Source organism: Halovivax asiaticus JCM 14624 (assembly GCF_000337515.1).
GTDB classification, from domain to species: domain Archaea; phylum Halobacteriota; class Halobacteria; order Halobacteriales; family Natrialbaceae; genus Halovivax; species Halovivax asiaticus.
Genome location: NZ_AOIQ01000013.1, coordinates 1 through 93,758, shown reverse-complemented (window position 1 = coordinate 93,758; position 93,758 = coordinate 1). Strand labels below are relative to the sequence as shown.

General features: G+C 64.0%; 89 protein-coding genes and 1 pseudogene. 47 read left to right on the top strand and 43 right to left on the bottom strand.

The annotated features are described in order from the left end of the window. Together C479_RS07560 and C479_RS07555 are read left to right on the top strand one after the other, a co-directional pair. On the top strand, nt 1–1,106 hold a 1,106-nt coding region (locus C479_RS07560; protein WP_007700343.1), incomplete at its 5' end, for a DUF4350 domain-containing protein. Further along, nucleotides 1,099–2,103 (top strand): AAA family ATPase, encoded by a 1,005-nt coding sequence (locus C479_RS07555; protein ID WP_007700340.1) that lies wholly within the window; start codon nt 1,099–1,101, stop codon nt 2,101–2,103. The genes C479_RS07560 and C479_RS07555, both read left to right, overlap by 8 nt. A 63-nt stretch (nt 2,104–2,166) precedes the next feature. Here the strand turns inward: C479_RS07555 and C479_RS07550 are convergent, their stop codons facing one another. Genes C479_RS07550 through C479_RS07540 form a run of 3 tightly spaced genes read right to left on the bottom strand, consistent with a single transcriptional unit; the run spans nt 2,167 to nt 5,215 of the window. Further along, nucleotides 2,167–3,117 (bottom strand): hypothetical protein, encoded by a 951-nt coding sequence (locus tag C479_RS07550; protein WP_007700337.1) that lies wholly within the window; start codon nt 3,115–3,117, stop codon nt 2,167–2,169. Beyond that, nucleotides 3,114–3,653: a hypothetical protein gene (locus C479_RS07545; RefSeq protein WP_007700334.1), complete on the bottom strand. Its 540-nt coding sequence runs from the start codon at nt 3,651–3,653 to the stop codon at nt 3,114–3,116. Before C479_RS07545 ends, C479_RS07550 begins: the two co-directional genes overlap by 4 nt. Further along, the gene (locus C479_RS07540; protein ID WP_007700331.1) at nt 3,650–5,215 is read right to left on the bottom strand and encodes a DUF58 domain-containing protein; all 1,566 of its coding nucleotides are present in this window, start codon (nt 5,213–5,215) and stop codon (nt 3,650–3,652) included. Before C479_RS07540 ends, C479_RS07545 begins: the two co-directional genes overlap by 4 nt. Nucleotides 5,216–5,339: 124 nt before the next feature. On the opposite strand from C479_RS07540, the gene C479_RS07535 reads away from it, so the two are divergent. The 12 genes from C479_RS07535 (at nt 5,340) to C479_RS15845 (ending at nt 20,069) form a co-directional block, all read left to right on the top strand. Continuing rightward, nucleotides 5,340–7,535, top strand: a complete 2,196-nt coding sequence (locus tag C479_RS07535; RefSeq protein WP_007700328.1) for a hypothetical protein — start codon at nt 5,340–5,342, stop codon at nt 7,533–7,535. A gap of 184 nt (nt 7,536–7,719) precedes the next feature. Further along, nucleotides 7,720–8,931: a sugar phosphate nucleotidyltransferase gene (locus C479_RS07530; protein WP_049907151.1), complete on the top strand. Its 1,212-nt coding sequence runs from the start codon at nt 7,720–7,722 to the stop codon at nt 8,929–8,931. Then, nucleotides 8,931–10,865: a glutamine--fructose-6-phosphate transaminase (isomerizing) gene (gene glmS / locus C479_RS07525; protein ID WP_007700322.1), complete on the top strand. Its 1,935-nt coding sequence runs from the start codon at nt 8,931–8,933 to the stop codon at nt 10,863–10,865. The genes C479_RS07530 and glmS overlap by 1 nt, the downstream gene beginning before the upstream one ends. A 461-nt stretch (nt 10,866–11,326) precedes the next feature. Further along, nucleotides 11,327–11,482, top strand: coding sequence for a hypothetical protein (locus tag C479_RS16045; protein ID WP_007700320.1), 156 nt, complete (start codon nt 11,327–11,329; stop codon nt 11,480–11,482). Between the two features lie 210 nt (nt 11,483–11,692). Further along, entirely contained in the window at nt 11,693–12,274 is a 582-nt protein-coding gene (locus C479_RS07520) for an acyltransferase (protein ID WP_007700318.1), read from the top strand. Next, nucleotides 12,274–13,359: a DegT/DnrJ/EryC1/StrS family aminotransferase gene (locus C479_RS07515; RefSeq protein ID WP_007700314.1), complete on the top strand. Its 1,086-nt coding sequence runs from the start codon at nt 12,274–12,276 to the stop codon at nt 13,357–13,359. Before C479_RS07520 ends, C479_RS07515 begins: the two co-directional genes overlap by 1 nt. After that, nucleotides 13,349–14,359: a Gfo/Idh/MocA family protein gene (locus C479_RS07510; protein ID WP_007700313.1), complete on the top strand. Its 1,011-nt coding sequence runs from the start codon at nt 13,349–13,351 to the stop codon at nt 14,357–14,359. Before C479_RS07515 ends, C479_RS07510 begins: the two co-directional genes overlap by 11 nt. Then, nucleotides 14,352–15,794 carry a nucleotide sugar dehydrogenase gene (locus C479_RS07505; protein ID WP_007700311.1) on the top strand — a complete coding sequence of 481 codons (1,443 nt, stop codon included), beginning with the start codon at nt 14,352–14,354 and terminating at the stop codon, nt 15,792–15,794. Before C479_RS07510 ends, C479_RS07505 begins: the two co-directional genes overlap by 8 nt. 20 nt (nt 15,795–15,814) lie before the next feature. After that, nucleotides 15,815–16,918 carry a glycosyltransferase gene (locus C479_RS07500; RefSeq protein ID WP_007700308.1) on the top strand — a complete coding sequence of 368 codons (1,104 nt, stop codon included), beginning with the start codon at nt 15,815–15,817 and terminating at the stop codon, nt 16,916–16,918. A 39-nt stretch (nt 16,919–16,957) separates the two neighbouring features. Further along, nucleotides 16,958–18,004 carry a DUF354 domain-containing protein gene (locus C479_RS07495; RefSeq protein ID WP_049907150.1) on the top strand — a complete coding sequence of 349 codons (1,047 nt, stop codon included), beginning with the start codon at nt 16,958–16,960 and terminating at the stop codon, nt 18,002–18,004. Further along, nucleotides 18,001–19,065, top strand: coding sequence for a non-hydrolyzing UDP-N-acetylglucosamine 2-epimerase (gene wecB, locus C479_RS07490; protein WP_007700302.1), 1,065 nt, complete (start codon nt 18,001–18,003; stop codon nt 19,063–19,065). Before C479_RS07495 ends, wecB begins: the two co-directional genes overlap by 4 nt. A 71-nt stretch (nt 19,066–19,136) precedes the next feature. Further along, on the top strand, nt 19,137–20,069 hold the full coding sequence (locus C479_RS15845; protein WP_007700299.1) for a glycosyltransferase family 4 protein: 933 nt from the start codon (nt 19,137–19,139) through the stop codon (nt 20,067–20,069). A gap of 115 nt (nt 20,070–20,184) precedes the next feature. On the opposite strand, the gene C479_RS07485 is transcribed toward C479_RS15845, so the two are convergent. Further along, complete coding sequence (locus C479_RS07485; protein WP_049907157.1) at nt 20,185–21,993, bottom strand: hypothetical protein; 1,809 nt, start codon at nt 21,991–21,993, stop codon at nt 20,185–20,187. Between the two features lie 366 nt (nt 21,994–22,359). Continuing rightward, nucleotides 22,360–23,823 (bottom strand): flippase, encoded by a 1,464-nt coding sequence (locus C479_RS15840; protein WP_083893849.1) that lies wholly within the window; start codon nt 23,821–23,823, stop codon nt 22,360–22,362. Nucleotides 23,824–23,896: 73 nt separating this feature from the next. On the opposite strand from C479_RS15840, the gene C479_RS15835 reads away from it, so the two are divergent. Then, entirely contained in the window at nt 23,897–25,390 is a 1,494-nt protein-coding gene (locus C479_RS15835; protein WP_007700289.1) for an alkaline phosphatase family protein, read from the top strand. 600 nt (nt 25,391–25,990) lie between these two features. Here C479_RS15835 and C479_RS07470 read toward each other — a convergent pair. Beyond that, nucleotides 25,991–26,560, bottom strand: coding sequence for a hypothetical protein (locus C479_RS07470; RefSeq protein ID WP_152415836.1), 570 nt, complete (start codon nt 26,558–26,560; stop codon nt 25,991–25,993). Nucleotides 26,561–27,044: 484 nt separating this feature from the next. Here C479_RS07470 and C479_RS07465 point away from each other — a divergent pair, with 484 nt between their 5' ends. The 3 genes from C479_RS07465 to C479_RS07455 all read left to right on the top strand — a co-directional run bounded on the left by C479_RS07465 (nt 27,045) and on the right by C479_RS07455 (nt 27,977). Beyond that, the gene (locus tag C479_RS07465) at nt 27,045–27,284 is read left to right on the top strand and encodes a hypothetical protein (RefSeq protein ID WP_007700285.1); all 240 of its coding nucleotides are present in this window, start codon (nt 27,045–27,047) and stop codon (nt 27,282–27,284) included. After that, nucleotides 27,281–27,634, top strand: a complete 354-nt coding sequence (locus C479_RS07460) for a hypothetical protein (protein WP_007700282.1) — start codon at nt 27,281–27,283, stop codon at nt 27,632–27,634. Before C479_RS07465 ends, C479_RS07460 begins: the two co-directional genes overlap by 4 nt. A gap of 148 nt (nt 27,635–27,782) precedes the next feature. Beyond that, complete coding sequence (locus C479_RS07455; protein ID WP_007700280.1) at nt 27,783–27,977, top strand: hypothetical protein; 195 nt, start codon at nt 27,783–27,785, stop codon at nt 27,975–27,977. A 103-nt stretch (nt 27,978–28,080) separates the two neighbouring features. Here the strand turns inward: C479_RS07455 and C479_RS07450 are convergent, their stop codons facing one another. Further along, nucleotides 28,081–29,034 carry an alpha/beta fold hydrolase gene (locus C479_RS07450; RefSeq protein WP_007700271.1) on the bottom strand — a complete coding sequence of 318 codons (954 nt, stop codon included), beginning with the start codon at nt 29,032–29,034 and terminating at the stop codon, nt 28,081–28,083. A gap of 171 nt (nt 29,035–29,205) precedes the next feature. Here C479_RS07450 and priL point away from each other — a divergent pair, with 171 nt between their 5' ends. Further along, nucleotides 29,206–30,372 carry a DNA primase regulatory subunit PriL gene (priL, locus tag C479_RS07445; RefSeq protein WP_049907156.1) on the top strand — a complete coding sequence of 389 codons (1,167 nt, stop codon included), beginning with the start codon at nt 29,206–29,208 and terminating at the stop codon, nt 30,370–30,372. 189 nt (nt 30,373–30,561) lie between these two features. Beyond that, nucleotides 30,562–30,741 (top strand): hypothetical protein, encoded by a 180-nt coding sequence (locus C479_RS07440; protein ID WP_049907148.1) that lies wholly within the window; start codon nt 30,562–30,564, stop codon nt 30,739–30,741. Between the two features lie 16 nt (nt 30,742–30,757). Here the strand turns inward: C479_RS07440 and C479_RS07435 are convergent, their stop codons facing one another. Next, entirely contained in the window at nt 30,758–31,414 is a 657-nt protein-coding gene (locus C479_RS07435; RefSeq protein ID WP_007700265.1) for a helix-turn-helix domain-containing protein, read from the bottom strand. An 83-nt stretch (nt 31,415–31,497) separates the two neighbouring features. Here C479_RS07435 and C479_RS07430 point away from each other — a divergent pair, with 83 nt between their 5' ends. Next, a complete protein-coding gene (locus C479_RS07430; RefSeq protein WP_049907147.1) occupies nt 31,498–32,682 on the top strand; it encodes an FAD-dependent monooxygenase in 1,185 nt (394 codons plus the stop codon). A gap of 96 nt (nt 32,683–32,778) precedes the next feature. Here C479_RS07430 and C479_RS07425 read toward each other — a convergent pair whose 3' ends face one another. Next, on the bottom strand, nt 32,779–33,537 hold the full coding sequence (locus C479_RS07425) for a DUF4382 domain-containing protein (RefSeq protein WP_007700258.1): 759 nt from the start codon (nt 33,535–33,537) through the stop codon (nt 32,779–32,781). Nucleotides 33,538–33,798: 261 nt separating this feature from the next. On the opposite strand from C479_RS07425, the gene C479_RS07420 reads away from it, so the two are divergent. Both C479_RS07420 and C479_RS07415 read left to right on the top strand, forming a co-directional pair. After that, nucleotides 33,799–35,097 (top strand): amidohydrolase, encoded by a 1,299-nt coding sequence (locus tag C479_RS07420; protein ID WP_007700255.1) that lies wholly within the window; start codon nt 33,799–33,801, stop codon nt 35,095–35,097. 185 nt (nt 35,098–35,282) lie between these two features. Continuing rightward, the gene (locus C479_RS07415; protein WP_007700252.1) at nt 35,283–35,957 is read left to right on the top strand and encodes a hypothetical protein; all 675 of its coding nucleotides are present in this window, start codon (nt 35,283–35,285) and stop codon (nt 35,955–35,957) included. 290 nt (nt 35,958–36,247) lie between these two features. Here the strand turns inward: C479_RS07415 and C479_RS07410 are convergent, their stop codons facing one another. Next, nucleotides 36,248–40,108, bottom strand: a complete 3,861-nt coding sequence (locus C479_RS07410) for a S8 family serine peptidase (protein ID WP_007700249.1) — start codon at nt 40,106–40,108, stop codon at nt 36,248–36,250. Nucleotides 40,109–40,393: 285 nt separating this feature from the next. Next, the gene (locus tag C479_RS07405) at nt 40,394–41,353 is read right to left on the bottom strand and encodes a hypothetical protein (protein WP_007700247.1); all 960 of its coding nucleotides are present in this window, start codon (nt 41,351–41,353) and stop codon (nt 40,394–40,396) included. A gap of 225 nt (nt 41,354–41,578) precedes the next feature. On the opposite strand from C479_RS07405, the gene C479_RS07400 reads away from it, so the two are divergent. Then, nucleotides 41,579–43,207, top strand: coding sequence for a hypothetical protein (locus tag C479_RS07400; protein ID WP_007700244.1), 1,629 nt, complete (start codon nt 41,579–41,581; stop codon nt 43,205–43,207). A gap of 289 nt (nt 43,208–43,496) precedes the next feature. Here C479_RS07400 and C479_RS07395 read toward each other — a convergent pair whose 3' ends face one another. Further along, nucleotides 43,497–44,447 (bottom strand): hypothetical protein, encoded by a 951-nt coding sequence (locus C479_RS07395; RefSeq protein WP_007700241.1) that lies wholly within the window; start codon nt 44,445–44,447, stop codon nt 43,497–43,499. A 219-nt stretch (nt 44,448–44,666) separates the two neighbouring features. On the opposite strand from C479_RS07395, the gene C479_RS07390 reads away from it, so the two are divergent. The 3 genes from C479_RS07390 to C479_RS07380 all read left to right on the top strand — a co-directional run bounded on the left by C479_RS07390 (nt 44,667) and on the right by C479_RS07380 (nt 47,396). Continuing rightward, nucleotides 44,667–45,062 (top strand): hypothetical protein, encoded by a 396-nt coding sequence (locus tag C479_RS07390; protein WP_007700238.1) that lies wholly within the window; start codon nt 44,667–44,669, stop codon nt 45,060–45,062. Between the two features lie 60 nt (nt 45,063–45,122). Then, the gene (locus tag C479_RS07385; RefSeq protein ID WP_007700236.1) at nt 45,123–46,412 is read left to right on the top strand and encodes an adenosylhomocysteinase; all 1,290 of its coding nucleotides are present in this window, start codon (nt 45,123–45,125) and stop codon (nt 46,410–46,412) included. A gap of 153 nt (nt 46,413–46,565) precedes the next feature. After that, nucleotides 46,566–47,396 (top strand): hypothetical protein, encoded by an 831-nt coding sequence (locus C479_RS07380; RefSeq protein WP_049907146.1) that lies wholly within the window; start codon nt 46,566–46,568, stop codon nt 47,394–47,396. A 6-nt stretch (nt 47,397–47,402) separates the two neighbouring features. Here C479_RS07380 and C479_RS07375 read toward each other — a convergent pair whose 3' ends face one another. The 3 genes from C479_RS07375 to C479_RS07365 form a co-directional block, all read right to left on the bottom strand. Continuing rightward, nucleotides 47,403–47,648, bottom strand: a complete 246-nt coding sequence (locus C479_RS07375; protein ID WP_007700232.1) for a hypothetical protein — start codon at nt 47,646–47,648, stop codon at nt 47,403–47,405. Between the two features lie 326 nt (nt 47,649–47,974). Next, nucleotides 47,975–49,432 carry an MFS transporter gene (locus tag C479_RS07370; RefSeq protein WP_007700230.1) on the bottom strand — a complete coding sequence of 486 codons (1,458 nt, stop codon included), beginning with the start codon at nt 49,430–49,432 and terminating at the stop codon, nt 47,975–47,977. Between the two features lie 129 nt (nt 49,433–49,561). Then, nucleotides 49,562–50,437, bottom strand: a complete 876-nt coding sequence (locus C479_RS07365; protein ID WP_007700228.1) for a winged helix-turn-helix domain-containing protein — start codon at nt 50,435–50,437, stop codon at nt 49,562–49,564. A 110-nt stretch (nt 50,438–50,547) separates the two neighbouring features. On the opposite strand from C479_RS07365, the gene C479_RS07360 reads away from it, so the two are divergent. From C479_RS07360 to C479_RS07350, 3 genes are all read left to right on the top strand, one after another. Further along, nucleotides 50,548–51,384 carry a CPBP family intramembrane glutamic endopeptidase gene (locus C479_RS07360; RefSeq protein ID WP_007700227.1) on the top strand — a complete coding sequence of 279 codons (837 nt, stop codon included), beginning with the start codon at nt 50,548–50,550 and terminating at the stop codon, nt 51,382–51,384. Between the two features lie 97 nt (nt 51,385–51,481). Then, nucleotides 51,482–52,006 (top strand): Holliday junction resolvase Hjc, encoded by a 525-nt coding sequence (hjc, locus tag C479_RS07355; RefSeq protein WP_007700226.1) that lies wholly within the window; start codon nt 51,482–51,484, stop codon nt 52,004–52,006. An 87-nt stretch (nt 52,007–52,093) separates the two neighbouring features. Further along, a complete protein-coding gene (locus C479_RS07350; RefSeq protein WP_007700225.1) occupies nt 52,094–52,510 on the top strand; it encodes a universal stress protein in 417 nt (138 codons plus the stop codon). A 31-nt stretch (nt 52,511–52,541) separates the two neighbouring features. Here the strand turns inward: C479_RS07350 and C479_RS07345 are convergent, their stop codons facing one another. Then, nucleotides 52,542–54,539 (bottom strand): acyl-CoA dehydrogenase family protein, encoded by a 1,998-nt coding sequence (locus C479_RS07345; RefSeq protein ID WP_007700224.1) that lies wholly within the window; start codon nt 54,537–54,539, stop codon nt 52,542–52,544. Nucleotides 54,540–54,595: 56 nt separating this feature from the next. After that, nucleotides 54,596–55,369 carry a helix-turn-helix transcriptional regulator gene (locus C479_RS07340; RefSeq protein ID WP_007700223.1) on the bottom strand — a complete coding sequence of 258 codons (774 nt, stop codon included), beginning with the start codon at nt 55,367–55,369 and terminating at the stop codon, nt 54,596–54,598. A gap of 130 nt (nt 55,370–55,499) precedes the next feature. On the opposite strand from C479_RS07340, the pseudogene C479_RS17125 reads away from it, so the two are divergent. Together C479_RS17125 and C479_RS16980 are read left to right on the top strand one after the other, a co-directional pair. Next, nucleotides 55,500–56,234 (top strand): annotated as a pseudogene (locus C479_RS17125) (GLUG motif-containing protein); the annotation flags it as partial. Nucleotides 56,235–57,198: 964 nt separating this feature from the next. After that, nucleotides 57,199–60,585, top strand: a complete 3,387-nt coding sequence (locus tag C479_RS16980) for a beta strand repeat-containing protein (protein ID WP_007700222.1) — start codon at nt 57,199–57,201, stop codon at nt 60,583–60,585. Between the two features lie 93 nt (nt 60,586–60,678). Here C479_RS16980 and C479_RS07330 read toward each other — a convergent pair whose 3' ends face one another. Next, on the bottom strand, nt 60,679–61,299 hold the full coding sequence (locus C479_RS07330) for an SWIM zinc finger family protein (RefSeq protein ID WP_007700221.1): 621 nt from the start codon (nt 61,297–61,299) through the stop codon (nt 60,679–60,681). A 290-nt stretch (nt 61,300–61,589) separates the two neighbouring features. Here C479_RS07330 and C479_RS07325 point away from each other — a divergent pair, with 290 nt between their 5' ends. The 3 genes from C479_RS07325 (at nt 61,590) to C479_RS07315 (ending at nt 63,823) form a co-directional block, all read left to right on the top strand. Next, complete coding sequence (locus C479_RS07325) at nt 61,590–61,832, top strand: DUF7472 family protein (protein WP_049907154.1); 243 nt, start codon at nt 61,590–61,592, stop codon at nt 61,830–61,832. A gap of 145 nt (nt 61,833–61,977) precedes the next feature. After that, nucleotides 61,978–62,832, top strand: a complete 855-nt coding sequence (gene hisG / locus C479_RS07320) for an ATP phosphoribosyltransferase (RefSeq protein WP_007700219.1) — start codon at nt 61,978–61,980, stop codon at nt 62,830–62,832. A 259-nt stretch (nt 62,833–63,091) separates the two neighbouring features. Further along, nucleotides 63,092–63,823: a hypothetical protein gene (locus C479_RS07315; RefSeq protein ID WP_007700217.1), complete on the top strand. Its 732-nt coding sequence runs from the start codon at nt 63,092–63,094 to the stop codon at nt 63,821–63,823. Nucleotides 63,824–63,958: 135 nt separating this feature from the next. On the opposite strand, the gene C479_RS07310 is transcribed toward C479_RS07315, so the two are convergent. The 5 genes from C479_RS07310 to C479_RS07290 form a co-directional block, all read right to left on the bottom strand. Next, nucleotides 63,959–64,282 (bottom strand): DUF7577 domain-containing protein, encoded by a 324-nt coding sequence (locus tag C479_RS07310; protein WP_049907153.1) that lies wholly within the window; start codon nt 64,280–64,282, stop codon nt 63,959–63,961. Between the two features lie 113 nt (nt 64,283–64,395). Beyond that, entirely contained in the window at nt 64,396–65,286 is an 891-nt protein-coding gene (locus tag C479_RS07305) for an acyltransferase (RefSeq protein WP_007700212.1), read from the bottom strand. Nucleotides 65,287–65,386: 100 nt separating this feature from the next. Continuing rightward, on the bottom strand, nt 65,387–66,739 hold the full coding sequence (locus C479_RS07300; protein ID WP_007700209.1) for an ABC transporter permease: 1,353 nt from the start codon (nt 66,737–66,739) through the stop codon (nt 65,387–65,389). Next, a complete protein-coding gene (locus C479_RS07295) occupies nt 66,736–67,566 on the bottom strand; it encodes an ABC transporter ATP-binding protein (protein ID WP_007700205.1) in 831 nt (276 codons plus the stop codon). The genes C479_RS07300 and C479_RS07295 overlap by 4 nt, the downstream gene beginning before the upstream one ends. 91 nt (nt 67,567–67,657) lie before the next feature. Continuing rightward, nucleotides 67,658–69,169 (bottom strand): DUF402 domain-containing protein, encoded by a 1,512-nt coding sequence (locus tag C479_RS07290; protein ID WP_007700202.1) that lies wholly within the window; start codon nt 69,167–69,169, stop codon nt 67,658–67,660. A 245-nt stretch (nt 69,170–69,414) separates the two neighbouring features. Here C479_RS07290 and C479_RS07285 point away from each other — a divergent pair, with 245 nt between their 5' ends. After that, nucleotides 69,415–70,089 carry a DUF6517 family protein gene (locus C479_RS07285; RefSeq protein WP_007700197.1) on the top strand — a complete coding sequence of 225 codons (675 nt, stop codon included), beginning with the start codon at nt 69,415–69,417 and terminating at the stop codon, nt 70,087–70,089. 58 nt (nt 70,090–70,147) lie between these two features. On the opposite strand, the gene C479_RS07280 is transcribed toward C479_RS07285, so the two are convergent. Then, entirely contained in the window at nt 70,148–70,765 is a 618-nt protein-coding gene (locus C479_RS07280; RefSeq protein WP_007700191.1) for a riboflavin synthase, read from the bottom strand. Nucleotides 70,766–70,971: 206 nt separating this feature from the next. Between C479_RS07280 and C479_RS07275 the strand changes: the two genes are divergently transcribed. Then, the gene (locus tag C479_RS07275) at nt 70,972–71,214 is read left to right on the top strand and encodes a DUF7533 family protein (RefSeq protein ID WP_007700188.1); all 243 of its coding nucleotides are present in this window, start codon (nt 70,972–70,974) and stop codon (nt 71,212–71,214) included. A 13-nt stretch (nt 71,215–71,227) separates the two neighbouring features. Here the strand turns inward: C479_RS07275 and C479_RS07270 are convergent, their stop codons facing one another. From C479_RS07270 to C479_RS16770, 4 genes are all read right to left on the bottom strand, one after another. Further along, a complete protein-coding gene (locus tag C479_RS07270) occupies nt 71,228–72,370 on the bottom strand; it encodes a M24 family metallopeptidase (RefSeq protein WP_007700186.1) in 1,143 nt (380 codons plus the stop codon). After that, a complete protein-coding gene (locus C479_RS07265; RefSeq protein ID WP_007700183.1) occupies nt 72,367–74,244 on the bottom strand; it encodes a UvrD-helicase domain-containing protein in 1,878 nt (625 codons plus the stop codon). Before C479_RS07265 ends, C479_RS07270 begins: the two co-directional genes overlap by 4 nt. Before the next feature lie 135 nt (nt 74,245–74,379). Beyond that, nucleotides 74,380–74,538, bottom strand: coding sequence for a DUF7563 family protein (locus C479_RS16495; protein WP_007700181.1), 159 nt, complete (start codon nt 74,536–74,538; stop codon nt 74,380–74,382). A 121-nt stretch (nt 74,539–74,659) separates the two neighbouring features. Beyond that, complete coding sequence (locus C479_RS16770; protein ID WP_083893845.1) at nt 74,660–74,842, bottom strand: HVO_0416 family zinc finger protein; 183 nt, start codon at nt 74,840–74,842, stop codon at nt 74,660–74,662. Nucleotides 74,843–75,016: 174 nt separating this feature from the next. Here C479_RS16770 and ubaA point away from each other — a divergent pair, with 174 nt between their 5' ends. Then, nucleotides 75,017–75,841, top strand: a complete 825-nt coding sequence (gene ubaA, locus C479_RS07260; protein ID WP_007700178.1) for an SAMP-activating enzyme E1 — start codon at nt 75,017–75,019, stop codon at nt 75,839–75,841. A 43-nt stretch (nt 75,842–75,884) separates the two neighbouring features. On the opposite strand, the gene C479_RS07255 is transcribed toward ubaA, so the two are convergent. From C479_RS07255 to C479_RS07240, 4 genes are all read right to left on the bottom strand, one after another. Then, a complete protein-coding gene (locus C479_RS07255; RefSeq protein ID WP_007700177.1) occupies nt 75,885–76,187 on the bottom strand; it encodes a HalOD1 output domain-containing protein in 303 nt (100 codons plus the stop codon). Nucleotides 76,188–76,319: 132 nt separating this feature from the next. Next, nucleotides 76,320–77,255, bottom strand: a complete 936-nt coding sequence (locus tag C479_RS07250) for a cobalamin-binding protein (protein WP_007700175.1) — start codon at nt 77,253–77,255, stop codon at nt 76,320–76,322. Nucleotides 77,256–77,286: 31 nt separating this feature from the next. Further along, nucleotides 77,287–77,670, bottom strand: coding sequence for a type II toxin-antitoxin system VapC family toxin (locus C479_RS07245; RefSeq protein WP_007700173.1), 384 nt, complete (start codon nt 77,668–77,670; stop codon nt 77,287–77,289). Next, complete coding sequence (locus C479_RS07240) at nt 77,667–77,927, bottom strand: hypothetical protein (RefSeq protein WP_007700170.1); 261 nt, start codon at nt 77,925–77,927, stop codon at nt 77,667–77,669. The genes C479_RS07245 and C479_RS07240 overlap by 4 nt, the downstream gene beginning before the upstream one ends. 199 nt (nt 77,928–78,126) lie before the next feature. Here C479_RS07240 and C479_RS07235 point away from each other — a divergent pair, with 199 nt between their 5' ends. Further along, nucleotides 78,127–79,122 carry an arsenic resistance protein gene (locus C479_RS07235; RefSeq protein ID WP_007700168.1) on the top strand — a complete coding sequence of 332 codons (996 nt, stop codon included), beginning with the start codon at nt 78,127–78,129 and terminating at the stop codon, nt 79,120–79,122. A gap of 11 nt (nt 79,123–79,133) precedes the next feature. Here C479_RS07235 and C479_RS07230 read toward each other — a convergent pair whose 3' ends face one another. The 4 genes from C479_RS07230 to C479_RS07215 all read right to left on the bottom strand — a co-directional run bounded on the left by C479_RS07230 (nt 79,134) and on the right by C479_RS07215 (nt 82,139). Continuing rightward, a complete protein-coding gene (locus C479_RS07230) occupies nt 79,134–79,892 on the bottom strand; it encodes a GIDE domain-containing protein (RefSeq protein ID WP_007700166.1) in 759 nt (252 codons plus the stop codon). A 216-nt stretch (nt 79,893–80,108) separates the two neighbouring features. Further along, on the bottom strand, nt 80,109–81,380 hold the full coding sequence (locus tag C479_RS07225; RefSeq protein WP_007700163.1) for a hypothetical protein: 1,272 nt from the start codon (nt 81,378–81,380) through the stop codon (nt 80,109–80,111). A 35-nt stretch (nt 81,381–81,415) separates the two neighbouring features. Next, nucleotides 81,416–81,661: a hypothetical protein gene (locus C479_RS07220; RefSeq protein ID WP_152415835.1), complete on the bottom strand. Its 246-nt coding sequence runs from the start codon at nt 81,659–81,661 to the stop codon at nt 81,416–81,418. 172 nt (nt 81,662–81,833) lie between these two features. After that, on the bottom strand, nt 81,834–82,139 hold the full coding sequence (locus tag C479_RS07215) for a hypothetical protein (RefSeq protein ID WP_007700152.1): 306 nt from the start codon (nt 82,137–82,139) through the stop codon (nt 81,834–81,836). A gap of 150 nt (nt 82,140–82,289) precedes the next feature. On the opposite strand from C479_RS07215, the gene C479_RS07210 reads away from it, so the two are divergent. The 6 genes from C479_RS07210 to C479_RS07185 all read left to right on the top strand — a co-directional run bounded on the left by C479_RS07210 (nt 82,290) and on the right by C479_RS07185 (nt 85,726). Continuing rightward, nucleotides 82,290–82,658: a winged helix-turn-helix transcriptional regulator gene (locus tag C479_RS07210; RefSeq protein ID WP_007700149.1), complete on the top strand. Its 369-nt coding sequence runs from the start codon at nt 82,290–82,292 to the stop codon at nt 82,656–82,658. A gap of 537 nt (nt 82,659–83,195) precedes the next feature. Continuing rightward, nucleotides 83,196–83,789 (top strand): GNAT family N-acetyltransferase, encoded by a 594-nt coding sequence (locus C479_RS07205; protein ID WP_007700146.1) that lies wholly within the window; start codon nt 83,196–83,198, stop codon nt 83,787–83,789. Nucleotides 83,790–84,202: 413 nt separating this feature from the next. Further along, nucleotides 84,203–84,376, top strand: coding sequence for a hypothetical protein (locus C479_RS16235; RefSeq protein WP_161607164.1), 174 nt, complete (start codon nt 84,203–84,205; stop codon nt 84,374–84,376). Nucleotides 84,377–84,461: 85 nt separating this feature from the next. After that, nucleotides 84,462–84,731, top strand: a complete 270-nt coding sequence (locus C479_RS07195; RefSeq protein WP_007700141.1) for a hypothetical protein — start codon at nt 84,462–84,464, stop codon at nt 84,729–84,731. Nucleotides 84,732–84,902: 171 nt separating this feature from the next. Next, nucleotides 84,903–85,073 carry a hypothetical protein gene (locus tag C479_RS16490; RefSeq protein ID WP_169317774.1) on the top strand — a complete coding sequence of 57 codons (171 nt, stop codon included), beginning with the start codon at nt 84,903–84,905 and terminating at the stop codon, nt 85,071–85,073. Between the two features lie 425 nt (nt 85,074–85,498). Beyond that, nucleotides 85,499–85,726, top strand: coding sequence for a hypothetical protein (locus C479_RS07185; protein ID WP_007700136.1), 228 nt, complete (start codon nt 85,499–85,501; stop codon nt 85,724–85,726). A 592-nt stretch (nt 85,727–86,318) separates the two neighbouring features. Here C479_RS07185 and C479_RS07180 read toward each other — a convergent pair. The 4 genes from C479_RS07180 to C479_RS07170 form a co-directional block, all read right to left on the bottom strand. After that, nucleotides 86,319–86,591, bottom strand: a complete 273-nt coding sequence (locus tag C479_RS07180) for a hypothetical protein (RefSeq protein ID WP_007700134.1) — start codon at nt 86,589–86,591, stop codon at nt 86,319–86,321. 216 nt (nt 86,592–86,807) lie between these two features. Continuing rightward, on the bottom strand, nt 86,808–87,026 hold the full coding sequence (locus C479_RS15815) for a hypothetical protein (protein ID WP_083893841.1): 219 nt from the start codon (nt 87,024–87,026) through the stop codon (nt 86,808–86,810). Nucleotides 87,027–87,278: 252 nt separating this feature from the next. After that, on the bottom strand, nt 87,279–87,476 hold the full coding sequence (locus C479_RS07175; protein ID WP_007700131.1) for a helix-turn-helix transcriptional regulator: 198 nt from the start codon (nt 87,474–87,476) through the stop codon (nt 87,279–87,281). A 3-nt stretch (nt 87,477–87,479) separates the two neighbouring features. Beyond that, complete coding sequence (locus tag C479_RS07170) at nt 87,480–87,875, bottom strand: hypothetical protein (RefSeq protein WP_007700128.1); 396 nt, start codon at nt 87,873–87,875, stop codon at nt 87,480–87,482. Nucleotides 87,876–88,116: 241 nt separating this feature from the next. Between C479_RS07170 and C479_RS07165 the strand changes: the two genes are divergently transcribed. After that, the gene (locus C479_RS07165; RefSeq protein ID WP_007700125.1) at nt 88,117–89,811 is read left to right on the top strand and encodes an oligosaccharide flippase family protein; all 1,695 of its coding nucleotides are present in this window, start codon (nt 88,117–88,119) and stop codon (nt 89,809–89,811) included. Between the two features lie 71 nt (nt 89,812–89,882). Here C479_RS07165 and C479_RS07160 read toward each other — a convergent pair whose 3' ends face one another. After that, a complete protein-coding gene (locus tag C479_RS07160) occupies nt 89,883–90,962 on the bottom strand; it encodes a DUF7350 domain-containing protein (RefSeq protein ID WP_152415834.1) in 1,080 nt (359 codons plus the stop codon). A 267-nt stretch (nt 90,963–91,229) separates the two neighbouring features. On the opposite strand from C479_RS07160, the gene C479_RS07155 reads away from it, so the two are divergent. After that, the gene (locus C479_RS07155; RefSeq protein WP_007700120.1) at nt 91,230–92,516 is read left to right on the top strand and encodes a DUF7405 family protein; all 1,287 of its coding nucleotides are present in this window, start codon (nt 91,230–91,232) and stop codon (nt 92,514–92,516) included. 70 nt (nt 92,517–92,586) lie between these two features. Here C479_RS07155 and C479_RS07150 read toward each other — a convergent pair whose 3' ends face one another. Beyond that, on the bottom strand, nt 92,587–93,024 hold the full coding sequence (locus C479_RS07150) for an ester cyclase (RefSeq protein ID WP_007700117.1): 438 nt from the start codon (nt 93,022–93,024) through the stop codon (nt 92,587–92,589). Between the two features lie 228 nt (nt 93,025–93,252). Next, nucleotides 93,253–93,758, bottom strand: a 506-nt coding sequence (locus C479_RS07145) for an SDR family oxidoreductase (protein ID WP_007700113.1), incomplete at its 5' end; no start/stop codon positions are given.

Here is a 93,758-nt window from a genome sequence, read left to right as displayed (position 1 = left end):
GATCGTCCGACCGGATCGCTGCCCTCGACCTCGACGATATTCCCTGGCCACAGGTACTCCTCGCCGCACTGCTGGGGGCGACGGTCCTGACGATCGTCGTCGCGGCTGCGACCTCCGCGTCGGCGTTCGGCCTCTTCAACCCGACCTGGGACGGGTCGAGCGAGTTTCGCGGCGCGATCGAGGCCGACGCCGACACGGAACTCGTCGTCGCTCGAGAGACGGGCGTCTACGAGTCCGGCGATCCGACCCAGTCGGTCGCGTTCGTCACGGCGCCGGCAGACACCTACGGCTCGACGGATGCGTCACGAGTGAGCCAGTTCGTTCGTTCGGGCGGGACCCTCGTCGTCCTCGAGAACTTCGGCTCGGCGGGGAACGATCTGCTCGCGTCCGTCGGCGCCGAGACGCGCGTCGACGGGCGTCTCCTGCGTGACGAGCACCGGTACGATCGCGGCCCGGCGATGCCGATCGCGACCGACGTCAACACGTCGACGCTTGACCGCCCCGTCGACCGGTTGGTGTTCAACCACGCGACCGCGGTCAACGCGAGCGACGACGCGACGGTCCTCGTTCGGACGAGTCCGTACGCGACGCTCGGGCCTGCGGACGCGAACCGTTCGGCGGCCGATTTCGGGCGGTATCCCGTCGCCGCCTCCGAACCGGTCGGCAACGGCACCGTCGTGACGATCGGCGATCCGAGCCTGACGATCAACGCCATGCTCGATCGGGCCGACAACGAGGCGTTTCTCGCCGCGCTGTTCGAATCGGCCGACCGCGTGATCGTCGACGTCTCACACGACGAGGAGCTTCCGCCGGCCTACGTGGCGCTCCTGGCCGTCCGCGGCTCGTCAATCCTCACGGTCGCCGTCGGTGGTGTCGGGATCGCCCTGATCGCGTTCGTGGCCGGCCGGTGGCCCTACCGCCTCGTCGTTCGTCTTCGGGGTCGCGCAGGTCGATATGGGGAGCAACCACTGGCCCGCAGTCAGGCGGACAACGAGGCCCTCCGTGCCCACCTCCGCGAACAGCATCCGGAGTGGGATAGCGAACGAATACAGCGAATAATAACAGCGCTTAACACAGGCGAAACCGAAGAGCAGTCGAATGAGTGACGTTGCGAACGTCCCCCCTGGGTCCGATCCGTCGTCGATTTTCGAGACGATTCAAACCGAGACGAGCCAGGTACTCGTCGGCTCGGATCGCCAGATCGAACACCTGACGATCGCCCTCCTGACGCGCGGCCACGTCCTCCTCGAGGGGGTCCCCGGCGTCGCCAAGACGACGATGGCGGCCCTCTTCGCCCGCGTGACGGGGCTCGAGTCCCGGCGGATCCAGCTCACGCCGGACATCTTGCCGGCCGACATCACGGGCACGCACGTGTACCGGGAGTCGACCGGCGAGTTCGAACTGCAGCGCGGGCCCGTGTTTACGAACGTCGTCATCGCCGACGAGATCAACCGGGCGACGCCGAAGGCGCAGTCGGCGCTGCTCGAAGCGATGCAGGAGCGCCAGGTCTCCCTCGAGGGGGACACGCTCGCGCTGCCGACTCCCTTCATGGTGGTCGCGACACAGAACCCCATCGAGATGGAGGGCGTCTTCGAACTCCCGGAGGCCCAGCGAGACCGCTTTACGTTCAAACTGACCGTCGACCTCCCCGATCGGAGCGACGAACGGGCGATCGTGGACAGGTTCGCATCCAACCCGACGCTCGGGCCGGCCGCGGTCGAACCGGTCGTCTCGCCTGCGGCGATCGAATTTGCCAGGGAAGCCGTCGAGTCGATTCACGTCGCCGAGCCGATCACGGAGTACATTCTGGACCTCGTCGCCGCGAGCCGTGACCACCCCGACGTCGCCCACGGCGCGTCTCCGCGGGCGACGCTCGCGTTCGTCGACGGTGCAAAGGCCAGGGCGGCCATCTACGACCGGTCGTACGTCATCCCCGACGACGTCAAATCGATCGCGGAGCCGATACTCGTTCACCGGCTCGTCCTCGAAACGGATGCGACCCTCTCGTCCACCAGTGCATCGGCTATCGTCGACGAGATTCTGGCGGACGTGTCGCCGCCAGGCGCCGCGCCGGAGGCGTTGACTGGGCCCGACCGGACGTGACGCCCGCCCCGCACCGTAGCGGGATGGTCGGCTCGAACGGTCGAGCGCGTCGGTCCACGTCCGTTACCTCGAGTCGCCCGTCGCAGCGTCGGTCCACCAGCAGGTGACCAGCCAGTCCGCCCGATCGTCGCCGGGATAGACGGTGAGCCGGACCGGCCGGCCCCGGCTCGCAGCGAGGCCAACCGCGAGAAACGACGGAATCGGGTGGTCGAATCGATCGAGTGGACCGAACGCGGCGTCGGTGACGGCGAAGGTTACGCGGTCGCCGTCGACGTCGGGTTCGATCGTCCGGGCGAGTTCGAACTGGTCGACAACGGCCTCGGCCAGCTGACCGGCCAGTGGCGCCGGCGTCGTCGCGGGATCGGCGGGACTCGCCTCGGCGAACGCCGTGTAGAGTTCTGCCCCGGTCGGTTCGAGGAGCAGACCCCGATGATCCTCGTCGGTGACGATGGGGCCGGTTTCGCCAGTGGGCGACGTGGTACTCGCCCGCTGGGGGACGAACACCTTCGGCGCGACGCTCGACGTCCCGGGGAGGTAGCGAGGCTCCGAGCGCAGGCCGAGTTCGTCGATGAGTGCCGCGTGATTGGTCGCCAGGGCACCGTAGATGCGCTCGCCAACCGACGCCGCGACGAATCGCTCGGGTGTGAGGACGTACGTGAGGAGTGCGCCGAAGAGGCCCGTGGCGCCGAGTACGAAGAGTACGTCCCGACCGGCCGGGACGGTGAGGCCACCGACGACGGCGAGCATACCGACTCCGGCCAGGCCGAGCGCCGTCCGGCGGTATCGTGCTCGTTTGGCGTTCGCGTACGTCTCCCGCAGCCGGGCGTTTTCGTCGGCGAGCAGTTCCACCTGTGCAGCGAGCTCGTCCGGGGTGAGCGTGGTCTCGGCCGCCGCGTGACTCCCGGCTGCGGCTTCGCCGCTCGTCGCTTCACCGGTCGTCGACTGCGTTCTTCCGTGCTCGGTTGGCGTGCGGTCCGTCGCCGAATCGTCTCGATCGGTGTCGTGATGACTCATGCAGTGGGATCGTCGGGCGCTTCGGTCGGAGTCGGTTCGTCGGCACGTCGGCCGGTGCGGTCCCGGACGAGTTGATACCGGTAGATTCCGTAGTAGATCGGTGCGAACATGAACGCTGCCACGGCCAGCGTGGCCCACTCCGCGAGGAGGCCGTGCGTGAGCCACGCGACGCTGCCGCCCGCGACGAGAACGACCCCGGCGGCCGCGATCACACGGCTGGCAGCCGGCCCTCGCACGAAAGACGCGGCGAGCACAACGAAGAAGGCACATTCGACGGCTGCGAGCGAGTCGACCGCGAGTGTCGATGGGTCGAGGCCGACGAGGGCGACGTGGCCCGCTGCGAGGCCGTACGGCGTGCCCGCGAGCACCAACCCGACCGCCGTCACTGCGGCGAGGACGATGCCAGCCGGGCCCAGAATAGCGACGGCCACCACAGCCTGTATTCCGATGGCCACGGCGACCGGCACCTCGTGTCGGACCTGCTCGAACAGCGTGTGTGCACTCGATCGAGCGGACCGTGTCGACGGACGATTCACGGTCGATCACCAGCTTCGAGCACGGCATCGAGCCGATCGGCCGGTCCGACTTCGAGCGCCGTGATGCCGGTCTGGCGTCCGAGCTGCCGTCTGAACGATTCGAATTCGACGTACCGGTCGTACGCCTGATCCAGTTCGCTCAGGCCGGCCGGCTCGTACAACACCGTCGGCGCGATCGCGACGAGTGCCCCGTCGCCGCGCGCCCTCGCGTTCGAGACCGCCTCGGCCAGTTCGGCGCGTGCGGTGTCGTCCGTGAGGATGACCGGCCAGATCCGGCCCGACTCGCGTCCGAGTTCCTGGTCGACGGCGGCAAACAGCGGTGCGTCGGCGACGCGTTCGACGTAGGCCGTGCGATCGGCGTAGAACGGCCGGAGGTGCCGATCGAACGCGCTCGTCCCATCGAGTGCCACCCGGGCTGCCTGCGCGTCTGCTGTGGTGGTGATCGGCGCGTGCGTGTCTCCGCGTCCGGAAATCGTCTCCCGCAGTGCACGCCCGTCACGCGTTGGTGTTGCGGTGGTCGTCGGGTCGACGGGGCCGCTCCCGGAGCGACCGGGCTCCGGTTCGAGATCGAGGAGCGCGTTCCGGATCCGTCCGCTGACGTCGGCGCTCCTGCTCGTCGGGATCCGTGTGTTGATTCCGTTTTCGCCGACGACGACGAGCCCGAGTGGGTCCCCGTGCTTGTGTGCGTCGTCGGCGATCGAGAGAGCGACCGACGTGAGGTGATCGAGCGGCGAGCTCCCGGGACCGTCGACCGCCGGTGATCGCCTGGCGTCGACGACGAGCACCGTTCGGCGATCCGTCTCGGCCTCGTATTCGCGAACGTACGGTGTCGAAAGTCGGGCGGTGGCTTTCCAGTCGATCTTGGACGCGGCGTCGCCGGCCGTGTACTTTCGCAACGCTGCCGGTTCGAGCCCCTGCCCTCGTCGTCCGTCGTCGCGCGTGCCGACGCCGACGGCGATCCGTTCGCCGCCCTCGCCGACGTGGAGTGAACTTGCCTGTCGCGCCTCGACGACGACTGTCGGCCGTTCTCCCATCGAGAGCGTTTCCGTGAACAGCCTGTCGCGGACGCGGACGCTCGCCGGTTCGAACTCGTGGCGCCCCGCGACCGGCCACTCGACGACGCTGGTTGCCGCGGCTTCCGACGCGGTGGCGTCGAGCTGTACCGACAGCGGCCGATCGACGATGGCGGCCGTCGGGACGCCGGCCGTCACGGACACGTCGACGGCACGTGCGCGCGCTCTTTCTTCGGGAAACGCACCGATCTCGCTGTCCTGCGGTCCGTCGGCGCCGTCGACGGGTCCCGTCCGCTCGCCCATCGTCGCGAGGAGCGTGACCTGGTCACGCGCTCCGGTATTGGCTCGCGTCCGAGCCGGTCGCTGTGAGACGGTGAGCCCCGTTCGGATCCAATCGACCTGTTCGACGAACGCGACCTGTCGCCCGACGAGCCAGGCACCCACGAGAAGCGCGCCGACGCCGGGAACCGGACTGCCGACGACTGCGCCGTAGCCGACCAGAAAGCCGGCCAGGGCGGCGATCTCCCACGGTCGGCGCGTAGCCTGCATAGCCGTTCGATCTACGACGACGGTGTTGAAACTACTGGTATTGTTGAGGAATATAAACTGTGCTGTACTGTACTATCTAGCTGACTGTGAATACATTTATCCCTGCTCGCGAGTACGATATTTTGTGACCTCCCTCCCCGCCATCGGGCGGTTATCGATCCCCTTCCGGTCCTTCGCGACCGTTGCCGTCGTCGTACTCGTGGTTGCTGGCGCGCTCGTTCCGACGGCGGCCGGTAGTCTCGGTGGCGACGATGCCGCCCTCGACGGCCGGAGTGACCCGGGAGTCACCGCCCCTCACGACCGGGAAATCGGCCTACCCGTCAATCCGGGCGTCGTCACGGGAGTCGATCCAGCCGTCTCCGCCGCCGCTAATTCGACGAATCGAACCGAACGCCACCGGAACCCCGAGTCGTACGAAGCGGACGGTGACACGGCAGCACTCGCGGACTGGTTCGAGGCGGATCTCACTGCTCGGCTCGAGACCGGTGCAAACTGGTTGCGCGAGGGCGAGTACGACCTCGCGAACGAGTCGATCGGCGAGGACTTCCTCTCACAGTACGCCGCGTACGTCGACGTCGCCGACGAACTCGACCGAAACGGGACGGCCGAGCTGTTCGAACGGACGCGAAACGAACAGGCCGCTCTTACCGCGCTCCTCGAAGACTACGAGGAGACGGAGACCGCCTACGACGAGGCGATGGCCGACGGAGAGACCGACCTGGCCAGAGAGCGAGCCCGCGAGCTCGAGGAGATCGCGACCCAGATAAACGAGTCGAGGGAGACGCTCTCGACGCAGTACGACGATCTCGAAGAGTCGGGTGCCGGCAACTTCTCGGAGACCAGGGAGGCGGTCGAATCGACCGCCGAGGATATCCGCTCGACACACACCGAGATCACCCGCGAGGCGTTCGAGGCGACCGCGCTGTCCGTCAGGGCCCGAAACTCGGACATCTCGTTCACCGAGCCGCTTCGGGCGGGCGGACGGCTCGTGAGCGAGACCGGCGCACCCGTCGCCGACGAGGCGATCGGCCTCGAGGTCGGGAACCGGTCGCTACGGACGACGACCGATTCGCGGGGCCGATTCTCGTTCACGTACCGGCCGGTCTCGATCCCCGCGTCGGCCGAGAACGTGACGGTAACGTACGTCCCCGATCCCTCGTCGCGCTACCTCGACTCGCGGACGACGGTCCCCGTCTCGATCACGCAGGAGACGGCGACGATCGACGAATTGACGAGTAACACCTCGTCGGTCGCGTTCGCCGACCCGACCTCCGTGTCGGCCGACGTCTCCATCGACGGCGACCCGGTCGACGGCCTCCCTCTCAACGTGACGATCGAGGGCACTGACGTGGGGGCCGGCGAGACGGAGAACGGGTCCCTCGATACGGCGATCTCCGTCCCGGCGACGATCCCTCCCGGGGAACGCGAACTCGGTGTAGCCGTTCCCACCGAAGACCCGGCGGTGGTGGCGTCGGCGACGACGACCGTCACCGTCGAATCGACCGCGCCGACGCTCGCCATCGACACGGAGCGACGTGACGACGACCTCCTGGTCAACGGATCGCTCGCCGTCGACACGGTCGGTGTGGGCGGGCAAGAAGTGACGGTGGCCGTCGACGGTGAGCGGGTCGCGACGGCGACGACGGCAGCGGACGGCTCGTTCGGGACGGCGGTCGCGATCCCGTCGACGGCCGGTGACCATCAGGTTACGGTCTCGATGGACGGCGCTGGGACGAACCTCGAGACCGTCGAAGCGACCGAGACGGTGGTGGTCTCGGCCGAACAGTCGTCGCAGGGACCTTCAGTCGGTGTGTTCGTCGCAATCGGGGGTGCGGTCGTCCTCCTCGTCCTGGCCGGAACGGGCTGGTGGCGTTGGCGCCGGTCCCGTGGCGACTCGACAGCCAGTCACAGTGAGTCGACCCCCGACCCGTCGATCACCGTTCGTGCCGTTTCCGGTCAGCTTCTCTCACAGGCTGCCGACGCGCTCGAGGCGCACCGTCCGGACGATGCCGTCCGGACGGCCTACACCGCCGTCCGAAGCCAACTCGACGCGGGCGTCGATACGCGTGCCGGACTCACGCACTGGGAGTTTTTCCGCGCGTACGAGACTCCCGACGAGACGGAAACGGAACGATTGGCGACACTGACGGCGGCCTACGAGCGAGCGACGTTCGACCCGTCGCCGGTCGAGCCAGCGGTCGCCAGGGAGACACTCACCTATGCGGACGAACTCTGTGACAGTGACGCTGCCGCTGAGTCGACAGCGCCGACGGACGAATCGACTGGAAGCAGCGATGACGGACGAATCGACGAGGAGTGAATCGTCGATTGACGTCGCCCGTACGCTGATCGTCGACCGCCGACCTCTCCGCGTCGAGTAGGCGTCCGGCGCTCACTGCTGATATTTTTCACTCCGAATAAACATATGTTACTCAGTAGCTAGATATCTCATTAGCTGTTTACAAGCAAAAGATATACTACCTCCTTGGGGATATTTTCGTCCGATGAGCCCTCCATCCGCGGTCGTTCTCGCCGCCGGCGAAGGTACTCGCCTCAGACCCCTGACGACGCACCGACCCAAACCGATGCTCCCCGGTGCGATGAAACCGATCCTCGAACACGTCCTCGATGCGCTCGTCGACGCCGGACTCACGGACATCACGCTGGTCGTCGGCTACGGTCGAAACCGCGTCCAGACGCACTTCGGCCCCCGGTATCGAGACGTTCCGCTCAGGTACGTCACCCAGGAGACGCAGCTCGGGACGGGCCACGCACTCTTGCAAGTCCAGTCGGCGGTCGACGGGCCGTGTCTGGTCGTGTACGGCGACCAACTCGTCGATGCGGAGAGCATCGACGCCGTCGTGACGGCCCACGGCGAGTCGGCCGAGCCGGCGACGCTCGCAGCGCTCGACAGGGAGAACGTCGCCGAGTACGGCGGATTGATCGTCGAGGACGGCCGTGTCCGCGAAATCGTCGAACGGCCCCGTGACGATCGCCACTATCTGTTGAACGCCGGCATCTATGTCCTCGAACCGCGGGTCTTCGACGCCGTCCGTGTCGTCGATTCCGGGCACGGCGAACAGTCGCTCGTCGACGCGATCGATCGGCTCATCGACGAGGGCGCGGTCCGTGCCGTCAGAACCGACGGGCTCTGGGCCGATGCGACGTATCCGTGGGATCTCCTGGCTATCACGACCGCGTTGTTGAACGACGGCCGAGTCGCTGACGGCGTCGCCCCGTCCGAGACGGGCGGCATCGACTCGAGCGACGGTCCGGGATCGCCGACGATTCACGAGACTGCGGTCCTCCGTCAACCGGTCGCCGTCGACCCCGACTGCGAGATCGGTCCCGGCGCGGTCGTCGGCCCGTTCGTCGCACTCGGCGAAAACGTCACGGTGGGGGCAAACGCCGTCGTGGAGCGGTCCGTCCTCGATCGCGATACGCGCGTCGGCGCGAACACGGTCGTCCGCGACACCGTCACCGGCGTCGGGGTGGAAATCGGGTCCGGCTCGACGATTCCGGGCGGTCCCGGTGACGTTCGTGTCGGTGAGCAGGTCCACGTTGATGCGCCGCTGGGTGCGTTGCTCGCCGATCGCGTCACGGACGGTGGCGGCGTGACGTACGCCCCCGGGACGGTCGTCGGCGCGGGCGCCCACCTCGCAACCGGGACGACGGTCGACGGGACAATCGAGGCGGCGACGGAGGTACGATCCTGATGTGTGGCATTATCGGATACACCGGTGCTGACGACGGCGAACAGGTCTGTGACGTCCTCCTCTCCGGCCTCTCCGGACTCGAGTACCGAGGGTACGACTCGGCGGGGCTGGCCGTCGCCGATCGATCGATCGCGATCCACAAGTGCGAGGGGGAGGTCACCGCGCTGGAAGCTGCGTTGCCGGACGGCAGCGTCGACGGTGCCGCCGGGATCGGTCACACGCGTTGGAGTACGCACGGGCCGCCGTCGGACGTCAACGCCCACCCGCACACCGATTGTACCGGTCGAATCGCCGTGGTCCACAACGGGATCATCGAGAACTATCGCGACCTCCGAGATGCCCTCTCGGCGGCCGGGCACACCTTCGAGAGCGAGACCGACACCGAGGTCGTTCCACACCTTCTCGAGGCGGCCCTCGAGGGCGACCTCGACGATGTCGTTCGACGCACGACGACGGTATCCAGCGACGACGTGGCGACGGCCGACGTAGACGTGGCTGGATCGACTGCCGTAGCTGATGGAGAGACTACCGAAGCCGATGGAGATTCCGCGGACGCAACGACAGTACGTGAGGCCGCGTTCCGGCGGACGGTCGCTTGTCTCGAGGGCAGTTACGCCGTGGCGGCCGTGTTCGCGGGCGACGAGACGGTCTACGCTGCGCGACACGAGTCGCCGCTCGTGCTCGGTATCGGTGAAGACGGTCATTACCTGGCGAGCGACGTCCCCGCTTTCATCGAGTACACGGACAGCGTGATCTACCTCGAAGACGGCGAGTACGCCCGCGTCACGCCCGATCGAGTGGCTGTGACGGACGAACGAGGTCGGGTCGTCGACGCGGATATCGAGACGATCGAGTGGGACGCCGAGGACGCCGGCAAGAGTGGCTACGACCACTACATGCTAAAGGAGATCCACGAACAACCGGCCGCGATCCGAGGCTGTCTCCGCGAGCGCGTCGAGGAGCTGACCGGTTCGATCGACCTGTCGGAGCTCGCCGCGTTAGACCGGCCGGCACGCGTCCAGTTCGTCGCCTGCGGTACGTCCTACCACGCGGCGCTGTATGGGGCGCAGTTGCTTCGCGATCACGGTATCGCCGCCCAGGCGTTTCTGGCGAGCGAATACGCGGCCGATCGCGTCCCGGTTCCGGATGGGACGCTCGTCGTGGGGATCACCCAGAGCGGTGAAACGGCAGACACCATGCGTGCACTCAGGGAGGCGGCGGGCACGGGGGCGACGACGCTCGCCGTGACGAACGTCGTCGGGAGTTCGGCCGCGCGAGAAGCCGATCACGTGGTCTACATCCGTGCGGGCCCGGAGATCGGCGTGGCCGCGACGAAGACGTTCGCGAGTCAGCAGGTCGCCCTCGCGATGGTGGCCCGCGTCCTCGCCGGCAGCGAGACGCAGGCGGCAGTCGAGTCGTTGCGGGCGCTCCCGGACGGCATCCAGCAGGTGCTCGACGAATCGCTGGCTCGCGAGGTGGCAGAGACCTACCTGGATGCGGAGGCGTACTTCTTCATCGGCCGCGGACTCGACGCGCCAGTCTCGCGCGAGGGTGCCCTGAAGATGAAGGAAATCACCTACAAACACGCCGAGGGATTCGCCGCTGGCGAACTGAAACACGGTCCACTGGCGCTCGTGACCGAGGAGACACCCGTGTTCGCGACGATCACCGGTGACGACGACGCCGTCGCGAAGACGCTCGGAAACGTCAGGGAGGTTCGGGCCCGTAACGCCCCGGTTATCGCTGTGACTGACCGTCCCGAGACCGTAGACTCGGACGCGGCGCACGTCCTCCCGGTCCCGTCGCTGGGGCGAGAGTTGACGCCGGTTCTGGCTAACGTACAACTTCAACTGGTGTCGTACTGGAGTGCAAACTTGCTCGGCCGTTCCATCGACAAACCTCGTAACCTCGCCAAGAGTGTCACTGTCGAGTGACTCGTCCATGGGCGTTCGTCGTTCTCCAATTTATTCGGGGCTCCTATCCTTCGAGTTCTCTTTTCTCACTATCTGTATTTATTCGATAGATACATTACTTCGAAATCTTAATATATTGAACGAGAATGGCTCGTCGCCGCCGAACCCCGTCGCAGTCCGCCGACTATGCCCGGACTTGCTCTGTTTGCACAGCGTAGTGGAATGAGTTCAGTAGTATTGTTGCCAGTAACTGTTTCCGCTAGATATATTACAACGCGATTCGTAGCCACAATTACGATGGCCGTCCGACGAGGTGTTCCCCAGAATGGTTAGACGGACCCCTCCAACTGTTCAAGACTTGCTCGCAAACCGACCGAGACGAACCACGCCGCTTTCGAAAACCGCCACACCGACGACGGCGTGCTCACGTCGACCCGCTCGCCGTTGTCGGGGACGTGACGCGCCCTCTCGGGTGATCGCCCATGACTGAACGCCTCGAGTCGGTCAAGCCGATCGAAGCCGAGACGGCGAGTGTCTGTGTCGTCGGGCTCGGGTACGTCGGCTTGCCGCTGGCGGTGGCGCTGTCCGAAGCCGGCCACGATCGACGGTCGCGTCCACGTGATTGTGTAAAGGGATAATGACAGCCTACAATACACATTCTCGACGTGGTGGCGGTGATGTGTTATGAGCAACGTGTGGCGTGAGGTGATGGCACGTCAACATTCGAAACTTGCGAATTCCAGTGTGGGCTTTTCCAAGTACTTCGATGACAGTTCGACTGCGGTGGATACTTCCACGGATGACACCACCGTGACTAACTTACCCGCGACGGGTGCGAGGATCCTTTGATGACGACCGACTCTCACTACCAATTGGCTGCGATCGACGACGGCGCCACCGTTGGCTACAGTTACGACGACGAGACAACACGGCCAGCGATCGGCGCGGAGACGACCATCCGCGCCGGAACCATCGTCTACGACGATGTCGTGATGGGCGAGGGCTGTGCGACCGGCCACAACGCGCTGATTCGGGAGCTGACCGAACTCGGTGACGACGTGCTGGTCGGGACGAACGCCGTCATCGACGGGCGTACGACCGTCGGTTCGCACGTCAGCATTCAGTCCGGCGTCTACATCCCTTCGGATACGACGATCGGTTCCAACGTGTTTCTGGGCCCCTACGCAGTGCTCACGAACGATCCGTATCCAATCCGCCAGGACGTCGAGCTCGAAGGACCGACCCTGGAAGACGGCGTGTCGGTCGGTTCGAACGCGACGATCCTCCCCGGCGTCACTGTCGGCGAGGACTCGTTCGTCGCCGCGGGTGCCATCGTTACTGAAGATGTCCCATCGGAGACGCTTGCGGTGGGCACCCCGGCGCAGCATCGTCCGCTTCCAGACACACTGCAATCCGCTAACGACATCTGATGATACCAATCGCTTCCCCCGACATCGCGACGCACGCTCAGGACGACGTCGAGTCAGTCTTGGAAAGCGGTATGCTCGCCGACGGCGCCGAAGTCCGTGCGTTCGAAGACGAATTTGCCGACTTCTGCGAGACGACCCACGGAATCGCCACTTCGAACGGGACGACCGCGATCGAGGCGACGCTCCGTGCCTTCGGTATCGGCGAGGGCGACCGCGTCCTGACGACGCCGTTTTCGTTCGTCGCGACTGCGAACACGATCAGACTCACCGGCGCGGAACCTGTCTTCGCCGATATCGACCCGGAGACCTATACGCTGGATCCCGAGGCGGCTGCAGACGTGGCCGCGGAGATGGACGTCGACGCGATCTTGACCGTTCACCTCTACGGGCTACCGAGCGAGATGGATGCACTGGTCGACCTCGCAGCGGAACTCGACGTCCCACTCATCGAGGATGCTGCGCAGGCTCACGGCGCGGCCGCTGATGGTCGCCGCGTCGGGTCGATCGGTGACGCCGCGTGTTTCTCGTTTTACCCGACGAAGAACATGACCACGGGCGAGGGCGGTATGGTGACGACCGCCCGCGACGACGTCGCGTCGGCGATCCGGTCGTTCATCAATCACGGTCGTCGGGCCGATGGCGGCGGCTACGAGCACGTCCGACTCGGGACCAACTACCGTCTGACCAACATCGCCGCCGCCATCGGCCGGTCGCAACTCGACCGTCTCCCTGATTTCAACGAACAGCGGCGAGCGAACGCCCGCCGACTGACCGCGGCCCTTCGAGACGTCCCTGACGTGACGCCACCCGTCGAACCGGACGGCACTCGCCACGTCTATCACCAGTACACGATTCGCACAGAGCAACGCGACGAACTGGCCGCCCACCTAGACGAACACGGCGTCGGAACGGGGATTTACTATCCGACACCGATCCACAAGCAGCCCGCCTACGAGGACGTCTCCTGTTCGGCGCCGGTCGCCGAGTGGGTCGCAGCGGAGGTCCTCTCCCTGCCCGTCCACCCCGGCGTCGACGCGGACGATGTCGACCACATAATAGAGACGATTCAAATCTATGAAAACTAATCCAAACGACCAACTCGACGTTGGTGTCATCGGCGTCGGCTCGATGGGACAACACCACGTCAGAGTGTACAACGAACTTCGAGATGTACACCTCGTCGGTGTCGCGGATGCCGACCGGGAGCGCGCCGCGGAAATCGCCGACGAGTACGGCACGACAGCGCTGTCACAGACGGATCTGCTCGAACGCGTCGACGCGGTCTCGATCGTGGTTCCGACACAGTACCATTTCGACCTCGTCGAGGAAGCGTTAGCAGCCGAGGTCGCCCCTTTCGTCGAGAAGCCGGTGCTGGGGACGTTAGAACGAGCTGAGGACCTCACCCGACTGGTCGATCGGACCGACCTGCCGGTTCAGGTGGGCCATATCGAGCGATTCAACCCGGCCGTGATGGCACTGTCGAAACTCATTGACGACTTCGATGTCCACAGTATCCAGGCCCAGCGACTCGGACCGGCACCGGAACGGACCATCGACGACAGCGCCGTCATGGATCTGATGATCCACGACATCGACATCGTCTGCTCGCTGCTGGGGCAGTCGCCCCGCGACGCCTACGGCACGGGTGTCGACGGGAATCGTCACGCCTCGGCGGTGCTGTCGTTCGACGACGAGACGATGGCCACGCTGATCGCCAGCCGCAAGACCCAGCGGAAGGTTCGGTCGCTCGAGATCACCGCCGAGGATTGCTTCATCGAACTCGACTACCTCGATCAGTCGATCGAGATCTATCGCAACTCGGCTCCCGAATACGTCAAAGACAACGGCGGCGTTCGGTTCACCCACGAGAGCATCGTCGAACGACCGTCGGTGAACACGTCGGAACCCCTCCGGGAGGAGCTCGCGTCGTTCTGCCAGGTCGTGCGCGACGGCGGTGTTCCGGAGGTGACCGTTCAGGACGGCATCGAGGCACTGGCGGTGGCCCAGTCGATCGAAGAGTCAGCTCGTGGGGCAGATAAGGAGCCGTCCCGACCCGGACAGGAGGTGTTCGTCTCTAATGACTGACTGGCGTGAGGACATGAGCGCGGCAGGGGGTGAGACACGAACCGACGGTGGGCATGCGGTCGCGGAACCGGTGACGTCGCTGTACGAGTCGGCGGCCGACGAGGCCGTCCAGCGGGCATCGTTCCTCGACGGCGAGATACCGGTCGCGGTCTACGGACTCGGGAAGATGGGCCTCCCGCTCGCGTCGGTGTTCGCCGAAACCTGTGGCAACGTTACCGGCGCGGACGTCGACCCGGCCGTCGTCGAGACGATCACCGACGGCGGCTGTCACGTCAAACGCGAACCCGGATTGGCGGATCTGGTCGGGGAACTCGCGGCCGACGACGCGTTGACGGCGACGTCGGAGCCGCGGGCAGCAGCCGAAGACGCGTCGATTCACGTCGTCATCGTGCCGACGCCGATCACGGACGCTCACGAACCCGACCTGGCGATCCTCGACGCGGTCGTCGAGGACATCGCTCGCGGACTGTCGGCGGGCGACCAGGTCATCATCGAGTGTACGGTTCCGCCGCGAACGACCGCGGACCGCGTGTTGCCCACGCTGGAGTCGGTCTCCGGACTGGATCGCGACGAGTTCGGCCTCGCGTTCTGTCCCGAGCGGACGTCGTCCGGGCGGGCACTGGAGGACATCCGCGGGGCGTACCCGAAGGTCGTCGGCGGCGTCGACGACGAGAGTGCGCGCGTGGCGCAACTGATCTACGAGGAGATCAACTCGAAGGGTGTGCTGACGACTTCGGACGCGACGACCGCGGAGTGTGTGAAAGTCTTCGAGGGGCTCTACCGCGACGTCAACATCGCCCTGGCGAACGAGCTGGGGACGTACACGGACGAGCTCGGGATCGACATCCGCGAGGCGATCGACGTCGCGAACACCCAGCCGTTCTGTGACATCCACGATCCCGGGCCGGGTGTCGGCGGCCACTGCATACCGTACTACCCATACTTCCTCATCGAGCCGTTCGAGACGGACTCGACGCTTTTGGAGACGGCCCGTGCGGTCAACGACTCGATGCCGGCGTACACGGTCGAGAAGGTTCGAGACGGGCTGGCCGAGGATGGCACAGAGCTATCCGAGGCATCGGTGGTCGTCCTCGGGCTGACCTATCGGCCGGGCGTCGAGGAGATTCGCGCATCGCCGTCGATCCCGATTGCGGAGCAACTGTCTGAGGCGGGGGCCGACGTCTACGGCGTCGACCCGATGCTGAAGTCGTTCGAGGAGTTTTCGCTGGAGCCGGTCGAGCTCGAGGAAGTGTCCGACATGGACGTGGACACGGTCGTCCTGGTGACGCCACACGACGAGTTCGAGTCGATTCGGTGGGGAGACGTGAGTCGAAAGGACGGTACCCCTCCGCTGGTGATCGATGGACGAGACGCACTCGAAGAGGGCACAGTGGAGGGAGACGTGTACACGATTGGGGTGGGTTATGATGAGTAACGAACGGGGGCGAGTGAGACGTGTATAGAGACCACACCATCGGCGTCGTCGTACCTGCCTACAACGAGGAGGGGTTCGTCGGCGACGTGATCGAGACGATGCCGGCGTACGCCGACCGGCTGTACGTCGTCGACGACTGCTCGACCGACGGCACCTGGGCGGAGATCCGGGAACACGCCGAGCGGGAGAACAGCGAACCCGCGGCCGTCAACTACGACGAAGACGATGTTCTGGCGGATGTCGAGTCGGACCGCGTGACTGCCGACGGCGGTGTCGTCGCGACTGAAGGAGCGGCTGACTCGGCCAGCAACTCTGTGGCAGCGGTCTTCGACCGTCGCGTGGTGCCGATCCAGCACGAGGTGAACCGCGGCGTCGGTGGTGCGATCAAGACCGGCTACCAGCGGGCGCTCGAGGACGAGATCGACATCACGGCCGTGATGGGTGGCGACGGGCAGATGGATCCAGACATCCTGTACAAGTTCCTCGACCCGATCGTCGAGGACGAGGCCGACTACACGAAGGGCAACCGCTTACTGTACCGGGAGTACCGACAGGGGATGTCGAAGTGGCGCTTCGTGGGGAATTCGGTCCTGACCTTCCTGACGAAGATTTCGTCGGGCTACTGGAAGACGATGGATCCCCAGAACGGCTACACGGCTATCTCGTACTACGCCCTGGACAACGTCGGCATCGGGAACATGTACGAGTACTACGGCTACTGCAACGACCTCCTGGTGAAGTTAAACGCCAAGGGGATGCGCGTGGCCGACGTCGCGATGCCGGCCGTCTACGGCGACGAGGAAAGCAGCATCAAGTACTCGGTGTACATGCGGAAAGTGTCGGGCATGCTGCTGAAGAACTTCCTCTGGCGGCTGAAAGTGAAGTACCTCGTGCTCGACTTCCACCCGCTGGCCCTGTTTTACTACTTCGGGGCCGGGACGGCGCTGCTGGGGCTGCTCGGCGGGATGTGGTCCGTGTACGAAAAGGTCGTTCTAGGTAACCCGCTGTTCATGCGGGCATCATCGAGCCTGATGCTGTTCACGATGGGCAGCATGTTCATCATGTTCGCCATGCTGTTCGACATGCAGGTCAACGAGTCCAAAGAGGTTCAGATTCGTGACTAGAGATTCAATTGCAATCTTTGAACCCCATTCAAACAATCCATGAAGATACTTTTCGATATAGGTCATCCTGCTCATGTACACCTGTTCAAACACACTATTGCGGAACTCGAATCAAGTGGACATGCGACACGGGTATTATCCAGAGACAAAGAAATCACGATAACACTCCTTGATCAGTATGGAATTGACCACACCCCGCTATCAGCGATGGGTTCGAGAAAGTTTGATCTTATTACAGAATGGGCAAAACGCGAGTTTCGTACCATCAAGATCGCACGCTCGTACAACCCCGACATCATTCTGAGTGTTGCGAGCCCACCAGCCGCTCACGCTTCCCGGCTGGTTGGGTGCCCCAAAGTCGTTTTCAACGACAGTGAACCTGCACATCTCGCGTCGAAGCTCACACATCCATTCGCGGACAAAATTTGCACACCAGCGAACTTCAACGCAGATCTTGGCGAGAAACAGGAGAGATATGATGGATATCATGAACTTGCGTATCTCCATCCAGACCGATTCAGACCCGACCCCGATTCTCTCAAAGACCACGATATCGACCCGAACGATCCTTACTCCGTGTTGCGCTTTGTTTCGTGGGGTGCACATCACGATGTTGGTCACAAGGGCTTTTCAACAGAGGCAAAACGGGAATTAGTCTCAGCCCTTTCAGACTATGGGGATGTGTATATTACTAGTGAAGACCCGCTCCCTGATGAGTTCGAAGATTACCGTCTCCCCATTCCGCCGACCCAAATTCATGACTTGCTCTACTATGCAAACCTGTACGCTGGCGATTCACAAACGATGGCGACTGAAGCAGCAATTCTTGGGACTCCTGCTGTGAGATCGAATTCATTTGCTGGCGAGGGGGATATGAGCAATTTCGCCGAACTAGAACAAGAGTACGATCTTCTCTACTCACGTACAGAGGAGGGTGAGACGCTCGAAATTGTTGGTGAACTAATCGCAGACTCAGACGCACAAGATAGATGGCGACAGAAACGTGAACAACTAATTGAAGACAAAATTGACGTCACTGACTTCATGCTTGAGATGATATACAAATTAGGGGAGTCAGATTCATGAAGATATTAACGATTGTCGGCGCTCGCCCCCAGTTCATCAAGGCGTTTGCCGTCTCCCGGGAGCTTCGGACGGATCACGAGGAGGTTCTCGTCCACACGGGTCAACACTACGACGAAGAGCTCTCCGACGTCTTCTTCGACGAACTCGGCATCCCCGAACCGGATTATAATCTGGGTGTCGGTTCCGATACCCACGGGCGACAGACGGCTACGATGCTCGAGGGAATCGAAGAGCTGATCGAATCCGAGGCGCCCGACGTCGTGTTGCTCTACGGCGATACGAATTCGACACTGGCCGGCGCGATCGCGGGGGCAAAGATCGACCCGCTGGTCGCACACGTCGAAGCCGGATTGCGGAGTTACAACCGCGAGATGCCCGAGGAGATCAACCGCGTGCTTACGGATCACGCGTCGGACCTGCTATTCGCACCGAGCGAGTCGGCTGCTGAAACGCTCGCCGAGGAGGGCATTACGGAGGGCGTCCACGTCGTCGGCGACGTGATGTACGACTCCATTCTCTGGGCCAGGGAAGTGGCCGCGGAGCGATCGACCATCCTCGACGAGCTGGGCCTCGCGGACGGCGAATACATCCTGTCGACGGTCCACCGCGCGAGTAACACCGACGATCCCGATCGACTCGAGGCGATCCTGGACGGGCTTTCCGCGGTGCCCCTGCCCGTGGTCTTTCCGGTCCACCCGCGGACGGAAGAGCGGCTCAAATACTACGGGTTCTGGGAGCGTGCGACCGACGAACTCGAGGTCGTCGATCCAGTTGGGTATCTGGATTTCGTTCGGCTGCTCGACGGGGCCGAGCGAGTCGCGACGGACTCCGGCGGCGTCCAGAAGGAAGCCTTCTATCTCGACACGCCCTGCGTGACGATGCGCGACGAGACGGAGTGGGTCGAGACCGTCGAGAGTGGGTGGAACGTCCTCGTCGGTGCCAATCAGAGAAAGATTGAGAACCAACTTACGAGAGATCAGAACGTCGATGACAAACCATCCCCTTATGGTAATGGTACTGCTGCAGAAGCCATAGTTTCGATACTCACTGAAAGTCTATAAGAAGACAAAACTACGACCTACTATCGCCCTAGTCGAATCAATAACCATCAACTACAAAATATAAAATAATCATGAAGGTACTTTCGATAGTAACGAATCAATACTCTCCATTTTATCAAAATCAAATAAAAGCGTTAGAAGAAGAAGGATGCGACATTACACACCTGTCTCCCGGCGATCAAAGCGAAAGCTATCAAGAACAGCAAAGCATATCCAGGACGCACTTTGACTATTTTAAACTATATCCTGATATACTAAAAGAACCATTGGGGGAGTATGATATAATACATGCGAATAATGGTAAAGTAGCTCCTTTTGCCCTTGGGCAATTATCTTGCCCGGTTGTGCTGACTTTCTGGGGAACAGATCTCATGGAGAGATATCAAAAAATGTGCCGCATCTGTAGTCGTTTTGCAGATGAAGTCATTGTTCCTTCCCCGGCTATGTCGCCATATTTGCCTGTTGACCATTCGGTGATTCCGTTTGGTGTGGACCCTTCTGTTTTCCGTCCGATTGAGAAAGAGGAAGCCCGGAGTCAATTGGGATGGGATCAAGAGAAAACCATTGTGCTATTCCCATATCCAAAATCTAGATCAATAAAACGCTTTGATCTGGCTAAAAGAATAGTCAGGAATTTAGATGCAGATATATGTCTTCAATCAGTTTCCGGAATCCCTCATGAATCGATGCCTGTATATATGAATGCAAGTGACTCTTTATTAGTAACATCTCGAAGGGAGAGCGGACCAATGGTTATCAAAGAGGCAGCCCTCTGTAACGTCCCTGTCGTTTCAACCGATGTTGGTTTCGCGGAACAAGTTTTATCTCGCATTGAAAATTCATACGTTAGCAAGACCGAGGAAGAATTGGAGCACCATTTGCAGTGTGTGCTTGATGACAGTAGACGGTCGGATGGACGTGAAAAATTGATAGATACAATAGGACTTTCGCGGATGGCAAACAGAATTCTGGATGTCTATAATCGATCCATCGATAATCAGTAGTCTCCTTTATTGATATATGCTAGCGGTCCATCAGAGATGTAGTGACTATATCCTACTCCCTCTTGGTGTCGTCGCTCTCCAAGCGTCTGTGCAGTGGAGCAAAATTCTCAACCGATCATTCTGAAGTGGTCTCTTCCTCCACCATCGATGTATCGTTACTATGGATAAAGTAGGATCTCACGTCACCATTGTCGTACGTTTTATCGATCCCCGGTTGACGGTCCAAATATGCGTAATCGTCCGATGAGTACCGAATATTATCATATAGGGTCGTATCAAGCCATCGCCCCTTGGCTGTCGTCATCAAGACTCGGTCCGTTTCGTATCTTTGATGCAACGATTGATTTGCAAAGTGATCTGGGGGTGGGTTCTCTCTGAAGACTCCGGTATACTTGAGCATAGGGCTTTCTTCTCCAGGTTCTAGTGCAACTGCATAACGCCAGACTGGAGTTCGGGTCCCCATCATTTCAACGCCGTTGTGATAATCAAATTGTGTTTCGAACCCCTCGACTGAGGCTTCGGTGACATGTCCAGTGTCCTGAAAGATCATCGGAGAACTGTGATATGTGAGACTTGCACCGACAAGTGACGTAGTGAGTATAATTGTTAAAACGATCGCCGCACCTGTCGATCTAGGCTCCCGAGGAGCCAGTTCCAGCGTCTGATGGAGTCCGACGGCGATTATAATCGACGCGAGAAACATCCCAAAACCAAAGAACCGCATAAATTGCTGTGTCACTCCGGACGCGAGGAATATCCCGAAGAAGGCAATTACGGGAATGAAGGTAGTGATGATGCAGAATACCGTCTTGTGGTCGGTTGCCACCTTCTTAATCGGAATGGCTCTTAGAAGCGAACTTTCTAAGCCGGCCCGGCGAGCGGCCCACGCTAATGCGAATATTCCGCTAACCGCCCCGAATATGAGAGCTAGTAGATCGATGAAAAATAGCCGAAGGGTGAGTTCCACGATGCCAGATCCTAACTGAGCTAAGGTGTCTCCACGCCCGGCAGTCACGTCCGTTTGACCGGCTGAGAGTATACCTTTCACAACACTAACAAAGGATTGCTCGAATCGCGATTGAGCAAGGACCCACGTTGTCCAAATTACGGCCATAACTGAGGATACAGAAACTAATGGGTTCCGGAGAATACGAGGCGAACTCCTGTCTGTAAACTCCCATGATATCCCGAAGACGGCCAAAACTGCGATCATGTTTAATGCATGTTGTGGGTGGTAGGCGATCATCGCAATAATAAAAACAAAGAGAGAGGTGAACTTATCCCGGTCCGGGGACCGAAGCATCGTGATTGAAAGAAAAATCCCAATTGATGCAAATAGGATCGTGAATGAGTTCGGGTGAGGATACAGGTGCGTCGCAACGAGATTAATCGGGAGCAGCATCAACCCGATGATTACACCGACAATTAGGCCACGAGATTTTAGCGTCAATTGCCTAGTAATCAGCCCGATGAAAACGACAAAGACGAGAAAGAAAATTGGTCCTAAGGACATCAGAATTACCCGCGCGGATTGATTTGTTACTTCCCGGTTTATCTCGACAAGTGAGGGCATCCCCGGGTAAAATGTTGAAAGGAGGTTCATGCCGTTTGCGACTTGATATGCCTGGCTGAGGTGGCTCATTGGGTCCCCGCTACCAACCAGCCAATAGCCTCGTAGAAGAGGTAGACTCACGACAGTGAGTAACGCAGTCGAAAATAGTACTATTCCCGTGTAAGGCCTTGTCCCTGTCACCACCAGAGACGTTGCGACTAATATTGATGCAGTCAAAAATACCCAATAAAGTATTGGTGTTCCGGAATATATCGAAACTTCATAAGCCGAAGGGCTCTTGCAGGCAATGATTGTGGCGATAGAAAGAAAGGCGAGAGATATTGAGATTCCGGCTTTGGATTTTTTCCTCATCATTCCTCCCTTGACTTCACATTAATCCATCTATTAGAAGGCGCGTGAAATAGTTTGGGCACAAAGTGATAGATCCACTGCCGCTTGGTCTTCCCCTTTCTTAGGTTGTTTCCACTCAACCGTTTTTGTAATGGGGTTACAGGTGTTGGAAATTGGGCGGCAGTGCCGGGGAACCACGTCATGGTATTTCGATATCTATTGATGGTTAAACGTGTTCTGATTACTGATTGCTATCTGCCTATTTGAGATTCTGTTGGGCCTTGACCGGCATTGTTTGGGAGCAAAGAACCTCAAATGGTGGACAACCACATTTTTGAATCCAATCTTTCCCTATAGCTTCTTTCAATAATTCGCTATGGGTTCGTATCATGATACCTTTTCTGCGAGTTTCTTCAAGTCTATGAGCCTCAGTAGGACGGCCCCTCCGAACCAGATAGCAGTTCCTACAATTATCGACAGTAATAGTGATAGAGCCCCTTCCCCAATTAACAACATGGCGTAAACAAATGGGCTCATGATTAGTGTTATAACTATGATTTTGCCGACCCTCCAAAATAGCCAGTTCAGGCGGATCTCCAGTTCCTGCGCCATTATGTAAATGGAAACAAATGTGTAGATTGAAAAGGTAGTGACTGTAGATATTGCTGCTCCAACCACACCAATAGTTGGGATAAGTAGTATATTGAGCAAGAGGTTCAGCAAGGCAGTAATGGTCTTTGCTATTGCTCGCTCTCTAGCACGACCAAGGTAATCTAAACTATTACTTGTTAGAATCGCAACAGCAAGAAGAACGATTTGTAGTGCTAGTATCTGTAGTACAGGAATGGCTCCCGAATAATCTGGGCCAAAAATGATGGAGATAAAGGGTTCTGCAACAAGGACGATTCCAGCAGCAGCTGGGATATAGATGAGTAAAATGTGAAAGAGTGATTTTTCGTAAATCCGCGCTGCTAGAGCGGCATTTCCACTAGCTTTTTGTGACTCAAAAGTTGGGGAGAGAGAAAACCCAAGCGCGGACACGGGAGTTTGGATGAAACTGATGATTTGTCTCGGAAGTGTATAGAACGCAACTGCAATCGGATCAAGGAAAAATCCAACAAGAATAGTGTCAATTTTTTTGTCGATCGTGTTAGCGGCACTGGTGGCTGTAATTGGTACTGAGTATCTGACTACACGTGTCCGGAGGCCTTTTTCCAGGGATAGAACAGTCTCCCCCTGAAAATACCTTCTATAAAGTATCCCCACTCCTATAATACCGCCGATTACCGATGCAAGAATGTATCCAATGAGCGCTCCCACGGCTCCGTAACCAATGATGGCCAATCCAATTGCAGTTGATGCCCTGATTCCCCGTTCCAGCGCATATATGACCGCTGCAGAATTGATATCCTCAAAGGCCTGAAGCTGAATACGTGAGAACTTAAATACAGCAGATGAAGTTACGAATACGGTCCCGAGCAATAGTAATATTGCCAGTTCGGGCTCGTTGACGGCTTGAGAAATCGGTCCTGATCCCACAAATAGCAAACTTGATGCTATGAATGCTACGGCAATATTTAGCAGGAATATATAACGTAATAGCCCCGGAATTTGGTCGGGATCTTTCTCACGATACTGGGTGATATAGCGTGCTCCAGCTTTTGGGATCCCCAGCCTACTGATCAACTCTATAACTCCAAAAACTGAAATTGCGAGAAATAAGAGGCCGTATTCGTCGGTAGATAATATCCGTGCTAAACCAACCGTTAGTAGAGCGCCCGAAATCGATCCAACAATCCGAGCAACTAGCTCAAATTGAAACCTCCCTAATAGTTCCCTTCGTAGAGACATTAAGCAGCTTGCTTGATATAAATACCGGGGGGACTATAAACTTATATATGGCTGTGTGTTGCCTACTCTATTGATGAGCAGGATCGTAGTAATTGGTTTGGATGCCTTCCATACGGATTTATTACAATTCACGCCCCATATCAGGTCTTTATTCGATAAAAATCCTAGCGGGGTTCTGGAAAGCACCACACCCCCTGTCACTGCCCCGGCGTGGGCGTCATTTCAAACAGGTAAAAACCAGGGAAAACACGGCTTATATGACTTCGTTGAATTTGATAAACATATGAACACTTCCATTCTTGATGGAACCACTCTCCGTTCGGAAACCTTCTATGAACATCTGGACGATGCAGGGTACGACTGTTTTCTCTTTAACCTCCCCTTCTCATGTCCAGCTCGCATCAAGGGTGATATCGTCCCGTCTTGGTTAGATTCTGATGATCAACCGCCAACGCCGAGGAATCTTTATAACCAATATGAGATAGAGAGTCCCTGGTATCCAACGTTTGGCGGCGGAGTGAAGGAGAACGTTGAGAAGATGCATTCTAGCGTCGAACATAACTGTGAACAATTTTTGAGCGTCTTGAAAGCTGAGGATCACGATTTTCTCTTTCAACTCATTAGCGAAACTGATTGGCTCCAACACGACGCGTATTTTGACCTCTTTGAACAGCCGGATTCCGATATTGGGAGAGTTGCGAGTGAAGTTTTGGCTGAGGTCGACAAACATGTCGAGAGAGTGAGCAAATCTCTGAATGAAGACGATCGCCTTCTCCTCATTAGCGATCATGGATTTAGGGCGTTTGATAAACAACTCTATATAAACGATTGGTTGATGGAAGAAGGATATCTGAAATCCGGAAACACAAAAATAGGAACTAAAAGTGATGGTGGAAATTCCATTAATTTAGGAATTCTTGGACAAATTCTGTTCAGGCAAGAATGGCTCCATCCAATACTCAAGAAATCCAAATATGTTGTCGAAAGAATTTCGGGTATAAAAGTTTCTTCTGAAAAAGGTATTAGTATGTCCAAATCAGATGCGTTTTGCCTATCAAAGGACGAACACGCAATCCGCCTTTCAGACGATCTGAGTGATGGAGAGGAAGAACGAATCACTGAAGAAATAATTAACAAATTGAACTCGGAAGAGGGAATAGATGCTTTCTCTCGCGAGGAGGTTTACGAAGGGCCATTTGTGGACGAGGCGGGGGAAATAATATATACTTCCACCGATTCCCAGGTTTGGAGGGGACCTTCCGGCTTGGTATGGAGAAATTCGCGCAAGGCCCATCACAGTCTCTATGGAATCGTTACCGCAATTGGATTTGAAAATGACGAGGGAGTGAGTGACCTGGATGCCTCTCTACTTGATATTTCTCCCACTATTCTTGGAATTGCTGGCTGTGCTATCCCCACGGATATCGATGGCGAACCTATTTCCGACCTTCTCTCTGAAGAACCAGAATATACCGCCCCTACTGAATACAATATAGAACCAAGTGAAAGAACAACGCAACAGAACCCAGATGCGGAAGAAAGACTGAGAGATTTGGGATATTTGTAAACTTATTATGGACTATAATTTATAAGTTGGGGTCGGCTTTTCACGGTATATTCTTCAGTCGCTGAGGTACCGGTCAATTCAGGTTGTCAATTGGATCGATGCTTTTGATTGGTCTCCTATTCCAGCGCACTCCAACTATCTGGCCGATCACCTTACGCAATTACAAAACGTCTAGATTGAGGTGAGTAGCGGGTAATAGGCACACCTGGCTTGATTGGCAACCATTCCTCGCCCTATCTGTTGAGATAGGAGCGTCTCGATTCGATCGGCGGAGACGCTCCTCAATTGTCGATACTTGGTTTCGGAATTCGGTGATTGATCTTGGAATTGAGGCGTCCCAGTGCATTTTGTCAAATTATTCTCAATCGAACCCAACTGATCTCCGTGACGTCGTCGAATTGTATTCTCCAAGCGAATCAGGGAGATGTGGTTCAAATTCCGAATCACGCAAGTTCTCAATTCCCTGTTTAATGAGCTGGGGCTCAAGGCTGTGGACACGATTATAGATGTAGAGCGTGGGGCAGTCGCCGATCCCTATCTCATCATAGGCAACGATTTCTCCCCCATCGATGTCTTCTGTAAGGCGTTGTAACGTGGCGCCTATCTTTTGACGGCCATCGAGAAACGCCTGAGGTGGTCCCAGTCCTCTATACCGACGAATATCCGCGGATGGAAGCTCAAAACGCCGTGCTCTGTTGCGTTCAGAATATCACCACGAATTAGCCCGAACCCGAGCCGGAGAATGACATCGCACCGCTCATCGACGGTATCCACGGTATCGCTGGGAAATTCGAACCAGTTTCCGTCTTGTATCGGAGTGACCTTCCGAATCTCTGCGTTGCCGAAACAGGCTGCGTCTTCGACGGCAACCTGCTTCTGTCGGTGCTCTTCTGAGAACATTTCAGACATTTTCTTTTCAGCCAGTACAAACGTCCAGGCGCGCTCTCGACTGAGGAGTTCGAAGAAGAGGCAAACGGTGTTAGTGTTGATATTCGAGTTAATGGCATTTGCTGTGCGATCCGGATCCAGTTCGTCTTCTGTAGGATCGTTGACAATGGCGAGTGGAATTGATACGTCCGCGTCCTCTGTGACCTCCTTGAGCATTTCCGCCTGATATGCTGGAATATACTGATCGGCCAATACGCAAAGGTTCTGCAGACTGGAGGGCATCGTGTGTGTGTGTGTGTGTGTGTGTGTGTTATTGTTGCGAGCGTTTCCAAGGCATCTTCGGTTGTACCGTCCGGGTGAGGGAGTGCATCGTAAAATGCTCCCGGTGATCCAACCCACGCGTCCATCTCGAGCGCCTTTGCGATCAGCCGATCGTAGATCTCTTCCCACCCCGTTTCGTCCCGAGGCGCGCCCTCGATGCACAATCGCCGTCGAATCGTCGGTATCGGCTGTCGTCCGCTCAGTACAACGCATCAATACCCCGTGAAAGACGCTGTAACAGTAGCCCTAATTTAGCAACGGGAGGAGCGGAACGCGAATACATGGAGTCGAGATTCAGGGCGCTTGGAATCGGTGTCGTCGTACTGTTATCGTCCTCTCGGGGAGCACCATCCTCGCCGGCGCGCAGAACGACACGGCCGCTGACGACGAGCCGACCGCCGACGACGAACCCACGTTCGAGTTCGATCGAGTCACCGTCGAGAACGTGACGATCGAGCAGTTACGCGTCGACTACGTGGCCATCGACAACGGTGCCGAGATCGCGTCCGAACTGGGCGTGAACGAGAGTTCGCTGACCCTCTCCGATCTCCACGTCGCGTACCTGGAACTGAGAACGTCTCGGCGACGGATCTCGGGATCGCCGACGAGGGAGGGAGTGAACTGGACGCGACTGACGAGGAGACGGACGAACTGGTACTCCGGAACGGGACGGTCGAGTCGGTGAACGTCTCGCGGGTCACCGTCGGGAACCTGTCCCTCGCCGAGCCGGCCGGCGACGAGACGGTCCAGATGCCGGCGGCCGCGGACGGCGGAACGAACGACGATCGAACAGGAGATAAGGACGCCACCAAAGACTGCGATACTGACGAGAAAAACGCGACCGACGACAAGGGCGAGTCGTCGGACATCGCCGGCACGAGCGAGGCTGCCGCCGACGAGACGTCGACGCAGGATATCACCGACTTCACGCTCGAACGGGTCGAGGTCGACGAAATCACCGTCGACTCGCTGGCAGTCGGTATCGTCCAGGATCCGCCCGAGGTGCCAGACAGCCCACCGGCGAACGCCTCGTAGACAGCTGACACCACCCTCGGACGCGCGGAAGGTCGTCGATCCCGCCGACCCCGATGGTGACGAAGGCCCTCGACGTCTCGACGTCCGGCGACGGTCGTCTCGGTTACCAGCTGTCGTCGACCCGCGCGGGGCGCCAACGACGGTCACCGTGGTCGATCGCCTCGACGCGGTCACGACCGTCCTGTTGCCCGTGACGGACGGGGACCGCTGGACGCTGTCCGCTTCGACGCTCGAAGTACAACTGTCGATCGACCTCGAGCGACCGGTGTCGCCGCGTCTGGTGGTCTCGGGGTCGGTGAAACGGGGACGCCGGTCCTGGGGCGAGACTCTCCGTGCGGCGTGATCTCATCGGCTGACGAACGGCGGTTGACCCGATGCAGTCTGCCGTTGGTCGCTGCGCGCACTGTGACTCGTCTCCGGTACCGTGTCGAGGGTAACTCTGACGCTTACTCGACCGAGTCCACGAACGTTGCGAGTCTGGCAGCCACTCGATCGGCTGCTTCGACGGCGACCGCGTGCCCGCTCCCGTCCATCAGCTCGATCGTACTCTCCGGAATCGCCTCGGCGAGCGCGTGGCCGTGTTCGACGGGGACGAGTCGATCTGCCGTTCCGTGGATCACGAGCGCCGGCACCGAGATGTCGTCCAGCCGATCCGTCGGATCGTAGCGATCCCAAGCGGCCCACTGTGCCTCGCGGGTGGCGGCGTCGGGTCCCTGGTCGGCCTGCCAGTCGACGATCCGGGCGAACAGGTGTGGGTTCCGGGCGAGGAAATCCGCGGCGAAGAACGGGCGGAGGCGGTTGCGTCGGCGCGTCCGGCCCGATCCGTCCGGGTCGAGCGCCTGCGAGCGGACCGCGTCGGGCGTCTCCGGCGTCCCGGGCCCGCCGTGGCGCGTTCCCACGAGCGTCAACGAGCGGACGCCGCCGCGCTCGATGGCGTACTCTATGGCGATCGCACCGCCGAGTCCCTGGCCGACGAGATGGACGTCCTGCGATCGGCCGCGCCCGAACGCCGAATCGTCCGCGATCACGGCGGCCAGATCGTCGGCGAGCGAGGCCACGGTGGCGCTGTCTTCGCGAGAGACGATGCGTCGTCGAAGCGGACCCGGAAGCGATGGGACAAGTGGGGGAAAGCCGGCGTCGGAGCGGCGAGCGCCGTCGTCGATCGCGACGCCGCCGTCGGTCCTGAGGCGCGGCCCGGTTCCCCGAAGTGCGGGGGCGAGCAGGCGTCGCTGGCCGCGAACGGCGTCGCGCTGCCAGCGCCAGGCCCATCGGCCGAGTTCGACGTCGGGGACGAAGACGACCGGCGCCCGGTCGGTGTCGTCGTCTCGCGCTCCGTCGCCGGGGGTGGCCGGATCGACCTCGTAGGCGAGTCCGACGCCGTCACGACAGGTACGAGGCATACCGCCCCTTCGACGGGCACGCCCTTTAACACGGCGATGAGCGGGTCGAAACCGACGGCCGTGGATCGACCGTGCAGTGACCGACTCGCGGCGCAGCACTGTCGTCGCGGGTCGTTCGTGAACGAGTCAACCACCGTGTTTATCCTCGTTGGCGCACATTCACCGGTAACGATGGACGCGCTGTACGCACGGTACCCGTTTCTCGAGGCTGCGCGGGAGGCGGTCGCCGAGGAGGCGGTCGACCTGGCGACCGTCGTCGAGACGGAGCCGGCGGTCGTCGAGCGGGCCGCGTCGCGCGTCGAGTGGGCACTCGAGACCGGCGAGGTTGGTGATCCGGCTCCGGACAACCGGGTCGAACTGCTGTCGTATCCGGTCGCGCGGGTGCTCGTCTCGCTCGTCGGCGAACGGGTCCTGGTTCGGCGATACGCTCGCGCGGAGGCGGCCGTCGCGCACGAGCGCTTCGTCGCCGACCTGGCGGATACGACGGAGTTGAAGAGCGTCGACTCGTCCGGACTGGATCTCGACGGCCTGCTCGCGGAGTTCGACCTTACCGAATCGGTGCGTGAGGCGCCGTCACTGGCAGGAGACGCGACCTCGCCCGCCGGTGGATCCGCGACACAGTCGCCAGCGAGCGCCACAGCACGGTCGAGTGACGAGTCGACCTACCTACTCGAGGTCGGCGCGTATCTGCCCCTCGCCGCGGATTGCTGGGGTGACGAGTGGCGGCTGGTCAACCGGGCACTCGCCGACGGCGAGGTCCCCGTAACGGAGACCGAACTCCTGACACTCCTCCAGGAGGCCGTCGGGAGCCGCGTCGCGGAGGGCTTGCCCTTCCCCGACGTCCCGGACCCGATCGCCGACGCCCTTGAGGCGGAGGCGGCCGACCTCCGTGAATTGGTCGCCGAACTCGAACTCGTTCGCGAGATCGACACGGTCGTGCCGGAGCTCTTCCCGCCGTGTATGAAGGCGCTGCTCGACGACATCCAGAAGGGCGAGCACCTGCCCCATCACTCACGATTCGCCATCACGGCCTTCCTCTCCTCGATCGGCATGACGACGGACGAGATCGTCGAACTCTACCGCGTCAACTCCGCGTTCGGCGAGCAGATGACCCGCTATCAGACCGACCACATCCGCGGCGAGACCTCGCCTACGGAGTACTCGCCACCGTCCTGTGCCACCATGCAGTCCTACGGCGACTGCGTCAACATGGACGACCTCTGTGAGCGGATTCCGCATCCGATGGCCTACTACGAACAGCGCCTCGACGACGCCGAAGACGAGGACGGAGAGATCGAGGACTGGCGCGAGACGCTAGAGGGCGAGGCGGCGGAGTGATCGAACGGCAATCGACGTGGTGTCACTCGGTTGCGCCAATCGATCACAGCCGCTCGACGTGTACGCGACGGTGCTCACGGCGATCGAGACGCGGATCGACGAGACGTGGGACTCGTGAGCGACGACCGCAAAGCGTTATCCGAACTGCCGCTGGGGAAAATTTACGGTGGCTGACGGAGCCGATTCCGTATGGGCATTCGAATGCTGATACGAGGGTCGCTCCGTCGATTCGGCTCGCTGTTTCACGCCCTCGGCGGGTTCGGTGCTGTCGATCACCCAACAAACGGCGGCATCACGGGCGACCTCGATCCGAACGCTCAATCGAGGGATTCTCAGTGCGAATCGGCACAGTCCGAGCGAGACCGTTGACGCGTGTCGTCACCGCTCACCGAATCAGCGTTGTGAACACGCGCGCTTCGGCCTTCCGGAGGTGTTCCCCGGCTGTGGAGGCCGCGATACCGACTCTGTCGGCGACGTCTTCGAGCGTCGCCTCCCGGGGAGCCGCGTAGTACCCCAACTCGACCGCTGCTTCGACGACGTCGCGCTGCCTCCGCGTTAGTCGCCGCGCGAGTGGTGCGTCGGCCGGATCGTACGAACCCGTCTCGACGACGTCGAACGACAGCGTCGAGCCGGCCTCGACGGTCCGGTACAGCGCCTGGATATCGGCGTCGTTGCCCATGAACGTGGCCCGAAGCGCGCCGTCGTCCTCGACCCGGATCGGCAGTTCGACGCTCACGTTCGATTCGCGGCGGAGTTCGAGCAATCGTCGCGTCTCGTCGCTGGGTTCGAACTGACTCACCGCGAACCAGGGATCGGTCCCACTAACCAGCGCGTCGATTACGTGGGGCGAGTCGGCTGTAATCGCTTCGTACCGGTCCCGATCGCCGCTGCCCTCGGCGAAGAGAAGAATCGTTCCATCGTCGAGCAGTTCCACCGAGTGGATCGCCTCTCGCGAGATCGCCGGAGCTGCCGTGAGTCGCCCGCCGACAGGATGGATACCGCCATTTTCGCGCGGATCGATACGCACCGTGAGGTATCGCACGGGTTATCCTCTCGCCGATTTCACTTAAAGAACCGCTTCATTGCGGCAGCGAGCGCTTCCCGACGACGCCCCTCCGAACGACCATGCGTCAGAACGGTATGCTCGACGTGGCGATCATCGGCGGTGGGATCTGCGGGCTAACGACGGCGATTGCGCTCGAACGGCGAGGGACCGAACCGCGGATCTACGAGGCGGCCACCGAGTACCGACCCGTAGGCGCCGGCATTCTCCTCCACACGAACGCGATGCTCGTCTTCGACCGGCTCGGACTCGCCGACCGGATTCGGGACGCCGGCGTCGCCCTTGACGGCGGGGAGATCCGCTCCCCGGCCGGCAGGGTGTTGAAACGGCTCGATCTGTCGGGCGTCGAACGCGCCGCGTTCGGTCACGGTTACGTCGCGATTCACCGGGCGGCGCTTCAGCGCGTTCTCCTCGACGCGCTCGAAACCGAGGTGCAGACCGGCATGGCCTGTACCGCCGTCGAGTCGACGGCGCCGCTGATCGCTACGCTCGCGGACGGAACGACGATCGAACCGGACGTGCTCGTCGGCGCGGACGGCATCGATTCGACGGTCCGTGAGGCGATCGTTCCGGGGGTGAGCCGACGGCGACTGGAGAGCGTGGTGTATCGAGCGGTCGTCTCGGTCGATCTGTCGCCACCCTACCGCAGTCGCGGCTTCCAGTGCTGGGGTGTCGGCACGTACACTGGCGGGGCACCGATCGACACCGGACGCGTCTACTGGTTCGGCACCGCCCCGGAACCGCTGACGCCCGAGTCTGCGGACCCGGCTGCGAAACTGGCGGCGATTCGCGAACACTTCGGCGGGTATCCCGAACCGATTCCCAGTATCGTCGCCGCCCTCGAACCCGGCGACGTCTTCCGTTCGGGACTGGCCGACGTGCCGCGGCTCGAACGGTGGCGCCGCGGTAGTGTCGTCCTCGCCGGCGATGCGGCCCACGCCTTGCTCCCGTTCGGTGGCCAGGGTGCCGCCCAGGGGATCGAGGACGCGATCGTCCTGGCACACGAACTGACCGCCCACGACGAACCGGCGGCGGCCTTCGATTCCTACGAGGGGACGCGAAAGCCCCGCGCCGATCGCGTGCACGACGAGGCGCGTCGCATGGGCTGGCTGGCGACCAGGCAATCGTCGCTGGGGGCGCGAGTCAGAAACCTCGGCGTCCGAGTACTTCCGAGACGGCTGTTCGACCGGATTCGGCGGCGTAGATTCGCCGAGACGCCCCTTCCGAAGGCGACGAGAGCGGAGTGAGAATAGCTGGCGGGAATCGACCCAACGAGTGGTGCCTGGAGGGCCGGCTAGGGATCGTCTGGCGGCCGAACCGCCGGTCAGCGGGGACGTGAGTCGTTACGCGCCGCCATCGCTGCGCGCATCGACTTCCTCGATCTCGGCGTCGGTTCCGCTCTCGCTGATGACCGGCGTCAGGATGTACTTCCCGCTCTGGCCGGCCTTCTTCGGCGCGATGTCGTAGACGAAGTCGAGCTCTTCATCGGCGGCGACGGTGAAGGGCGTTCGAATCTTGAGTCGCTCGCTGGGAATCTTCAGCGTGGTCTCGGTGCCGTCGGTGAGCACCGCGTGGATGTCCGAAACGAACATGTCGACCGCGACGTACTCGCCAGCGGGAACGTCGAGTTCGTCCAGGACGGTGGCCTTCGGCCCTTTCAGCTGCGTGAGGTCGACCGTCGGATCGTTGAGGTCGTACTCGTCCCAGCCGCCGCGACCGTCCTCGGGGGCGTCGCCGCCCTCACCGTCGTCGGCCCCGTCTTCTGCCGTTTCGTCGTCGGTCGAGTCGGTGCCGTCGTCCGTGTCCTCCGTGGACTCGTTGCCATCCGCGTTCTCCGAGTCGGCGTCGCCATCTGTGACTCCGTCGTCCGTCTCCGACTCGTTGCCGTTCGCATCGTCTTCGTCGTCCTCGCTCGCGGGCTTCAACGCGACCGTCGAGATGGTGACGTCGAGCGTTTCGAAGTCGTCGATTCGGTTCGGCTCGTCACTCACGTAGAACCGGACCGTTCCACGCCCTTGGTCGTCGCCGCCGAGCGCGCCCATACAACCAGCTGTCAGTGCGAGACCGCCTGCCGTTGCCGTGACGAAGGTGCGTCGTTTCATGCGGGCTGACCGTGTCGGGGTAGGGAGAAAAGCGGGGCCGATCGTTGGCACCGTTCCGGTCGTTTTGAACAGTTTGGCCGCCACCACCTGGGGCGATCCGCGGACGCTGCCTCGGTGGCTGCCATCGGCGAATCCGCCCGATAAACGGTCTCCAAACAGTTCTCCGCGGGATAGCTATTTCCGCCGGAATGCGGCTCTTCCCGATCGTGGCACTCGACGTGGACCGATACCCTAAGGCGCCCCCTCGAGAAACGGTGGGACATGTCGACGCTCGCACTCACCGGTGGTCGGGTCCTCCGGCCGGACCTGACCGTGGATCGCGCCGACGTCCTCGTCGACCAGGAGACGGGCGAAATCGCCGAAATTGGCCCCGATCTCGGCGGCGCGGCCGACGAGACGCTGGATGCGACGAACTCGCTGATCACGCCCGGCTTCGTCAATGGCCACTGCCACGTGGCGATGACGCTGCTGCGCGGGTACGCCGACGATAAACCGCTCGACGCCTGGCTGTCCGAGGATATCTGGCCGGCCGAGGCCGAACTCACACCGGAGGCGATCGAGGCCGGTGCGGAACTGGGCCTGCTGGAGATGATCCGGGCCGGCACCACCGGCTTTGCGGACATGTACTTCTCGATGGAGCGGGTGGCCGATGCGGTCGAACGCGCCGGACTCCGGGCGCGCCTGGGCCACGGCGTCATCTCCGTCGGCAAGGAGCACGAGGCCGCCCGCGAGGACGCCGAGACGGGCCTGGCGTTCGCCCGGGAGTACGACGGCGCCGCCGAGGGCCGAATCCGAACGGCGTTCATGCCCCACTCGCTGACCACGGTGAGTACGGACATCTACGAGGAGTACGTCCCGAAGGCGCGTGAACTGGACGTGCCGATCCACCTCCACGCCAACGAGACCGCAGACGAGGTGACGCCGATCGTCGAGGAGCACGGCGTCCGCCCCCTGACGTACGCCCGCGATCTAGGCCTGCTCGAACCGCAGGACTTCCTCGCCCACGGCGTCCACGTCGACGAGACGGAGATCGACCTCCTCGCCGAGACCGACGCGAGCGTGATCCACTGCCCGGCCTCGAACATGAAGCTCGCGAGCGGGATGGCACCCGTCCAGACACTGCGCGACGCGGGCATCACCGTCGGGCTGGGCACCGACGGTGCGGCCTCGAACAACGACCTCTCGCTGTTAGACGAGGCGCGCGACGCCGCGATGGTGGGCAAGCTGGCGGCCGACGACGCGGCGGCGGTTGCCGCCGACACCGTCGTCGAACTGGCGACGACGGGCAGCGCCGAGGCGATCGGCCTGCCGGCGGGACGGCTCGAACCCGGCGCCCCGGCTGACCTCGCCGTCGTCGATCTCACCGGCGCGCACCTGACACCGGCCCACGACCTCGTGAGTCACCTCGCGTACGCGGCCGCGGCGAGCGACGTCCGTCACACCATCTGTGACGGTCGGGTCCTCATGCGCGACCGCGAGGTCCTGCCCCTCGATGCGGAGGGCGTTTGCGAGCGTGCGACGGCCGAGGCGACGGCGTTGATCGACCGCGCGGAGTCTTGACCAGCTGACCTGGCCCGGCGCTGTGCGCTCGTGGCTGGCCGTCGACCCGTCGTCGTCCGTGGGATGATAAACTTTCAGAACTCGTTTTAAACACTCTAACTAATTCTCAGGCGTTCCTGCACGACGCCGAACGAAGCGAACTGCTGGGGGGCTTTATTCGGGAATCCCTGAATGAACCGAGTGGCATGAATCGCACCAAACCAATCGTCGCCGCCCTGCTGGCCGGGATGCTGGTCCTATCGGTCCTGGCACCGGTCGGCGCGGCCGCGACAACCGACGACTCGACCGACCTGACGATCGATGTCTCCGACGAGGAAGACCCAGTCGTCACGGTCACGCACAACGATAGCGCCGTCGAGAGCGCGACCGTCGACGTGGCTATCGACGAGAACGAGACCGACGAGAACGCGAGTTACGCCGGCGTCGGCACGTACACGACCGACGAGAACGGTACCGTCGACCTGCCCGCACCGAGCGAGGCAGTGACGGTCGTGATCACGGCAACCGCGGAGAACGCCTCCGCGACGACGACCGTCGAGCTCGGTCCGTCCGACAACGAGTCCGAGAACGCGTTCGGACAGCTCCTCTCGAGCTTCATCGAGGACACTGACAAGAGCGAGGTCGACGGGCCGTTCGGCCAGTTCGTCGCCGACTTCGTCCACGAGAACAACCCCGGTAACGCTCCCGATCACGCCGGCCCACCAGCAGACGCTGGCGGTGACAACGAGAGCAGCCAGGGTCCGCCGGCACAGGCGGGTAACGACGATGGCGACGAGAAGAACGGTCCGCCGGCCCACGCTGGCGGCCCGAACGACGCTGACGATGACGACGAAGACGACACCGAAGAGACCGACGAGTAACGGTCGTACGCGTCACACCCGTCCGTCGCGATGCCCTGCCGTCTCACACACGGCGGGGTAGCGACGAACCGCATCACAGGCACACCCACTACCGTTTCGGGTCACCGCCCGAATCGACGACGTTCGATTTTTCGGACTCCGACGGCTTCGAGCGACACGGCTGGCGAATGCGGCCGAACCTACCGAGACGAGAGCTGGGGCCAGCCGGGACTGATACCGACCGATCGTGTCGTCGATAGTATCGCGGGGCACGGATTGCCGCCAGGCCGGGTTATTGCCATCGGATTGTGCTATCGCCGCCGAGCGACGGCGACGATCGCGAGCGCGAACAGACCGGTGATGGCGGTGAACCCTGGAGTCGCGTCGCTGCCGCCCGAACTATCGGTGTCGTTGGTCGGAGCGGACTCGTTCGCTGCGGTTTCGTTGCCCGGATCGGACGGCGGTTCGATGACAGTGACGGGTCCGACCTCCTCACCATCGACCGCGAGATCGTAGGTGCCGGGTTCGTCGAACGAGAACTCGAGTGTGGTCTCGACGCGTTCGCCGGCTGGCACGTCGACGCTCGCCGTCCCGACGACCGATCCGTCGGCGGTGAGTCTGAGAGGCTTGGTCCCGGCCCCGTCACCACTGTTGAGGACCGTCACCGAGACCGTCCCCGTCTCGCCCGTCACGAGTTCGTCCGTCTCGAGTGCCGTTCCGACGAGCCAGAACGACGGTTCGGGATCGGACGACGCTGGCGGCCCGAACCCACCGCCACCGCCGCCCCCGCCAGTTTCTTCGACCGTCACTGTCGAACGCATCGTCTCGTTGTTCGTCTCGAGCGTGTAGGCTATCGGCCCCGTCGAGCCGGGCTGGTGTGAGAACGAGACCGTCGTATTGGCGACGTCGCTCGTGTTCGCCGTCCCGTTGAGCGCGATCGACCGGGTCGCTATCTGGGTATCGTCGACGGATAGGTTCGCGCTGTGATTCCAGTCTTCGGTGCCGAGATTGACGATGGTCGCCGAGACGGTGACGGTCTCGCCTTCCGTGATCGACTCTGGAGTGGTGCCATCGTCGATCCCGAAGTAGTACGGGAGCTGGTTGATCGAGCGCGGATCCAGCGCGGTCGTGTTCGTCACGCCTGCGACCGCGCTCGAGTTGGTCGAGAACGCCCGCGAGGAGACGTTCACGGTGTAGTCCGCGCCACGTCCCGGGACGGCGACCGAGAGGTTCGTGCCGGTCGACTCGTTGGTCCACGTCACGCCGGCCAACCCGCCGTCGTCCGTCGTCGCCTCGATGGTCGTGTTGGCGGTCCGCTCGCCGGTGACGGTCGCCTGCGTCGACAGTGTGGCGTTCCCGACGAGCTGGCGGTCCGCGGTCGTCGTCTCGGAATCGCGGAGCTCGGCCGTCGTCAGGCTCGCGTTCTGGTAGCCGAGTGCCGTCGCGTTGACGGTGTAATTCGTTCCGACGCCGGGAACCGCAGCCGCATACGAGCCGTTCGGGTCGGTCGCGTTTGTGAGGGTTGCGGAGCTTCTCGTATCCCTTCGGGTGATCTCGATCGTGGCGTTCTCGATCGGAAGCGGGGTCCCATCCGTGGTGACACCGACGGCGTCGGTGATCGAGCCGGCTATTGTCGCGTTACCGGCGAGCGAGACGTTCTGTGTTACCGTTCCGCCCGCCGGAGGTTCGGAAACGACAGTCGTATTCTGCTCGTAGCCGCTCGCCTCGACCGTGACGGTGTAGTTGGTCGTGCTGGGCACAGTGTTGGCGTCGTACGTGCCGTCATCCACCTCCGTCACGGGGTAGCTGGCGCCCGAATCCGTCGAAACGCTGATCGTGGCGTCCGACACCAGGTCACCGAAGTGCGCGTCCGTGACCGTGAGCGAGATGTTCGAGTCGCCACTGAGAGCGCCGTTCACGGACTTTTCATCCCCGTTCAAAGTCACCTCATCGCTCCCGGCTTGATAGCCGTCGGCTTCGATCGCCACGGCGTACGTCGTCTCGTTGCCGGGGAGGGTGAGCGAGTACGTGCCGTCGCGCTCGGTTGTGGTCGTGTAGGACCCAGCGCCGCTCGTCGCGGTGATCGTCGCACCACCGATCGCTACCGTCGGTGTCGACTCCGCGTCGGTTACGGTTCCGGTAAGCGTCGAGTCGCCGGTCAGCGCGGCGGTCGCCGTCGTCGAGCCGTCGTCCGGCACCTCGGTTGCGTACGCCACGTTATCGTAGCCGGGGGCCGAGACGACGAGATTATAGTCCACTCCGCCGCGAACCGCGTCGAACGCGTACGCACCGGTCGCGTCGGTCCGGTTCTCGTAGGTCATGCCAGTGTCCGGGTCCGTCGCCGTGACCGTCGCGTTCTCGACGGCCGTATCGGTCACGCCGTCAGTAACCGTTCCCGAAAGCGAGGCATTTCCGGAGAGTGCGATCGTTCCCAGGTCGACGTCGCTATTGGTATCGACCGTTTGATCGGGCTCAACGGCGGTTTCGTACCCGCCGTCGCTGATCGAAACGTCGTACGTCTCGTTATCCGGGACGTCGAATTCGAACGAGCCAGCCGCACCCGTCTTTCCGGAGACGGTTTCGGCCCCATTGTCCGCTGTGACGGTCGCGCCCGAAATCGGATCGTCGGTGGCCGCGTCGACGACTGTCCCGTTGATACTCCCGTACTTTACCTCACTGACCGCCTCGTGCGCGTCGACGATCCCGAGGCCGTAGCGTGAGTCCTTCCCCGTCGACTCGATCGAATACTGGGCGTCACTTTCGTCCCAATCGCTCGGTTTCCAGGCGCTTTCCTCGATCGCGCTCGTAATCTCGTCCGGCGAAAGGTCACGTTCCGTCGCTGATTCCATCAGGGCGACGACTCCTGCGACGTGAGGCGTCGCCATCGATGTTCCGCTTTTTTCACTATAGGTTCCCCCCGGAGTGGAACTATAGGTCCCAACTCCTGGAGCCGCAACGTCGGGAACGATCCACTGGGATGGCCAGTGGCTTCTGGGATTGCTGAACCCGCTTGCGTTGACGAGATTTCCGCTCGAAAAACTAGCGACGGTGTTCGACGAGTCGACCGCGCCGATCGTCAGCGCGTCGTAGACGTCTCCGGGACTCGAACTCGTCCCCTCACCGCTATTTCCCGCCGCTGCGACGACGAGCACGCCGGCCTGTTGGGCGTTCGATATCGCATCTGCATATTCGTCGTTGTAGGAGGCGCCACCCAGGCTCATACTGAGCACGTCTGCGCCGTTGTTGACCGCCCACTCCATGCCGGCCACGACCTGCGTGGTGGAGGCCGCACAATCGTAGCCGTCTTGATCGTACATCAGCACGCCGCCGACCATCAGACTCACGTTGGGGGCGACGCCAATGCTCGTTCCGGAGGCGTTGCCGCCCGAGACCGTTCCGCTCACGTGCGTTCCGTGTGTTCCACAGTCGTACGGCGTCGACCCGGAGACGCGGTCGCCGTTTACGTCGAACTCGGCCCATCCACCCGGATACGTGGTGTCGGATGCATCGGTCGTGTAGAGATCGATGTCTGGATGAGCAACGTCGACGCCGGTGTCGAGCACCGCAACCTTGGCGCCGCCGCCTCGCGTGTCGAACGCGTTCCACGCACTCGTGGCGTTGATCGAATCTAGCCCGTACGTCGTGCTGGTCGCCGATTTCGTTTCTATACTCGTCCTCGACGTGTTGACCATCGGATTCGTCGCGGGACTCGCCGATGCGGGCTCGACCATCTCGTTCTCGTGAATCGCAGTCACGCCGTCGATCGTTGCAATTTCCTCGAACGAGACCCGTTCCGTGTCGACCGTCACGAGTACCGCGTTGGCGATCCAGAAGCCGCGCTCGACGGTCACGCCGTCGGTCCGGGCCGCGAAGCGGGTGAGCGGCCCCTGGGTGGTGCTCGCCTTCGTCTTGAGCGTCTCCGTCGCATTCGCGCTTGCGGCGACCGTCGCCCGGTCCGCAGACTCGAACCGGACGATGGCCTCGACCTGGCCTTCGGCCGTCTGCAACGTCCGGTCGATCTCGACGCCCGCTGCCGGGTCGGTCTCGTCCGGCCGTAGTTCACCGTCGGCAGCGAATGCGCTGTCGACGGCGACTACCCCGCCGAGGAGTACCGCAACGAGGACCAGCACTGCGATAGTCCGTCGCGATCGATCGTCCGCCCTGAATCTCATCAATAGGGGACAAATCAGATCGAATATGCATAGGACTTCTGCCCAACGTACATTCCTATCCGTCAGGTTGGGCGTAAATACTGGCAAAATTCGACCGAATCGTCTCGTTCGGCCACGGGTTTCTGCTCGGGTTGCCCGTTCTGGCCGAACACAGAATTTTTCAAACGTTGCTAGTTGGGCAACAAATTGGCCGTTGGACTGGGTGAGCGATCGGTCTCAGGTCGATGATCGAACGGGCCGACGATTCCGCGATAGCACGGCCGTCGCTCGCTCGCGCCCGACGTGTCAGACGACCGCGATACCGTCGACGAAGACGAATCCGAGCGCGAGCAGAACGAGTGCGGCCCCACGGTTGAGGCCGACGTACCACGGCTCCGGCGTCACCTGTTCGCTCCCGCCGAACCCGATGAGCTCTAGCTCCTTCGAGATCGTGATGAACGTGTACGTTCCGAGCATGCCGAGGACGCCCGCGACGACGGCGACGATGCCGAACCCGATCGGCATCCCGATCCACCCGCCGTTCGCAACGCTGGCCGACGCGGCAGTCGAGACGAACGCCACCGCGGCGGTCAGCGCCGCCTTCCTCCTTCCAACTTCGAAGGTAGCGGTCGCCCCACCGTAGACGATGGCTGCCGTCCACACCCCCGAGACGACGACGGCGACCAGCCAGAGCGTGCCATCGGGAAACAGTTGCTCGACGGCTGCAGTTCGAACACCGTCGAGCGACCTCGGGTACGTCCAGCCCGCGACCGCGCGCTCGACCGCGATCGGTCGGGCGACGTACCGGAGGAGACCGGGTACTGCAGCGAGGGCGGCGATGCCGAGTCCGTCGCGGAACGCGGCTATCGCGTTCCCGTCGCTGCCACCGCTACGTCCGGAGACGAAGACGAAAAGTGAGCCGATCAGGAGAACCCAGGCGAGTGGAGCGATCGCGCCCCTCGGCGTCACGACGCCGACGGCGTCGCTCGCAGCCGTCTGGAGCGACCGTTCGAGCGTTTCCGGGGCGTCACAGTCGTAGAACGACGCATGCCGTCCGTCACAGACCCCTTCCGGCGGCTGATCCGGATTGTCGACAGTCACGGAGCCGCTGACTTCGCCGGTGACCGCGTCGCCCGCGTACACGATCGAAGCTCCGCTGAGTGCACAGAGCACGACGACGAGGACGGCGATGACGGGGAGTCGAGGGAGCCAGCCATCGAAGCCCTCGGTCGGGTGGACGAGCGCGCGAACACTTCGTTTCAGCACTACGTGATAGATCTCTATCCGGTCCGAATAAACTTTCCGGACGGAACGCTCCGTCTCATACGTGGGTGACTGGAGAGTTGTCAATTCTCGACTCAGGGGCTCGAACGAGTGGCCTCAGTTGCGAGTTCACACTCTCCCGTCCTCGCAGTCACTCCGAACGCGTCGGTACAAATATTACTTCGGCGGCGAGTGGTTGGATTTGCTATAGACACACTCCGGGTAGCGATGATCGACCGTCCCTCCCTTCGCAAGAGCGTCTTGGTTGCTTGGACCGAGTGGCGACGCGACGATCGCACGTTTACTCGCCTCTTCGACGGGCCTGCGTTCGCGTTCGCCGTCGTGGCCGTCGTGGGTTGGTTCACCTACGTGTTCGCGAATGCGTTTCTCGCAGGTGAATCGACGCTGCCCGTCCCACCGTGGCTGCTGGTCGGGCTCGCGGTCGCCGACGTAGTCTGGCAAAGCGGCCGGCTGACGCTGCGACGACTCCAGCGGCTCGAACCCGCGCTCTTGTGTCCCACCGTTCCGGTCAGGATTCCAGTCATCGGCCTGCTCGCGTTCGTCTACGCGCGATTGCTCGTCAGGATCGTCCCGCCCGTCGCCGGCGTGGCTGCCGGGCTGGGGCTGGCATTCGAATCGCCGGCACTCGGCCTCTCGATGCTCCTCGCGACGCCACTGGCAGTGGCGGTGCTGGTCGCGGCCGGTTCGACCGGCCGGCTCGCGAGTTACGCCGTCGGCAAGCGCGTGATCGGCGGGCGACCAGTTTACGGGTCCGTTCGATTACTCGCCGGGGCCGTCCTGGCGCTGCTCGCCGCGATAGTCGTCTCCGTCGGTGTCGCCGATCGGATCACGATTGCGAGCCCCGTCGAACTCGGTGGCCCCGACGCGTCGTCGGTGATCCCCTTTGTCCAGCCGGCTGGCGCGTCGATCGGGACACTCACCATCCGGTGGCTGGTCGTGGTCGCCATCGCGCTCGTGCTCGTGGCGATCCTCGTCCTGATGGCGATCGCACTCGTCGGCCGACTCTGGCGGACGGACCCGGTCGGCTCGTCGACGTCCCTCGATACCGGGTCGCTCCTCGCGCCCGGCAAACTCGATCGGCTTCTCGGCGGTCGTCTTTCGCGGTCGACGCTGACGTTTTTGCGCGCGACGCTGCGCGTCGAGCGGCGAAACCCCCGCGGACTCCTGTACCCGGCATACGTACTCGTTTTCGTCTCGTTCGTTGGCTTTCCGGTCATCGCGCTCGCGGGCCTCCCGTTCGCGCTGTGGGTCGTCCTCGCACTCGGCCTCTCGGCCGGCGTCGTGTTCGCGGTCGACCCGATCGCGCGGGTCTATCGGCCGCTCCCGATGCTCCTGACGACCGCCGACGCGCGAACCTTCGTCGGCGGCCCGCTCGTCGGTACCGTCGTCGCGGCCGTTTCGCTCCTCGCCGTCGGCTTCGTTCCGCTGGGTCTCTTGAACGATGCGTCCGTCCTGGAGACGCTCCTGCTCGCCCTCGTCGGCGTCGGCTTCGCGACGACGACTGCCTCGGTCGCCCTCGCGTTGGAACTCGCCGTCCCGTACGACGCCTACGAACGCGCGCCGACGATGTTCACCGACGTTCCGACGTACGGCGAGCGCGGCCTGGGCTCGTTTCGCCGCATGGGTGCCAGCTTCCTGCTCGCGAGTGCCGTCGGCGTCCCGGCGTTTCTCGGCAACGCGGCGTGGGTGTACGAACCGCTCGCCGATCTCGGGATTCCGGTCGGTGCCACTCGGCTCGGCTCGCTCGCGCTCACGATCTCCGTCGCCGCCTGCGGCTCGTGGTGGGCGTCTCGGCTCGCGGTCGAGCGGTACCGAGCCTACCGCCTCGATTCCTGACGGTGCCCTCGACGCGGGGATGATCCGTCCTCTCCTCTTGCGAATGGAGTATCACACATGGCGCGAGCCGAGGATTGTGCTGGTCGTCGATCGATACGGGCCGCGGCGTCGAACTGGCTGGTTCGGGAGTCGTTTCTTCCCAGCGTCTCGCTCGTGGCAACTCTCTGGCGGGTGTCGTCGGCAGCGGGCGGTCGAAAGCCGCTGCTGGACGCGATTCGGTCCTGTATCGACCTGACGGCGCGTCCGTGCGACGAAACGCGAGAGCGTCCGGACGGTCTCCGGCCCGTCCTCAGAGGACTGCGAGCCCGTCGAGGAGAACGAACCCGAGCGTGAGCGCGACGAGCGCGCCTGCGCGGTGAAGTCCGACGTACTGGGGTTGCGGCGGTGCCTCCTCGCCCCCGCCGAAACCGACGAGTCGCTTCGAGACCGTGATGTACGTGTAGGCGCCGAGCAATCCGACGATACCGGCGACGACGAACGGGAGGCCGAAGCCGATCGGGGCGCCGATCCAGCCGCCGACCTCGAGGACGGCCGACACGGTCGTCGTGACGAACGCCACCGCGGCGACGAGCGCCGCTCGACTCCGCCCCATTTCGAAGCTGGCCGTCATGCCCCCGTAGACGATGGCGGCCGTCAACACTCCAGAGACGGCCACGACGACCATCCAGAGCGATCCGTCGGGAAACAGCTGCGAGATGGCCGCCATCGGCGGCTCGTACAGTGATTGCGCGTACGGCGAGATGGCCGCCATTGGCGGCTCATACCGTGATTGCGCGTACGGATCCATGTACCCCCATCCCGCGAGCGACCGCTCGACCACGCCCGGTCGGACGGCGTATCGGAGGAGACCGGGCACCGCGGCGAGGGCGGCGATACCCAGTCCATCACGGAACGCGTCTCTCACGGCTCCGTCGTCCGTTCCTGCGCGACCCGCGACGAGGACGGCAAGCCCCGCGATCATGAACACCCAGGCGAGCGGGGCCAGCGCGGCCCGCTGCGTAACGCTGTCGAGGGCGTTACTCACGTCCGTCTCGATCGACTGGGTTACGTCCGACGACAGACCGACGGGGTGGCTCTCCTCAACCTGGTCGGCGACCGCTTCGCCGGCGAGCGCGATCGAGGCGCCGTTGACTGCGCATACCAGGACGACGAGGACGGCGACGACGCGAAGTCCGGGCGTCCACCCGTCGAACGCCTCGTGGGGCCGAACGAGAGTGCGGAGGGTGCGTTTCTGTGACATGGTTAGAATCCGAACACGCGTAACGTATAATTTTACGGGTTCTCGTCCTCGTCAGGCCCGCCGGTTGGCGTCCGACGTCTGTCGCTGGAGGCGGTTCGACGTGGGGCGTCGATCGACCCGAACGGAGTGATCGACCCCGCGATCAGCCGCCTCTCACGGACGCGGCCGGCGACTCTCTCGCCGGCACAAAGTTATGTATTCGAACCACAATTTCCAGATATGAAGGCCACTGCCCGCTCCCTCCGTGCGTTGCTCTCGAATCCGATCGTCCGGGAGTCGGTCCTTCTCGTCTTCTTGCTCGTGGGCAGTCACCTCGAGGGCGTCGTCGAAGTCCCGAAGTACGTCTCCATCGGTGCCGTGATACCCATCCTGGTGGGACTGTTCGCCGGGATCGGGCTGCGGCTGTCTCTCGGCGACGAGTCCGACTGGTCGGCGTTCCCGCACATCCTCGTCGTCTTCGTCGTCGGTGGCGCGTTCAGCTGGATCGTCTCGGCTGCACTGTTCGGCAGCGTCGGCGAGTCGGTTCGGATTTCCGGATTTTGCCTCGCAGTGCTTCTGGGGAGCGTCCTCGCTCGGAGCTGGCGGGCCGGTCGTCGGCTCGGAACCACGGCGTGACTCGCCCACCTGTCGTCCGGTGTCGGTAGGGTTTTGGCCCCGGTCCCACTCCGTTCGGGTATGAGCACGTATCCGCGGATTTCCGCGCAACTCGACGAGCTGGAAACGGCCGTCGAGGAGGGCCGACGCAAGATGGAGTGGGCGCGCCAGCACATGCCGATCATGGAAGCGGTCCGTGAGGACTTCGAGGACAACCAGCCGTTGGCCGGCGAGCGCATCGCGATGGCGATGCACGTCGAGGCCAAGACGGCGATCCTCGTCGAGGCCCTCGCGGCGGGTGGCGCCGAAGTGGCCGTCACGGGTTGTAACCCGCTGTCGACGCACGACGACGTCTCCGCGGCGCTGGACGACGTCGACAATATTACCAGCTACGCGAAGCGCGGCGTCGACGACGAGGACTACTACGCCGCGATCGAAGCGACGATCGACCTCGAGCCGACGATCACCGTCGACGACGGGATGGACCTCGTCGCCGCGATCCACGAGGACTACCCCGAGCTCATCGACACGATCGTCGGCGGCTGTGAGGAGACGACGACCGGTGTCCACCGCCTGCGCGCGATGGCCGACGACGGCGCGCTGGAGTACCCGGTCTTCGCGGTCAACGACACGCCGATGAAGCGCCTGTTCGACAACGTCCACGGCACCGGCGAGTCCTCGCTGGCCTCGCTGGCCATGACGACCAACCTCTCGTGGGCGGGCAAGAACGTCGTCGTCGCGGGCTACGGCTACTGCGGCAAGGGCGTCGCGAAGAAGGCGAGCGGCCAGAACGCGAACGTGATCGTCACCGAGGTCGAGCCCCGCCGCGCCCTCGAGGCCCACATGGAGGGCTACGACGTCATGCCGATGGCCGAGGCCGCCGACGTGGGCGACGTCTTCATCACGACGACGGGCAACCGCGACATCATCGTCGAAGAGCACTTCGAGCGCATGCAGGACGGCGTCCTGCTCGCCAATGCGGGCCACTTCGACGTCGAGATCGACCTCGACGCACTCGACGACCTCGCGGTCGACCGCTACGAGGCCAGAGACGGCGTCGAGGCCTACGAGATGGCCGACGGCCGCCGCCTCAACGTCGTCGCCGAGGGCCGGCTGGTCAACCTCGCCGCGCCCGTCTCGCTGGGTCACCCCGTCGAGGTCATGGACCAGAGCTTCGGCGTCCAGGCCGTCGCCGTCCGCGAGCTTCTGGAACGCGCACACGCCGACGAGTACGAACCCGGCGTCCACGATGTCCCCGACGAACTCGACCGCGAGATCGCCGAGATCAAACTCGCTGCCGAGGACGTCGACTTCGACTCCCTGACCGACACCCAGCGCGACTACATGGGCAGCTGGGACCACGGGACGTAATCCGGTCTGTCCTCCTCACAGCTACGGGGTGTTGGCTGTGAATACGAACGACGCCCGGTCCCCGTCGGGCCTCGCTACGACGCGGGTCGGCCCGTGGCCCGGTGCGCAGGCGATACCAGTTATTAAGTGCGATCTGTGGGTAAAATCCGCGTGATGAATAGCGTTCGCAGGCATCCGCTGGTGATTGGAACTCTCGGCGGACTCGGCCACCTCCTCGTCGTCGGCGTACTCCTCTGGCAGTTCGACTACCACGTATTTCGATCCACCACTGAACTGTTGGTCCTCGTACCGGGCGTGTTCGTCCTCGGGGCGCTTCCGGTCGCGCTCTCGACGCATACGAGACTCGTCGCTCCCGGCGGCGGATTCCTGGCGCTCGTGGCGAGCGTCGTGATCGCCGAGGTGGCGACACCAGCTCCGCAGAAGGTCGGCGAACTCGGCGGACACGCGATCGTCGACGGCCCGTTTTACGCCCTGCAGTACGCCGATTCGTGGTATCTCTGGCTCTCGCTCCTGTTCGTCACCGGCGTCGTCGAATTCGCGATCCGACGCGGCTACGCCATCGGCGACGACCGGCTTCGTCACCTGCCGGACCTGCCCCTGTCGTCGGATCGACTCGGGACGGTGGTCGTCGTCTGTAGCGCTGTCGTCGGAACGGCGATCGTGGGACTCCTCGTCGCTGGCAACCTGTGGGATTCGATTCCGGGATACGCGATCGGCTTCGCGGCGGCGACCGCGGCGACGGCGGTCCCGGTCGTCGCGCTGCTCGCCCGGGGCCTCGTCGCTCCGCTCGTCCTGTACTGTCTGGTCATTACGAACACGGCCCGCGTCCACGTGTTCGCCGATCCCGACGGACTCTCAATGGTCTTCCTCGGCGTCATGGTTGGCGTCTTCGCGATCGCTGCGGTGGTCGAGTGGCTCGGTCGGTCGCAACTCCTCGGGTGGGACGGCGGCCGATTCGCCGCCGAAGCGCGCCTCGGCCAGTAGACCACCCTACTGCGGGTCTCCCCGACGCGCCCGTGCCTTCACCCGTTCCGCGAACTCGGAGAGATTTATCGCCGCGGCGCAATCCGGACAGCAGAACCGTTCGGCAGTCTGGTACTCGTGCGACAGCGCGGCCGGCGGCTCGGCGACGAGCCGAAACAGCCGCGCCGGGGCCACGTCCCGATCACACCGATAGCACTCCCGGTCAGGAGCCCTGTCGCCGGTCCCGTCGCCCGTTCGCTCGACGGATTTCATCCGAGCACCTCGCAGTCCGACAGTTCGAACCGATCGAAGATACCCGGCCCCCAATCCCCGAAAACGAAGGTCGGCGACGGGTAGCGATACGACTCCCTAGACAACGGGCGTGCGAGACCTTTTTGTCTCGATGGTGTGTTTCGGAACATGGCTGACAAAATCCCTCAGCCGGGATTTGGAAGCCACGTCCCGGGTGTACCAGCACCCGGGGCATTTCCTGCCCGTGCGGACGTCGCTTCCGTGCGGATGATTGACGTGATGGGTAATATAGTTACTGGTGAGGGAGTGGAATCAATCCATTCAGAAGATGGAAAACGGCAGGCCGTCTACCCGTCCAGACTCGTCTCGGCCGCGGGCGGGAGCGCGCGCATCTCCGCGTTGGCGAGGAGGTAGACGGCCTGCCCGAGGCCCGCGATTCCGATGCCGGCCATCGCGACCTGCGGGCCGAACGCGCCCGCGACGATCCCGCCGAGGAGCGCACCGACGGGGACGACCGCCGTCGAGGCCGACCCGAGGAGGCTGCTCACCCGCCCGACCAGGGCCTCCGGCGGCGCGGTCTGGACGATGGTGGCAATCTGGACGTTGACGGCGCCGAGGGGGATGAGCGAGAGGGTGAACAGGACGGCAGTCAGCGGGAGCCAGTTCGCGAGGAGGCCGGCCGTCCAGAAGACGCCGCTCGCGAGTCCGGAGGCGAGGAAGACGTAGCCGAAGGGTCGGTCCGAGACGGCGGAGGCGGCGAGCGCGCCGAGGAAGTTCCCGCCGGCGAACGCCGCCATGAGGATCCCGTAGGCGCCCGCGGCGCCGAGGGCGGCAAGCGATGCCGGCACGGCCAGCGAGTCGGCGTACGCCGGAATGGCCGCCATCACCATCCCGCCGGTGACGTTGAGTATCGACGCGGCGACGATCAGTGGGAGCAGGAAGGTCCCCCGCAGGATGTCGATGCCGTCACGCAAGCGATCGAGGTAGCCCTCGGGCGCTGGCGGTGCACCGTCGGTCCCGTCGCCGTCGCCTTCGGCACCGTTCCCGGAGTCGTCGGCTATCCCGTCACCGGCTGCCGACTCGTCGAGTGAGGGCCCGTCGTTGGTTTCCGTGTCGCCAACCTCGGGAGGGGTTCCCCCGTCGGTCGCGGGTTCGGCTCCCTCGTCTGTGACATCGGGCCCGGTCCGTTCGTCGGCCGATCGATCGGTCGAGTCGGGTTCGCCCGCGCGTCGAGCCGGCGGAATCGAGACCGTCGCGAAGACGAGCGCCGCCATCCCGAAGGTGACGGCGTCGACGGCGAACAGCGAGACCGCGCCGACGAGTCCGATGATCACGCCGCCGATGCCGTTGGCCACCATCTCGAACCCCTGGTAGGCCACCGAGAACGCCGAGTTGGCGGCGACCAGTTCCTCATCGTCGAGGATCCGCGGCAGTGCGGTCGTCTGGGCCGGATAGACCAACTGGTTGGCCGCCGACAGCACCGGCATCACGACCAGGACGTGCCAGACGGTCAACGACCCGAGCACGTGGGCGACCGGAATCGTGGCCACCACGACGGCCTGGAAGAGTTGCGTCCCCACGAGCAGCCGGCGGATCGGGTGGCGGTCGACGATCGGGCCGGCGAGAAACTGGAAGACCGCCGGCCCCTGGGTCAGGAATCCGGCGACGCCGGTGTAGAACGGGTCGCCGGTCAGACTGTACACGAGCCACATGGCCCCGATGAAGTAGAGGCTGTCACCGAGGTTCGTAATCACGCGACCCGCGAACAGTCTGCGAAACGTTCGGTTCTCGAATGGACCTCGCATGGAAACGAAGAGGCCCGGACACCCAATAAGAATAATCTGAACGACATTTCTGTAACCGGGAGGACAGAACTACAGCTCTGTTCGACAGCTGTCACTATCGGTCGGCAGGGTGGCAGATCGATCGGCCGGTCACTCGCGTTCGGCGGAGACGACCGAGAGGTCGTCGTCGATGCGGAGGGTCAATCGCTCGTCTGCGAGCGGGTAGGTGACTTCGGCGCTGTGGGTCGTCTCGTCGACGAGCGTCGACCGCGGGGCCCCGGTCTCGGAGCCGAGTTGCCAGAACGTGAACGTGCGGACGTCGATGCCGTGGTCGTAGTAGAAGGCGACGACGGCCGGCCGGTCGAGCAGTACCGTGGTGAGATCGATCTGGGTGGTCGCTTCGCACCGATCACAGTCGTAGCTGACAAGCACGATGTCGTCGACCGAGGCGGCCCGGTCGGGAAGCTCCTTCACGTCGAACTCCGGCCGTATCGGCCCCTCACACGACGCACAGAACTCGTTTCGCGCCTGGCTCACCAGCGTCGCGAGGTACCGATCCGCCACGTCGGGAAACGCCTCGGCGGGTTGTCCGGCGAACGAACCGGGCGGGATGGGGAACGCTGCCTCGAAGGATCCACCTGCACACTCGACTCGCGCCCGGTCGTCGGCGTAGAAGAACGTGAGCGCGTCCCCACAGAGCGGACACGGATCGTCGAGGTCGATCGGTCCGACCTCGCCACCCATCGTGTAGGCGCCCGACAGCAGCGAGCCGATCACGTGTCGTCCCGCGGCGCGAAGTTCGTACGTACCGTCCGTCTTGCGGACGAACCGGTCGGTGAGCTTGCCGAGGTGGTAGTTGAACTTGCCCGAATCCCGCATTCCGACGGCACTCCTGAGTTCCGAGAACGTCGCCGTCTGGCCGTCGGCCTCCCAGAGCGCCCGGAGGATGTCGATGCGGGACCCGTCGGCGAGTACCGAGAACGCCTCCTCGGGGTCGACCGTCTCGACGATGTGGGCGTCGTCCATGTGGAGTGTCTGGTCCGAGGGTGGCTTAGTGGTGACGGGGTGTCCGTCGACCGCCAGCCTGGACAGACTGGGAAGGAACACCCAAGGAGCCGGCCGACGAACGGAGGGGTATGTCTACTCGCCAGTCGGGTTCGTCGGTCTCGGGACAGGGTGGTCCGCTCTGGGCCGTGTTCGTCGCGATTGCCCTCTCGGTGTCGGGATTGCTGGTCGCCACGGCCACCTCCCTCCCGGCGGCGTTGCTCGACTCGACTTTGCTCTCGGACCCGGCGGCGGCGTCGAACCTCGCCACGGTCGTCTACCTGATCTTGACGTTCGCTGGCTACGCGCTGACCGGCGTGCTCTACCTCCAGTGGACCGATCGCGGCTGGGACTGGCTCGATCTGGAGCGTCCGACCCGGCGCGGCTGGCGCTACGTCCTGTACGGCATCGGCGGCAGCATCGGCTTCCTGATCGCCGTCCAGTTCGTCGCGACGGCCCTCGACCTCCCGTCGTCGGAAAACGACGTCATCCAGCTGATCGGGAACGATCCGAATATGGTACTCGTCATGATCGTGATCGTCTTCGCGTTCAACGCACCCGCCGAGGAGTTCCTCTTCAGGAACGTCGTCCAGAAGCGCCTCTACGCGTCGTTCAGCCGGATGGGCGCGGTCGTTGTCGCCGCGCTCATCTTTGCGCTGTTGCACATTCCTTCCTACGCGTTCGCGGTGGACGGCTCGTTTGCCCCGCCCGGCGCGATCGCGACCTCGCTCGCCGTCGTCTTCGGCGGCGCGGTCATCTTCGGCTACCTCTACGCGAAGTCCGACAACCTCCTCGTCCCCATCATCGCCCACGCCACGTTCAACGCCATCCAGTTCGGCCTCCTCTACATCGCGCTCAGGTACGCGCCGGAAGACCTGGAGTCGGCGAGTGCGGTCCTTGACGTCGTCCTCGGCGCTGTCCCACTCTAACGGATCCGCACGGCTGACTGACCGGTCGTCGTCGCGGCCGTTTCACCTTCACCTCGCTCCCGTCTCGTTTATGTAGGCCCACCTGCGAGCTAGCGCCATGTCTCAGGCGAAGGGTGACCGACGCGAACGCGAACTCGTCAATCGACTCGACGAGGCCGGGTTCGCGGTTATGCGTGCACCCGCCAGCGGTTCTGCGACGGAACGAGAACTACCCGACGTGCTGGCCGGCGACGGCGAGACCTTCTACGCGATCGAGGCCAAGTCGAGCTCGGGCGACCCCATCTACCTCACCGGCGAGGAGGTCGAGGCCCTCATCTACTTCGCGCAGAACTTCGGCGCGAAACCCCGCATCGGCGTCCGCTTCGACCGGGAGAGCTGGTACTTCTTCCACCCCGGCGACCTCCACCACACCGACGGCGGCAACTACCGGGTCAAGAAGGAGACCGCAATCGCCGACGGCACCGACTTCGACGAGTTCGTCGGCACGAGCGAGAAAGTCACGCTGGACGAGGTCGGCGAGGACGAGGGCACGTCGGGGCCCGACCCCGAGATCGTCCGGGTCCTCAACGCGGTCGAACAGGGCGTGATGGACGTCGAGGAGGCGGCGGAACTGCTCGAGTAGCCCGGCCTGGGCGACGGGGGCGGCGCTCGATCGGAACCACATCCGGCGAACCGAACCGCTAAGCGTCCGGCGATTCACAGTCGAGCCATGACGGTACTCGTCGCGTTCGACGGTTCAGAACCGGCACAGAAGGCCCTCGAACACGCCGCTCGGACCTTCGAGGGGCAGGAGCTCGTGTTGCTGCGGGTGCTCGACTCGCCAGACGGACTCGTCGACGCGAGCGTCGGGTTCGCCAAGGACGGACTCAAGCAACTCCGAGAAGAGTCGCGTACCGACCTCTCCGAGGATGTCGAGAGCGTCATCGACACGACGGACGTCGAGTTCCGGACGGCGGTCGCCTTCGGCGAGCCGACCCGCGAGATCGTCCGCTTCGCGAACGACAACGACGTCGACCACGTCGTGGTCGGGAATCACGGCCGCGACGGCATGGCGCGCGTCCTGCTCGGGAGCGTCGCCGAACAGGTCGTCCGCCGGGCGCCGATGCCGGTCACCGTCGTCCGGTAAGGGAGACCGCACTCGCCCTCCGTCACTGATCTCACTCGTCACCGTTCGTCATGGACAGTGACGACGGGGACACCGGCGCGTACCGAACGATCGCGTCGAAGTGCTCGATCGGGAACCGATCCTCGTTCGTGATTCCGCGGGCGTCCCGATCGCGTAAGTGCGTCTCGACGAATCGTCGCGCCACGAGCGCGGCGCGGCCGTCGCCGTTCTCGGTCGCATCGGGGTCTCCTGCTGCCGGGTTCTCACCGTCCGCCTCATCTCGATCTAGGTCGGCTTGCGCCTCTGTCAGTAAGAGCGCGGCCGTGTAGACGTCGAAGACGTAGTGGGCGAGTCGCTTCGCCGAGAGCTGTGCGTACGCGTCGTCGTGCGCCGAAAGCGTCGCGAGCGCCTGCGAGAGGGCGACGTACTCCTCACGAGTCGTCTCGACGGCGTCGGCGAGGGCGGGGTATGAGACCGCCGACAGCCGGTCGTCGATCGTCTCGAGGAGTGGTTCGTGGGCGTCTTCTCGGTCCAGCGCCCGCAGGAGGTCGAGCGAGAGGACGTTTTCCGTCCCCTCCCAGATCGGGAGTACCTGCGCGTCTCGCAGGAGTCGGTGCGTGACGAAGTCGTCCACGTAGCCGTTCCCGCCCTGAATCTCCATGGCGTCGGAGGCCATGTCGACGGCCATCCGGCCCGTGCGGAGCTTCGCGATCGGGGTGAGCGCACGAAGCAGGCGGGCGGCCCGGTCGGGATCCGTCGGGCCCGACAGGGGCGTCTCGGCGGCCTGTTTGGCGCCATCACTTTCTCCGCGCTCCTCGTTCCGGTCGGCCCGTTCGTCCCGCGAGAGGAGCGCCGCGGCCTCGAACGTGAACGCCGTCGCGGCCTCGTAGTCGACCGTCATGTCGACCAGGTCCTCGCGCATGAGCGGGTACTCGTCGATCGTCGAGCCGAAGACCTCGCGCGTGGCCGCCTGCACCCGACTCTCGAGCAGTGCCCGGCCCATCACGCCGCAGGAGGCCGCGGCGTTCGCCAGCCGCTCGACGTTCAACATCTCGGCCATCTGGCGGAAGCCCGCGCCCTCTTCGCCGACGAGGATCGCCGTCGCGCCGTCGAACTCGACCTCACCGGTCGGGACCGAGATGGTCCCCAGTTTGTCCTTCAGCTGGCGGTACAGCTGGTCGTTCACCTGGTCGGGATCGAGGGCGCCGCCGGAGCCGCCCGCGGGCCCGTTTCCGCGGTCGTTCGTCCCGTACCGGTCGCCTTTCGTCAACGGCCCGTCGACCACCTCCGGGTCGGCGTGCGGGACGAGGAACATCGAGAGTCCGGCCGTTCCTTCGGGGGCGTCCGGCGTCCGGGCGAGCGCCAGCGTCCCCTCGGCGTCGACGTTCGAACAGAACCACTTCTCGCCGGCGAGTCGCCAGTACCCCGATTCATCGTCGTACTCGGCGGTCGTCTCGATCGCGCCCACGTCGCTGCCCCCTTGCTCTTCGGTGAGGAACATCGCGCCTTCGATCAGGTCGTCGTACTCGCGACTCACGAGCGCCTCGTAGTAGGGCTCGGTGGCCTCGTCACCGAATTTCCGGAGGACGACCGCCGCCCCCATCGTCATCGCGACGGGACAGCCGAAGCCGGCGTCGGCGTACGAAAGCAGGGTGAGCATCCCGAGCGCGTGGCTCAGCGGCATCGACTCCTCGCGGCCCGGCGGGGCGTCGAACGCGTCGGCGACGATGCCGCGCTCGTAGACGAGGCGGTCGTTTTCCAGCTGTTCGGCCGGATAGCGAACGAAGTTCTGGATCTCCCCGTACCGATTCCGGGGGTCGAGTTCGGGGCCGGTGGCGTCGACCCGATCGGCGTTGTCCGCAACGGTGTGGCCCACCAACTCGCCGAACGATTCGAGTCGGGGTTCGGCCCAGTCGAACTCGTCGGCGGTCATCACTCGGCGAAGTTCGCGCCGGAGCGTCGGGTCGAGCGTCCAGTAATTGACGTGGCGTCCCCGCTCGAACCGGCCGAAATCGATCCCCTCGCTTGGTGGTGAACGCCCTTCGGTCATGACCGTACGCAGGACGTGCCCGGTCGTAAAGATCCCGGCGGTGGGCCGTATCGCGGTTACAATCGGATCGGTTCCGCCTCGTTGCGGCACGTCTCGTATCGGTCTTCGAGCCACGCTCTCGCCGCCGGGTGGTCGGATTCGACGTGGACGGTGGGAAGTCCCGTCGCCGGATCGTGGCCGACGATGGTGACGTCCTCGTCGTCGATCGCGAACGAGAACGGGATCGCCTCGTCGTCGGCGACGAGTAGCGAGAGTCCGTCGCTCTCGCCGATCGCCCGGAACTCGTCGCCGCCGATCGTCTCGTGGGCCTCGAGCGCGCTGGCGGCGAAAATCCGTTCGATCCGATCGGTAGCCGACAGCGACGGTGTCGCCCGCTGCAGCGCCTCGACCGCGGTCGTGCTGGCGATCGCGCCGCGGGACGTCGTCGTCGCTTCGAACCGCTCGATGACGTAGTCGACGACCCGATACGGATTGGACGCGTCCGCGACGACGACCTCCGCGTCCGCGAACAGGTGGGCGTGCTCGACGAGGGCCGGGTGGTCGACGAGTTCCAGCAGCGGATCGAGCCGGTCGATGGTCCGCACAGCTCGTTCGTAGGCCTCGCTCGCCGCGACCAGCGCGGCCCCGCGATTCGTCGTTCGATATCCCTCGTGACCTTTCGCCAGCAACCCTTGTTCCTCCAGCGCGACGGTCGCGCGGTAGACGGTCGTCCGCGACAGATCGGTCCGTTCTGCCAGGTGCGCTCGGGAGCGTGCGCCGTCGCGGCAGGCGGCGAGAAGCGACGTTCGTCGGAGGATCGAGATCGCTCGGTCCGCATCCGACGTGTCCATGGCTGGACCTATCACTCGAAGACCATAGCAGTTCCTCTGTGTGTTGACTGTTCGTCGGTGAACAACGTGTTCCTGGGCGGACAGTCGTCCTATCGGTGGCTATAATGAGCTAATCGGGAAGGCTTCCGCAATGCGATCAGGGGGACGGGAAGTGGTGGTGGTGACGGTCGTCGTACTGTGTATCGTGGTCGGGGTCGGACTGTTCGCTACGCCGGCCGCCGCCGATGGACCGGCGGGAATGGACGGGAGCGGCACCGCGGGCGATCCCTACGAGATAACGAACGCGACGCAGTTGCAGGCGATGGACGACGAACCGGGCGCGCACTACGAACTCGTCGAGGACGTCGACGCGACCGCGACGGCGACCTGGAACGACGGTGACGGCTTCGAGCCGATCGCGACCGGCGGCGACTTCACCGGCACCTTCGACGGCAACGGCCACGCGATCGTCGGGCTGACGATCAACCGGTCGGGATCGAGCCAAGTCGGCCTGTTTTCCAGCACCGACGGTTCGGAACTGTCCGACGTTCGATTGCTTGACGTGGACGTTATGGGCGGTGGGAGCACCGGCGCTCTCGTCGGCAACAATTACGTCGATCGGATCGCGGACGTGCTGGTGACCGGGAGCGTTTCCGGGACTGAGGACGTCGGCGGTGTGGTCGGCTTCTCCGGGGGAGAGATCACGCGATCTGCTTCGACCGCAGACGTGGACGGCGAGATCGAGGTCGGGGGGCTACTGGGGTACGCGTCGGGCGCGACGATCACCGATTCGTACGCGACGGGCGACGTCACTGCCACCCAGGAAGACGCCGGCGGGCTGGTCGGCTACAACTACGGAACCGTGCGGAGATCCTACGCGACGGGTGCCGCAACTGGTGCCCCCGCCGGTGGGCTCCTCGGATACAGCAGCTTCCGCGGCGAACTCTACACTTCTTACTGGAACACCGACGTCGAGGGCTCGGCCGCCGGCGAGAACATGGGTGGCATCGTCGAGGCGACTGGGCGCACGACCGCTCAGCTCACCGGCCTGAACGCGACGGACGCTCTGCCCGAGTTCGACTTCGGTACCGACTGGGCGACGACGGACGGCTACCCCACGCTCCGGGCTGTCACGACCGACAGAACGCCGGCGTTCGACGTCACGATCGAGGACTACGACGCGAGCGTCGACGCGAACTCGACGATGACCGTCGACGCGACGATCCGCAACGTCGGCACCGGCGACGGAACGCTGCCGGTTAAACTCGCCGCCGACGGCACGCCCGCCGTGGATTCCGAGGCCGTCTCACTCCCCGCCGGAATTTCGAAGCAGGTGACGCTCAGCTACGAGGTTCCGGGATCGATCGACACCGGTTCGTTCGACGTGGCGATCTCGACGCCGAACGAGACCGTCGAGCGCAGCGTCGACGTCGACGGCTACGAGACGTTTTCGGGCACGCTCACCGACGGCGCGATGGGCGAGCCGGTGTCGAACGCGACCGTGACGGTCGACGGCGACAGCGAGACGCAGACGGTCCAGACCGACGCGAACGGAGACTACCAGCTGGCGGTGCTCAACGACTCGACGGTGACCGTCTCAGCGACGCCGACGGTCGCGACGCCCGGCGGCCAGGAGTCGATCACCGGCTCGACCACGACGACCGTCGACGGCACGACGACGGGGGTCGACCTCGCGCTCTGGCCGGAGCTTGGCGGGGCGGGGACGGCGGCCGATCCCCACGAGATCACGACCGTGCGCGGGCTGCAAGCGATGCAACTGGATCTCGGTGCGCACTACGTCCTGGTCGACGACGTCGACGCNTATCACGACCGTGCGCGGGCTGCAAGCGATGCAACTGGATCTCGGTGCGCACTACGTCCTGGTCGACGACGTCGACGCGAGCGATACGGCCGACTGGAACGACGGAAGGGGGTTCGATCCGGTCGGCGCCACTACCAAGTTTTCGGGAACCTTCGACGGCGACGGACACGTCGTCGACGGCCTCGTAATCGACCGCCCCGACAGCGAACACGTCGGGCTGTTCGGGGTTCTCTCCGGGTCACTCTCGAACGCCAGGGTGCGTGACGCGACCGTTACCGGTGACAGGGGGGTCGGCACACTCGTCGGGTATCTTACGGGATCAGTGGACGAATCGGCGGCCTCAGGGACCGTCAGTGGGACCGACGACGCGGGTGGTCTCGTCGGCCAGACGCAGTCGGGCGCAGCAATAACTGATTCCCACGCCGCCACCACAGTGACTGGGGAATCAACGGTGGGCGGGTTGGTCGGCTCCCTCGTTGACTTAGCGACAGTCGAGGGCTCCTTCGCAACTGGCGAGGTATCCGGTGACATAGGAGGTGGGCTCGTCGGAAGCGCAGGGGGATGGGCGACGGTCACCGACGCGTACTGGAACGTGGGGACGACCGGTCAGCCCACCTCTGGGGGCGATGCAGTCGGCCTCACCACCGACGAGATGACTGGCGCGAACGCCACGGAGTTCATGGACGGTCTCGCCCTCGAATCGACCTGGATCGCGCTCGACGGCGAGTATCCCGCGCTCTCCGGGGAGGTCACGAGCTACGACCTCTCGCTCGCGAGCGACGAGATCGCGGTCGACGGCGGATCGACTGACGCGACGGTCATCGTCGGGCTGCGAGATGGAACGACGGCGACCGCGACGACGACCTCGACCTACGCCACGGGCGGGAACGTCTCGGTCGACGGCGACGGCACCGCCACCGCAGACGCCTACGGCCCCGACACCGTGACGGCCGCCGCTGGCGGCTACTCGGACGCCGTGGCCGTCATCGCGCTCGACGCCGACTACGAGATTACGTTCACCGACGTTCCCGCAACCGCTGCTGCCGGCGGGTCCTACTGGATCAACGCGACCGTTCGGAACGTCGGGAACGACCAGGGAGCCGACAACGTCTCGCTCGCGTTCGACGGCGCGACGATCTTCGACCAATCCACGACCGTCGGCGCTGGAGCGACCGAGTCGATCGCGTTCGAGTACACTGTTCCCGAAGACACCGCCACCGGATCGGTCGCCCTGGACGCAACCACGCCCCACGACGACGCGACCCGGAGCGTCCACGTGAATGGCTACGAGACGCTCTCGGGCACGATCACCGACGGCGTCACCGGCAAAGCGCTCTCGAACCGCAACGTGACCGTTGCGGACGGCGCCGGGACGCGAACGGTCACGACGAACGCGAGCGGCGCGTACTCGATCGAGGTCCACAACGCCTCGACTGCCATCGTCTCGGCGTCCAGCAGGACGAGCTGGGGTAACGGCTCCGTCGCGATCGCGAACTCGAGCACCACGACGATTCGAAACGCGACGACGCTCGACCTCGCCCTCTTCCAGACGCTGCCCGGTAGCGGCACCGCGAGCGATCCCTTCCGGATCGATACCGCCGCGGAGTTACAGACGATCAGTCAGGATCTCGCGGCGAACTACACGCTCGTCGGCGATATCGACGCGAGCGGAACTGCTGTGTGGAACGACGGCGCGGGCTTCGATCCGCTCGGCGGGAGTTCCACCACGGAGTTTTCGGGGACGTTCGACGGCGACGGTCACGAAATCGAGGGCCTGACGATCGACCGACCCGGTAGCGATTACGTCGGGCTGTTTGGCGAGGCAGTTGGTATCGTCGACGACGTCGCGATCGCGAATGCGTCGGTCGTCGGGAACGATGACGTCGCCGGCCTGGTTGGGTTCGGCCACGAGGATGCCGAAGTGAGGAACGCGACTGTGAGTGGAAGTGTCCGTGGTACGACTCGGGTCGGCGGGATCGCTGGGCAGGCAGACCTCCCCCTCACGAACGTCTCCGTCACTGCGGACGTGAACGGCACGGACGTCGTCGGCGGACTCGCAGGCATCGTCGGTAGCGACCGTATCGACCGCTCGTGGGCGAGTGGCACCGTAACGGGGACCGACGCCAAAATCGGCGGGCTAGTCGGAAACGTGCGGAATGCCGAGATCACCGACTCGTGGGCAAGTGGTGACGTCGTCGTCGACGGAGATGCGTTCGATGTCGGCGGACTCGTCGGCTACGTCGATGTCGGGTCGGGCATCTCGAACGTGAGCGCAACCGGTGACGTCGTGGCGCCCGGCGGCGACGAGGTCGGTGGACTCGTCGGCCATCACAACGCGAGAATCGTCTCGAACGCGTGGGCCAGCGGAAACGTGACCGGCAACGAGAGCGTTGGCGGTCTGTTCGGCTATGCGTTCCACTCCTCCGATTCGTACGCGACGGGGGCGGTGACCGGCAACGCATCCCTCGGTGGGGCAATCGGGACGAACTCGTCCTACGCTACGATCTCGTCGGTCTACTGGGACGTGAACGCGACGGGGAAGAACAGCTCCGCCGGCAACGCGACCGGGCTCACCACCGCACAGCTGACCGGCGCTACCGTGAACGGGTCGCTCGCCGGCTTCGACTTCGAGCGCGCCTGGACCGCGACGGACGGTTACCCGAGACTCCAGACCGAAGTCGAATCCGTCGACCTCTCTGTCGACGATGCGGCCCTCCGCCCCGGCGAAACCGCCGACGCGACCGTCGCGATCGATCTCGTCAGCGGCGACACCGCGACCGCGACGACCGTCGCGAACTACACGAGCACGGCGCCGGGCGTCGCGACGGTCGACGGCGGCGAGATCGTGGCCCGCGGCGCCGGTTCCGCGACGATCACCGCGACCGTCGCCGGCCTGAACGCCTCGGCCGACGTTCGAGTCGCCGCTCGCCTGTCGACCGACGACGGCGACGACGATAACCAGCCGGCCCGCGAGTTGAACGTTTCCGTCGTCGACCTCGCACCCGAGGACGCGAATTTCACCGTCGGCAAGCCGGTGACAATCGACGTCATGGTGGTGAACGACGGTGTTGCGACGGCCGAGTATGCGGTGGTCCTCTCGCTGAACGGTACCGCTGTCGCCACCGAATCGGGCACCGTCGAGGCGGGGTCGACGACCGCGGTCGAACTCTCCCACGCGTTCGACGAACCGGGAACCTACACGCTCTCCGTCGCGGACCGCTCGTTCGACGTGACCGTCGAGTCCGAGAGGTCCGGGCCGTCCGACGACGGCGATTCGACCGACAGTTTCGGTTCGGCCGGGAGCGACGACTTCGCGGGAGACTCGCGGTCGTCGGGCGACGCCTCGCCCGGCTTCGGCGTCCTCGGCGCTGTCGTCGCCCTGCTCGCCGTCGCCGCAGCGACCCGGCGTCGCTGATCGATTTTCTGTTATTGCGACGCTCCGTTTCGTCCTCGTTCCGCTTCGGCCGAGTTCCGCTGTTCGCCCACGTTCCGTCGTTTCGCGGCCGTGTTATTCGACGCGAGTCAGCCGCGTCCGCGGGAAGAGGTAGATCTGTAGCTCGCGCGGCACGGGACCGTTTCGCTGGACCGTCGCGTGGGGATAGACCGCGGCGACGACCGGGACGTCGCCGTCGTAGTCGCTGTTGGTGCCGTAGTCGGCGACGGGTTCGCCGGTGGCGGGGACGGCCGTGGCGTCGGCGCGGCGGTCGGAGACGGCGACGACGGTGACGCGAGCGTCGGTCTCGCGATCGCGAGCCAGGTCGCCGGGCGAGAGGGCGTGACGGTCGCAGTAGACGGGGCCGCCGTCGTCCTCGTCGACGAAGACGCGCTCGGCGCAGTCGGCACATTCGACGGCGAGTTTCCCCGGCGGGGGCGCGAGCCCTTCGGTGATCTCGATCGCGACGCGGCGGACGTGTTTGCATCGAGCGCCGCGGAAGATGTGGTCGGGACAGCTACAGCGCCCGGCGGCGACGTCGACGAGGTAGGTCGTCTCCTCGGTCTCGACCTCGTAGAGGCCGTCGCCGAGTGCGAGCACCGACATCGGCTCGGTCCGGGCTCGACGCGATCGCTCGTCTAGCTGGTCGGGGTGCGGTACGGAGAGTGGGGTCTTGGGTGAGGCAATCGTGTTCATGAGACGCTGGTGTGTTTCGGGTGCGTCTGTGTCGGTCGCGAAGCGGTCACCGCGGAGCGCCCACTTCGGACTGTCGTGACGTCGATCATCGATTACAGGTGCCGGGGCCGCAAAAGGCTCTCCTTGCTGCTGCCGGCCGCCGTCCGGGGACAGCGACTGCACTGGTAACGGTGCGTTCCGACCGACTGCGTTCCGTCTGCGGAGCGGTGACCGACCGCTCGAACCGAGACGCCGACCACCCGCTGACTGCCCTCCGACACGCTTTTGGTCGCACCGACGAATTCATCGGTATGATCGACCGCGAAAGCCTCATCGAGGCTGCCGCCGCCCTCGTCAGCGTGGGAGCCATGCTCGGCACGCTGGTCTACATCGGCTCGACCTACGGGACGGCGAACGCGCTGGGCGACGAGGGAGCGAAGGTGATGGTCGGCGTGATCGTCGCCTTCATCGTGTTCGTCACACTTCTCGGTGTCGGGCTCGCGTACACGACGTCCGAGGGAGCTACAGCCGACGAGACGGACGCGACAGCCTGATCGCGCTAACACACGAGTCGAACCGCTTCGCGCGGTCGCCGGTCGCCGTCTTCTCGTTCTCCGTCTCGCGATTCCGTGGGGTACGCGTCGACGTGCCGGGTCGAGATGGAAAGACAATTCCCTCCGCCCGGTCAACGGACGCGTGATGCGAATCGCCGTTCCCAACAAGGGCCGCCTGCACGAGCCGACGATCGACCTTCTCGAGCGGGCGGGGCTGCATCTGGAAAACGGCGCCGACCGCAAACTCTACGCCGAGACCGTCGACCCCGAAGTGACGGTCCTCTTCGCCCGCGCAGCAGACATTCCCGAGTACATCGCCGACGGCGCGGCCGAGATGGGCATCACGGGGCTGGATCAGGTCCGTGAATCCGGCCAGGCCGACCGGTTGGCCGAGCTGCTGGATCTCGAATTCGGTCGCTGTCGGCTCGTCCTCGCCGCCCCCGAAGATGGCGACATCGAGTCCGTCGAGGACCTGGCCGGTCGCACGGTCGCGACGGAGTTCCCGCACGTCACGCGCGAGTTCTTCGCCGACACGGCCGTCGACCCCGAAGTCGTCGAGGTCACCGGCGCGACGGAACTCACGCCCCACGTCGAGATGGCCGACGCCATCGTCGACATCACGAGCACGGGAACGACGTTGAAAGTGAATCGACTGGCCGTCATCGACGAGGTCCTCTCGAGTTCCGTTCGGCTGTTCGCTCGCGACGACGTCGTCGACGAACCGAAGGTCCAGGAACTTCGGACGGCGCTGTCCTCGGTCCTGACCGCGGACGGCAAGCGCTACCTGATGATGAACGTTCCCGAGGACCGCCTCGACGCGGTGCGCGACGTCATTCCCGGCCTCGGCGGGCCCACGATCATGGATGTCGCCAACGGCGGTGACAAGGTCGCCGTCCACGCCGTCGTCGACGAACGTGACGTCTTCGAGACGATCACCGAGGTCAAACGCGCCGGTGCCAGCGACATTCTCGTCACCGAGATCGAACGGCTCGTCGAGTAAGCACTACCGACGCGACTTCTCGCTTCTGGCGTCGATCGGTGCCTTAGCACTTGCGCCGTCTGGCGGCGGGTTCGGCCCGCTGTCGACCGACGGCGACGCTCGCCACGTACCCGCCGACCGAGATCATCCGACCGAGTCATTTCTGAATTGAACACTTTCACATATTCTTGGTTTTCTTGCCTTTACGGACAATTACTCGGCGGTAGACTGGATAAAACACAAGGGTTATGCCGGTAGTCCCGTATTACTGTCTATCCGCATGGACGGGTACGAACACCCAGACGCGTTCGACGATCCCCGGATTTCCGCGCCGTTTTACCGGTACTGTCCCGGCGACGGCGGTGACGTCCTCCTGCTCGGCGTCGTTCACGACCATCCGGCGAGCGTCGGCCGCGTCGAGACCGTTCTCGATCGCCTCGAACCGACGACGCTCGCGCTCGAACTGCCGGCGGCAGCGATTCCGCTGTACCGCGCGTACGCGACACGGCTCGACGACCGTGATCATCCCACCGCGGGGGGCGAGATGAGTGCCGCCATCGCGGCGACCGACGCGACGGTCGCCGGGATCGACGCGCCGAGCTGGTCGTTCCTGCGCCGGCTGGTGACCCGACTCGTCGCTGATCGAGCGCCGCTCTCGACCGCTCGACGCGTCCTCTCGAGCGTCGGCGGGGCGACCCGAACGGCCCTCGCCTGCCGGCTCGCGGCGACCCTCTCCGATCCGGCCTCGGGGTGTGCGGGGGTGACCGACGCCGTGGAGTACGACGTGAGCCACGCCGACACGCCGACTCGGCAGGCCGAACACGAGCGCAGCCACGTCTCGGGCGTCACGGCCTTGCTTCGCGCGACCGATTCCGGTCCGAAGCGCTACCGCGACGAGACGCGCGAGGCGTGTATGATCGACCGCCTCGACGCGTTGCGCGACGATGGCGACGTCGTCGCGGTCGTGGGCGTCGATCACCTTGACGTGCTCGCCGACGCGCTCACGTCCTGACCTCGGCCACTCTTCCTCGCCAATCGAGTGGGTAGCCACTCCTCACGTTTCGAGTGCGTCGAACGCGTGCCAACAGCAGCACGTCCGTCCAGCAGTCTCGCGTTCGTCCAGCGATCTCGCGTCATTCTAGCAGTCTCACGTCCCGAGCGTCGAGAGACAGTTCCAGCAGTACGTGTAGGTCGCGTCGGCGTCGTTCGGTGCCCCGCAGGCCCGGCAGGTCTGTATCTCGTCGTCGAGGTCGACGGCGTAGTCGTCGGGATCGTCGACGCCCTCGTCGAGGCCGGACCCGGCCCGGTCGTCGATCGGCGTGCCGTACCGGACGCCGGTGAGCGACCCCTCGGAGAGCGACGGTGACGCCGGCTGTTCGTCGTTCTCGCGACGGACGTAGTAGTAATAGAGCGCCACGTGGAGGAGAGCGAACAGGAGGACGTAGCCGACGAGCCAACTCCAGAGCTCCATCGCCGTGAGATACAGTCTCATACCCCTTGTGTATTGCCCGCGTCTGTGCCGGGTGTGTTCCAGTAATCAGCCGCTACGCCGGAGAAATCGGCACTTTCGCTGTGAGCGCGTGGCTACCACTCGCGCTTGAACTCGTCGAAGACGTCGAGGTCGTCCGGGAGCGTCGACTCGAGGCGGCGCTCGTCCTGTCGGTTCCGTCCGCCGTCCTCTATGGGAACTGCCTCGTCCTCCCAGCCGGGCTTGATCTTCACGCTCTTGGCGGGCGTCCCGACCGCGATGTGGTGAGCGGGAACGTCGCCCTGGACCACGGAACGCGCACCGACGATGGCGTTCTCGCCGACTTTGCAGCCGGCCCGGACCATCGCGTCGTAGGTGACCCGGACGTCGTCGGCGACGATCGTGTGGAAGTTGGTGACCGCGGTCTGGTCGACGACGTCGTGATCGTGGCTGTAGAGGTGGACGCCGTCGGAGATAGAGGCCCGGTCGCCGATGGTGAGTTTCCCGCGGTCGTCCAGGTGCACGCCGTCGTGGATGACGGTGTTGTCGCCGACGCTGATGTTGTGGCCGTAGGTGAACGTGATCCCCTTGAAGAATCGGCAGTCGTCGCCGCAGGATTCGAAGAGGTGGTCCGCCAGCATCGCCCGGAATCGGAGCGCGAAGGCGACATTGTCCGCGATCGGCAGGCTGTCGAACTGTCGCCAGAGCCACTGGAGGTGCTTGGACTCCTCGAACGCCTCCTCGTCCTTCTCGGCGTAGTACTCGCTCTCGAGGGTCGTGTTACAGGGATCGTAACTCTGCAACCGGACTCGCTCGGCCGTCGACACGTCCGCACCCGATTCCCAGCGCTCGTAGGCGTCCCGATCGCCCGTCAGGTCGATGAGGACGTCCTCGACGACGTCGCACGTGTCCTCCTCGTCGCTCGCTAGTCGCTCATCGACCTCGTCGATGAAGTCGGTCAGTGCCGACTCGGCTTCGTCCGGGAGCGAGACGTGCCGCTTGGTCATACGCGGCGTTTCGACGCTCGCGTTGATAGGGAGTTCGGTTCCGGAACGGCTATCGACTCTGCTCACTGGTCTCCGATAACGACTCGAACCGACGTGTCCGTCACTCGTACCGGAGCGCGTCGATCGGGTCCGTCCGCGCGGCCTTCCAGGCCGGATACAGCCCCGAGAACACGCCTACCAGGACGCCGACGGCGATCGCGAGGGCGACGTATTCGAGCGGATAGACCAGCGGGAGGTCGATGTACTGGGCTCCCAGGTAGCCCGTCGCGAGGCCGAGCGCCGTCCCGAGAATCGCGCCGATGACTCCGAGGACGATCGCCTCCATGAGGAAGAGCCCCAGGACGTCGCGATTCTGTGCGCCGACGGCCTTCATGATGCCGATCTCGCGGGTGCGCTCGGTGACGGAGACGAGCATGATGTTCGCGATGCCGATCGACCCGACAAGCAGGGAGATAGCCGCCACGCCGACGATGAAGTTCTGCAGCAGGCCGAGGATGTCCTGCAGCTGGGAGAGCAATTGTGTACTCGTCTGGAGGACGATCTCCAGTTCGCCGCTCGCTAACAGCGCGCTCGCATCCGAGGCGTCGCTCTCCAGATAGGAGCGCGCCTGCTCTTTGGCGCGGTCGATCGCCGCGTCGTCGGCGGACGGTGCCTCGACGACGATCGCGGTGTACCGGGTTCCCGCGGCCGCCTCACCGTCGCTCTCGTTGCCGGGGTCGTCTTCGCCGGGTGCCGACGCGTTCCCGTCGGCCTCGGATTCTTCAGCGGATTCGTTTCCGTCGGTCTCCTCGTCGGCCGCCGAATCCGCGCCGGCGTAGAACGGATCGGTCGGGACGTACAGCCGCGGTGACTGGCCGAAGCCCTCGAACGGACTCAGGCCCTCGGACGTGTCGGTGATCCCGACGACCGTCACTGTTCGCGTCTCGCCGCCCTGGAAGACGAGCGTGAGTTCGTCGCCGACGGAGACGTTCGACTCGAAGGCGCCCGCGACGGCCGGGTTGACGACGGCCTCGGGTTCGCCCTGTTCGAACTGCCGCCCCGTGGCGATGTCGTCTTCCCTGACGTACGTCGGCCCGGTGGCGAACGCCCCGTCACCCAGTGGGACGACGGAATCGCCAGTCGCGACCGCCTGAGTGCCGAGCGGCGCGTAGCCGTAGGCCGCGTCGATCCCGCTGCGTTCTTCGAGCGCGGCGAGGTCGGCTTCGCTGACGACTGGTTGCGCCCCGGCGAGCGGACCACCCTCCGTGCCTGGGTCGGCCGCCCAGCCGTAGACGTTGCGCTGGTCGTCGGGGCTGATGTCGCCGACGATTCCCGCCTGCAGGCTCGCTCCCAGGGTGACGAACGCGATGACGGCCGCGACGCCGATAATGACGCCCAGCGTCGTCAACGCCGACCGCAGGCGGTGCCCGGCGATCGACCGCCAGGCGAGGCGGAGCAGGGCGAGCGGCTTCACCGGTCTGGCCCCCGATCTGGCTCCTCCTGATCCGTCCCCCGGTCCGTCGCCGAACCGCCGTGCTCGTCGCGTCCAACGGTCGACGGTGGGGTTCCGTCAGGTCCGGCGGACGGCGGCCCCGAGCCGTTGCGGGCGTCGTTCAGCGCCTCGATTCGCTCGATCTTCCCGTCGAGCAGGTGCACGATCCGCTCGGCGCGCTCGGCGACGTGGCGCTCGTGGGAGACGACCAGCAGCGTCGTGCCGGCGTCGTGAAACTCGGCGAAGAGGTCGAGGATCCCGGCTTCTGTCTCCGTGTCCAGGTTCCCCGAGGGTTCGTCGGCCAGCACGATCGCCGGGTCGTTCACGAGCGCGCGAGCCAGCGCGACACGCTGGCGCTGTCCGCCCGAGAGCTCGTTCGGCCGGTGATCGGCCCGGTCGGCCAGACCGACCCGGTCGAGGAGGTCTCGCGCCCGTTCGTTCCTGTCGGTCCGGCCGACATTCTGGAAGAGTTGCGGCATGGCGACGTTCTCCAGAGCGGTCAACCGGGGCATCAGGTTGAACGTCTGGAAGACGAATCCGATCTCGATGCCGCGGAGTCGCGTCCGTTCCCGCCCGCTGAGCGTCGAGACGTCCGCTCCGTCGATGACGACGCGGCCCTCTGTCGGCGTGTCGAGACAGCCGATCACGTTCATCAACGTCGACTTGCCCGACCCGCTCGGCCCCATGATCGCCGTGTACGAACCGCGGGGAAGCGTGAGCGAGACCCCGTCGAGCGCGTGGACCGTCTCGGCTAGCTGGTAGGTCTTGCGGACGTCGTCGAGGGTGACGGCCGGCTCGCTCGGCGCCATGCCGGGTCGGACCACGTCCCCGGCGAAAAAGATTCGCGACGGTCGGTGCGACGACGGGGCCGACTGACCCGACGCAGGGGTGACGTCCCGCTCACTTCCCGAGCGCCCGTGCGACCGCGTTCGCTACGCTCGTCGCCTTCTCGGCCAGCGCTTCGGAGACGAACCCGTCCTCGACCGCCGCCGCGAGTTCGTCCTCGTCGACGATCTCGACCGTCCCGTCGCCGTGGCGGACGACGTCGACGTGCAGGTCGACGTAGCGGGCCGCGTCGGGGAAGCACTCGACGGGCGTGCAGACGTTGACGTAAATCCCGACCACGGTGCCGTCGGCGCGTTTGTACGTCGTCGGATACCACCATCGGCCCTCGCGGAGCTTCGTCACCGCAACGTCGCCGGACTCCTTCGGCGCGCCGAGGCCGTCGTACTGTCCACCGCCACGGATCGACCGCTCCAGGGTGAGCGACCCCTCCCCGTCCCAGTCGGTCACCTCGCCCGGGCCGAGCGTGATGAGTCGGCCGTCGGGCTTGCCGTGGCCAAGCGCGAACCGGTCGCCTGCCTGCGGGCCGAACTGGCGCGTGACGGCGGCGAACGGGAAGTCGACGTCGGCGTCCCCGCCGAATGCGGCGTCGAGATCGACGCTCGCGTCATCGTCGGTCGTCGCCTCCCCACAGACCGCCTCGGCGAAGTCGACGGCCGCACTGGCGTTCCGGTCGGCCGCCTTCGCCCGGTGGTGACCCGGCAGGGTGGTTTCGACCGCCCGGCGCGCCTCGTCTAAGGCGAACCGCGACTCGCGGCCGAACCAGCACCACTCGGTCACCCAGGGGGCGGCGACCGGTGCGGGTGCGTCGGCGTCTTCAGCACCATCCAAGGCGTCGTCCAGGTCGGCGGCTCGGTCGACGGCCTCGGAGAGGGCCGTCTCCATCGCGTCCATATCGGCGTCCGCGGCGGTGCGTTCCCAGCGCACGCCCCAGCCGTCAGGGGGGTCCGCGGACAGCAGGTCCGTCAGGCCCACGAGCTCCTCGCCCGCCTCACCCGGGGCTGCCGCCCGAACGCCGCCCCGACCGCGGGTGAGCGTACACACCCCGCCGCCGACGGTGATCGTGGGTTCGACCCGTGGCAGGTCGTCGGCCCAGGGCGGCGTCGGCTCTGTCACCTGCACGCGATAGCGGTCGCCTGCGTCGACGTAGCCGTCGGCGGCGTCGTAGGGCAGATGGCCGCGCTGGCCGTTCCCGAGGTCGACGACCGCGCCGCTCCCGCCGTCGGCGTCGGTGACCGTCGCGTCGAAGACGGCCCCGCGCGGCGCGCCGTCGGTCCACCGGAGTGTGTCGATTCCCACCGACTCGACCGCGTCGGCCACGCCAGCGACGGCCGTTGCCGGTCCCGAACACTCGATGCCGAGTCGGTCGCGCGTCGTCTCGATCCGCACGCTCGCCGGCGCGGTGGCGAACGTCCCGTCGAAGCGTTCCTCGATGGGATCGGAGGCCTGAACGACCTCGTGGCCCGCCGTCCGGAGCCGTTGGGTGAGGGCGGTCGTGTAGATACCGCGGATCCGAACGGACGTCGGATCGTGCTCGTCGGCCCCATCAGTGTGCTCCGCAGCCGTCATGACTCGCTCGTGCGACGGGCGGGCGTCTCTCGATCGGCGATCATATCCGCACGTGGGGTCGGCGGCGTCTTGTGCGTGCGGGTTTCGGCCGCGAGCCGGATTCGCTGAGAATGACTTCCAAATTTCCTGATTATCGCCTGTCACAGGAAACCTCTTTGAGGATCGACCACTCGGACGCTAAATTTTCGGACAGTTGGATGGTCGAGTCACTAAGCACTTATCCGTAGAGAATCTCGGTACGTGTGATGAATCGTCGGAGTTACCTGGGGACGGCCGGTGCGGCGTCGCTCGCCGGTCTCGCCGGTTGTACCGGACTGCTCGGGATGGACGAGCACGAGGCGAACCCGGTCGGTGTCGCTGCCGAGACGCGGGCGGACACCGGGTACGAACAGCGTCGTGTCAAGGAACTCGTCATCGATGAGTCGGTCGACGTGGTGCTGTGGTCCGAGTCGATCTCGGTGACGAACTATATCGTCGAGCACGAGAAGAGCGTCTCGGTCGGCCCGCTGACGGATCAGCGGGCCGCAGTCTTCGTTTCGCTCTCGACGCCGAAGATCGAGGTTCTCGGCCAGCAAGTCAACCCGATCGAGGACATGGAGACGGCCAGGCTCGTCACCATGATCGCAGAAAACTACGAGGGGATGGGCACGCCTCGCCACGTCGCAGACGACAAACTGTCCGTACTCGACCAGCAAGTCGTCACGTCCGTCTTCCGGACGACCGCCACGTTCGTCGGCAATCAGGAGATCGAGGTGAACCTCCACGTCACGGAAGCCATCGACGCTGACGACGATCTCGTCGTCGGCATCGGAGTCTATCCGCGCCAACTCGCCGATCGGGAGCGACCGAACGTCGAATCGCTCATCACGTCGATCGACCCCTCGGTCGACGTCAGCGCCGAGTCGTCCGGCGATTCCTAGGTAAGTCTCTCTCTTCGTCCGAGCGTCGTCGGCAGAAAGCTTCGGCAGACCACCGCGTTCACTGCGCCGACGGAATGGCCCGATCCGGCGTTTCGACGATCGATTCGACGTACTTCGCCAGCACGTCGACCTCGAGGTGGACCGGACCGCCGACGTCCTTCTCCGAGAGCGTCGTGATCTCGTACGTCGTCGGGACGATGGCCACCGTGACCCGGTCGCCGTCGAGGTCGGCGACGGTGAGGCTGATTCCGTCGAGCGTGATCGAGCCCTTCTCCACGACATACCGGGCGTAGCCGTCTGGGAGTTCGAACTCGACGTACCAGTCCTCGCCGACCGACTCGACCGCCGAGACGGTCGCGACCGCGTCGACGTGGCCTTGGACGACGTGGCCGTCGAACCGACCGTCGGCGGGCATGGCCCGCTCTAGGTTGACGGCGTCGCTGACGGCGAGATCGCCAAGATACGTCCGCTCGACCGTCTCGCTCGCGAGGAACACCTCGAACCACGACCCGGTCTCGAAGCGCTCGACGGTCAGACAGACGCCGCTGACGCTGATACTCGCTCCATGTGCGACGTCTTCGACGACCTCGTCGGCCTCGATTCGCAGGCGAACGCCGTCGTCGGTCGCGTCGCGCGATCGGATCGTCCCCGTCTCTTCGACGATACCGGTGAACATGTCGAGTGCTCGGGGGTCCTGCGGGTTAATTGTTCCGTTCCCGTTATCTATCTCGGATTCGTTACGGGGCGTTCCGCGACCCGCCGAAGCCGATCGAACGCCCGCTGTTTCCGTGATAGCGCCCGACGCCGACACAGGTCACCGACCTCCCGTCGCACTCCTCCTGACCGACGAACCTTTTGGCTCGGCCGTCCTTGGGTCGGGCAATGGCAGGTATCGTCGAGACGATCCAGCTCGCCGGCGTCCTCATCTTCGCGATCCCCGCCGCGATCGCCGGCATCGACTTTCTGGTGCTTCGCGGCGAGCCGCTACTCGGTGGCGCGCTCGTCGGGCTGGCAATCGTCCTCGTCGCGATCGAGCAGTACCTGACGACGCCCGGCGATCTACCGGGGGCGGTCGCGTCGCGGGCCGAAGACGCGCTCACCGTCGAGTCCGACGAGGAGGAGTAGGCCGCGGTCGGTATCACGCCGTCGGCGGGTCGCTGCGCTCTGTGAGCGCGACCGGATCGAGCGTGCGACTCGGCCGCGAGAGCCACTCGACATCGTCCCCATCGATTGTGAGGAGGTCGGCGAGGACGACCTCGCGGCCGTCGGGGGCCGGCACACACGCCTCGAGCGCGACGACGGCCCCCGCCGTGACCTCGTGAGCCGGGCGAACGGGCCGTTCGCCGACGGTGAGACCCACGCCGCCGACGCTCGCCGTCGCCTCCCGCTCGAAGCCGAAGGAGCCGGCCTCGGCAGCGAGTTCGACTTCGACCTCGCGAACGGCCGCGGCGTCGGCCGTGAGCATCGTGGCCGCCGACCGGAGGGCGCTCTCGACGGCGACGTGCGCGCGTCGTTCCCAGCCACCGTCGGTGTCCGGCACGAGCGTCCGCGCGAGATAGCCCCGGTAGCTGCCCGGCCCGCGCGGTGCCAGCCGGACGACGAGCGCGTCGCCGGACTGGATGGGTCGCTCGGGCTTGGCCCCGGTGACGCTCGTCGCTCCCGCGGGGCGTGCCCCGGCGGCGACGATCACGGCATCGATCTCGCGGCGCAGCCGGTCGGTCGTGAGCGGTCCGTCTGCAGTCTGAAGTCCGTCGGCGGTCGCTGTCGCGTCGACGAGCACCTCGCCGGCCCGGCGGAGGCCCGCGACGGCGGCTCGCTGGGCGGTTTCGATCCGGGCACGGGCCACGGCTCCCTTTCGTTCGCGAGCCAGGTCGATGGCGTCGGTGGAGGCGAGTTCGAACCCCGCCCGCTCGACGTACAGCGCCGCGTCGTGGGGGATCGACGCCGGGGCGAGCAGCGTTTCGCCGTCGGGGAGCGCTGTCGACAGTCGCTTCGCGAGCGTCGCAGCCGGCCGATCGGCGTCCGCCGGTGAGACGACGAGGACGTCGTCGGGGACGACGGCGACGGCCCAGGGATCGTTCGCTTGGCCGTCGAGCGGGGAGCCGCCGGCCGCGTCGAGCGGTATTTCGAGATCGGCCGTGTCCACGTCGGGTGCCGTGTGGTCGTCCCGGCTTGCGAGCAGATAGTGAATGCCGGGATCCGGCCGTGGGCCGGCGTGGACGAGTCCGGCTGCTTCCTCGCTCTCGAGCGCCGATCGAATCGCCGCGAGCGCTTCCGTCACGGCGCTTCGGCTTCGAGTTCCTGCGGGCGCTGGGCCTCCTCGACGAGTTCCTCGAGGCTCTGGTCCGTGAGCTCGTTGTTCAGCAGAACGTCGATCGGCAGCGTGGGGGCGCCGTCGACCAGATTTTCGAGCAGGACGAGCCGTTCGCGAGCCCGGGACATTCCGACGTAGAAGACGCGCCGTTCGTTGTCGGTGAGGACTGGGACGGGTGAGGTGGTTTTGGTGAACTCTTCGACGCCGGGGATGTCGGTGACGCCACCCGTACCGTCGCCTGAGCGATCCTCGATGGTGGCGACCATCTGCTCGACGACCTTCTCGGTGAGGTCGGTGCCGACGAAGACGTGGTCGGCCTCGCGACCTTTCGCGGAGTGGATGGTACCGACGCGGACCCGGTCGGTGTCCATCCCGCGGTACTCGCCGATGTTGAAGTAGGCCTTGACGGACTTCTTCTGGAAGCTGGTCACCTTCCGGAGCATGTCCGATGCGGACGCTTTGTCGGGCATGAACGGGACGTGCTCGTCGATCACCGAGGCAGGGACGGTGACCGCCTCCAGGTCGTCGACGCCAGCCTCCTCCTGCAACTCGTCGATCTCGTCGAAGAGGGCGTCGCGCTCGTTGGTGCCGAACGCCGAGTCCTGGAGCATGTCGGCGAGTCGGCGCGCCTCCAGCCCGTCGATGTCCTCGTCCTCGCTGATGGCCTCGACGGCGCGGACGTACTGGGTCAGGCGGTCGGTCCACATCCGCTGGTCGGTCAGGGCGGTGAAGGGGACACCTTCGGTGATGAACTCGTCGATGAACTGGAACATCTGGTAGCGCGCCCGGAAGAGCAGCATGATCGTGCCGTCGTCTTCGACGAGGGCGCGCCGGACCATCCGGACGACGTCGAGCATGGACTTGTTCGTCTCCGCCTCGACGACGCCGCCTTCCTTGCGCGGGTTGAGGTCCTTGTCCTGGCGGACGTCGATGTGGCGGATCTCACGGTTGACGGCGTTCAACACGTTCGATGGCAGGCGGTAGGAGTTCGGGAGGACGACGTCTTCGTCGACTTCCTCGTCCAGGAGGAGCGCGGGATCGGCGCCCTGCCAGGAGTAGACGACCTGGTCGTCGTCGCCGGCGATCAGCACCTGATCGACGTGGGGTTTCCACTCCTCGTAGACGTCGTACTGCAGGGTGGTGATGTCCTGAAACTCGTCGATGACGAGGTAGTCGACGTTCGGGACGAGCGAGCGCTGTTCGACTCGCTCTAACATGTCCGCGAAGCCGATCTTGCCCTCCTGGCCCTTGTAGTTGCGCCAGCCACGGATGGCCTCGGGGACGTCGATTCGGTCGTCGTCGCTCGGCCAGGTCGGGGTGTACTTGTTGCCCTCCTGGGCGTTATCGTCGATCTCCGGCGGCAGGCGAACCTCCTCGTCGTCCCACTGGAAGGGGACGTCGTACCAGTCGGAGACGTCTCGGCTGGTCCGCTGGAGCCACTGACTCGTCGCGATGATCTTGTTCCCGATGGTCGTCGAGCGGGCGGTCCGGCGGCCGGCGCCGCTGTACTCGTCCTCGTACTCGATGCCGTACTCCTCACAGAAGTCCTCCTTGTCGGACTCGCCGATGACGTCGCCGCGCGAGAGGTCGAGCAGCTCGTAGGCCTTCGCGTGCATCGTACAGACGTTGCCCTGCAGCGAGCGGGGGTTCTCGTCTAAGCGCTCGGCGAGACGCTCGCGGACCTCCTGGGCGGCAGCACGGGTGTAGGAGACGACGAGAATGTCGCGGAACGTGACGTCGTCGGCCTCGAGAATCTCTTCGACGTGGTCGAGCAGCGCAGTCGTCTTCCCGCTGCCCGGCCCACCGAAGAGGCGCGTCACCGTCGTGTCGCTTGCGGTCATTGTCACCGTACAGGAGCGCGTCCCCCATAAGTGACGTGGGTTTCGTTCGAACCGACGGTGACTGAATCGTCGGGCACGTTCGACTGTGCTCCTGATTCTCGGGGGCCGTTCCCAGTCACCCCTGTGGACGACCGGTCACGCTCCGCGCGTCGACCGCGCTTGCCGGACGTCGGCCCCGTCGCGAACCATGTCGGGGCAGTCCGGACAGACACGCGGTTGGTCCTCCTCGGGCGGCGTGAACACTCTGACGTACGTGTCGGTGACGAACGACCCGCAGTTCTGGCATTCCTCCATGCGTAGCTCGTCTACACGTCTGTAATTCTTGCTATTAGTAATACCGATCGTTGAAACAGCTATTTTCGTTAAGGTCTAAAACGCGGGTCGGCGCGTTTACGGCTCAGTACAGCCACAGGGGCTATCGGGCCGGTGTCCACCCACAGACGGTGCAGGACGTGGCGGCTTCGTCGTGGAGACCGCCACAGTCCGGGCATTGCTTCTTCCGCCGGTTCTGATCCCAGCCTACGGGCTCGGTCTCGTGACCGCGGTCCGTCAAAAACTGGTCGAACACGTCGTCGGCACCAGTGGGAGTGGCTCCCATAGGCATGGGTTCACATCACACGATAATAAATCTGGGGGGTGTTTCGAAATAGTCGCGTTTTGGGCGCTGTATGGTGCGTATTCGGCCGATACAACTGTGGAGTCACGGACCCGCCAATACTGCTGTTGAGTCACGGACCCGCCAGCTTTTGGCCCGCCGCCGCCAACGGTGGGTATGAGCGACCTCTCGCTCGACGCGATGCAGCTTGATCGCTACTCGCGTCACGTCATCATGGACGAGGTGGGGCCAGCCGGGCAGGCGGCGCTGCTCGACGGGTCCGTGCTCGTCGTCGGTGCGGGTGGGCTCGGCTCGCCGGTCGTACAGTACCTCGCGGCGGCTGGCGTCGGCCGACTGGGAATCGTCGACGACGACGTCGTCGAACGCTCGAACCTCCAGCGCCAGATCGTCCACGCCGACGCCGATGTCGGCCGCCCGAAGGTCGAGAGTGCCGCCGCGTACGTCCGGAACCTGAACCCCGACGTCACCGTCGAGACCTACGAGACGCGACTCGCTGCCGGCTCGATCGACGAGATCGCCGCAGGCTACGACGTGCTCTGCGACGCCAGCGACAACTTCGCGACGCGCTATCTCTGTAACGACTACTGCGTCCTTACGGACACGCCACTCTCCCACGGTGCGATCTACCGCTTCGAGGGGCAGGTGATCACGATCGATCCCGGCGGAGACGGGCCGTGCTACCGCTGTCTCTTCCCCCAGGCGCCGGAGCCGGGGACCGTCCCCGACTGCGCGACGACCGGCGTGCTGGGCGTCCTGCCCGGGACCGTCGGCTGTCTCCAGGCGACGGAGGTCATCAAGCAACTGACGGGCATCGGCGAGGCGCTGACCGGCCGGCTGCTCATGTACGACGCCGCGGACATGTCGGTCGAGACGGTCCCGGTCCACCGCTCGCCCGACTGTCCCGTCTGCGGCGAGTCCGCCACGATCGACTCGCTCGACGAGGTTACCTACGAGGCGCGGTGTACGATTCCGGCGAAATAGCGCCGGAAACGGTGCCACTGCTGTCCTCGAACCCCTCCACCGCTCACCCGACGCGATAGTTCTCGACCGGTTCGAACCGTGCGTTTCCGTCTTGCTCGACGGTGATCCGGTAGCCGTTGTAGGTGAACGTAATCTGTACGTCCGCTTCGTCGGCCGGCGGATTGGAGTACAGGTGTTCGAGGATGTGGTCGATGCAGCCGTACAACGGGGTCAACTCCTCTACGGGCACGTCTTCGATCTCGGCGAGCGCCGAGACGACCGCGACGTTCGGATCGATCTGGTCGGTGTCGAACTCTCTGGTGGCGGTTCTCGGCTCGGCTCCATCCCGATCGTCGGTCCCCATCATCGGTGCCGTTCACGGTCGCGAGTCGCTTAAGTAGGCGACCGATACAAAACGCGATTGACACCCAGCGAGGGGCCCTGCCCCCGCCGTCAGGGGGCTACGGGAACTGCGCCATCGATCCGGAAACCGCCTGTCTCATGCGCTCGGCCCGGTCTGTAGCGCCGAGAGCGGCCGGGCCACGCTCGCGTCCGGGGTGTCGTCTGCGTCGAACCGGTCGGGATGGAGGAGACGGGCGATCGTCTCAGCGGCATCGACGAGCCGTGGGCCGGGTCGATTGAGGTAGTGGTTGCCGTCTACCGCCCAGACGCGACCACCTTCCACGGCCGCGAGCTCGCCCCAGCCCGGGCGGTCGGTGAGGTCTCCGAGGTTCTCGGCGGTCTGTGCGAGGTCGTAGCCGCAGGGCGCGACGACGAGGGCGTCGGGGTCGGCCGAGCGCAGTTCGGCCCACTCGCGCGGGCGCGAATCCGACCCGGCCTCAGCCAGTTCGTAGCGCCCGCCGGCGATCTCGACCAGTTCCGGGACCCAGTGGGCCGCGACCATGACGGGGTCCGTCCAGTCGAAGACGGCGACGCTCGGCCGGGCGTCGGGTTCGTCCGGTGTGCGTTCGCGGACGGCCTCGAGACGTGCTTCGAGGTCGGCGCGAACCGTCCGGGCGCGGTCAGCCCGCCCCAATACGTGCCCGAGTCGTTCCAGGTCGTCGAACACCCCGGCCACCGTGTGGGAATCGATCGTGACGATTTCCGGCTCCGCATCGATTCGCTCGACTGCGTCCGCGACGAGCACGGTGTCGACCGCGCAGACGTCGCAGACGCCCTGCGTGACGATCACGTCGGGATCGAGCCGCTCGATCGTCTCGGCGTCGACGTCGTAGACGCCGCCGTCGGTGTCGGCGTCCAGCACCTGTCGATCGATCTCGGCGGTCGATGCCTCGGTGTCGATCGCCGCACTGGTGATGCGTGGTCGATCCGCGACTCGCGGCGGGTAGTCACAGCTGTGAGAGACGCCGACCGGGTCGACCCCGAGGGCGGCGACCAGTTCCGTCGCGGAGGGGAGTGTCGTCACGACGCGCATACGCGGCGATTCGTCGGGTGGGTGGAAAGGCTCATGGGTCGTCGGCCGTCGCTTCGATGGCGATTCGTTCGTCGGTTACGTCGTCGATTGATTTGTCAGACGAGATTATCCGGTCATCCGCTGCGTAGGCGACGTGGTACGCGTCAAACGCGGTGAGTCCATCCTGGTCCATGTACTCGGCCGCCTGGAAGAGGACGTCCTCGTCTTCGGGCACCGTTGCGATTTCCAGTGCATGTGTGAGCGCCTCCATTCGATCGAAGTCGAACCGATCGGAGATCATGAGCAGTTCGACCAGTGTTGCCCGCGATGTGTAGATCTGGCCAGCATGCTCGGTCGCGATGGTCGCTGCCCGCTCTTGCAGCCAGTCGGCGTCTTTCACTAGTGCGATGAAGAAATCTGTATCGGCGTAGATCATCGGTCCGTCTCGGCTACGTCGGCTGTCGCTTCGTCCCGGGCGGCCTCCCGAGATTCGCGTTTGATCTCTTTGATTGACTTCTCGTCGAATGCATCGCCGACGGCGTCACGGAGCCCTTCGATGGGGTCGTCGGCGATAGGGATCAACTCTACCCGTTCGTCGAGTTCGACGACGCGGTACCGGTCGCCGTGCTTTTCCCGGATTTCGTGGGGGATAACGATTCTGCCCCGGTCGTCCGCGACGGCCGTTTTGCTCATACGAGTGAGTAGTGTGGGAACGAACAAAAAGATTCCCACAGCTACCCACTGGTACAGGGTCTGTGCGAATTCTGGCGGCTGGTGCACTGATTCTGTAGGGGCTGTTTTTCACCGTCGACATCCGTTTTCGAGCGCCATCGTTCGACGCAACGCTGCCCGGATCGCCAGCGGTTTGGGCTCTCCCTTCAACATTTGCCCTGTGAACACGCGAGACTGGCTCCGGACCCACCAGGTCGCCGTCTACACCGTGAGCGTCGCGCTCGCCGTCGGGTTCGGGGTCGGTCTTCCCGCGGCCGCCCCGCTGTTCGAGCGGGTACTTACCCCTGTGCTTGCGATCCTGCTGTACGTCACGTTCCTCGAAATCCCGTTCACGAGGTTTCGCCGTGCGTTCACGAACGTCCGGTTCATGGCGACCGCGCTCGGGATGAACTTCCTCGTCGTGCCGATCGTCGTCTTCGCGCTGACGCGCGTTCTCCCGCAGGAGTCGGTCGTCCTCGTCGGGGTGTGTCTGGTGCTGTTGACGCCGTGTGTCGACTACGTGATCGCGTTCACCGATCTCGCGGGCGGGGACGCCGAACAGGTCACCGCCGCGACGCCGGCGCTCTTACTCGTCCAGTTCCTGGCGCTCCCGGGCTACCTGTGGCTGTTCGTCGGTCCCGAATTCGCGGCCATCATCAGGGCGGGCCCGTTCGTCGAGGCGTTCTTCTTTCTCATCGTGCTTCCGTTGACCCTCGCGTGGGCCACCGACCTGTGGGCGACCCGCTCCGACGCCGGCGACCGGTGGCAGGACACGATGGGCTGGCTTCCCGTCCCGATGATGGGGGCAACCCTGCTGGTCGTGATCGCCTCCCAGCTCCCCCGCGTCGAAGCGTCGATCGGCCAGATCGCGGTTGTCGTTCCCGTCTACGTCGCGTTTCTCGTCGTCATGCCACTGCTCGGCCGTCTCGCCGCGAGCGCGGTCGGACTGGACGTGGGTGCGGCCCGCGCGCTCGTTTTCACTGCGGTGACGCGGAACTCCCTGGTCGTGCTCCCGCTAGCACTCGCCTTGCCGGCGGGCTACGAACTCGTGCCGGCGATCGTCGTCACGCAGACACTCGTCGAACTCGTCGGGATGGTCGTCCTCACCCGGGTCGTGCCGGCGTGGCTCGTTCGCTCGGCACCGGACCACGCTCGGAGTCCGTTCCCGGGCACCTGATCGCGTCGCACTCAAACAGGAAGCCACGGCAGGATCGCGACGGCGGTGCCGACGAGCGCGAGGAGGCCACCGAACGCGAGAGAGATGAGTCCGCCCTGCGTCCGCTCCTCGATCAGTTCGCGCTCGGGTCTGTTCGAGAGGACGAACTCGCCGGATTCCGTGGGTTCGTCGATCACGTAGTCCGCCCGATCCCACCCGGCCGCCGTCTCTCGCGCCGCCCCCAGCACGTAGCCGTCGTCGCCCGGTTCGAGTACGCCTTCCGTGTAGCGCCTGCGCTCACCGACGGTCACTGGCCCCAGGCTCTGCCGGTCGGGAATTTCGAGTGTGGGTTCGTTTTCGACGTAGCGTCGCACGGCCGCCGGCGGTTCGTCGTCGACGCCGACCTCGATTTCGCTTCCCTCGAGATCCAGTTCGCCCGCGGGCGGACGGTCGACCGGCACCTCGCCGGTTCCGTCGTCGACGAGCAACGACTCGGTCCACTCGTCCGCGAAGATCGTGTTCCAGGACCCATCCTGGCGCTCCTCGACCTCGACGCTGACGGCCAGCGCTTCGGTCGCCGAGAATGGCGACTCCATCGCGGTCGCGTCGTCGGCGGGACGAACGGTTCCCTTCACCTCGACCGGTCCGGGTGTGAGATCCCGGATCGCCGTCGTCTCGGTCTCGGCGATCACCCCGCCCTCGGCGCGCTCACCGTACCCGTGGTACATCGTGATGCCACCGGCGACGACGAAGACCAGCCCGAAAACCGAGACGATCGCGTTCTCTAACATGCTCACCTCTCGAAACCGGAGCCGGAAGAACCCGGTGGTGTAATCTCGCTAGTAGGTTCTCCCGTCGTGTTCGCTTCTACTTGCGGGCAGAAAGGGTGTCGTCCTGTCGCGACCCGTGCGTCGAGATCGATGGGGCGACCTCGCGTGCGACAGCCGTATCTGGAGGCTGAACCGGCGCTTCCGCTTCGACGAGCTAGCCGAGACGGCGCTTCCCCGTCAGGAGCCGTCGGCGACGAGGGAGACGATCGTTGGGATCGCGTCCGCATCCGCCGCCGCGCTACGGTATCGCAGTGCTGCCCGATCGAGTTCGGTCTGCCATTCCGCCGTCTCGTACGATCTGACGTTCTCTTGCAGGTGATCGAGCGACGAATCGGCCAGCTCGACGTTCTGAATCGTCCGTCGCAGCAAATGGGCACCGAGGGGATCGGTGCCGACTGCGTCGGCGGTCGTCGAGAGGCGATCGCTCGCGGATCGCTTTTCGGCCACGAGTTCTCCAACGTCGTCGAGTAGTCCGATGTCGGCGTCACCGAGCTCTCCCCAGCCGGGAACGTCGTCGAACTCGGCGAGCGTTTCGGCGACTGTCGCCCACTCGGCCTGGATGGACACCGCCAATGCGAGTCGTCCGTCGCTCTTGGCGTCGTCTGGTTCGTACCGGTGATCCATTTGAGCCGCTCTCCATCGGCCGGAGGCCCAGGTATTCATGCCGTGTTCGTCCTCCCACTGGACGCCATCGGTCGCCGATTCGATGCGCTCGGCGAGTCGGTCGTTGCACGCTTCGAGGGCCTCGGTCCGGTCGACAGTGTCGTCGGTCGCGAGCACTTCCTGGAACCACTCGGCGTCGTGCAGTGCGACCCGTCCGGTCGCGACACGCTCCCAGGCCATCGCCGAATTGGAGCGGTCGCCCGCCATATACTCTGGTGCGTTGGTGTACCGTGACTCCGCGCTGTGGGTGAGCGATTCTGCGTGGCTGGCCTGGACGACGGTGCGAGTGAGCGACTCGCCGACGTACGACGTATCGAACGCGTCGAGCTCCTCACCGAGGGTTTTGTGGGCATCACGCAGTTCGTCGCTTCCAAGCCCCTCCGCTGGTTCGAGGTGGTTCCCACGGGCCATGGCACTCGAGGCGACCGCGAGTCTGTACGCTGTGAGGGCCTCGTGGCGATCGGCACTGGCTTCGATCTCGTCGGGAGCGTTTCCCGCGAGATCCTCGTTCGCGTTTTCGAGGTGTTCCGCCTCTGCTTCCATCTCCGGGAGTTTGCGCTCCGTCGTTTCCACGTGCTCGCGGGCCCACGAGTAGGCGGCGTCGAGGTGGGCGTCGGTCACCGTCACCGGATTCGCCACGGTCGGGACCGTGACCTTGAGCGTCGTCTCGATCGCGTCGACATCGTCCCGCCGTCGGAGCCACCGGCGGTTCCAGTAGGCGATGCCGGCGCCGCCGAGCCCGACGCCACCCGCTACTTTGAGGACGGTCCGCCTGCTGGGACGCATGTATTAGTGGCGTTTCACGAAGACAGTAAATCTTGTCACTGACGACGGTTGCGCATATCGAGTATCGCCAGGCCGCCGAACCCGACGGCCATCGTGAGCGCGAGACACAGCACCGTGATGCCGTACTCGCCCAGCCCGGTGGCACCGGCAGCCGCGGCAAGCCGGTATCCGAGCAGCACTCCCAGTATGGCCAGTACCGCCCCACCGAGAGGGACGTACCACGGATTGTTCCACTCCGTGTTGTCGAACCGGGTCAGTCGGCTCTTCATTCCTCCTTTCATATCTTGGTGTATGGGGGAATTGCATTAAAATCCAGGTAGGGACGGTCGAGTGGGGTATGGTTCACCCGTCAGTTCGTCCGGTGGCCCTCGGTGTGATGGCAGGACCGAGGCTATCTGCCGGTTTCGTCGCCGTTCACTCGGCTTCGTCGGGTATCGAGACCATTGTGATTCGTCAGGGGTCGTACGAACAGCTGTCGCCGCACCCCTCCGTGCATTCGCACCCGCCCTCGCCGTTCTCGTCGCAGCAACTCCACTGTTGGCACGTGATAAGGGCCCCAGCAAGTCCGACGGTGCCGACCAGTGTTGCAGGCACCGACCCAAGGAGGGGAACCGTGATCACACCGTTTCCGAGGATGCCAATACTGACGCCAGCGAGAATGCCAGCGAGAACCATCAGGAACCCGCGTTCGCCGAACATGTCTCTGATGTAGGCCACGAGAAGGCCCACAATCGACGATGGATTCGTCTGTGAGTCCATACGCTGACTTCCCGCTACGATTCTAATAAGCGTCAGCGAAGCTCACACTGATGGGGTTAACATACCTGAGTAGGTTAGGGCATAGTTACCCCCATGGGGCTACCGAGCATCGGTATCGTAATAGGTCTGGCACTAAAATCGGGCACCCAAATGAGCCGGAGAATCGAGGAAGACCACTGCGTTGCGTCGTGGTGCGCCGACGACGAGTGGTGTTCCGTGACGTGTACGGCCCACCTCATCGGGCAAAAGTGGCACCCCGTCATCATTCACCGACTCCTCGACCATGGCCCGCTCGGTTTCAACGCGTTGAAGGACGACATCGAGTCGATCTCCAGCACCGTTCTCTCGACCAGTCTCGAAGATTTAGAAGAAAACGGACTGGTGAACCGACGGATCGTGAGCGAGAAACCGTTCCGTGTCGAGTATTCGTTGACCGACCGGGGTTCGTCACTCGAATCCGTTATCACGTCGATGGGCGAGTGGGGAGATAAGCATCTCAGGGAATCGTCCTGTAACTGACACCCTGGTTCTACTCACGGTGCCCGGATAGTTGGCTTTTTACGTTGATTTGTTACCGCTGGTCGTACTATGGTCCTCGACTGTAGTTGCCGATGTGGTCGTTGGACAGGAGATAGATTGCGACCGCTGGCAGCTGACTCCTTGGACTTTTCGGCATCGGTGTCGGATCGCCGCGACGGGGCTAGTCCTGGCGGGCTGGCACCGACGAACTCGGTGCGTAACTCGTCGTCGGCGAGGGCCGATGGCTCGGACTCGGCCGTCTGGTCGCGGAACCGGCCGCGTTGCTCACATGGGGGTGAACACGATCATGTCCCGCCTGCATCGATCGATCCTCGATTTCACAGACCGTCGTACGTGGCGCGCTGCGTCTCCCCCGGCCGTCACCGATCCGCCGAGCCGGTGTCGGAACTGATTTGCTGACCAGAGCTGCTGGATTCAGCGGCGGGGCATCGTTCGGTTTGGCCCGGCCCCGAGACCCACTCGCTCGGCGGGTGTGTGGGCTCAATACTGATTACGCTCGGTTGCGAGTAGGGTGCTATGTTCCCCGAACGTATCGAGACCGAGCGCCTCCAGCTCGACCGGATTTCCCACGACACTGTCGACGTGTTTGCCCTTCACGAGTTCTACAGCGACGGAGCGGACGTCGACGAGATGTTCGAGTACTGGGATTCGTCGCCCCACGAGACGGTAAAAGAGACGCACGACTACGTCGACGAGGCCGAGCGGTCGTGGGACGAGGGAGACGGAGCGAAGTACGTTATTCGTCCGACGGACGGGGAAGACGGCGCGGGCGTCATCGCCGGAACGACGGGATTGTATCCGCACTGGGACAAACGGCTCGCCAACCTCGGAATCATCCTCGGGACGCGATTCTGGGGGCGCGGATACGCCGGTGAACGAGCCGATGCGATCCTCGCCGTCGCGTTCGATCAGCTCGACTTGGAACTCGTCGTCGCCGCGCACATCGATGGTAACGAAAAGTCACGAAAGGCGATCGAAACGTACGTCGACCGGTACGACGGTCGGTACGAGGGCCGACTGCGGAATTGGCTGCCGCTGGCTGACACCGTGGCCGACGTGCACAGATACACCATCTCCCGAGACGAGTACGTCGCGGCGACCGAGCGTTGACCTCCTACGGCTTCAGCAGTGGATAATACCCTCGTAGTTCGGTCTAAACCATCTGAATCGAGGGGGACGCATAGAATCAGGGTGCGTTGGAGGGCTCGGGGTCGACGTCGTCCGGGACCGGGAACTGGTGGAGCTGAAGGGCTTCGACCACGTTTTCGAGCCCGCCGCCTTCGTCTCTCCCTGGCTGGTAACCCCGGCCGATTCGTCGCGAGCGACGAACCAGTTGTCGCTGCGCGTGACGGTGATCGTGTCGCCGTCAACGTCGGGAACGGGTACGCCCATGCCTCTCTCGATGGGAGTGGAGCCGTGGGTCCGTCTGGCGAACGAACTCGCGCTACTCCCTGCTGGGAGCTGAGTCACCTCCCTCCCGATAAAACGATGATTCTTTTACCCTTTCCGTCTTATTCTCCCACATGTTCTCGCGCGACACGAAAGAAACCGCGTTCCTCGTCGCCGTCGCTGTGCTGAGCTTTCTCGCAGCCAGTGCCCTCGAAGCCCCCGATGTCGTGGCCTGGGGTCTCCTCATCGGTATCGGTGGCGTGGGCCCGCTCGTCCGCGACGAGTGGCGCCGGCGGCAGGACACGTGACGAGTCGATCTCTCGATGCGCACACCGGTTGTTCCGTGACCGGCCACGCAACTATCAAGCCAAACGGGGTGCAACAGACCCAACGATGCTGAGCGCTCGTCTCTGGTATGCGTCGATCGCCGTCTGTGGTGCCATTCTTGGAGGAATGGGGCTCTCCAGCGTCGTCTCCGGACGGATCGCGCTCGTCCCGGTTTCCCTCTCGATTGGCGGGGTCGGAATGATTGCAGGAGTGATCTACGACGTGTTCATCTCGTCTTCCTCCCTCGATACTATGCCGGATACGCGGGCCGTCTGGATTACGATCGTGATGGCCGCCATCGGTGGTCTCGCTGGGATTTGGGCTCTGGTGGGGTAGTCCCGAACTCTCCATCAACCGGGTCCACTTTCACGAACCGCTTTGCAGAATCCCCCAGTTCTGAGAAACCCGTAGAACACGCTAGGTATGGCGTCGTCTGCGGTCAGTACAGGCAACTCGCGTGCCAGTAGATCTTCTGGGTTTATCTCACTGCAATCCCAGAGACAGCACGTGTCTGACGAGGAAGACGGTCAACTAGATTCGAATAAGATGGCGCTGGGAATAGCGTTCGGACCGCTACTGGGAGTCGCTCTTGGGCTCGCGCTGGGTGATATCGCGATAGGGATTTCGATCGGTATGAGTCTCGGTATCTGTCTCGGGTTGGCGTGGGGCCTCACGTAGTGTACCACCACGCACGAGGACGTGAACAGCCGGTGTACTCGCACGAGTAGTGAGCGCGTTTCTCCGAAGACGGCGCAAGCAGTCGGTTTCCGTGCGTCCGCCCGGGAACAAGTCTAATACTTTCTTCTACCCAACCGGTAATTATATTGCACTTCACGTTGACGTACTGAACGGAAGCCACGCGCTCCAACGAGTGTACGGGGACAGCCGCTTGCGGAAATGTCCCGGGTGGAACCAGCACCCGAGACGTGGCTTCCAAATCCCGATGAGAGATTTGTCCACCATGATACGAAACCCACCATCGAGACAAAAAGGTCTCGCACAGCAGCGGTACAGTCAGCCGAAGCGCTACCCCGAATTCGTCTGGGATTCTAAATTGATCGAGGATCTCGTCCTACGATTCGGCAATTTGAAGGTGAACTGAGATGGGTCGCTACGACTTCGACGAGCCGCGGCCGGACGACCCGTGCCCACGATGCGGGCAGGACCTGGCGACGACGTACTCGGCGTCCGTTCGGGCGGTCCACGAGGGGCCGCTGTCGGAGCGGTACGCGGATGCGGAGAGACGGCTGTGCGTGGACTGCATCGCGGCGATCGGGTTACTGGAGTTCGATACGGGGCGGGTGTCCAGGGGTGATCCGGAGTCGGTTTGAGGGGCACCAGCCGCTTGGTGCTGTTGAAATCCGCCGTAAGTGCGAGTTTTTGACTCAGGTGCGGTCAATACAGGGTATGTAGAGAACAAGGCAGTCGAGTGAGAACGGAGGTCAGGAATTGTGCAATGGTTCTTCACAAAAGCGACAGGTATCCCTGTTTGTTTCCTCTATTGCACGGCAATTGGGACACTTGCTGAGGCCTTCTGACCGTATTGTCGATCGCGTTGTCGTATGACTTTCCACACCTGCTTTGTCCCGTCCGATATTAAAGTAGAGCAATAGCCCAACAATTCCCCCAAACAACACCGTAAGACTCCACAGCAAAGCACTGTGAGAGCTGTAGGTTGTTGCATCGTACCAGATCCAGATGCTCACACATAGCCACGTAAATGCCAAGAGGATCAAGAGTGACACGAATGTAGTTCAATAGTAATTAGGCTACAATAAATCTGTTGTGGAAGCTTAGTACTTTATCGGGGGTTTCATGAATACATTGGTAAACACGGTCTATAGTCGGTAGGGGCTTCAATGCTCTGTTCGCACGTGTAGTGTGCAGTAGATTCACCGGACCTGCTCTCTAAGCTACTCTCTTTCAGTCTGTTATGGCGGGGCCACTCCGCGGATTCTCAAGCTGGAACTCGAGCTCCGTCAGCCGACACTCGTGGGCGAGCAGCATCGAAATCAGGTGCGTCGTCATCGGATCGGGGTGGTTCTGCATGCCGCCAGCGTCGGCGAAGTTTCGAACCTGATCGATGAGTTGCTGGAACTGGTCCTGGTGCTGCCTGCGGAGTGCCCGGTGATACGTCGACCACTCGGTTTCGAACGCGCGGACCGTGTTTCGGTAGGTGGGATTGGTCTTTCCCATACTCCCTGTCACCGCCAGGAACCGGATAAGTGACGGAGTACTGTTTCGGAAATTCCGATTCTAGGTCGGATGTTCCTCGGAAAGTTAGATAACTTGGGTATTGGATACGGAATATAAAGTCATCACGGCCGACTCGTTCGTGTCGGACGGGCTCTGTTGAAACCCGCTTGGGTCGCTACCAGTGTGCTGAAAGCGTGTTTAGTACCTCGTGCATAGTTATCGAGAACCGCGTAGGCGTAGATACACCCCACTGAAGAGGAAGATCGTTGCCACCAGCAATAGCCCTCCGCTCAGCACGTTTCTCAGAACCCCGGAAACCCCGGGACTTTCCACAATTCCGAAGGTGCCCTGAAATACTACTGACTGAATTACCAAAGCCAGCCCTCCAATCGATAGCAACAGCCGTAAATTTCTCTCATTTTGGTCGGCGCTCATACTTCCAAAATAGATAGTAAGATGATAAAATCTTTTGTAGTATCTCTCTGTTCGGTTGGCCTCCTGTATTGACCGCTGGCTGGTCAGCAGACATCTTTCTCTACGGGTTTCACCAGCGTCATCGAACCGAATATTTTGAACGTATCGCTCAGCAGCCTTGCGCACTGATCGGGAGAATACGATTGTGCTGGCGCGGCCAGACACCAATAGTGGTGCACACCGCTTCCTCACGTCGACCGACCGATCGGTCTCCTACTCACCGGTGTAGGTGAACAGGTCCTCGATCGAGCACTCGAAGTGTTCGGCAAGTTTGAACGCGAGTTCGAGCGACGGATCGTACCGTTCGGCTTCGATCGCGTTGATGGTCTGGCGGGTGACGCCGACTTCCGTCGCGAGGGCTTCCTGTGTCAGATCGTGCTTCGCGCGGTAGACCTTCAGTTCGTTTTCCATGAGTCACTCCACGTACCGGTAGTAGACGAAGTACGACCCGTAGGCGAACAGGCCGACCCAGACGTAGATCGTGCTGGCGTGCTCCGACGGCAAGACGGAAAACCCCATGTCGACGACGATGACGGACAGCAGGATCCAGAACGCGTTGAGTCCAACCTTTCCGTACAGTTTTTCGGTTCGCTCGTCACCCAGGGCGCGCCGGTCGCGACCCGCGGAGATGGCCCGATAGCCGAAGAACGTGAGGATCCCGAACGGAACGAGCGCACCGAGGTAGCTGATCGGCGACGCGTCGGTGTACCAGAGCGCACCGGCGGTTCCGAGTAAGATCAGTACCGCCCCGGCGAGCATCAGGTAGCCCATCTGCGTCTGCCGCTTGATGTTGTGCGGAACGTCGCTCATGCGACCACCTTCGCTCGGAACCGTGCGTCGCCATCCTGCCCGTCGATTCTCTCGGGGATGTCTGTGATCACCGACATTGTGGAAAGGATGTTTTCCATAATGGGGAACGAACCTTCCATCAACTTAAGACTTGCCTGCGGCCGATACGGTCGGCACAGTCGAGCCCCGTCTCACGGCGAAGGTACCCGCTTTCGCGCGCCTTTTCCGGCGGGGGTGGCTCCCTCGACGTAGAATCGAGACCGTGAGCGACGACGGACCTCCAACTGAACGAATCGCAATCACCGACGGATCACGGACCGCCGACGCGACCGATGTCGACCACTCGGCCGACGATTCTGCCCGAGCCGATACGACCGGGGCCGGCGACGTGCTCGCCGATGAGCGCCCGGCCCACGACGTGCCGACGGCCGACGAGGCAGTCCCGGCCGACGAGCGTGACGCGCTCCTCTCGATCGCCCACGGCGCGGTCGTGACCGGCGGCGGGGTGTCGGTCAAGCGCGGCCTCTCCATCTGGATCGAGGCCATTCTCACGCGCGGGCTGGGACCGGAACTCTACGGCGTCTACGCGTTCGGCTGGCGCCTCACCACGATGGCGCTCCGCTTTGCGAATCTGGGCGCCGACATGACGCTCCTGCGGGATCTGCCGGCGTTCGCGGACGAACCGGAGCGCCAGCGCCGCTCGCTGGGGCTGGCGTACCTGTCGACGCTCGTCACGTCGCTCCTCATCGCCGCACTGCTCTTCCTCGCCGCGGAGCCGATCAACGCGGCGACGATCGACCAGCCGGCGTTTCCCGAGGCGATCCGCCTCTTCGGCGTCTTACTGGTCCTCCTCGCGATGGTGCGGATGCACGCCACGGCGCTCAAGGCGGCGAAGTCGGCCAACGGCGAGGTACTCCTCAACCGGATCCTCCGCCCGGCCGTCCGGCTGGTCGCGGCGGCCGCGGCGGTGGGCCTCGGCTACTCCGTGGTCGGCGTCGTCGGAGCGCTCGTCGTCACCGTCGGGGCCCTCGCAGTGGTGGCCTACCCCGTCACGATCGGGACGATCGGTGTCCGACCGACGGTTCGCGGCCTGCGCTCGGAGGCCCGGCACTTCTTCGATCACGCGGTCCCGAGCGCGCTCTCCGGCGTCGGGCGGCTGATCCGCACGCGCGTCGACGTGATCCTGATCGGCGTGTTACTCACCGCGACGGCCGCGGGGATCTACAACGTCGTCCTCGTACTCGTCGGCCTCGCGGCGATCCCGCTGATCGCGTTCAACCAGTTGATGCCGCCCGTCGCGTCGGACCTCTACGCTCGCGGTCGGGTGGCGACGCTGAACGACGTCTACACCACAGTGACGCGGCTCATCGTCACTGCGACGGTGCCGCTGATCGCCGTCCTCGCCGTCTTCGGCGGGGACCTACTCGCGATCTTCGGCCCGCAATACACCCGTGGCTACGAGATCCTTCTCGTCTTCCTCGTCGGCCGGTTCGTCGGCAACGCCGTCGGGGCGACGGGGATCCTCCTCTCGATGACGAACAACCACTACCCGAAGATGTGGCTGGAGTGGCTCCTGGCCGTCATGAACCTCACGCTCACGACGCTGTTCGTTCTCCAGTTCGGCCTGATCGGTGCGGCCCTGGGGACCAGCGTCGCCATCGGCGTGCAGAACTTCTTGCAGGTGCTCCTACTCCGGCGGTTCGAGGGCCTGTGGCCGTTCGACGCGACCTTCCTCGCCCCGCTCGGCGCCGGGGTCGCGATGGCCGGCGTCATGATCGGCGTTCGTTCGGCCCTCGACGGCTGGATCGCGGTCGGGTTGGGCACGCTAGTCGGACTCGTCACCTTCGGCGGCGTCATCGCGCTGTTCGGTTCGAACCCGCGTGATCGGCTCGTCGTCGGTGAACTCGCCAGCCACTATCGCCGGACGGTGAGCGCCGCGATCGCTGCCGTTCGGTGAGCGCGCACTCGGCCTTCGCTCCGCGTCGTGTCCATGCGCTGTGCGGACCTCGCTGTCGGGTAGCCGGCGATTCACACGGTGAACTCGACGTCGGCCATCGCGAGGAACGCGGTTTCGTACCCTTCGTGGCGGGCGACCTGCGGGGGTGTGTCGATCGACAGCGTGACGGTGTCGCCCGCCTCGACACCCTCGATCGCGGTCCCGTAGTGGAACGCGAGGTCGGGGTCGAGTGTCGCCCGGAGCGACTCGTCGGCGACGACCGGCTCTTCGTTGCGCGTGATCGTCGCTGACACCGCCATGAAGGGGAGCGGAAAGTGGTTGTAGGGCGTCCGCGGCGAGACGGCGAGGTACCTTCCGGCTGTCCCGTCGGCGCCGAGCCGATCGCCGTCGTCGACGACCGTCGCGACGAACCTGGCGTCGCCGCTCGTCGCGTCGCCGAGAACGGTCCCGGGAAGCCGCTTCTTCGGGGGGACCGTCGAGGCCGGTCCGTCCATCGTCGCCGGGGGCGCCACCCCTTTCTGGCCCTGCTCGTCCGGATACTCGCGGACGGTGACGCCGTCGCGCGCGTCACGAGTGTAGTCGAACGTGATCGCGGCGGTGGCTGGTTCGTCGAACTGGTCGGCGAAGTCGCCAGTCCGTCGGACCGTGAGGGGGTCCAGCCGGACAGTGGCCGTGTACGTCCCGTCGTCGGGAAACGGCACGTTGTCGCCGAAGTGGGCGCCCATGGTCTGGCTGAGCATCGGCCAGAGCGCCCGCTGGTCGACGACGTCCCCGTCTCGTGTGAGTTCGATCGTGGGACTCCCGACCGGCACGACGACCCTGGTTACTGGATCCCAGACGGTCAGCATGAGGTGGGCCGAACCCGGGTCTTGCACGTACACTCGCTCCGCCTCGTCGCCGCTGACGGTCCAGAACCGGTGTGGGTAACTGTACGAGAGGGCGACTGCGTAGGGCCCGGCCCGGGCCATTCCGGCCATCTCCATCCCCTCCGTGTGCGTCGGGACGTACACCGCGTCCGGCCGATCGTCGACGACCGGTGGCTCGCGTGGGCGGTCTTCCGACTGAAACAGCGACGTCACCGACTCTGCACACCCCGCTGTCAGCACACTCGCGAACGCAGCGCCCGCCCCGACGAACTCCCGTCGCTCCATCGGCGGTACTTCCCGACCAGTCAGCATACGAATTGTGATTCGAACGTGTCGTGGGTGGCGCCTCGGCTGTCGATCACCGCCGCGAATCGAGTCGGTCTCCAACCGCCGCGAACCGAGCCGGTCCACACCGGTTCCGCCCGCCCGCCATCCGCCAATTTTACGTTCGCCAGCCGCCAACGAGGAGCTAGAACTGGTCGACGGGACGGCACCGCGAGGCGATCGCCGCGCCGAGCCGTTCCCGAACGACTACCCCAGGAACCACGTCCGATGGTCTCTCCCTCACACGACTCCCTCTCGCGTCGCGACTTCGCCAGAGCCGCCGTCGCCATCGGTGGGTCTGCGGCACTCTCGGCCTGCCTCGAACGCGAATCGCAGGTCGACGTACCGCAGGGACCCGACGACCTCTCGGGGCTCCCCTCGCGTCAACACGCGTGGAACGAGCGACTCGCGACGGACGAGTACGGGAACCACCTCCCACCGCGCCACCGTGTGCTTCTCCTGCTCGACTACGCGGACGACGGCGAGCCGACCGCAGCCGATCGAGAGACGGTCGAGGACGCGTTCCGCACCCTGGAACGCGCGTACGAGCGGAGTCACGACGGCCTCCTCTTTACGGTGAGTTACGCCCCGTCGTACTTCGATCGATTCGACGCGTCGGTACCCGATTCGGTCGACCTGCGAGAACCCGAGGCGCTCGCCCCCTTCGAGGACCCGGCGCTCGACCGCCCGGACGCGGTCGTCCATCTGGCCAGCGATCACGGCTCCGTCGTCCTAGCGGCCGAGGAAGCGTTGCGCGGTGAACTGGACGAACTCAACGGCGTCGCAGTCGAGGCGACGCTCGATGGCGTCTTCGAGCGAGTGGATCGACGAACGGGCTTCGTCGGCGAGGGCCTCCCCGCCGAGAACCAGGACGTGTCGGACGTTCCCGACTCCGACCCGGTGCCCGAAGAGTCGCCGATGTACATGGGCTTCAAGTCCGGCTTCGAGAAGAACCAGGCCAGCGAGGATCGCGTGACGATCCGGGAGGGCCCCTTCGCCGGCGGGACGACCCAGCAACTCTCGCTCCTCCGCCTGAATCTCCACCAGTGGTACGAACAGGACACCCGCGACCAGCGAGTCTCGAAGATGTTCTGTCCCGCCCACGCCGCCGACGACCGCGTCGAGGGCGCCGGCCACAATCTCGGCGCGTCGAGCGGACTCGGGAACTGCCCCGCCCACGCCGGGGACGACGCCCGGGAGCACGGCACGGTCGGTCACTCACAGAAGGCGGCCCGGGCGCGTGAGGACGATTCGCCGCTGCTCCTCCGGCGCGATTTCGACTCGACCGACGACGATCGGGCCACTCTCCACTTTCTCTCACTGCAGCGGCGGATCGGTGACTTCGTCGACACCCGGACGGCCATGAACGGTACCGATATCGCGGAGACGTCGGCGGTCGGCCAGCGGTTGAACAACGGCATCCTGCAGTACGTGACCGTCGAACGACGGGGCAACTTCCTGCTCCCGCCGCGGGAGGTGCGCGCCCTGCCGACACCGACTGCCGACTCGAACTGATCGCCGTTCGGTCGGGAGCCGTGCCAGGAGTCCGTTTCGTTCGTCGGGCGCTCGCTCGGGCGAGCAGGATCTACTCGACGGGCGAGTCGACGACGCCGAGCTGTTCCAGTAGTCCGAGCGAGTCCGGGTTGACCCACCGTTCGACGATCTTCCCCTCCTCGATGCGAGTGAATACCATATTCTGCACGTCGAACGTCTCACCGGTCGGGTCGATCCCCATGAAGTCTCCCTGGTGGGTTCCGCGAAGCCGGACCCGCATCGCGACGGTGTCCCCTTCGGCGACGATCTCTTCGACGGTGGCTTCGAGGTCGGGAAACGCCTCGAGGAACGTTCGCATCTGTTCTTTGTCTTCTTCCGGTCCGTGCGATTCGACGCCGAACGGCCCGTGCTCGACGAAGTCGTCCGCGTGGAGCTCGTCGATGCGGTCGAGATCCCGTTCCGTGGCGACTTCCTCGGGGTATCGGCGGGCGATTCGCTTGTTTTCCGCTGTATCTGTTGCTGATGCCATAATTAGTCCTCCGTATGCGCCGACCCGATACGGCCTCCAGTCTGTCGTTTCCGCGAGACCGTCCCGCATCGTGGGCGCAGGGTCAACGCACGTCGCCGAGCACGGTAAAACGTTACCCGGGCGCCGCATGCTTCGGGGGCGGCCGGGAGCGCCACGGCGAATGGCGGATGGACTTCCCGTGTGGGTGGAATTCGCCCGGGGCCCTCCGTTTCGACACTCGGGCCGGTGTTACTGAACGGAGTACCCGCCGTCCACCGTGAGCGGTTGACCGGTGACGTACGAGGCGTCGTCCGAGCACAGCCAGACGACTGCCGCAGCGATCTCTTCGGGTTCGCCGAGTCTGTCTGCCGGGATCGCGGCGATCGTCTGCTCCATCGAGTCCGGGTCCTCTTCGCTCGAGCGCTGGACCATCGGGGTGTCGATCACGCCCGGCAGGACCGCGTTCACCCGGAGCCCGTCGGCGCTGAACTCGACGGCCGCCGACCGCGTCAGTCCGACGACGCCGTGTTTGCTGGCGACGTACGGACTCAGATTCGGAAAGCCAAGGATACCGGCGATAGAGGCCGTGTTCACGATGGCGCCGCCACCGTCTTCGAGCATGACCGGTATCTCCTCGCGCATCGCGTAGAAGACCCCACCCAGGTTGATCCCGAGCACGCGCTCCCAGTTTTCGTTCCCCTGATCGGGGAAGCCGACCTGTTCGCCCTCTATCCCCTGTCTCTTATACACATCTC

Coding starts and splice junctions, on each gene's coding strand:
- C479_RS07555 (WP_007700340.1), top strand. CDS start 1,099: ATGAGTGACGTTGCGAACGTCCCCCCTGGGTCCGATCCGTCGTCGATT.
- C479_RS07550 (WP_007700337.1), bottom strand. CDS start 3,117: ATGAGTCATCACGACACCGATCGAGACGATTCGGCGACGGACCGCACG.
- C479_RS07540 (WP_007700331.1), bottom strand. CDS start 5,215: ATGCAGGCTACGCGCCGACCGTGGGAGATCGCCGCCCTGGCCGGCTTT.
- C479_RS07530 (WP_049907151.1), top strand. CDS start 7,720: ATGAGCCCTCCATCCGCGGTCGTTCTCGCCGCCGGCGAAGGTACTCGC.
- glmS (WP_007700322.1), top strand. CDS start 8,931: ATGTGTGGCATTATCGGATACACCGGTGCTGACGACGGCGAACAGGTC.
- C479_RS16045 (WP_007700320.1), top strand. CDS start 11,327: ATGACTGAACGCCTCGAGTCGGTCAAGCCGATCGAAGCCGAGACGGCG.
- C479_RS07520 (WP_007700318.1), top strand. CDS start 11,693: ATGACGACCGACTCTCACTACCAATTGGCTGCGATCGACGACGGCGCC.
- C479_RS07515 (WP_007700314.1), top strand. CDS start 12,274: ATGATACCAATCGCTTCCCCCGACATCGCGACGCACGCTCAGGACGAC.
- C479_RS07510 (WP_007700313.1), top strand. CDS start 13,349: ATGAAAACTAATCCAAACGACCAACTCGACGTTGGTGTCATCGGCGTC.
- C479_RS07505 (WP_007700311.1), top strand. CDS start 14,352: ATGACTGACTGGCGTGAGGACATGAGCGCGGCAGGGGGTGAGACACGA.
- C479_RS07495 (WP_049907150.1), top strand. CDS start 16,958: ATGAAGATACTTTTCGATATAGGTCATCCTGCTCATGTACACCTGTTC.
- wecB (WP_007700302.1), top strand. CDS start 18,001: ATGAAGATATTAACGATTGTCGGCGCTCGCCCCCAGTTCATCAAGGCG.
- C479_RS15845 (WP_007700299.1), top strand. CDS start 19,137: ATGAAGGTACTTTCGATAGTAACGAATCAATACTCTCCATTTTATCAA.
- C479_RS07485 (WP_049907157.1), bottom strand. CDS start 21,993: ATGAGGAAAAAATCCAAAGCCGGAATCTCAATATCTCTCGCCTTTCTT.
- C479_RS15840 (WP_083893849.1), bottom strand. CDS start 23,823: ATGTCTCTACGAAGGGAACTATTAGGGAGGTTTCAATTTGAGCTAGTT.
- C479_RS15835 (WP_007700289.1), top strand. CDS start 23,897: ATGAGCAGGATCGTAGTAATTGGTTTGGATGCCTTCCATACGGATTTA.
- C479_RS07470 (WP_152415836.1), bottom strand. CDS start 26,560: ATGCCCTCCAGTCTGCAGAACCTTTGCGTATTGGCCGATCAGTATATT.
- C479_RS07450 (WP_007700271.1), bottom strand. CDS start 29,034: ATGCCTCGTACCTGTCGTGACGGCGTCGGACTCGCCTACGAGGTCGAT.
- priL (WP_049907156.1), top strand. CDS start 29,206: ATGGACGCGCTGTACGCACGGTACCCGTTTCTCGAGGCTGCGCGGGAG.
- C479_RS07440 (WP_049907148.1), top strand. CDS start 30,562: ATGGGCATTCGAATGCTGATACGAGGGTCGCTCCGTCGATTCGGCTCG.
- C479_RS07430 (WP_049907147.1), top strand. CDS start 31,498: ATGCGTCAGAACGGTATGCTCGACGTGGCGATCATCGGCGGTGGGATC.
- C479_RS07425 (WP_007700258.1), bottom strand. CDS start 33,537: ATGAAACGACGCACCTTCGTCACGGCAACGGCAGGCGGTCTCGCACTG.
- C479_RS07420 (WP_007700255.1), top strand. CDS start 33,799: ATGTCGACGCTCGCACTCACCGGTGGTCGGGTCCTCCGGCCGGACCTG.
- C479_RS07415 (WP_007700252.1), top strand. CDS start 35,283: ATGAATCGCACCAAACCAATCGTCGCCGCCCTGCTGGCCGGGATGCTG.
- C479_RS07410 (WP_007700249.1), bottom strand. CDS start 40,108: ATGAGATTCAGGGCGGACGATCGATCGCGACGGACTATCGCAGTGCTG.
- C479_RS07400 (WP_007700244.1), top strand. CDS start 41,579: ATGATCGACCGTCCCTCCCTTCGCAAGAGCGTCTTGGTTGCTTGGACC.
- C479_RS07395 (WP_007700241.1), bottom strand. CDS start 44,447: ATGTCACAGAAACGCACCCTCCGCACTCTCGTTCGGCCCCACGAGGCG.
- C479_RS07390 (WP_007700238.1), top strand. CDS start 44,667: ATGAAGGCCACTGCCCGCTCCCTCCGTGCGTTGCTCTCGAATCCGATC.
- C479_RS07385 (WP_007700236.1), top strand. CDS start 45,123: ATGAGCACGTATCCGCGGATTTCCGCGCAACTCGACGAGCTGGAAACG.
- C479_RS07380 (WP_049907146.1), top strand. CDS start 46,566: ATGAATAGCGTTCGCAGGCATCCGCTGGTGATTGGAACTCTCGGCGGA.
- C479_RS07375 (WP_007700232.1), bottom strand. CDS start 47,648: ATGAAATCCGTCGAGCGAACGGGCGACGGGACCGGCGACAGGGCTCCT.
- C479_RS07370 (WP_007700230.1), bottom strand. CDS start 49,432: ATGCGAGGTCCATTCGAGAACCGAACGTTTCGCAGACTGTTCGCGGGT.
- C479_RS07365 (WP_007700228.1), bottom strand. CDS start 50,437: ATGGACGACGCCCACATCGTCGAGACGGTCGACCCCGAGGAGGCGTTC.
- C479_RS07360 (WP_007700227.1), top strand. CDS start 50,548: ATGTCTACTCGCCAGTCGGGTTCGTCGGTCTCGGGACAGGGTGGTCCG.
- hjc (WP_007700226.1), top strand. CDS start 51,482: ATGTCTCAGGCGAAGGGTGACCGACGCGAACGCGAACTCGTCAATCGA.
- C479_RS07350 (WP_007700225.1), top strand. CDS start 52,094: ATGACGGTACTCGTCGCGTTCGACGGTTCAGAACCGGCACAGAAGGCC.
- C479_RS07345 (WP_007700224.1), bottom strand. CDS start 54,539: ATGACCGAAGGGCGTTCACCACCAAGCGAGGGGATCGATTTCGGCCGG.
- C479_RS07340 (WP_007700223.1), bottom strand. CDS start 55,369: ATGGACACGTCGGATGCGGACCGAGCGATCTCGATCCTCCGACGAACG.
- C479_RS16980 (WP_007700222.1), top strand. CDS start 57,199: ATGCAACTGGATCTCGGTGCGCACTACGTCCTGGTCGACGACGTCGAC.
- C479_RS07330 (WP_007700221.1), bottom strand. CDS start 61,299: ATGAACACGATTGCCTCACCCAAGACCCCACTCTCCGTACCGCACCCC.
- C479_RS07325 (WP_049907154.1), top strand. CDS start 61,590: ATGATCGACCGCGAAAGCCTCATCGAGGCTGCCGCCGCCCTCGTCAGC.
- hisG (WP_007700219.1), top strand. CDS start 61,978: ATGCGAATCGCCGTTCCCAACAAGGGCCGCCTGCACGAGCCGACGATC.
- C479_RS07315 (WP_007700217.1), top strand. CDS start 63,092: ATGGACGGGTACGAACACCCAGACGCGTTCGACGATCCCCGGATTTCC.
- C479_RS07310 (WP_049907153.1), bottom strand. CDS start 64,282: ATGGAGCTCTGGAGTTGGCTCGTCGGCTACGTCCTCCTGTTCGCTCTC.
- C479_RS07305 (WP_007700212.1), bottom strand. CDS start 65,286: ATGACCAAGCGGCACGTCTCGCTCCCGGACGAAGCCGAGTCGGCACTG.
- C479_RS07295 (WP_007700205.1), bottom strand. CDS start 67,566: ATGGCGCCGAGCGAGCCGGCCGTCACCCTCGACGACGTCCGCAAGACC.
- C479_RS07290 (WP_007700202.1), bottom strand. CDS start 69,169: ATGACGGCTGCGGAGCACACTGATGGGGCCGACGAGCACGATCCGACG.
- C479_RS07285 (WP_007700197.1), top strand. CDS start 69,415: ATGAATCGTCGGAGTTACCTGGGGACGGCCGGTGCGGCGTCGCTCGCC.
- C479_RS07280 (WP_007700191.1), bottom strand. CDS start 70,765: ATGTTCACCGGTATCGTCGAAGAGACGGGGACGATCCGATCGCGCGAC.
- C479_RS07275 (WP_007700188.1), top strand. CDS start 70,972: ATGGCAGGTATCGTCGAGACGATCCAGCTCGCCGGCGTCCTCATCTTC.
- C479_RS07265 (WP_007700183.1), bottom strand. CDS start 74,244: ATGACCGCAAGCGACACGACGGTGACGCGCCTCTTCGGTGGGCCGGGC.
- C479_RS16495 (WP_007700181.1), bottom strand. CDS start 74,538: ATGGAGGAATGCCAGAACTGCGGGTCGTTCGTCACCGACACGTACGTC.
- C479_RS16770 (WP_083893845.1), bottom strand. CDS start 74,842: ATGGGAGCCACTCCCACTGGTGCCGACGACGTGTTCGACCAGTTTTTG.
- ubaA (WP_007700178.1), top strand. CDS start 75,017: ATGAGCGACCTCTCGCTCGACGCGATGCAGCTTGATCGCTACTCGCGT.
- C479_RS07255 (WP_007700177.1), bottom strand. CDS start 76,187: ATGATGGGGACCGACGATCGGGATGGAGCCGAGCCGAGAACCGCCACC.
- C479_RS07250 (WP_007700175.1), bottom strand. CDS start 77,255: ATGCGCGTCGTGACGACACTCCCCTCCGCGACGGAACTGGTCGCCGCC.
- C479_RS07245 (WP_007700173.1), bottom strand. CDS start 77,670: ATGATCTACGCCGATACAGATTTCTTCATCGCACTAGTGAAAGACGCC.
- C479_RS07240 (WP_007700170.1), bottom strand. CDS start 77,927: ATGAGCAAAACGGCCGTCGCGGACGACCGGGGCAGAATCGTTATCCCC.
- C479_RS07230 (WP_007700166.1), bottom strand. CDS start 79,892: ATGTTAGAGAACGCGATCGTCTCGGTTTTCGGGCTGGTCTTCGTCGTC.
- C479_RS07225 (WP_007700163.1), bottom strand. CDS start 81,380: ATGCGTCCCAGCAGGCGGACCGTCCTCAAAGTAGCGGGTGGCGTCGGG.
- C479_RS07220 (WP_152415835.1), bottom strand. CDS start 81,661: ATGAAAGGAGGAATGAAGAGCCGACTGACCCGGTTCGACAACACGGAG.
- C479_RS07215 (WP_007700152.1), bottom strand. CDS start 82,139: ATGGACTCACAGACGAATCCATCGTCGATTGTGGGCCTTCTCGTGGCC.
- C479_RS07210 (WP_007700149.1), top strand. CDS start 82,290: ATGAGCCGGAGAATCGAGGAAGACCACTGCGTTGCGTCGTGGTGCGCC.
- C479_RS07205 (WP_007700146.1), top strand. CDS start 83,196: ATGTTCCCCGAACGTATCGAGACCGAGCGCCTCCAGCTCGACCGGATT.
- C479_RS16235 (WP_161607164.1), top strand. CDS start 84,203: ATGTTCTCGCGCGACACGAAAGAAACCGCGTTCCTCGTCGCCGTCGCT.
- C479_RS07195 (WP_007700141.1), top strand. CDS start 84,462: ATGCTGAGCGCTCGTCTCTGGTATGCGTCGATCGCCGTCTGTGGTGCC.
- C479_RS07185 (WP_007700136.1), top strand. CDS start 85,499: ATGGGTCGCTACGACTTCGACGAGCCGCGGCCGGACGACCCGTGCCCA.
- C479_RS07180 (WP_007700134.1), bottom strand. CDS start 86,591: ATGGGAAAGACCAATCCCACCTACCGAAACACGGTCCGCGCGTTCGAA.
- C479_RS15815 (WP_083893841.1), bottom strand. CDS start 87,026: ATGAGCGCCGACCAAAATGAGAGAAATTTACGGCTGTTGCTATCGATT.
- C479_RS07175 (WP_007700131.1), bottom strand. CDS start 87,476: ATGGAAAACGAACTGAAGGTCTACCGCGCGAAGCACGATCTGACACAG.
- C479_RS07170 (WP_007700128.1), bottom strand. CDS start 87,875: ATGAGCGACGTTCCGCACAACATCAAGCGGCAGACGCAGATGGGCTAC.
- C479_RS07160 (WP_152415834.1), bottom strand. CDS start 90,962: ATGGAGCGACGGGAGTTCGTCGGGGCGGGCGCTGCGTTCGCGAGTGTG.
- C479_RS07155 (WP_007700120.1), top strand. CDS start 91,230: ATGGTCTCTCCCTCACACGACTCCCTCTCGCGTCGCGACTTCGCCAGA.
- C479_RS07150 (WP_007700117.1), bottom strand. CDS start 93,024: ATGGCATCAGCAACAGATACAGCGGAAAACAAGCGAATCGCCCGCCGA.